We start from the raw sequence: 108234 nt of genomic DNA, 5'->3' as shown, positions 1-108234 counted from the left end.
AAGCACAGCCGCGCCAGGTGCTGCCGCGACTTCTGGCCAAACGCCTGGCGTGACTCGGGCGCGTCGATGGCGGCGATACGCACCTTCACCTGCTGGTAGGCACCGGGCGCGCCGCAGCGCACGGTCAGGGTGTCGCCGTCGCTGATGGCGACGACCAGGCAGAGCAGGGAGGCAAGGGGCACGGCAGCAGAGGGAGAGAGAAATGGTGGAAGGCGAGCAAGAAGGCAGGCGACAGAATGTTGTGCCAAATTGCCACTTTGCGCTTTATGGATAAGCGCTAACAGCTATCAATAGTGTAGCATCTGGCGTGTTGCATCTACGGGCTGCTGCAAATTGATACCTTGACGCGTGCAATGCCCGAAATGGTGCGCAGGGCATGCGTGCAGGGCTTTGGGCTGTGGTTACCACGCTTTCAGCCCCTCCACGGGCAAGGGCGTTGTGCCAGGCTGGGCATAGGGCTTTCTAGAATCGACGGGAACCGGGTGTGGTGCAGACTGTCAGAACGCCATGGCAGCCGTTCTGCGCCGCTATGGCAACCGGAAATGCCCCCCGCAATGACGACTTTCTTGATGATGTTGATGACCCCGAAGGAGTGCCCTCCCTTGCGTTTGTGCCTTTTCCCGACCCTCTTCACTGTTCGTTCTGGTGCCGCTGCAGGTAGCTTGGCTCTGGCCGCATTGCTGGCAGGCTGTGTGGGCACCACGCCCAAGACGTTTGGGGTGCAGGAGAGTTTTGGTTCGGTGGCCACCTACTCGCGCCTGTTTGACGCCACGCCCGCCCAGACCTGCGAGGCATCGCGCCGCGCGCTGCTGAGCCAGGGCTACATCATCTCCACCCACCAGCCGGAGCTGGTGGAGGGCAAAAAGAGCTTCCAGCCCGAAGCCGAGTCGCACCTGCAGATGGTGGTGCGCGTGGTGTGTGTGCCCGAGGCCAATGACGGCAAGGTGAGCCTGGGCTTTGTGACGGCGCTGCAGGACACCTATGCCCTGCGCAAGACCAACAACTCGGCCAGCGTGGGCGTGGGCGCCATCGGGTCCGTGTCGCTGCCGTTTTCTGCCAGCAGCGAATCGCTGGTCAAGGTGGGCAGCGAGACCATTTCCAAGGACGCTTTCTACGAGAGCTTCTTCGATCTGGTCAAGCGCTACCTCGTGATGGACCAGGCGCAAGCCATCGGTGGCTGACGCGGAGGTTTCAGGCACTGTGGCCTGAGCGCTCTGGGCCTGCGCTCTCAGAGGGGCGTGGCAATCCCCGCAGCGGTTCTCACTCTCCGCGCCAGCGCGCGACCAGCTCCCATCCCTGCGGCCAGTCACCCAGGCCACTGTCGGCATTGAGGTGGCCCCGCGCACCCAGCACCACGTGCTCGGCGTTCCAGGCGCTGGCGCACTGCGCCGAAAAGCCGGGGGTGGAATACGGGTCGCTGGTGCTGCTCATCAGCACCCGTCTCGGCAGGTCGCGCTGGGCGGGCAGCACGGCAGGCAGTGGGGCAAAGCCTTTGGCGTCGGCCGGAAAATTCGGCCCCCCGGGGTCTGGCACCGCCACCAGCAGCAGCGCATGCACGGGCCGGTGGTGGCGCGCGGCCCAGTGCACCGCGACCAGGCAGCCCAGGCTGTGTGCCACCAGGATGGGGGGCTGGGGCGATGCAGCAATGGCGTCATCGAGCGTGCGCACCCAGGTGTCGCAATCGGGGTGGTCCCAGTCGGCCTGCTCCACCCGCGCCACGCCCGCGTGCCGGGTTTGCCACAATGACTGCCAATGTGTGGGGCCCGAGTTGTAGATGCCCGGAATCAGCAAAACAGGTCGCGTCGTCATTCAATGTCCTTGTTCTCAAAGCAGATCCATCACTGCCCGCCAACAATAGGAAACCGCCGCTGTTCCGGCCAGGGGGGCTCATCGGAAATCGCCCGCCCAAACCTTGAAGTCATCGTTAAGAGCCTGTTCAAAGAAAGCACCCCGTGGAACTGGACAAAAAAGACCGGCAGATCCTCATGGCCCTGCAGCACGACGCGCGGCAAAGCCTGTCGGCGCTGGGCAAGCAGATCGGCCTGTCGCAGCCTGCGATGAGCGAGCGTGTGAAAAAGCTCGAAGACGCGGGCGTGATTGCAGGCTACGCGGCCCGCATCAACCTGGCCGCCGTGGGCCTGGGCCTGCAGGCGGTGGTGCGGGTGCGCACCACGCATGAGCACATCCAGCGCTATGTGTTGCTGTTCCAGTCCCTGCCCGAAGTGCTGGATGTGGTGCGCGTGACCGGCGAAGACTGCTTCGTGGTGCGCTGCGCCTTCGGCCAGCCCGCCGACCTGGAGCGTGTGGTGGATGCGCTGGCCGCGTTTGGCAGCGTTTCCACATCACTGGTGCTGTCGCACCCGGTGAACAAGGCGGTGCCGCTGGGTTAAGAATTTTTGCGTCCAAAGAGCCGCTGGCGCTTGATGGATAAGCACAAATAGCTATAAAAACAATAGCTTCAAGGGAGTGGCTATGGGTTGCGTTGCGAGGCTGGCGGCACCTTGTACCGCAGCTCTGCAAAGAGGCCGCCCAGCATTGTCACCGACTGCAGGCGCAGCGCCGGTTGTGTGATCCGGCGTGGCAACAGCGGCTTGCCCGCACCCAGTGTGACCGGTGCGATCTGCACGATCAACTCGTCCAGCAGGCCCGCATCATAAAACTGCCCCACCAGCTCGCCCCCGCCCACGATCCACACATTGCGCCCCGCTGCGGCCTGCACCATGGACTGGTGCACGGGCCGCACATCGCCACGCACAAAGCGCACATCGGCGCCCGGGATGGCGCGCAGCGTGCGCGTGCTGAACACCCATGTGGGCTGCGCGTAGGGCCAGGGCAGGCCTGCGTCGATGGCGTGTTTCAGCATCCATTCATAGGTGTGCGACCCCATGGCTAGCACCCCCACGTCGCGGATGAAAGCGGGGTAGCTGGAGCCCTCGATCTCGCCGAACTGCAAGAGCCAGCCAAGGTCATGGTCTGCCGTGGCAATGAAGCCGTCGAGGCTGGATGCGCCGTAGAACTGTGTGAGGGTCATGGCGGCGCACTGTAGAGACCGGCTGCTGACAACGTGCTGGCAGCAAGCTGGGAGGGCGACGGGAAGGCCCGAGTGCGTCAGGGCAACTGCACCGTCTCTGCGAGATGCCCGTACACCGTGGCAATGCGCCGCAGGTGCCGCGACTCGGGGTGCGTCAGCTGCCACAGCTCGGTTTCACAGTCGGCCAGCGACCCGGTGAGGGGGCGCAGGTCGCTGCGGCCCTGAGCCAGAAAGAGGGGCAGCACCCCCACGCCCATGCCCAGGGCCACCAGCTCCATCACGGTGAGCAGGCTGTTGACGCGGTAGGTGGGCTGCGCCTTGGGGTATTGCTTTTTGCGCCAGCGCACCGAGGGGTGGTCGGGCAGCGCGTCGTCGGGCGCAATCCAGGCTGCGCGGCCCGCCTCCACGTCGGACAGGACCAGCGGGCTGGCGGTGCCTGCGTACAGCGCGGATCGGATCATGCCCAGTTGCCGACCCACCAGGTGTTGTGGCGGACGCTTGGTGGCGCGCACGGCGATGTCGGTGTCTCGGCGCGTCAGGCTCACCAGTTCATTGCCCGCATGCAGTTCGTAAACCAAGGCCGGGTGCCGGGGCTGCAGCAGCTGCAGAGCCGGGGCGATGAGGCCGTGCAGGAGGGTGTCGGTGGTGGAGATGCGCACCGTGCCCGACACCTGCTCGGGCTGCGCCTGCGTGGCCGTGCGGGCGGCCTCCAGGGCAGCTTCCACGCGCTCGGCCTGCTCGGCCAGGGCCTGGGCCAGCTCTGAGGCGCGGTAGCCGGCGCGCGAGCGCTCGAACAGCAACTGGCCCAGCCCGCGCTCGATGCGCTGGATGGCACGGAACACCGTGGACGCATCCACGCCAAGCCGTTCACCGGCTGCTGCCAAGGTGCCGGTGCGCACCATGGCCAGCAGCACTTCCAGCTCTGCGGCGCCCAATTGATATTGCGTGGGTGCAATCGATGTTTTCATATTTGCTTATTTCGTTTGCGTCAATGCAATCATAAATTCTGCTGGTCGCCATACGTCGGTAGATACACCGCGGGCGATGTCTACCCCCTTGCCATAGAAAGCCCGCCTATGAAACACACCTGCACCTGCATTGCCTGCCTGTTGAACACCCTCTGTGCCCCACACGCTCAAGGATGGGCCGCATGAGCTCGCCTACAGCCGCACCCGCGCTCACCCTGGTCTCGCACGCGCTGTGCCCCTATGTGCAGCGCGTGGCCATCGTGCTGCACGAAAAGGGCCTGGCGTTTGAGCGCCGCACCATCGACCTGGCCCGCAAGCCCGACTGGTTCCTGGCCCTCTCGCCGCTGGGCAAGACCCCGGTCCTGCAGGTGCAGGGCCAAAGCCTGTTCGAGTCCGCTGTGATCTGCGAATACCTGGACGAAGTGGCCATGCCCGTGTTGCACCCGTCAGATCCGCTGCAACGCGCACGCCACCGGGCATGGATGGAGTTTGGCTCTGCGGTGCTGAACACCATCGGCGGCTTCTACGCCGCGCCGGATGAGGCCACGCTGCAGGCCCGCGCGCAGGACCTGCGCAGCCGTTTTGTGCAGATCGAAGAGGCCCTGGGCCAGCGCAGCGTGCCGGGGCCGTACTTTGCGGGGCCGCACTTTGGCATGGTGGACGCGGTGTTTGGCCCGGTGTTCCGGTACTTCGACGTCATCGACACCTTGCCGGGCATGGATGACCTGGCGCTCTGGCAAGGCTTGCCGCTGGTGCAGCAGTGGCGGGCTGCGCTGGCTGCGCGCCCTTCTGTGCAGCAGGCCGTGGGTGCGGACTATGCCGAGGGCTTGCGGGCCTTTTTGCGCGCGCGTGGGTCCGCGTTGTCGCGGCGCATGCAGGCGGTGGCCGCGTAGGCCCCGCACGCCTACCGGTTCAATCCGCCCAGGTGCCCGGCGCCAGCCCGTCCAGCGTGTACGGCCCGATGGCCGCGCGGATCAGCCGCAGCGTGGGGTGGCCCACGGCGGCCGTCATGCGGCGCACCTGGCGGTTGCGGCCTTCGCGGATGATCAGCTCGATCCAGGCAGTGGGGATGGCTTTGCGCTCGCGGATGGGCGGGGTGCGGTCCCACACCGCAGGCGCGGGCTCCAGCAGCCGTGCGCGGGCGGGCAGGGTGGGGCCGTCGTTCAACACCACGCCGCTGCGCAGCGCGGCCAGCGCGGCCTCATCGGGGATGCCCTCCACCTGCACCCAGTAGGTCTTCTCCATCTTGAAACGTGGGTCGGCAATGCGGGCCTGTTGCTTGCCGTCGTTGGTCAGCAGCAGCAGGCCCTCGCTGTCGGCATCCAGTCGCCCGGCCACGTATACGCCGGGCAGGTCGATGTAATCCTTCAGGCCCTGCCATTTGCCCTCGGCCGTGAACTGGCTGAGCACGCCGTAGGGTTTGTTGAAGCGGATCAGGCGGGCGGTCATCGATGACGGGGTGGGAGCGGTGAGGGTGGATCGGGGGGCGCAGGGCTGCCGAGCATAGCTGCAGCGAGGGAGGAAAGAACCAGTGCGGCGCTGAGTGAACAGGATGGCGTCTGACACCCGCTTCATCCTCCGGTCTGGCCGGGGAGGCGGAGCTTGACAGGTAAAATAGGCTCCAGCGCTACGCTAGCTTGCGCTGGCAGCTATCTAATCCATAGCTGATACATCTGGGCAAGTGTTGCCTGACCCTCTCATCCAGGCCTCAAGGAGACACCGCCATGACCACCATTGAACTCGACATTGCCCAGACCATCGGCATCGCTGCCGTGCTGCTGGTGGTGGGCGATTTCATAAAAAACCGCGTCGGCTTGCTCTCGCGTTACTTCATTCCCGGGCCCATCATCGGCGGACTGGTGTTTTCGCTGATTGCGCTGGTGGGCCACCAGACGGGCCTGTTCACCTTTCAGTTCTACGACAACATGCGCGCCTTTTTGCTGCTGGTGTTTTTCACCACCATCGGCTTTTCGGCCAGCTTCGAGTTGCTCAAGAAAGGCGGTGTCGGCGTAGCGCTGTTTCTGGCCGCCGCCGTGGGCCTGGTGGTGCTGCAGAACCTGCTGGGCGCCGGGCTGGCTGCTGCGCTGGGCGTGCATCCGCTCATCGGCGTGGCGGCGGGGTCCATATCGCTCACGGGTGGGCACGGCACCTCGGCCGCGTTTGGCCCGCTGCTGGAGCAGGCGGGCGCCGCAGGTGCGTTGCCCGCCGCCATTGCAGCGGCCACCTATGGCCTGGTGGCGGGTTGTGTGATTGGCGGCCCGCTGGGCACCCTGCTGATGCGGCGCAATGGCCTGCACACCTCGGGGTTGGCTGCGGGCACGCCAGCCGCTGCCACCGCCACGGCGGCTGGCGCCGTCGACACCGCCAATGCCTCCACCGCCCGCATTGCAGCCCCGGCCCCCACGGGCAACAGCGACACTGTGATGTACGCCAGCATCCTGATTGCCGTGTCCATCGGGGCAGGCACGTTGCTGGTCAACTGGCTCAAGGGCCTGGGCATTACGCTGCCTTCGTACCTGGGCCCGATGCTGGTGGCGGCGGTGGTGCGCAACATCATCGACTGGCGCGACAGTGCGTTGCCCCTGCGCCAGTTCGAGGTGGTGGGCAACGTGTCGCTGGCGTTCTTCCTGGCCATGGCGCTCATGTCCATGAAGCTGTGGGAGCTGGCCGAGGTGGCCGGGCCGCTGCTGGTCATCCTGCTTGCCCAGACCGTGCTGATGTTTGCGTATGGCTACTTTGTCACCTTCCGCGTGATGGGGCGCGACTATGATGCCGCCGTCATCGCCGCCGGCCACTGCGGCTTTGGCATGGGTGCCACGCCCAACGCCATGGCCAACATGCAGGCGTTCACCGCCGTCAATGGGCCATCGGTGAAGGCGTTTTTTGTGATCCCGCTCGTGGGTTCGCTCTTCATCGATTTTTTCAACGCCGTGATCATCACGGGCTTCATGAATTATTTGAAGTGACCCCCTGAGCCGCTTCGCGTCTTCCCCCGTAGGGGGACGCCTCCAGCGGCCCGGCGAAGCCGGTTCCGCGGTGGCGCTGGTAGGGGCGCGCCCCCTTCAAGCGCTGTTGGCCCGCAGCGACGGTGGATGCCGAAACTACACAGCCACAAACAGCGCAGGGTCCACCATGGTTCTGTTCAGCATCACGCCCCAGTGCAGGTGCGGCCCGGTCACGCGGCCGGTGGCGCCCACCTTGCAGAACGCGTCGCCCGCCTGCAGCACATCGCCCACGCGCACATCCTTGCTGCTCAGGTGGCAGTACATCGTCAGTAGGCCCTGGCCGTGGTCCAGCCACACCGTGCCGCCATTGAAGAAGTAGTCGCCCACGTCAATCACCCGGCCTGGCAACGGAGCCACGATGGGTGTGCCCGTGGCGGCGGCAATGTCCATGCCGCTGTGCGGATTGCGCGGCTGGCCGTTGAACACGCGCCGCAGCCCGAACGAGCTGGACCGCCGCCCAGGCACCGGCACCCGCATGCGCAGCGATGGCAGGGCCACACCGGCGGGCTGCTCGGTGAAGGTGGCCATCACCTGGGCCTGGTGGTCGCGCTCGCGCTCGTAGCGGGCCTGGTCCTCAGGCGAGAGATCCACCGTGCGGGGCGACACCTTGAGGTGCTGCTCCTTGTACTGCTTGGGGGCCACGCTGTAGTGCACCAGGCGCGGGCTGCCGCCGCCCTCGGGCAGCACGTTGATGAAGGCATCGCCCGGCGCTGCCGCCAGCGGTATGCCCACGATGGCCGTCCACTCGATGGCATCGCCCACCACCCGCAGCGGCACATCCGCATCGCCCTGGCGCACCTGCGCCACCGGCCGTGTGGCCGCCGGGCCCAGCGACAGCCGCGCCACACCCCCGGGCACCTGCAGCGCCTGGGGCCACACCGTGGGCGCAGGTGGCAAGGGCTTGGCGTGCAGCAGCCCCACCAGGGAGGGCTGGGCGAGAAGGCCCGCCGTGCCGATCAAGGCGCTGCGGCGGTTGATGGGGTTGGCTGGGCGGATGAGGGCAGGGCGGGCAGGTTCAGACACGGCAGGGCAACGGTAAGAAAAAAGCGCAATTGGGGGGATGGCAAGCGTGCTGCAGCCGCGCGTGCACGGCGAGCACCCCGCAATTGTGCCGCCCAGCGTTGGCGGCGTCCGCCTACATCGCCACCCCCAGGCCGCCACCTACCATCGCGCCATGCCACCTGCCGCCCCCCGCCGCTTCACCATGTTCACTGTCTTGCTCACGGCCCTGGCCACGGGGGCCCTTGTCTTGTTGGCGCTCAACTTCACGGCGGGCGAGAAAAAGGTGCAGCAACAGCTGCCGCGCCTGTACAACACCGCCCACCCGCAGTTCGAACGTGCCCTGGGCAGTCTGCTGGGCCCGGGCATTGTGGGCGGCAATGCGGTGACCGAGCTGCTCAACGGCGACCAGATCTTTCCGCCCATGCTGGCCGCGATCAAATCCGCGCAAAAAAGCGTCACCTTCGAAACCTACATCTACTGGTCGGGCGACATCGGTAAACAGTTTGCCGACGCCCTGAGCGAGCGCGCCCGCGCGGGTGTGCCTGTGCATGTGCTGCTCGACTGGGTAGGCAGCGCCAAGATGGAAGAGAGTTATCTGGCCGAGATGAAAGCGGCCGGGGTGCAGATCGAAAAATTCCACAAACCCCACTGGTACAACCTGGCCCGCCTGAACAACCGCACCCACCGCAAGCTGTTGGTGGTGGACGGACAGGTGGGCTTTACCGGTGGCGTGGGCATTGCGCCTGAGTGGACGGGCCACGCGCAAGACCCGGAGCACTGGCGCGACTCGCACTACCTGGTGCGTGGCCCCGTGGTGGCGCAGATGCAGGCCACGTTTTTGGACAACTGGCTCAAGGTCACCGGCAAGGTGCTGCATGGCGAGGCGTACTTTCCGGCCATCGCACAAGACCCTCCCGTGGGCACGCAAAAGGCGCAGATGTTCTCCAGCTCGCCATCGAGTGGCAGCGAGAGCATGCAGCTCATGTACCACCTGGCCATCACCGCCGCCGAGCGCAGCATCGACCTGTCGGTGGCGTACTTCGTGCCCGATGAGCTGACCCACAAATTGCTGATGGACGCCTTGGCGCGCGGCGTGCGCCTGCGCCTGGTGACCCCCGGTGAACACACCGACACCGAAACGGTGAAGGCTGCATCCCGCGCCACCTGGGGCCCGCTGCTGCAGGCCGGTGCCGAGATTTATGAATACACGCCCACCATGTACCACTGCAAGGTCATGATCGTGGACCAGCTGCTGGTGTCGGTGGGCTCCACCAATTTTGACAACCGCTCGTTCCGCCTGAACGATGAGGCCAACCTGAACGTGTACGACGCGGCGTTTGCGCAGCGCCAGACCGAGGTGTTTGAAGACGATATCGAGCGGTCACGCCGCGTGACCTACCAGGCTTGGTTGGACCGGCCGCTGCGCGAGAAGGCTCACGAGAAACTGACGGCCTTGCTGCGGTCGCAGTTGTGATGGGGTTTGAATGAAATCAGGTGCTGGCGCTTGTGGGTAAAGCGCCAGACGCTATCAATAGTGTAGTTTTCTGCGTCTGATGCGGGGGCGAAGACGCCGCCTGGATTTTTCAACCCAAGCAGGCATTTGCCCCTAGTCCACTGAAACCGAGAAATCGGCTGTGCGCCGGGGTGGCAGCGGGTGCAGCGCAAGGCTCGGGCTGCGGCCAAGGCTGGCCGCCTTGGCAAAGCCCGCAACGCAGCGATGCGCCTGCTACCACCCTGGCCCGAAGGGTGAGGGCCTGGCAGGGCCGCCCTCGTCGTTGCTGTGCTCGCCGGGTGTGCGCCCGCCTGCGCCCGCCGCCTAGAGTGCGGCCCTGCCAGACCCTCACGCACAGCCGATTTCTCGGTTTCAGTGGACTAGTGTCCCAAGTTTCTAACTCGGGACATTCGCCCATCAGTGCGTCACAAACTCGTACGTCACCGCCTCGCTGTCCACCATGTCGAGGATGTCGTCCAGCACATCTTCATCTTCGGTGCTGGCCCACAGGTCTTCAGGGTCTGCCGCAAACAGGGGTTCGATGGCAATGTCCATGAACTTGCCGTCGGGCAGCTTGATGACAGGCGTGCCCTCCGAGGTATCGACCAGCTCCCAGTCGTCGGGCACGGTCATTTCGAGTTGGATGGTGACGTTGAGTTTTTTCATGGCGATTCCTTGTTGGTAACCGGGCAGGGTAACCTGATTTGTTCTGCTGTGCGGGCTCCGGCGCCGACCGAGCGCGGATATGTGCCTGCTCATCGTGTGTCTTGGTTCCACCACAGCCGCTCCCTTAGAATTTTTGGCATATCAAGAGGGGAAGTCCGTTGGATCTCGCACAAACAGTCACAGACGCGGCACAGCAGTGCGCGCGCACGGCACAAGCCATCGTTCACAACGTTGAAAAAGTTCTGGAGGGCAAGCATCAGCAGGTCGAATTGGCGCTCGCAGCCGTCGTGGCTGGAGGGCACCTGCTGATTGAGGATGTGCCCGGCCTGGGCAAGACCATGCTTGCGCGCGCGCTGGCGGTGTCGGTGGGGCTGTCGTTCAAGCGCATCCAGTTCACCGCCGACCTGATGCCTTCAGACATCGTGGGCGGGCCGGTCTACAACCCCAAGGACGGCAGCTTCACGCTGCGCCCCGGCCCCGTCTTTGCCAACATCGTGCTGGCTGACGAGATCAATCGTGCCAACCCGCGCGCCCAGTCGGCCCTGCTCGAATGCATGGAGGAGGGGCAGATCACGCTGGACGGGCAAACCCTGCCGCTGCCAGCGCCGTTCGCCGTGCTGGCCACGCAAAACCCCATCGACATGGCGGGCACTTACCCGCTGCCAGAGGCGCAGCTCGACCGTTTCCTCATCCGCCTTTCGCTGGGCTACCCCGACGCGGATACCGAAGCGGGCCTGATCCAGAGCCAGCAGTTCTCGCACCCCATCAGCCGATTGCAGCCGGTGTGCCGGGCCGGCGAGTTCGAGCGGCTGGTGGCAGGGGCGCACGAGGTGTCCATCACCCCTGAGGTGGCGCAGTTCATTGCTGCCATCGTGCGGGCCACGCGCAAGCACCCCGACATCCGCTTCGGCGCTAGCCCGCGCGGCACGCTGGGCCTGGCGCGGATGGCGCGCGCGCTCAGCTGCATCCGCGGGCGCTCTTATGTGGACCCGGCCGTGGTGCGCGAAGTGGCCACGCCGGTGCTGGCACATCGCATCATCGTGCAAGGGCAGGGAGCCCAGGCCAAGGACCCCCACGACATCATCCAGGCCATCCTGATGTCGCAGCGCACGCCCCAGTAGCGCCCATGGAGCGACTGCTGACCCGATCACGCGTACTGCTCGCGTTCTGCTGCACGCTGCTGCTGGCGGCGCTCAACCGCCGAGACCCCATGGTCTACGGCATGTTCCTGTTCCTCGCCACCGTGACCGTGATGGGCTTCGTGCTGCCCTGGCTTTCGCTGCGCGGCATGGCCGTGCGGTTGCGGGCCGATGGTCTGGGTGGGGAAGTGATCGAAGGCGCTGGGTGCGACATTGGCATCGTGGTGGAGCGCAGCGTGCGCTGGCCCGCCTTCATGGTGGACGTGGAGACCGAATGGGAATGGGCCGGGCGTCACCTGACACTGCGCCAGACGATTCCCGTCGTTCGCACAGGCAAGGCCGTTGAACTGGGCCGGCAAGTGCGGTTTGCATGCCGGGGTCACTACCGGCTGGTTGCCGTGCGTCTGGCCAGTGGCTTCCCGCTGGGCCTGGTGCAGGCCCGGCATGCCATGCAGCACACCGGTATCGCAGTGCATGTACTGCCCAAGCCCCAAGCGATGTATTGGCCGCTGCCCTGGAATGTATCGCCCGACCCCTCGGGCACGCTCGCCACCCGCCACACGGGCCAATCGTTCGAGCTGGGCCTGTTGCGCGAGTACCAGCAGGGCGATTCAGTAGGACGGGTGAACTGGCGCGCTTCAGCACGGGTGGGCGAGTTGGTGATCCAGCACTTCCAGCAACTGGGGGCCGTGGTCCTGCGGGTGGCTGTGCATGCGCCTGCGGCGCCAGCCTTGGGCAACCCCGCCAGCGCGGGGGAGCAGGCCATCCGCCTGGCGGCGGGGGTTTTCGATGCAGCCCAAGGACACGGTGCACAGGCATTTCTGTATTTGGCGGGCGATGGCGAGCCTGTGCAGGGCGCTGCCCTGGTGCGCACGGCCCTGGCTGCGGCGCAGCCAGCAAGTCCTGCCCAGTTGTGCGAAGCCTGCATGCGCGTGGCTGCGGTTGCAAGGGTGGGCGATCAGATCGCGCTGGTCGTGCCGGGCGACATGGTGCAGGCCGACCTGGCAGCAGCGCTGGCAGAGTTGAAGGGCGTTGCCTGCGCAGTGGTGGTGTGCATCGCCTTGGGACATGTTGTTGGTCCGGCGCAATTGGTAGCTGCCCAGGGCCTGCAGGCCGTGGCCCAGCGGGCCGGTGCAGTCAGCTGGATGGAGGCACCATGAGGTCTGGCAGCACACCCGGCAATGCGTCCACCCGGGCCTCCGCCAGCGCGCGGCCCGCACCCACCAGGGACCGCACCCGCCGGGCGGACAAAGAACCGTCGGCCCCGCTGCAGAGTCGGGGCGCCATCGTGTTCGCAGGGCTTAGCTATCTGTTCACAGCCTTTGCGTTCTCTTACGTGGAACGGAGCTATCGGGCCTTCGGTTTTGCCTGTCTGCTGTGGCTGGTGTGGGCGGCACTTGGCTTTGGCGCTGGGGTGTTTAACCAGCGCGGCCCCGAGGGTGCAGGCCGCAGGCAATGGCAGGTGCTGGGTCTGTTGGGCTTTGTGCTGGCTGTGTTCCCAGGCATCCTTCTCTTCTCCTTCCCGCGCTGGGTGTGCATGGTGCTGCTGGTCGTGATGGGCGCGCGGGCGGCCCAGCTGCGCACGCGGCGTGACCTGTACCTCACGATGACCGTGATCTTCACGGTATGTTTTCTGACCACCACGCACTACGCTGCTGACTGGAGCCTGTGGTTCTACCTGGGGCCGGCCTGGCTGTGCGGTGCGCTGACGCTTGCTTGGCTTCATGCCGAAGGCGTAGACCTGTCGCGCTGGACCAAGCTGTCGATGACGGCAGGTTTCGTGGCGGTGTCCTTTGCCATTGCTACCACACTGTTCCTGTTTGCACCCCGGCCGCCGGTGCTCGGTTTTGGCTTCTTGCCGGGTGGCGATACGCCGGGTTTGTTCGACCCGCCTTTCGGGAAGCAGAGCGACCCTGTTGCGGACCAACGCGCCCGGGGGCAGGGCGGTCAAGGTGGTGCGGGTGGCAAGGGCTCCGGCTGGGGGGCGCCTCCGCGCCAGGGGCAGTCGCGGCTACAGCCCGGTACGCCCCCATCGCAGTGGGATCGCATGCTGGATTCCATGCGGGACGCTGGCCGCGACCCGTTCGCTCCACAGTGGCAGCGCGGTGCTATCAACGGGGCGCTGGACGCAGCCCAGGCGCTGCGCAACTGGTGGAAAGGCAGCGGCGGGCCAGGTGGCGCGGTGGGGACTGGCGGGCAGGACGACACGTCCATGCAGCCGCCTCCACCGGGCAGCGGCGGGGCAAGCAGTCTGCTCGGTCTATTGCTATGGCTGGTTTTCGTGGTCCTGGCATGGCTGCTGTGGCGTCGGCGCCATCGATGGGGCGTGCGCCTGGCACTGGCTGTGGCGTGGGGCCTGTCGCGGTGGTTTCCTGCACGGTCCATGCAGCTGTCTGCCCGCGCCATGACTTGGTGCTTGCGCGCCTACCGGCACCCGCCGCTGCGCGGGCAGTCCGTGCGCGAGCACTGGTCTTCTGCGAAAGGGCTTGCGCCACTGGCCCACATCTGGCTGAGTCGGGCGCTGGAGAACTACTGCGCGATGCGCTTTGGCGGCCTGCCTGCGACGCAGGAACGGGCCTTGCGCCTGCGCGAGGACGTGCTGGGTGCCACCGAGGTCATGAGCGGCACCGTGCCCGAACTCAGCCGCTGAGGTCAGGCAGCCCTCCGGCGTCGCTGCGCGGCGGGGTTGAGTCCCTGCTGCTTGGCCGTCGTCTTCATTTGCCACGCTGACCGCAGTCGCGCGCGGTTCAATTCAAGGCTGACGGCAGTGTGCAGACTATGGATACGGGTGCGGCGTGCCTTGAACTGGTGGACCTCATCCGGCCGACTCGCTGGGCACGCTGCGTAGCGAGGGGCTGCTGTATCCTTTTGTTGCGCACCGCTCACGCAGATGTTTGCAGTTGCACAGCCTATCCCTCTTCCTTCGGAGTCTCGCCCAATGATCGCCAAAAAAGTATTTGCCCTGGCCGCCGTGGCCGCCACCCTCGCCTTCAGCCAGGCAGCACAAGCCGGCCCCCGGCTCGACAAGATCATGGAGGCCAAGGTCATCCGCGTGGGCACGCCCGGCGACTACCGCCCGTTTGCCATCAAGACCGACGCGGGCTACAGCGGCCACGACATCGATGTGATTGAAACCATGGCCAAGGAGCTGGGCGTGAAGATCGAATACGTGCCCACCACCTGGCCCAACCTGGTGAAGGACCTGCAGGGCGACAAGTTTGACGTGGCCGTGGGCGGCATCACCCGCAACGTCAACCGCATGCGCATTTTTGACATGCTGCCCGGCTACGCTCCCTTTGGCAAAGTGGCCCTGGTGCGCACGGCCGACAAGGCCAGATACACCAGCGTAGATGCCATGAACCAGCCCGCCGTGCGCGTCATCAAGAACCCCGGCGGCACCAACGAAACCTATGTGCTGGCCAACCTCAAGGCCGCTCAGGTCAGCACGCACGACAAGAACGCCGAGATCCCCGCGCTGATCGCCGAAGGCAAGGGCGACGTGATGATCACCGAAACCTACGAAGCCCTGCACTACGCCAAGGCCGACCCCCGCCTGCACGCCGCGTTTGTGGATGCGCCGCTCACGCCCAAGAACTACCTGGGCTTCATGTTGCCCACCGACGACGCCGACTATGTGCGTGTGATGGGCTTTGTGTGGGGCCTGGTGGACAGCCGGGGCACCATCAAGCAGGCGGCAGACAAGTGGTTGAAGTGATCAGGGCCTGAGGCTTTGGGCGTCTGAGTTATTCGCCCGGAATCTCTGGCTCCACCAGCAGCGCCAGCAGCTGCAGCGACTCCTGCCAGCCCACGTAGCACATCTCGGTGGGGATCACCGCCGGGATGCCCGCCTGCACGATGGACACCTCGGTCCCCGCGATCACCTTTGTCAGCTGGATCGTGGTGCGCATCTCGCCCGGCAGGTTGGGGTCGTCAAACCGGTCGGTGTGCACGATGCGCTCGCCCGGCACCAGCTCCACATACTCGCCGCCAAACGCATGCGTCCCGCCACTGCTGAAGTTGGTGAACTGCATGCGGTAACTCCCGCCCACGCGTGCGTCCATGCTCAGCACCCGGCCGGTAAACCCGTGGGGCGGCAGCCATTTGCACATGGCGTCTGGGTCCAGAAAGGCGCGGTAGATGCGCTCTGCCGGGGCGCGCAGCACGCGGTGCAGGGTGACGGTACCGGTGTTGATGTTGGTCGTCATGCTCGGGTCTCCTTGGGGTGTAGATCTGTGGTGGATGAAAGCGTGAACCGCCAAACCATATCGGTTATTCAACGTGTTCACACCCCTACGACGAACGGACCTGCGCGTTTTCGACACGCCGCTGTTGCAACGGCCAACTTTTTGGCAAAGCCTCAGCATTTCAGGCCACAACCGTCCGCACCCCAAAGCTCTCGCTGCCCTGCGCCCAGGCCAGCAGCCGGTCAATGTTGGGGTGCTTGCCGGGGAAGGTGCGCGCATCGGCTACATGCTCGGCATACCACTCCAGCCCCAGGGTGGCGGCCGCAGGCGTGATGCGGCCGCCGTATAAAGCCGCCAACGCGGCATACACCACCAGCGACCCGGTCTGTCCGGGCTTGTTCTCGATGGTGGCCGGCACTTGGTCGTCCGCGCCCAGTAGGTGCAAGGCGGCGAGGTGGCTGGCGGAGGGGAGTTGCTTGAGGCGGTCTGCGAAGTTCATGGGCAAGGACAAAGGGTGGATACCACGGGCGGATTCCCCGGCCCGCAGCGGGTGGATGGGTCGTGTGGGCCTGCATTGTCGTGCCGCCCCGGTGGGCCGCACAAACCATCCCGTGTTCTGCGCAGCGCGCCTGCATTTTTTTGTGGAGGGTTGACCAACTCATAGCCATTTGGTTACTATTTTTCATCCATAACCAATGAGTTATATTTTGTGAAATCCCCTGAAGACCTGACCTTCGCGGCGTTGGCAGACCCCACGCGCCGTTCCATCTTTCAGCAGCTATCCCGGGAAGGGCAGCAGACCGTGAATGTGCTGACGGGGCATTCCCACATTTCCCAACCGGCGGTGTCCAAGCACCTGGCCGTGCTCAAGCGTGCGGGGCTGGTGGAAGACCGCCGTGCCGGGCGCGAAACCTACTACCAGGTGCGGCGCGAAGGATTGGCGCCCCTGGTGGACTGGATGAGCGTCTATGCCGGCTTCTGGAACCAGCGCCTGGATGACCTGGAGAACCTGCTGGGACGCATGGACCAATGACTGCGCAACTCCACACCACCGAAAACACCATGCAGAACCGCCATCACCTTTCCTGCCCTGCACCTGCCGTTGCGTTTACCTTGCAGGCGGTGCGCCATGGCTGATGCAACCCGATCCCACGCCACCGCCCCCACGGCGCCAGGCACGCAGTCCCTGGTGTTCGAGCGGCAGATACCCCACCCGCGCGAGAAGGTCTGGCGGGCGCTCACGCAGTCCTGGCTGATGGAGGAATGGCTCATGGAGAACGACTTCGTGGCCGAAGTGGGGCATCGCTTCACGGTGCGCGCGCAGCCGCTGCCCGGCTGGTCGGGCGTGACGCATTGCGAGGTGACGCTGGTGGAGGCGCCCAGCCAGCTTGCCTACCGCTGGGGCAACGGCACCGAGTCGGCCAACGGGCTCATCACCCACATCACCTGGACCTTGCAGGAGCACGGCGGCGGCACGCTGCTGCGCATGGAGCAGGCGGGCTTCCGGCCCAACGACGGCATCAGCTTCGAGCGCATGGGCGGCCTGTGGCCGCGCATTCTGGAGCGCCTGGAGCAGGTGGTGCACGGCCACTAAAGCCCACCCAACACCCCCATCCCCTCACCCACAGTTCCCTAACCCATGAACTCAAGCATGAACATGACTACGCCCACTCCCCGAACCACCAGCACCCCCGGTGTGCGCATTGCGATCGTCTTTCACAGCGGCTACGGCCACACGGCGCGGCAAGCGCAGGCCGTGAAAGAAGGCGTGGCGCAGGTGGAGGGCACGGAGCCCCTCCTCATGACGGTGGAGGAAGCGCCTTCACGATGGAATGACCTGGCGTCCGCCGACGCCATCATCTTCGGCGCGCCCACCTATGTCGCCAGCGCCTCCGCGCAGTTCAAGGCCTTCCAGGAGGCCACGTCCAACGTGGTGATGGCCAAGGGCCTGGGCTGGAAGGACAAGATCGCCGCAGGCTTCACCAACTCTGGTTCGCGCTCAGGGGACAAGCTTTCCACCCTGATGCAGATGGCCCTGTTTGCCGCGCAGCACGGCATGCACTGGGTGAACCTGGCGTTGCCCCCTGGCAACTGCTCGTCCACCGGGTCGGAAGAAGACCTGAACCGCCTGGGCTTCTGGCTGGGTGCCGCCGCGCAGTCGAACACTGATCAGGGCGCCGACCTGGTGCCGCCGGAGGCAGACCTGGCCACGGCGCGGCACCTGGGGGAACGCGTGGCCCACACCACGCTGCAATTTGTGCGGGGACGTGTGCACTGAAGCTGGCGGTGTGTGGCCTTCTGTGCTGGCCGCGAAAGGGCACTGCCGGACGCCGCCCGCGAAGCCCAGGGCCCATGAATTTGAATGAAATTGGGTGCCAGCGATTGATGGGTGAGCGCTGGCAGCTATCAAAAGTAAAGTGCGCCCGATTCGAAGAAGAAGGAAGTTCGTCCACCGTAGGGAGCGACCATCGGGTTCATGCCTGCCACACCCCAAACCCCGCCGACCGCAGGTCGATGCCAATCTCGATCTCCCGGTCCACTGCATCCTCGTAGCTCATGGGGTTGAAGCCTTCGTACAGATCGGGCAGCAGGCGCAGGCCGTATTGCGTCACAAACCGGTTGGCCTGGATGCCCGCCTTGTGCTTGTCAAAGCGCACATCCGGGTCCAGCCCGGTCATGCCCACATACACGCAGGGCTTGCCCTCGATGTAGCCCGGGTTACACCGGCGAAAGCGCGGCTCCAGCAGAACGTCTTTGGAGAGTTCGACCACGTAGACGTGGTGGTGGAGCTTGCGGCGGCGCATGGGTGGATGGGATAGACGCGGGTAGTAGGGCTGCGGTGAAGCGCTCTGCGCGGTGCTACTTTTTACTCGTCATCGTCCGCCTGGCCGTCATCGCTCAGGCGGCGGTCCAGCTTGCTGCGCAGCGACTCGGTTTCTTGCAGAAACTGCTCTACCGGCACGGCCGGGGCCACGCGCAGGCTGGGCGGAAACAGGCTGCTCATGTAGAGCGTTTGCGACAAGCGCATGTTGTTGAGCCACTGCGCACCCAGCCACGACGGCACGCCCAGGGCCACCACCGCAGCCACCATCCACGCCAGGCCAACGCGGCGGCGCGGCAGCACGGTCGCCAGGTGGGCATACAGCGCACCAGCCAGCACCAGCACGATCAACACACTGGCGAACTGCGAAAAAACCTCCAGCGAGAAAACGAATGCAGTCAGGTGGGCCACCAGATGCACCACATCCACCCCCAGGGCCGCAGCGCAGGCTATGCGCACGTGGCGCCAGAACTGCAGGTGGCCCGCAAACACCTTGTTGGCCGCGGCCCACACGCCCGACCAGGCGCCCAGCACCACCAGCAGCGTGAGCAACACGCCCGGCACGGCCTTCAGGTATTGCGAAGTGTCGCGTGCATCCAGCCACGACTCCCCCAGCCCCGCCAGCAGCACCAGCGCCACCAGCACCGCCGTGGTGCCCACCGTGCGCCACGGAAACTGCGGCAGCGGCTGCTCGTCGGCAATCGGCGCATCTGCCAGGCGCAGCGTGATGTGGGTGTGGCCCAGGTCGATGGGCGTGGCGTCGGGCCACTCAAAGTGCTCGCCCGGGCCGTGCTGCTTGCGCTGCAGGCGTGCGCCATTGCGCGTCTCCAGCACCTCCACCTGCACGGTGCGTGGCTCGTTCACCGCGCGGTCGATGCGCAGGTGCCGGGGCGCCACAAACGGGTCGTCCAGCACCAGGTCGCAGTCCAGCGCGCGGCCTACTGTGACGGGCCAGCGCGTGATGGGTGCGCGCGCCAGCAATGCGCCGTGGCGGTCAAAGGCTTCGATAAGCCCCAGGGTGGTCGGCATCGTGCTCATGGTGCGGCCTCCCAGCGGAAGGCCTTGAGGTAGTGGCTGGCCAGCTTCATGCCGTTGTCAAAAGCGATGCCCTGCACGTCCAGGCGGCCCAGCACGCCTTGCGTAGGCTGGTTGATGGACGCGGCCAGGATAGTCATGTTGTACAGGCCGGGCAGCTTGCGGTAGGCCGACAGGCAGACCACCGCGCGCAGCGGCAGGCTGCCGGGGTCCACAAAGCGCTCGCTGCACTCTGCGGCCGTCTGGTGGCGGTTGCCGCGCCGTTGCAGCTGTTCGTTGGCAAAGCTCTGGGAAAACATCCGGGCGAACCGTGCAGCGCCCAGGGTGGGGGCGTTGTAGGCCTCATAGCTCAGGCGCACTGCGCCGGTGTTGAATTCACCCGCCACCACATCGCTGTCGGCCCGGCATTGCGTGCGCTCCAGGTTCAGGCCCGGAAACGCCGGGTCGCGCCCCGATCCCCAGCACCGCGCCAGCGCATCGTCTGGCACCGGCACGCGGTAGTTGCCGTGGCGCTGCTCGCGAAACGGTGCTTTCAGGAACCGGTCTGTCAGAAGCTGCTGGTGCTCCATCAGTTGCCGCGTCATCTCGGCATGCGCGGCCTGGGTGATGGGCTGGGCGTTGGCCGCACGCTGCACCAGCGCCTGCGCAAACTCGGCCGGGATCAAGAAGCTCACCTGCTCGCCATCCATCCGCTTGGCCACGTTCACGCCCAGCACGCGGCCTGCGTCGTCCACCGCCGGGCCGCCGCTCATGCCGGGGTTGAGCGTGCCGCCAAAAAAGATGCGCGGGTAAAAGCTGCGCTTGACCAGCCCGTTGTAGGTGCCTTCGGTCACGGCAAAGCCGATGTCCAGCGGGTTGCCCAGCGAGTAGATGCGCTCGCCCTGTGCCAGCGCCTCTTCCGCGGGCCGAAAGCCCAGCACCGGCGCAGCGGCCGTGCGGCCCTTGGCGCGCAGCACGGCCAGGTCGCGCTGCACGTCAAACGCCAGCAGCTCCACCTCACCCTCCTGGCCTTCCATCGTCACGTATACACCCCGGTAGCGCTCGGGCTCCAGCGCCAGCTGGCTGGCCACATGGAAGTTGGTGACGATCAGCCCGTCGGCCGACACAAAAAAGCCCGAGCCAATCGACGCCTGCGTGTTGGCATTGCGCAGCAGCGTTCGGATCTGCACCAGCTTGTCGCGCGACAGCTCATAAATGCGCCGGGCATCGCGCGACAGCAGGGCGGCATCCGCCCCGGTGGGTACAGAGGCTGCAGCGGCCCCCGGTGGCGGTGTGGTGCCGTCTGCCGGGTCACTGCCCGCAGGGCGAGTTGCCGGGGGGGCGGTGGGTGGAGGGGCATTCTGTGCGTGGGCGACCAGGGCGCAGAGCAGCAGAACCAAGGACGAGGTAGCCAGCCGCAGGGGCCGGATCAGGGGGAAGGGCATCGCGGTATTCTATGAATGCCCTGCACCTCCCCAGGTTCTGCCTGGGCAACCCATCCAATATCTACGCACCCACGCACCCATGCCAGAAACCCACACCTATCCCATCGGCACGCCCGGCCAGCCCTGGGGCGCCGCAGAGCGCGACCAGTGGCGCGCGCGCCAGGTGCGCCAGCGCAGCTACGCCGACGACGTGCTCACCGCCATCGAGGCACTGCGGGGCCGGTTTGATGTGGAGCTGTATGGCGATGTTGTCTATGCCGATGCTCAGCACCCGGCCGAGCGCTTTCCGCTGCGCGCCATCCGCAGCCGCAACTGGCAACCCGGCCTGCCCAGCGTGCTCGTCACCGGCGGGGTGCACGGCTACGAAACCAGCGGCGTGCACGGCGCGCTGCGTTTTGTAGATACCCAGGCCGAACGCTTTGCGGGCCGCGCCAACCTGCTGGTGGTGCCCTGCGTCAGCCCCTGGGCGTATGAGCGGTTTCAGCGCTGGAACTTTGACGCCATCGACCCCAACCGCTCGTTCAAAGAAGGCTCCTCCGCGCAGGAATCCATCGCCCTCATGCGGCTGGTGGCGCAGCACCAAGGCCAATATGGTCAGTTCACTGCCCACATCGATCTGCACGAAACCACCGACACCGACGAATCCGAATACCGCCCCGCCGTGGCCGCGCGCGACGGCAAGGTGTTCGAGCCCGGCAGCATCCCCGACGGCTTTTACCTGGTGGACGACACCGAGAACCCGCAGCCCGTCTTCCAGCAAGCCATCATCGAGGCCGTGGGCCGCGTCACGCACATCGCGCCGTCCGATGAAAAGAACGAAATCATCGGCTCGCCCGTGACCGAGCCCGGCGTGATCCGCTACGAATTCAAGGCCTGGGGCCTGTGCGCCAGCGTGACCGGGGCGCGCTACACCACGACCACCGAGGTCTACCCCGACAGCCCGCGCGCCACACCCGAGCAGTGCATCGCGGCGCAGGTGGCGGCGGTGTGCGCGGCGGTGGAGTTTGTGTGTGGGGCGCAGTAAACCACCTTTTTTTGAGGGCCAAATTGGCCGCTACCGCCTGATAGATAAGCACTGATAGCTATAAAAATAGAAGCAATAGGGCGCTGAGGCGCTTAAGCACCAAAGCCCAAGCCCACCCACCACCCGCATTGAACAGAGACGCCCATGGACTGGCCCCAGATGCTGGACACCTTCGCCCGCATGCCCGCCGCCGAGCAGCAGGCCTGGTGGCGCATGGCCGCCGGGCTGCTGGCCGTGGTGGTAGCGCTGCTGTGGCTGGAGAGCCGCTACTTCAAGCCCAGCCGCCGCGTGGGCAGTTGGCTGGCGGTGCGCCTGGTGTCGGTGCTGGCCGCGCTGCTGGCAGTGGCGACGGTGCTGCTGCCCGCACGCGCCGTGGGCGGGCCCGCTGCGCTGGGCGTGTTTGTGCTGTCGCTCTACACCCTGGGGCCGGTGGTGTGGTTTGGCGGCCATGTGCTGGCCGGGCGCTGGGTGCGGCCCGCACTCTCGCGCGCTGAAAGCCTGGTGCTGGGCCTTACCGGCCTGGCCATTGCCGCCGTGCCCATCTACGCCAGCCTGCTCGCGCAAAGCGCCCTGCAAACCGCAGCACGCGACGTGGCCCAGCGCCGGGAGCTGCCCGCCAGCAACCCCCCGCTGGCCCACACCGTGCAGCCCGTGCAGCGCTACCACCTGCCCGGCGTGGGGCTCATCTACACCCAGTCACTGCTGGGCACCCCCGACAACCGCCTGCTGCGCGTGGAGCAGCGCCACGGCGGCGGCCAATGGCCCACGCACCCCCACCCCGTGGCCCACCCCAGCTACTGCACCCACGGCAACGACGTGCACCTGATGTGGTCCGCCCAGGAACCCCCACCCTACCTGCGCCTGCACTGGGCCCAAAGCAACGGCGCACCCACCAAGGCCGAATTCACGCCCCAGCTGGTGTTTGACCCCGCCACCCCCGTGCCCGACTTCCCCCTCACCCTGCGCCCCGACGGCGCCGACCCCGCCGCCCCCATCGCGCGCGAAAGGGCATACCTGGTGCTGGTGAAAGAGGGGCAGGCGGCGCAGCCGCAGCAAGCGCCGCAGACCTACACCCAGATGCTGGGCAGCCCGCCCGAAGCAGGCGAGGTGCGCACGACCGATTGCGTGATGGCGGGCTTCCAGCTCAGCCCCACCGTGGCCAAGCAAGGCTGGCAGGTGCAGGCCATGGGGCTGGTGTTTCAGCTGCCCACAGGCGGGCAGCCGTTGCGGGCGGTGGTGGAGCGGAAATAGAGGCGAAATGGGCCGTTTCCGCCTGATGGTATTGCCTTTTCTGCTATCAAATTGAAAGCAAAAAAGGGTTTGATGCATGAGTGCGAGTGCTTCTTACGGATTGCTTCCCAACGCGCCCAGCAACCGCGCACTCACCTCGGCCGCATCCAGCGTGGCGAATGCCATGTTGTGCTGTTCCGTCAGCGGCCCATGGCCCGGCTCCATGCGGCCCGCAGCGTCGTAGCCCATGGCCTTGAACTTCCACACCCCGCCGACCAGCTTGAGCGAGCCCACATGCGCGCCATCGGCGGTGTGGACTGCCACTGCGGCGGCGTTGATGGGCAGCAACTGCAAGGGGCCTGCCAGCGGGCCGGGCGGTATGTGGGCAAAGGTGGGGGTGAATGTGAGCGGCAGGGGTGAGGAAGGGAGCATGGCGGTGTCTCTATCGCAAATGGCGTGGCGCTTGCGGCGCGGTAGCTCGATCTCTGCCCGGTGTGTCGCGTGTTGTGGGTGCTTTGCCGACCGATCGCAGGTTTCGCTCTGCACCCCGTGGGAGACTATGGGCGGTTTGCATGGATCATGCAATTGGTCTCTAGCACTTATCTGTCTCTGGCGGCCAGGTGCAGCCGGTGGCTACTGGCCGGTGCCGGTCCCTAGGCTGGGCCACCATCAATCCTTGAGGCTCACCCCCAGGTTGTCCAGCATTTTTGCATACGAGTCCCTGCGTTTTACGGCCTTTGCAGCCGTTTCCGTGGCGGCTTGGACTGCCTTGGGCCCCTTGTTCGCCGCAGCTTTGATCAATCCGAGCTTGTGAGCGGCATCTGCCTGCGCCCGCTGGAAAGTGGCGATGAGTTCAGCATGGGCAACGGATGAGTTCACAGGGACTTTCCTTTCAATCAGCGTCATCACCCTTGAAGGGTGACGTTGGTGCGAAGTAAGGCGGTTCTCAATTCGCGAGTCGCAGGTTTTGAAATATCCACCTTTTGAACAGCCACGTCGAACGGTGAGCCCGGCCTGATGCTGGTTGGCAGTATCTTTTTTGCTGGATTCTTGGCGGGGTACGTGCCCTGACCCGGACACATGCGAACGGAAAACCCGAATTCTTCGAGTGCACCTTTTGCATACAACTCTGCCAGTTGTTGAAACGTCACGAAGGTTGAACGTTTAACGTCTTTGAATCCTGGCTGGCTGATGTCGCGAACGATCTCAAATTTACCGAGTGAATCTCGCTGTGTATCGGTAAACGGATGCAGTAAGAAGGTCTGACGAACGCCATTCTTTTTGGACACCAGGGTGTGCTCGACGGTGATATCGGTTAGCAGCATGTTGTTTTCCTCGCTTTTCAGGCTGCAGCTTGCACAGCAGCATCATTCGCCATTCCGCCCAAAGTCGCAGACTGTGTTTTCACACCAAGCTACTGGGTAGCTGATGTCCTACCCCTTGAGATGCGAAGTGTTCGACGCAGAAAATTCTCATCTGAAGGCGGGGACTTTGACTAAACGGCAGCAAATGACAGATCTATATTGCACTGTGACAGGCCGTTTCGCATCGAAAGCTGTCATCAGTCCAAAAGAAAACGGCCAGCAAATATGGAAATTTGCTGGCCTTCTTTCCAATCAGGAGGTAATCACTTCCCCCACGAATCCTTCAACCCCACCGCCAAGTTAAACACCGGCTTGCCCGCCGCATGGTCCACCCGATCCGCCACAAAGTACCCATGCCGCTCAAACTGGAACTTGTCGTCCGGCTTGGCATTGGCCAGTGACGGCTCCACGATGGCGGTCACCACCTTCAGGCTGTTCGGGTTCAGGCTTTCAATGAAGTCCTTGCCGCCCGCGTCGGGGTGGGCGTCCAGGAACAGGCGGTCGTACATGCGCACTTCGGCATTCACGCCGTCGGCCACGCCCACCCAGGTGATGGCGGCTTTCACCTTCACGCTGTCGGCGCCGGGGGTGCCGCTCTTGGTGTCGGGCACCACGGTGGCCAGCACTTCGGTAATGACTCCGTTCGCATCCTTGGTGCAGCCGGTGCATTCGATGACGTAGCCGCCCTTCAGGCGCACCTTGTTGCCGGGGAAGAGGCGCTTGTAGCCCTTGGGCGGCACTTCTTCAAAGTCTTCGCGTTCGATCCAGACTTCCTTGCCGATGGTGAAGTGGCGCACGGGGCTTTCCACGCCCTCGGGTGGGTGGGGCAGTGCGGGCAGGCTGCAGGGCTCCAGGTGGCCTGCGCCCATCACGTCGTCCCAGTTGGTTAGCACCAGCTTGACGGGGTTGAGCACGGCCATGCCACGGTGGGCTTTCAGCTCCAGGTCTTCGCGCAGGCAGCCTTCCAGGGTGCTGTAGTCGATCCAGCTGTCGGACTTGGTCACGCCGATGCGTTCGGCAAAAGTCTGGATGGAGGCGGGCGTGTAGCCGCGGCGGCGAAGGCCCACGATGGTGGGCATGCGGGGGTCGTCCCAGCCGCTGACCTTGTGGTCGTACACCAGCTGGGCGAGCTTGCGTTTGCTGGTGATGACGTAGGTGAGGTTCAGGCGCGCAAATTCGTACTGGCGGGGGGGCGGGCTGGCCAGCAGGCCGCCTTCGGTCAGCCGCTCCAGCAGCCAGTCGTAGAAGGGGCGCTGGTCTTCAAACTCCAGCGTGCACAGGCTGTGGGTGATTTGCTCCAGCGCGTCCTCGATGGGGTGCGCGTAGGTGTACATGGGGTAGATGCACCAGGTGTCGCCCGTGTTGTGGTGGGTGGCGCGGCGGATGCGGTAGATGGCCGGGTCGCGCATGTTGATGTTAGGGCTGGCCATGTCGATCTTGGCGCGCAGCACCATGGAGCCATCTTCGTGCTGGCCGTCACGCATTTCGCGGAACTTGGCCAGGTTTTCGGCCGGGGTGCGGCTGCGGAAGGGGCTGTCCACGCCGGGCTTGCTGAAGTCGCCCCGGTTGATGCGGATCTGCTCCACCGTCTGTTCGTCCACGTAGGCGTGGCCGGCTTCGATCAGGTACTCGGCGGCGCGGTACATGAAGTCGAAGTAGTCGCTGGCCTGGTAGGGGGCTGCGTCGGGTGCGCCGTTCCAGTCAAAGCCCAGCCATTTCACCGCGTCGATGATGCTGTTGACGTATTCGGTGTCTTCTTTTTCGGGGTTGGTGTCGTCAAAGCGCAGGTGGCAGATGCCGCCGTAGTCGCGCGCCAGGCCAAAGTTGATGCAGATGCTCTTGGCATGGCCCACGTGCAGGTAGCCGTTGGGCTCGGGCGGGAAGCGGGTGCGGATCTTGGCGGGGTCGGGCTCGCCCTGGGCGTGGTGGGCGGCGTCGCCGGGGGTGCCTGCCCAGCGGCGGGTTGTGTAGGTGCCTTTTTCCAGGTCATGCTCGATGATCTGGCGCAAAAAGTTGCTGGGCTTGACGGTTTCAGGGGCCGCAGAAGTGGCAGTGGCGGCGGTATTGGCGGGGGAGGGGGTGCTCATACAGCCATTTTAGGCGCCGGTTTCGTGATGGTTTACGCATAGAAACAGGCGCGTATACGTCCAGACACAACGTAAAGACGATTTTGTGCCATCCTTTTGCCTACTTGGTGCGTTATGTACCGGTGAGGTGAGTCCATTTGGCTGGCTGCCCTCGCTCAAACAGGAGATTTCCATGACGAAAACCCGTTCTATCTATGCCATGGCCGCTTCGGCTGGCGTGGCGCTGGCATTGCTGGCCGGCACGGGCGCAGCCCAGGCCCGCGACGTAAATTGGTCGGTTGGCATTGGCGTGCCTGGCGTGGTGGTGGGGGCCAGCAATGGCTACTACGCCCCCGCCCCGGTGTATGTGGCGCCGCCCCCGCCCGTTTACTACGCACCCCCTCGGCCCGTGTACTACGCGCCTCCCCCAGCGTATTACGCACCGCCCCCGGTCGTGTACTACGGTGATCGCGGCTACCGCCACCATCGGCACCACCGCCACCACGGATATGGCCATGGGTATGGCCACGGCCGCTGGGATCGTTGATCCTGGTCTGATCCGCTGGCAGCCTGACCGAGTTGCCGCGTTGTGTAACCAACCTCTTGGGCGCCAGTCGCTCACAGGCAGCGTCTTTGCACAGGCTGCCTTTTACAGCGGCCCTTCGGGGCCGCTTTTCTTTTGACGCGGGAATTTTGGCGCGCGCACGGTGCGCGCGGGGCGCCGCATAATCGCGCACTCTGGCCTGCCAGCGTGGCAGGCGCAACGCCCCCGGAGTGCCGCATGTCTGTGAAGAAAAAAACCGTTTTTGTCCTGAATGGCCCCAACCTGAACCTGCTGGGCACGCGCGAGCCCGCTGTGTATGGCGCGGCCACGCTGGCCGATGTCGAAAAGCTGTGCGCCGACGCGTGCGAGCGCCATGGTTTTGCGATGCGCTTTCACCAAAGCAACCACGAAGGCGCACTGGTGGACTGGATTCACGAGGCAGGCCGCCTGCACGCAGCGGGCGAGCTGGCAGGCGTGGTGATCAACGCCGGGGCCTACACCCACACCAGCATCGCGTTGCACGATGCCACCAAGGGTACCGGCATCACGCTGATTGAGCTGCATATCAGCAATGTGCATGCGCGCGAGGCGTTCCGCCACCATTCGTACATGGCGGCAGCCGCCAAGGCTGTGATGTGCGGCTTTGGCGTGCTGGGCTATGGCCTGGCGATTGACGGCCTGGCCCAGTTGCTGGCCCAGCAGCCTGCGGCCTGACGCCAGGCGGTAAGGGGACCCATAGATCCGGAGATATATGGCCCCCCCATTGCCCCTGCAGGTGTCTGAGGACGAGGTGGAGATCACCGCCATGCGCGCCCAGGGCGCGGGTGGGCAGAACGTCAACAAGGTATCAAGCGCCGTCCACCTGCGTTTTGACGTGGCAGCATCGTCGCTGCCCGAGGACGTGAAAGAGCGCCTGCTGGCCCTGCGCGACACGCGCATCACGCAAGAGGGTGTGGTGGTCATCAAGGCCCAGCAGTACCGCAGCCAGGAGCAAAACCGCACCGATGCGCTCGCGCGGCTGAACGCGCTGATCAACACTGTGGCCGTGCCGCCCCGGGTGCGCCGCGCCACCAAACCCACCTTCGGGTCGAAACAGCGGCGGCTGGAGGGCAAGACCCAGCGCAGCGAGACCAAGGCACTGCGGGGCAGGGTGCGAGACGGGTCTTGAACCGGGGCTCCCTGTGTGGTGGGTATCTCCACGGCCACCGTCGATGGCGCATTGGCATCATCTGTAGAACAATCTGTCCGGCCAGCAGGGCTTGGTATCAGGTGCTATCAGTCCTACATTCATTGCATTCACGGATGGAATTGCCATGACTGCCTTTGCCCAAGCCCCCCTCACTGCTCCCGCTGTGGTTCCCGCCTTGTTCGTATCGCACGGCGCGCCGCTGTTTGCGATCGATGCTGGCACCACCGGCCCCGCGCTCACGCAGTGGGGTGAAAACCTCAAGGCGCAGTACCCTGGCCTGCGGGGCGTGGTCATCATGTCGCCGCACTGGATGGCGCGTTCTGCCCAGGTCATGACCGGCCCGCAGCCCGCCACGTGGCACGACTTTGGCGGTTTCCCGCCCGCGCTGTACCAGCTGCAATACCCCGCCTCAGGCTCGCCTGCGCTGGCGCAAGAGGTGCTGGGCCTGCTGCAGGCCGCCGGTGTGGCCGCACAGGGCGATGCCGCGCGCCCCTTTGACCATGGCGCCTGGGTGCCGCTGATGCATTTGTTCCCGCAGGCCGACGTGCCCGTGGTGCAGGTGGCTCTGCCCGTGGGCGCAGGCCCGGCCGATGTGTATGCACTGGGTGCCGCGCTGCGCAGCCTGCGCAGCCAGGGCGTGCTGGTGGTGGGGTCCGGCAGCATGACGCACAACCTGGCCGAATTCTTTGGCGGCGAGCGTGCGCCCGCGCCCTACGTGCTGGAGTTCAGCCGCTGGATCGAGGACGCGCTGGCCCGTGGCGACACGGCCGCGCTGCTCAACTACCGTACCCAGGCCCCCCATGCCAGCCGCGCCCACCCGACCGAAGACCATTTCTTGCCCATCTTCTTCGCGCTGGGCGCGGCGGGCGACGATCTGCACGCAAACTACTTGAGCCGCGAGGTGATGTACAGCATGCTGTCGATGGATGCTTTTGCCCTGGAGCCTGTTGCAGGACGTGAGGGTTAAGTAAGTTTTTTAGCTAAAAATGCCGCTGGCGCTTGTCTATGCTCAATCTACCGCTCACATTTTTGCAGCGCCCCGCTGCTTCCACCACCCCCCGCCCCTGGCTGCTGGTGCTGATGCACGGCGTGGGCAGCAACGAGCAGGACCTGTTCAGCCTGGCGCCGCAGATCCCGGATCGGTTCCACGTGCTCAGCCTGCGCGCACCGTTTCGCATGGGGCCGGGCGCGCACGCGTGGTTTGATTTTTCCATCGAGCCCGGTGGCGAGCGCACCATCAACGAAGAGCAGGAAGCGCAAAGCCGAGCCCTGGTAGCCCAGGCGGTCGAGTCTGCCGCCGAGCAACTGGGCATTCCGCCCGAGCGCGTGGTGGTGGGCGGCTTCAGCCAGGGCGGCATCATGGCGCTGTCGCTGCTGCTGACCCGGCCCGCGCTGATGCAGGCCGCGCTGGTGTGGCACAGCCGGCTGCTGCAGCAGGTGGTGCCTTTGAGTGCGCCCGCCGACGCGCTGCGGGGCAAACGGCTGTGGCTGAGCCACGGCACGCACGACAACGTGATCCCGCTGGCCCACGCGCAGGCCATTGCGCACCACATGGCGCCGCTGCCGGTGACGGTGACGTACCACGAGTTCCCCAGCGCGCACGAGATCCGACCTTCTGAGCTGGCGGCCACGGTGGCGTGGCTGGAGTCATTGTCGACAACGCCAACGGCGTTTTAGTCGCGGGCTTCCGGGGCGCGGTCTACATCGCGTTACCGGCGCCTCTTCCAGCAGGTTTCCAATCCAGCAGATCCCCAGGGGGGATTGATAGGGAACGCCCTGCGCCGCAGCCGCTCGGACAAGGGTTGTTCCCGTCTTGAAGGAGATCCGATGCCTGAAAACGAAACCGCCGAGTTCCGCCCCGCGCCACCGCGCGCATCCTCCACACCGTGGATCATTGCCGCCGTGCTGGCCTGTGCGGTCGGCGCCGGAGCCGCCTGGTGGTTCTGGCTGCGCCCGGTGGAGGCCCCGGTGGCGCCGCCCCCTGTGGCCAGCGCACCCGAAGCGCCCGTGGCCCCACCGCCTATGCCCGAGGCATCGGGTCCCCAGAACCCTGTGGATGCGCTGGCCCCGGCAGACACCGCCTTGCCTGCATTGGCTGAATCCGACAAGCGAGTGGCGGAGTTGCTGGCCGAATTGCTGGGTAGCGACAAGGTCGCGTCGTTCTTGTTGACCGAAGGTTTTGTCCGCCGCGTGGTGGCCACGGTAGACAACCTGGGCCGCGCCCAGGCCCCGTCGCGCATGTGGCCGGTACAGCCCATGCCGCAGCGCTTTACGGTGGACGGCGAGGGCGATGCCCCCACCACGATTGCCGCCACCAATGCCGCCCGCTACAGCGCCTTTTTGACTTTTGCCGAAGCCGTGCCCCTGGAGCCCGCCGTGGCCTTGTATGCGCGGATGTACCCGCTGTTCCAGCAGGCGTATGAAGAGCTGGGCTACCCCAAGCGCTACTTCAACGACCGCCTGGTGGCCGTGCTGGACCACTTGCTGCTGGCCCCCGAACCCAAAAGCCCGCTGCGCGTGAAGCTCACGCCCGTCAACACCGATGTGCCCAACCTGCGCCCGTGGGTGCGCTATGAGTTTGTGGACCCGGCACTCGAATCGCTCACCAGCGGGCAAAAAATTCTGGTGCGGATGGGGCCAGCGAACCAGGCGCGCGCGAAAGCGCTGCTCCGTGATCTGCGCAAGCGCGTGGCAACCAGCGAGTTGCAGCTCCCCCAGCGGTGAAGGATGTGAGGAGCTGCTGCGCGGTGGCTACAGCGGCAGTGCCATGGTGCGCTTGACCTCCTTGAGCGAGAAGCTCGTGGAAATCTCACGCACGCCGGGCAGGCTGCGCACATGGGTGCGCACATAGTCGGCAAACGATGCGAGGTCGGCCGCCACCACCTCCAGCTGGTAGTCGTAGCGGCCCGAAAGGTTGTGGCACGACAACACCTGGGGCATCGCCATGACCTCGCGCTCCAGGGCCGATGTGGTGTCAGCCGTGTGGTCGTGCAGCGCCAGCTGCACAAAGCCCAGTACGCCCCAGCCCACACGCTGGCGGTGCAGATGGGCGTGGTAGCCCGCAATCACGCCCGCATCCTCCAGCGCGCGCACGCGCCTCCAGCACGGGGAGGTGGATAGCGAAACCGCTTCGGCCAGATCGCCCACGGTGGCGCGACCATCGCGTTGCAGGGCGTTGAGGATCGTGCGGTCCACGGGGTCGAGTGGATGAGGGTGCATGGCAGTGTGTCCTGCTAAATGGGTAATTTGAGGCAAATTTTGCCTTCTTTGATCATATGAAGGGCAAATAAGGCGAAAACTTACCCGTTGATGGGTTGAAGAATCTCTCTATTCCAAGGAGACCACCATGACCCGCACATCCGCCACCGGCTTCAGTACCCGCGCCATCCACCACGGCTACAACCCGGCCGACCACCAGGGCGCGCTGGTGCCGCCCATCCACACCTCGGCCACCTATGCCTTCCCCGATGTGGCCTATGGCGCGCGCTGCTTTGCAGGCGAGGAGCCCGGCTACTTCTACACCCGCATCGCCAACCCCACGCTGGCGCTGCTGGAGGGGCGCCTGGCCAGCCTGGAGCAGGGCGCAGGCGCCGTGGTGTTCGGCTCGGGCATGGGGGCCATCACGGCCACGCTGTGGTCCATGCTGGAGCCGGGCGATGAAATCCTGGCCGACCTTACGCTGTATGGCTGCACCTTCTCGTTTTTGCACCACGGGCTGGGCCGCTTTGGCGTGAGCGTGCGCCATGTGGACATGACCGACCCGGCCCACGTGGCCGCCGCGCTGCGCCAGAAGACCCGCGTGGTCTACCTGGAAACCCCGGCCAACCCCAACATGCGGCTGGTGGACATTGCCGCCGTTTCGGCCCTGGCCCACGCCCAGGGCGCCAAGGTGGTGGTGGACAACACCTACTGCACGCCTTACCTGCAGCAGCCCCTGCTGTTGGGTGCCGATGTGAGCGTGCATTCCATGACGAAGTACCTCGGTGGCCATGGTGACCTGACCGCAGGCGCGGCCGTGTTTGCCGATGCAGAACTGGCCCAGCGCGTGCGCCTGTATGGTCTTAAAGACATGACCGGCGCGGTGATGTCGGCGCAGGACGCGCACCTTGTGATGCGTGGCCTCAAGACGCTGGCGCTGCGCATGGACCGCCACTGCCAGAGCGCTCAGAAAGTGGCCGAGTTCATCGCCGCCCACCCGGCTGCGGCGGCCGTGCACTACCCCGGCTTGCCCAGCTTTGCCCAGCACGCGCTGGCAAAGCAGCAGATGCGCCAGATGGGCGGGATGATCGCTTTTGAGCTGCGTGGTGGCCTGCAGGCGGGCGTGCGCTTCATGGACGCGTTGCAGCTCGTCACCCGCGCCGTGAGCCTGGGCGATGCCGAGACGCTGGCCCAGCACCCGGCCAGCATGACGCATTCCACCTACACGGCCGAGCAGCGTGCCGCCCACGGCATTGCCGAAGGGCTGGTGCGCCTGTCGGTCGGCCTGGAGGACCTGGATGACCTGCTGGCCGATATTGGCCAGGCACTGGACCTGGTGCAGGCGCTGGATTTCAAGGCCGAGCCCACTACGGGGAAGACTGCGGCAGCGGCAGCGCCGTCTTGTAACGCACCTGCTTGAGCGCGAAGCTGGAGCGGATCTTCTCCAGCCCTGGAATGGGGGAAAGCTGTTCGACGATGAAGCGCTCCAGCGCCGCAATGTCGGGCAGTGCCACGCGGATGAGGTAGTCCGAGTCGCCGCTCATCAGGTAGCACTCCATCACCTCATCGTGCTCGGCAATGCGCTGTTCAAAGTCGGCCAGCGCTTCCTTGCTCTGGCTTTTCAGGCTGATGCTGATGAACACGTTCAGTCCCAGCCCCAATGCCGCGGCGTTGGCCAGCGCTACATAACGGGCGATGACACCGTCGGTCTCCAGTGCCTTCACGCGTGCCAGGCAGGGAGACGGCGAGAGATGCACGCGCCGGGCCAGCTCCACGTTGGAGAGCGAGCCATCGGCCTGCAGTTCGGCCAGTATGCGCAGATCGGTGGTGTCAAGCTTCATGTGCTGCAATATTGGTTTTTGGTGGAATATTGTGCTGCTATTGATGGCCAATTTTCGCGATTCGGCATCACATTTTTTGCAAATCCTTCTAGAGTGTGCTCCTATGAATGCCCCCTTGCCTTCCCATCTGCTCCATACCCAGGATGCCCTGGCCGACACTGACCCCCAGGAGACCGCCGAATGGCGCGACGCCTTTCTGGCCCTGGTCGCCACCGAAGGCCCCGAGCGGGCGCGGCACATGCTGCAAGAGCTGGTGCGGGTGGCGCGTGCGCAGCGGATTGGCTGGCAGCCCGACCTGAACACGCCGTACGTGAACACCGTGGCGGTACAGGACCAGCCCGTGTTCCCCGGCGACTTGGCCGTCGAAGAGCGCGTGGCTTCCATCGTGCGCTGGAACGCGCTGGCCATGGTGGTGCGCGCGAACCAGGCGTATGGCGAACTGGGTGGCCACATCGCCAGTTATGCGAGCGCGGCCGACTTGTTCGAGAGCGGCTTTAACCATTTCTTCCGTGCACGTGAGGGTGTGGGTGAAGGCCAGCACCGGGGCGACCTGGTGTTCTTCCAGCCCCACAGCGCGCCGGGCGTGTATGCACGCGCATTCCTCGAAGGGCGTTTGTCCGAAAAAGATCTGATGCATTACCGCCAGGAGCTGACCGCTCCTGCAGCGGGCGCACAAGGCCTTTCGAGCTACCCACACCCGTGGCTGATGCCGGACTTCTGGCAGTTCCCCACCGGCTCGATGGGCATCGGCCCCATCAGCAGCATCTACCACGCGCGCTTCATGCGCTACCTCACGCACCGCAATTTGCTCGACTGCAGCCAGCGCAAGGTGTGGGGCGTGTTCGGCGATGGCGAGATGGACGAGCCCGAATCCATGAGTGCCCTGACCCTGGCCGCGCGCGAGGGGCTCGACAACCTAGTCTGGGTAGTCAACTGCAACCTGCAGCGGCTGGATGGCCCGGTGCGCGGCAACGGCCGCATCATCGACGAGCTGGAGCGCCTGTTCGCGGGTGCTGGCTGGAACGTGGTCAAGCTCGTGTGGGGCAGCGACTGGGACGGCCTGTTCGCCCGCGACCTGACCGGCGCCCTGGTGCGAACGCTGGAAGGTACGGTGGACGGCCAGATGCAGACCTTTGCCGCCAAGGACGGACGCTTCAACCGCGACAACTTCTTCGGCCAGAACCCCGAGCTGGCGGCCCTTGCCCAGGGCATGACGGACGAGCAGATTGATCGTTTGAAGCGCGGCGGGCACGACCTGGTAAAGATCCATGCCGCCTACGCTGCGGCCAGCGCCCACAAGGGCCAGCCCACGGTGATCCTGGCCCATACCAAGAAGGGCTACGGCATGGGCACTGCCGGCCAGGGCAAGATGACCACGCACAGCCAGAAGAAGCTGGACGAGACCGACCTCATCGAGTTCCGCAACCGCTTCAACCTGCCGCTGTCCGACGAGCAGGCTACGAGCCTCGCCTTCTTCAAACCTGCCGAAGACAGCCCCGAGATGCGCTACCTGCGCAGCCACCGCGACGCGCTGGGCGGCTACCTGCCGCGCCGAGAGACCACCTGCGCGGCGCTGCCCGTGCCTGCGATCGAAAGCTACGCCCAGTTCGCGCTACAAGCCGATGGCAAGGAGATGAGCACCACCATGGCCTTCGTGCGCATGCTGGGCACCTTGCTCAAGGACGCCACGCTGGGCCCGCGCATCGTACCCATCGTGGCCGACGAGGCGCGCACCTTCGGCATGGCCAATCTGTTCAAGCAGGTCGGCATCTACAGCAGCGTGGGCCAGCGCTACGCGCCCGAGGACATCGGCTCGGTGCTGAGCTACCGCGAGGCGCTGGACGGCCAGATTCTGGAAGAAGGCATCAGCGAAGCCGGCGCCATCGCCAGCTGGACCGCTGCGGCCACCAGCTACAGCGTGCACGGCCTGGCCATGCTGCCGTTTTACATCTACTACTCGATGTTCGGCTTCCAGCGCGTGGGCGACGCCATCTGGGCCGCGGCCGACCAGCGTGCGCGCGGCTTCTTGCTGGGCGCCACGTCGGGCCGCACCACGCTGGGCGGCGAGGGGCTGCAGCACCAGGATGGATCGAGCCACTTGGTGGCGGCCACCATCCCCAACTGCAAGGCCTACGACCCAGCCTACGCAGGCGAGATGGCTGTGATCATCGATGCTGGCATGCGCGAGATGGTGACCGAGCAGCGCGACGTTTTCTACTACGTGACACTGATGAACGAGAACTACGCCCAGCCCGACCTGCCCGCCGGTGCGGTAGAAGGTGTGTTGCGTGGTTGCTATGTTTTTAAGAGCTACTCGCGCTTAATGGATAAGCGCGAGAGCTCGATTTCATCAAAATCCGTCACCCTGATGGGCTCTGGCGCCATCCTGACCGAGGTGGTCAAGGCTGCCGAACTGCTGGCCGCAGAAGGCGTGGATGTGACCGTGCTCAGCGTGACCAGCTGGAGCGAGCTGGCGCGCGATGGTGTGGCGTGCGAGCAGCGTTGGCTGGCGGGCGAATCTGCGCCTGCATCCGCATGGCTGACGCAGCAGCTGGCCCCAACACGCGGGCCCGTGATTGCAGCCACCGACTACGTGCGCGCCGTGCCCGAGACGGTGCGGGCGCTTGTACCCGAGGGCCGCAAGTATGTGACCCTGGGCACGGACGGATTTGGACGCAGCGACACGCGCGCTGCACTGCGCCATTTTTTTGGCGTAGACGCTTCCAGCGTGGCCCAAGCTGCACGACGCGCGATGGCCGCTGGCTGACGAACATGGGCGCCGTGTGGGCGCCTGCTGTCGTTCCGTGATTCCGCAATTCCGCCGCCGAGGAGGGGTGGGTGAATGCCGTTGCCCAATTCGGCGCAGGCTTCCTACAATGGCCCAGCAACCGCGAGAGGGCGCCATGACACACGTCACCTGGGACCACAACCCGCCGACCACCTGGACAGCGATGGCGGACGGGCAAGCACTTTGCTTCATCAAGCGCAAGGACATTGGCGGCTGGACGGCGGTCTGGATGGATGAGCGCCTGTGGCCAGCGCCACCCCATCTGCCCAAGGCCATGCCCCAGCCCACACGGTTTTTCAGCAGTCTGGAAGAAGCCAAACTGGCGGTCGAGCAGGCGCTGTCGGCCTGAAGCGTTGTCGGGCCTGAATCCGTCAGGCATCCAGCAGCTGGCTGGATTCCATCAGGTGTTGGATTGCTTTGTTTTTTATAGCGGCCAATGCAATACCAACGGGCGCCAGGTCCGACACTGATTCATGAAACTGCTTTTTTGCAGCACCCACCCGCCATGCCGGCTGCAAGGCGCCAAAGGGCCTTGCACCTTGGCCCCTTCGGTGCGCCAGGGGCCGCAGCCCCTTGGTCAGGGCAGTTTGACGGCCGCCACGGCGTTGGACGTGGAGATGAAAAGTGTGGTGTCGCGCACGGCAAGGCCCCAGGGCTCGTCGATGAGGCCGGGCAGGTCTCCTGCCGCAAATCCCTGGCCCCAGGGTTTGCCCACCAGCGTGCTGACCTGGCCATCGACGCCAATCTTGCGCACCACATGGTGGCGCGGATCGGTCACATAGACGTTGCCCTTTGCGTCGGCTGCCAGGTGGGCCTGAGAGTCGGAGAGTGCCGCGCCTGTGTCCACGGCCAGTTGCGCCGACGATACGGGGCCATTCACCAGCCCGGGGGGCATGTCCGCGCGGCCTGCAACGGTGCTCACGCTGCCTGCGGGGGTGATCTTGCGGATGGTGGGGCCCACGCCCGTGATGTTGTGGTAGCGCCCATCGACCACATACAGGTTGCCCGCAGGGTCGAGCGCCATATGGCCCAGCGCCGAGAACAGCGCCGAACCGGCAGGGCCGTCTGCATGCCCCAGTGCGTTGGGGTTGCCTGCAAACAGGCTGACGGCACCGGTCGGGTTTATCTTGAAGATCACGCCTTGCAGCGACGATGCGTACAAGGTGCCCGCATCGTCGGCGACCAGGCCCGTGATGCCAAGATCCAGAAATGCTGGGATGGCATTCAACTGGGCGGACAGGTCCGCAAAAACTGCGACGTTGCCTGCGGGCGTGGCCTTCAGGATGCGCTTGAGAGAGTAGGAGTAGATGTTTCCGGCACCATCCACGGTGAGTGCTTCAGGGCCGCAGAAGGCGACTTCGTTGATTGGCCCCGTGATTTGCGAGCACGGGTTTTTAACCCTGCCCAGGGTGCCCACCATGCCATCCGGCTGAATGGTTCGAATGGCTGCATTGTTGCGGTCGCGCACATACAGGGTGCCTGATTTGCCCACGGCCAGCGCCCCCGGGCCGTCAAACCGGGCTGTGCTCCCGCTGCCATCGGCCCAGCCAGGACTGGGTGCCGTTCCCACTTTCAAGTCGGCAGCGCCATCGCGGGGGTAGCGGTGGATCAGTGCGTAGCTTTGGAAGCTGCTGGACGCGCTGTTTTCGGTGACGAGGAAGCGCCCTTGGGCATCCACCGCGAGGCGTTTGGCAGCGCAAAAGGCAGGCGGCAGGCCATCGGCGCCGAAGGCGCAGTCCGCTGCGCGCCGCACGGTGGTGACGGAACCATCGGCAGCGATCTCGCGCAGCGGCGTGCCCAGGTGCCTGTCCAGCACAAATATCCGGTTGGAGCGGTCTATGGCAATGGCTTGCAGTTCGCCAAACTTGGCCGCTGATGTCGAACCGTCCACATGGCCAGCGTTGCCCTGGGCCACGGTGCCTGAGAGCACCGTGGCCTGTCCACCGGGCGCAAATTTGCGCACCACATGGTCGTTGGGATCGGCGGCGTACAAGGCCCCGGCGGAGTCGGTCGCCAATTGCACCGGGTAGAAGCGCGCGGGGTTGTTGCGCCCTTGTCCTGGCGTCGGAATCTGGCTGACCTTGAACACCACGGTGCTGACCACGCCGGCTGGTGTGATTTTGCGGATGGGGTTGCCCGTGGGCTCGGCAGGCAGGGTCTGCGCCAAAGGTGCCCATTCAGAGACATAGACATTGCCATCCTTGTCCACGGCAATGCTGGTGGGGCTACACAGCGTAGCCGCCGTGCCGGTGCCATCGGCATTGCCACACACGCCCACCTGGCCGGCCAGCGTGGTGACGTTGCCGGATGCATCGATCTTGCGCACCAGGTGGTTCCCGGCGTCGGCCACGTAGGCGTTGCCCGCCGCATCCACCGCCACGGCCAGCGGCGCGTTGAAACGGGATGCTGTGCCTGCGGCGTCCAGGTAGCGCGTCTCGGTGCTGCTCGCGCCACTCCGTGTGGGGCCGCCGCCTGCGACTGTGGTGAGCTGCCCGGTGGGGGAGAGTTTGCGAATGGTGTTGTTGCCGGTGTCTGCCATCAGCACATCGCCCGCGGGGGTGAGCGCCATACCGCCCGTTTCGACGCTGATTTTTGCGAAAGCCCCGGTGCCATCCTGGTTGCCCGGGCCGTCGGTGCTACCTGCCAACAAGGACAGGGCTGTGGCGGGCGGCGGTGGCGGGGCTGGTGTATCGCTGGAACCCCCGCCGCAGGATGCAAGCACAGGGATTGCCAGCGAGGCCAGCAGCCTCCAGCGGGCTCGGTGTGGGGTGCGTGGTTTGCTTTGCATAAAAATCCTATGAGAATGTTGGGTCAGAGTCGCAGACCGGCCATCAGCCCGATGAAAACGCATGGGAGGGGAAGTTGGTCACCGCCATCTCATCCAGGCTGACTCCAAAGCGGGCCGTCGCGAGTGCGGCGCTAGCGCTGAGGTAGGGGTGTCAGAAGAGCTGTCCCCAGACGCGGCGACCACGGGGACTCCCAATGCAGCAAGCAGGCCAATGCGTCGCAGTCGATCCTTGGATGCGGTGTTGGGCATGAAGCTCCCTATCGCGAATTTCGGTTTTGACTTTCGCAAAACAGTGCCCAGGCAAACAGCGCGCCTCAAGACAAGGCGGTTGTTGCATCCCTGTTTGCATAAGAGCGGCTAACAAACTCTTCAGGCGTGGTTGCCGCGTCTTGTCGTACTGCTCGTACAGCCTGCGACGCAACGCCTAGCCAGAACCGCTTCGCTGAGTTTGTTAGCCGCTCTAAGTCCTATCGGTGATGTTGGGGCAACGATACATGACGGGAGGAGTTTATGGACTGTGTATGACAGCCGCCAAGTAACTGTCGGTTACGGCAGGCGGGCCTACGTTAAAACACCCGGCCCTCCCCAATTGGTATGAGGATTTTGAGATGGCTGTGGGGTTAGCGCACAGGCGGGCAGAAAAATGCATCCAGCACCGGCATCAGCGCCGGAAACTCCTGCGCAAAACGCTCGCGGTTCACAAAGTACGCCTCGCAGGCCACCGCAAAAAACTCGGACTGTGATGTGGCCCCGTAGGCGTCCAGCCAGGGGCGTTCTGCTCCAAAGCGCTCGGCAAGGATCACACGCTCGCGGAACTGCTCGTACGCTGGCTCCCAGGCGGCCCACCAGGCTTCGTAGGCGGCGCGTCCGGTGCGTGTCCCCATGAAGCCTGCGGGCAAGGGCGGGCAGCCGTTGGGTTCGCCACTCTTCATGTCCAGCTTGTGCACGAACTCGTGCACCACCACGTTGTGGCCGCGCGCCGTGTTCTCGGTGGCATTGGCCACGTGCTCCCAGCTGAGCATGATGGGGCCGCGCTCCATGGCCTCGCCCAGCAGCACCTGGGTGTGTTCATGCACCACGCCGGCCTCGTCCACCGTCTGGCGGCGCGCTACGGCTTCGCCAGGGTGCAGCACGATGCCGACAAAATCGTCGTACCAGTCGAGCGCCTTGGCCGGGTCGCCCCAATGCAGCAGGGGCAGGCAGGCCTGCGCTGCGATGTCGATGGCCATGGTGTCGGTCACCACCAGGCCATGGGCGCCGTGGAACTCCTTGTGGTGCAGGAAGAGGGCGCTCAAGGCGCGCAGCTTGGACTGGTCGTGCAGCGAGAGCGCCGCCAGAAACGGGTAACGCTGCAGGGTCTGCAGCCACAGCGTGGCCGAGATGTCGGGCACGGGGGCCACCGTGGCGCGGACGCGGCTCCAGAGCCGATGGAAAAGAGGGGGCATGGCGATCAGGCAGCGGGTGGTGAAACCCCGCGCAGTTCAGGATCGCGAGTACTTGGGGGCCGGGGACAGCCGTTCCAACCCCGCGCGGGACAAACGCAGTGTTTCCACGCGGGGCGGTAATGCCGCGGCATCCCAGTCGCTGAGCACCACGCGCTGCAAGCCGGGCGCCAGCGCGTGGTTGTTGGGGCGGTGGGTGTGGCCGTGAATGAGCGTATGCGCCTGGGCCGCCTGGAGCCAGGTGATGGCGGCCGGGCCGTCTACATCGGCATAGGTGACGCCCGATTGTTTGCGTGCCTCGCTCTCCTGGCGGATGCCACGGGCCTGCGCGCGACGTGTGGCCAGGGGCTGCGCCAGAAACTGCCGCTGCCACTCGGCGCTGCGCGCCTGCACGCGAAAGCGCTGGTACTCGACATCGTCCAGGCACAGCAGGTCGCCGTGGCTGAGCACGAAGCGCTGGCCGCCAAACACCAGCACCGTGGGGTCTGCCAGGCCAGTGATGCCACACTGCGCCAGGAACCCCGGGCCCGCCAGAAAATCGCGGTTGCCGTGCATGAAGTACACGGGCAGGCGCTGCGCGGCGGCCCGCAGGGCGGCGCAGCCTTCGGCCTCGAAACTACCAGGTTCCCCCATGGCGTCATCGCCCACCCACACCTCGAACAGGTCGCCCAGGATGAAGAGGGCATCGGCCGTGGTGGTGGCCAGGTAGTGCTCGAAAGCGGCCACTGTGGCGGGCTCGCTGGCCTGCAGGTGCAGGTCCGAAATGAAATCGACCGTGCGCCAGTGCGATGGAGCGACAAGCTCCTCGAACCGGGGCACGGTCGTGGTCACGGAGATCGCGATCAGATCAGAGTGCGATCAAAGCGCCACAGCCTTTTCGATCACAACGTCTTCCTTCGGCACGTCGTCATGGAAACCCTTGCGGCCCGTCTTCACGGCCTTGATCTTGTCCACCACGTCGGTGCCCGACACGACCTTGCCGAACACGGCATAGCCCCAGCCCTGGGCCGAAGGAGCGGTGTGGTTCAGGAAGCCGTTGTCGGCCACGTTGATGAAGAACTGGGCGGTGGCCGAGTGCGGGTCGCTGGTGCGGGCCATGGCCACGGTGTAGTTGGCGTTCTTGAGGCCGTTGTTGGCTTCGTTTTCGATGGGCGCGTCAGTGCCCTTCTGGGTCATGCCGGGCTCAAAGCCGCCGCCTTGCACCATGAAGCCAGGGATCACGCGGTGGAAGATGGTGTTGTTGTAATGGCCCTTGTTCACATAGGCCAGAAAGTTCTCGACCGACTTGGGGGCCTTGGCGGCATCGAGTTCGAGGGTGATGACACCGTAGCCGGTGATGTGCAGTTCGACCTGGGGGTTGCTCATGGCAATGCTTCCTTCAAAAAAATGGCGGGTTCACTTCACCAGGGTGGCGGAGTTGATGGTGACGGGAGTGGTGGGCACGTTCTGGTGCGGGCCCTTGTTGCCGGTGGCCACGGCCTTGATCTTGTCCACCACGGCCGTGCCTTCGACCACCTTGCCGAACACGGCATAGCCATGGCCGTCGGGGCTCGGGGCGTTGAGCATGGCGTTGTCCTTCACGTTGATGAAGAACTGCGATGTGGCCGAGTTGGGGTTGCCCGTGCGCGCCATTGCGATGGTGTAGGTGTCGTTCTTGAGGCCGTTGTTGGCTTCAAGGGGAATAGGGGCCTTGGTGGGCTTGGGAATCAGGTCGGCGTTGTAGCCACCGCCCTGGATCATGAAACCATCGATCACGCGGTGGAACACGGTGCCGTCATAGGTCTTGTCCTTGACGTAGCCCAGGAAGTTTTCCACTGTCTTGGGCGCCTTGGCCGGGTCGAGTTGCACCACGATGTCGCCCATCGAGGTGGACAGCTTGACCTTGGGGGCGTCTTGCGCCTGTACGGATGCTACTGAAAGAATAGCTGTAAGCGCAATACCAGCAATCGCCAGGGTCGAATTTCTTCTGGAAATCATCCAATCACTCCTTCGAAAAATATCTGCCATTGTTGGCCCCGCCGCGCCCAGTACTGGCGTTTGACGGGACCCGTGCGGGCGCCTTCGGCGACTTCGCCGAACGTTACCACCATGGTGTCGGCGGAGTCTGTCCAGCGCAGGTAAGACTTGTCCTTGAGGTGGAGTTCCCGGCCTTTCAGGGCGCGGGTCTCCGCCTGGAGCACCTGGGTCCACTCGTTGAGAGGCTTTTTGCGGTAGCTCTGGAAGTCCGGTGCGTAAAAGCCCAGCAACCGATTCATGTCGCCCTGGGTCTTGGCGTTGCGCCAGGCATTGAGCACCGCGTCGAAAGACTTGCGGTCCGCCTGCACGGCGTGGGGCGCTACCCACTGCAGCTGGCGCGCAATGACCACGGGGGTGGAACGGGGCTCCACCGTGCGCAGAATGCGTTCCAGGTCGGGATTGGCCAGCACCAGGCAGCCATCGGTGGCCAGGGGCGCGCGGGCAAACTGGTCGGGTGGCGTGCCATGCAGCCAGATGCCGCTGCCGGTCTTGCCCCGGCTCTGGTCCAGGGGGTTCGGGTAGTTGATGGGCAGCGCGCCTGCGCCGTAGAAGTCCTTGAGCGTGGCGGGGTCCAGGCGGCTGGTGATGAAGTACACACCAAGCGGTGTGCGCTGGTCGCCCTCCAGGCTTTTCTCGATACCCAGCTTGCCGACCGAGGCGTAGTAGTCGGCCACCAACTGCAGGCCCTTGGGCGTGTTCTCGAAAAGGTACAGGCGCGAGCGCGAAGCGTCCACTGCAATGGCATGGCGCGAGCGGGGCGAAAGTTCCAGGAACTGGGCGGGAATGCTGTGCGCGGGTGGGCGGCTGCGCTGGGCGTCCACGCGCTGGCGCGATTCGTTGCGCAGTTCTTCCAGGGTGGTGGCTACCTGCAGGCTGCGTGCTGTGTCGGGCTCTGGCACATCGCCCATGCGGCGGATGGGCCGCGTGCGCGACATCAGCAGGTCGCCCACGGCCAGTTGCGCCAGCTGGAAGTTGGGATAGTCGCGTGCAAGGGTTTCGGCCTGGGCCAGTGCCTCGCGGCTGCGGCCTTCTGCGATGAGCTTGTACACGGCCAGCAGGCGTGTTTCTGCCTGTCCGTCGCGCAGGTTGGGCGTCTTGGTGTCGGCTGGCTCTGTCGAAGGCTGGGTGGCGGCGCGGCGCACTTTTCCGCTCTGGGCGTGCGCCGGTGCTGCCTGCAGCAGTGCGGCGAGGAACAGGGTGCCTGCCGCAGCCCGGCGGCTTGGTGCGGACAACTCCACAAACATGCGCGGTTTCAGGTTCAGGCCTTCAGGGGCTCGGCAGCAGGCACAGCCCGCGCACGCTGCGCAGGCCCAGGGTCGGGGTTCACAGTCAACCGCCTGTGGATTCGCGGACGATGGACCAGCGGCCGTTGTGGTTCACCAAGTCCAGCGTCTTGCGGCTCGTGACGTTGAGCGCATCAGCAGTGTAGGCCTGCCGAAAACGGGCGGTGGCCTTGTCGCCATTGACCGCAACGGTAACGTCGGACAGCTGCACGTTGATCTTGGACTTGCCCACGATGCGCGCCTCGCGCTCCTTTTCCCACGCTGAGCGCGTCTGGCGGCCGGGTGGATCGAACGATTTGTCGTAGGCGCCCAGATAGGCCTGCATGTCTTTGGCCGACCAGGCGGCCGCCCATGCCTGCACGGCCGAGGTCACGGCCTGAACGGCTGCGGCGTCGCTTGCTGCTGCCGGGGTGGCTGCGGGTGCTGGGGTGGGGGCTTGGGCGATAGCAGGCGCAGGAGCAGGAGCTGCAGTGGGCGCAGATGCGGGGATGGGTGTTGGGGTGGTTGCCGGGGTCGGTGCAGGGGCAGGGGCCACTGCTGCGGGTGGCGCTGGCCGCTGCGTGGCCACCACGGCAGGGGCCGTTGCCGGGGCTGCGGCGGCGGGGCGGCCTGGCTTGCCGGCGGCTTCTGGCGCGAACAGCTCGCGGATCAGTGCCAGCTTGGGCTTGACGGAATTGGCGTTGGTGGCGTCCAGCTGCAGCGCCTTGTTGTAGGCCTGGCTGGCCAGCTTGGCGTAGATGTCGCCCAGATTTTCGTGGGCAGTGGCGTAGCTGGGGTTGGTGCGGATTGCCATCTCCAGCGCCGTGCGTGCCTTGTCCAGCTGATTCTGGTTGGCGTAGAGCACCGCCAGATTGTTGTAGGGCTCGGGCAGCTCTGGGTATTCTTCCGTCAGCTTGGTGAAGGTGGTGATGGCATCGGCAGGCTTGCCCGAATCTGCCTGTGCAACGCCACGCAGGAAGCGCAGTTGCGGGTCGCGTGGGTTGGCGGCCAGGCGCTGATCGGCCTTGGCGAGCGCGTCGGCGGGCTTGCCTGCTTTGATCAGCTGGGTGATTTCTGTGTAGTCGTCGGCCTGGGCCGCGCCAGTGCCCAGCAGCGCGGTCAGTGCCAGCAGGCGCAGGAGGCGTGGAAGTGTGCGGCGGACTTGCTTCATGGGGGCTTCAAAGGTGTGGGGCAGCGTCTGTCCCGGGCGGGGGCTTATACTGCGGCGGATTGTAGCTGAGGGGGTTGTCATGACGGAACGTTGTTGCCGCGGGTGATTTCGCTGTAGGCCCCTCGCTGGGCCAACCCTTCGCCAGGGGCCTTTGCCCCCAGCTGCCGGGTGGATTTTCATTCACCCACCACCCCATCCCCCGTTACTGAAATCCCATGAGTTTGCGCATCTACAACACGCTGTCGCGTGCATTGGAAGACTTTTCCCCGCTCGAACCTGGTCATGTGCGCATGTATGTGTGCGGCATGACCATCTATGACCTGTGCCACATCGGCCACGCCCGCATGATGATGGCGTTCGACGTCGTGCAGCGCTGGCTCAAGGCCAGCGGCCTGCGCGTGACCTACGTGCGCAACATCACCGACATCGACGACAAGATCATCAAGCGTGCGCTGGAGCGTGGCATCACAATCCGCCAGCTCACTGACGAGATGATTGCCGCCATGCACCAGGACATCGGCCTGCTGGGCATCGAGCCGCCCTCGGCCGAGCCCCGCGCCACCGAATACGTGCCCCAGATGCTGTCGCTGATCGGCCAGCTTGAGGGCAAAGGCCTGGCCTACCGTGCCAGCAATGGCGATGTGAATTACTCCGTGCGCAAGTTCGACGGCTACGGCAAGCTCTCGGGCAAGTCGCTCGATGAACTGCGTGCGGGTGAACGTGTGGCCGTGCTCGATGGCAAGGAAGACCCGCTCGACTTTGTGCTGTGGAAGTCCGCCAAGGCCGAGGAGCCACCTGAGGCCAAGTGGGAAAGCGCTTTTGGCGCCGGCCGCCCCGGCTGGCACATCGAATGCTCGGCCATGAGCTGCGCCACGCTGGGCGAGACGTTTGACATCCACGGCGGCGGAGCCGATTTGCAGTTCCCCCACCACGAAAACGAAATCGCCCAGAGCGAAGGCGCCACGGGCAAGCCGCTGGCCAAGTTCTGGGTGCACAACGGTTTTGTGCGCGTGGACAACGAGAAGATGTCCAAGAGTCTGGGCAATTTCTTCACCATCCGCGACGTGCTCCAGCAGTACGACGCCGAGACGGTGCGGTTCTTCATCGTGCGTGCCCACTACCGCAGCGCGCTGAACTACAGCGATGCCCATCTGGACGACGCGCGCCAGGCGCTCAAGCGCCTGTACACGGCGCTGAACCTGGTGGCGCCCGCCGATGTGGCGGCCATCAACTGGGCCGACTCCTACGCCGCGCGTTTCAAGGCGGCCATGGACGAGGACTTTGGCACGCCCGAGGCCGTGGCAGTGCTGTTTGATCTGGCCGGTGAAGTCAACAAGACGCGATCAGCCGCGCTGGCGGGGCTGCTCAAGGCTCTGGGGGGATGCCTGGGCATTCTGCAAGGTGACCCCAAAGCCTTTCTGCAAGCGGGTGCCAGTGGCGTGGACGAGGCCGACATCCAGGCGCAGATCGCCGCCCGCACTGCCGCCAAGGCTGCCAAGAACTTCGCCGAAGCCGACCGCATCCGTCAGGCGCTGCTTGCCCAGGGCATCGTGCTCAAGGATTCCGCCGCAGGCACGACCTGGGAAGCTGCGCAGTGAAGCTGGTTTTTATGTCAAAACTGCCTCTGGCGCACGTGGGGTAAGCGGTGGCAGCTCTTAAAAAGATAGCGAGCGATGCCGCAACGCCGCCGCTGGTGCTGGCCACGCCCGACTATTGGGCCGAGGCCTGCAAGCACTTGGTGAAGAAGGACCGGGTGATGAAGCGCCTGATCCCGCAGTTGGGCGATGCCGCGCTGCGTACGCGGGGTGATGCGTTCGTCACGCTGGCGCGCAGCATCGTGGGCCAGCAGGTGTCCGTCACGGCGGCGCAGGCCGTGTGGGAGCGCTTCGTCGCGCTGCTGCCGCGCGGCATGAAGCCCGCCAGCGTGCTCAAGCTCAAGATCGACGACATGCGGGCCGCAGGCCTGTCGGCGCGCAAGGTGGATTACCTGGTGGACCTGGCCATCCACTTTGAGCAAGGCAAGCTGCACGTGAAGGACTGGGCGGCGATGGACGACGAAGCCATCATTGCCGAACTGGTGGCCATCCGGGGCATTGGCCGCTGGACGGCCGAGATGTTCCTGATCTTCTACCTGATGCGTCCCAACGTATTGCCCTTGGATGACCCAGGGTTGATCGCAGGAATCAGTCACAACTATTTCTCGGGCGATCCCGTCAGCCGCAGCGATGCGCGCGAGGTGGCCGAGGCCTGGAAGCCATGGTGCAGCGTGGCAACTTGGTATATTTGGCGATCGCTCGACCCCCTGCCGGTGGCTTACTGAAAACGGCTGACCCAGCCTGACGCGCTTTACAAAACTCGTTAACCGTCGGTTACAGTGCGTGCCATTCGTATTCGTGGCAGCCGCAACCGGCGCGATCCCCTAGGAGAAAAACGTTGGCGAAAAAGACCTTTCTGGATTTCGAGCAGCCCATCGCCGAACTCGAATCCAAAATTGAAGAACTGCGCTACGTGCAGACCGAGAGTGCCGTCGATATCTCGGAAGAAATCGACCAGCTGAGCAAGAAGAGCCAGCAACTCACCAAAGACATCTACAGCGAACTGTCGCCCTGGCAGATCACCAAGATTGCCCGGCATCCCGAGCGCCCCTACACGCTCGACTACGTGCGCGACATCTTCACCGACTTCGTGGAACTGCACGGCGATCGCCATTACGCGGACGACCTGTCCATCGTGGGCGGCCTGGCGCGTTTCAATGGCCACGCCTGCATGGTGCTGGGCCACCAGAAGGGGCGCGACACCAAGGAGCGCGCCATGCGCAACTTCGGCATGAGCAAGCCCGAGGGCTATCGCAAGGCCCTGCGCCTCATGAAAACGGCCGAGAAGTTCAAGCTGCCCGTGTTCACCTTTGTGGACACGCCCGGCGCATACCCCGGCATCGACGCCGAAGAACGCGGCCAGTCTGAAGCCATTGGCCGCAACATCTTCGAGATGGCACAGCTCGAAGTGCCCATCATCACCACCATCATCGGTGAAGGCGGCTCCGGCGGCGCACTGGCCATCAGCGTGGGTGACCAGGTCGTCATGCTGCAATACGCCATCTACTCCGTGATCAGCCCTGAGGGTTGCGCTTCCATCCTCTGGAAGACCAGCGACAAGGCCCAGGAGGCGGCCGATGCCCTGGGCATCACCGCCCACCGCTTGAAGGCCCTGGGCCTGGTGGACAAAATCGTGAGCGAGCCTGTGGGCGGCGCCCACCGCGACCACAAGCAGATGGCGGCCTTCTTGAAGCGTGCCCTGGGCGATGCCTTCCGCCAGGTGGCCGACCTCAAGACCAAAGACCTGCTGGACCGCCGCTACGAACGTCTGCAGAGCTACGGCCGCTTCAGCGACACCAAGGCTGATAGCCGCTGAACGATTGACTGCCCATCGCGCATTGCGCCCACGGCCCTTCGGGGCCGTTGTTGTTTTTGTGGTCAGAATCTAGCGCTCTGCGGGCTAACCACCACTGGCGCACAGGCTGATACCGGATGTAACATGGCTCAATCCGCCCGCACGTGCGGGTGGATCAAGAAGGGGTGCCCCATGTCGCTTCTGAAGACGCTCAAAGGCCAGATTCTGGTGTTGTCCGCCCTGTGTATGGTGGCCGCCCTGCTGGTACTGACCCTGGTCAACTACTTTTCAGCGCGCGGGCAGGCGCAAGTGTCGCTGGCGGAAGAGGGGCTGGCCACGGCCAAAAGCCACGCCGAGACCATAGAGGAATGGGCGCGGGGCAAGTCGGCGATCATTGCTGCGTCCGTCACCGCCTTTGAAGAGCCCGAGCCCGCCAAGCCGCTGGCCATGCTGCGGGACGCTGGCAAGTTCAGTACCGCCTATTTTGGCTATGCCGACAAAAAATACGTGTTCTCTGAAACGCGCAATTTGCCGGCTGATTACGACCCCACCGCGAGGCCCTGGTACAAGCAGGCGGCGCAGGCGGGCATGTCGGTCGTCACGCCGCCCTACATTTCAGCGTCGGATCAGAAGCTCGTGGTGACATTTGCCACCCCGGTGGGTGCGGGCGCCAGCCTCAAAGGCGTGGCGGCAGGCGATGTGTACATGGAGTCGGTGGTGGCCAACGTGGCCTCCATCCAGCCCACGCCCCAGAGCTTTGGTTTCCTGGTGTCAGCCGATGGCAAGATCATTGCCCACCGCGACCAGGCGCTCACCCTCAAGCCCATTGCGGAGCTGTCCAAAGACCTTGCGGTGGACAAATTGGTCGCCGCTGCCAAAGACAGCACCAGTCTGCTGCAAGCCGACATTGAAGGGCGCAACCGCCTGCTGAGCGTGGTTCCCATCGCTGGCACCTCGTGGATGCTGGTGGTGGCCCTGGATGAGAGCGAAGCGATGGCGCCCATCCGCTCCATGCTGGCCACATCCTTGATTTCCAGCGTGTTGGTGTTGCTGGTAGCCGTCGGGTTACTGGGCGTGATCCTGACCCGGCGCCTGCGCCAGTTGACTCTGGTGCGCGACGCCATGCACGAGATCGGCACAGGCGACGGGGATCTATCGCGCCGCATCGACGCGCAGGGCGAGGACGAACTGGCGCAAATTGCCGCCAGCTTCAACAGCTTTGCGGGCAAGCTCTCGGGTGTGCTGGCGCAGATCCGTGATGCCAGCAGCTCGGTGCGTGTGGCGGCCGAAGAGATCGCCACGGGCAACCAGGACCTGAGCGGGCGCACCGAACTCACGGCCTCCAGCCTGGAGGAAACCTCCGCATCCATGCAGCAGCTGACCGAAACCGTGCGCCATAACGCAGACTCTGCCCGGCAGGCCAACCAGCTGGTGGCCCAGGCATCCAGCGTGGCGCAGCACGGTGGCCAGGTGGTGGGCAATGTGGTGACCACCATGGAACAGATCAATGCCGCATCGCGCAAGATCAACGACATCATCGGAGTCATTGACGGCATCGCCTTCCAGACCAACATCCTCGCATTGAATGCGGCAGTGGAGGCAGCGCGCGCTGGCGAGCAGGGCCGGGGCTTTGCGGTGGTGGCCAGCGAAGTGCGCAGCCTGGCTGGGCGCAGTGCGGAGGCTGCCAAGGAAATCAAGCAGCTCATCAGCGCGTCGGTGGAACAGGTGGAAAACGGCTCGCGCCTGGTGCATGACGCGGGCACCACGATGAAAGACATCGTGACCTCGGTGCAGCGCGTCACGGACATCATGGCCGAGATCACGGCCTCGACCAACGAGCAAAGCACCAGCATCAACGAGGTCGGGCAGGCGGTATCGCACCTGGACCAGATGACCCAGCAGAACGCCGCGCTGGTGGAGCAAAGCGCCGCCGCTGCCCAGAGCCTCAAGGACCAGTCAGTGCGGCTGTCGGAGGTGGTGGGCACGTTCCGCCTGTCCGCCGATGCCTCACGCGCCGGGCCGCGTTTGTCCGCGCCAGCCGGTTGATGGGATGAAGGGGGCAGGCGAGGGGAAGGTGCCCGCGATAATCGGCGCCCATGCATTCCCGCTCTGTCCATCGCTTTTGTGTGCTTGATGCGCCACCACCGCTCCGGGGCGCGGGCCGGGTGCCGCAGTGACCCAGTCTTTCGACGCTGCCATGCAGGCCTTTGCCCCCGCACTGCCACTGGCTGTGGGGCTGAGTGGCGGGGCTGACTCCACGGCGCTGCTGCTGGCTTGTGCGCGCCGGTGGCCTGGGCAGGTGCAGGCCATCCATGTGCACCACGGCCTGCAGGCGGCGGCCGATGGGTTTGAACGGCATTGCACTGCCTTGTGCCAAGGCCTTGGCGTGCCGCTGTGGGTGGAACGGTTGGATGCCCGCCATGCACCGGGCCAGAGCCCCGAAGATGCCGCCCGACAGGCAAGATACAAGGCTTTTGAGGCTGTAGCGCTTGCCAGTCAATCGCAAATAGCTATCAAATCAATAGCAATTGCGCAACATGCGGATGACCAGGTTGAGACGCTGCTGCTGGCGTTGTCACGTGGTGCAGGCGTTGCCGGGCTGGCCGCCATGCCTGCCCGCTGGGAACGCGCTGGCGTGGTGTGGCACCGCCCGTTGCTGCCGGTGGCCGCCGGAGACATTCGCAGCTGGCTGCGAGCGCAGGAACAGGGCTGGGTGGAAGACCCCACCAACACCGACGAACGCTACACCCGCAACCGTATCCGCGCGCAGCTACTGCCTGCGCTGGAGGCCGCCTTTCCGGCGTTTCGCGACACGTTCGCCCGCTCGGCCTCCAACGCCGCGCAGGCCGCTGAGCTGCTCGAAGAACTGGCGCAGCAGGACCTGGCGCGCGTCGGTGCACCGCCGCAGATCGCTGCACTGCAGGGCTTGAGCCGCTCGCGCCAGGCCAACGTGCTGCGCCACTGGTTGCGCCAGTTCCACCACACCACACCCGCGGCGGCGCAACTGGGCGAGCTGTTGGACCAGATTGCGGCCTGCACCACGCGCGGCCACCGCATCCACATCAAGGTGGGGCGTGGCTTTGTGGTGCGGACCGGGCCAGCCCTTGACTGGTGCGACCCCCAAGTTGGGGAGCTCTAGTTGCCCGAACATCGCAAGGCACCCTGCGAGGAAGACAAAAAATGGAACAAGCCGTCGTACCAGGCATCGTGGTCAACCGCGACGAGGCCAAGATCTCCGTGCTGGGCGTGCCTGGCAAGCGCGGCCTTGCCCGCGAGATCCTGGGCGCGGTGGCCAACGCCAACGTCGAAGTCGGCGTGATCATCCAGAACGTGAACAAGGACGGAAAAACCGACTTCAGCTTCACCGTGCACTGCAATGACTACGCCCGCACCATGGACCTGCTCCAGGAGAAGGTGGTACCCACACTGGCGGTGCAGGAACTGATGGGGGACACCACCATCTGCGCGGTGAGCATCGCCGGTATTGGCATGCACAGCCCTGTGGGGATGGCCAGCAAGATGTTTAGTGCCCTGAGAGAAAAGGGCATCAACATCCAGATGATCTCCACGTCCGCAATCAAGACCTCGGTGGTGATCGACGAAAAGTACGCCGAGTTGGCCGTGCAAAGCCTGTGCAGAGCATTCGAGTGTGACCAGCAAGCCGTACCAGACTGCCTGAATCGGCTCAGAAATGGGGCATAATAGCGGGATTGGAAACGTGACCGAGTGGCCGAAGGTGCTCCCCTGCTAAGGGAGTATGGGGTGTAGAGCCTCATCGAGGGTTCGAATCCCTCCGTTTCCGCCAGAGCTAAAAAACCCGCCCTAAACCAGCGGGTTTTTTTACGTCCGCGCTTGGCGTTGACCCCATATAAAACAACGTGGTACGCTATGTTTTATGGTGTTTTATACAGTATCTGTGCAAGCGAAGCCCAACGGATTCCCATGCTCAATTCAAATTTTTATGGCCTACACGATGGCCGACAGAAATTGAGCCATGCCGAAGCGAATCCTTGAAATGACGGCGCTGGAGGTTTCCAGGCTGCGCGTGGAAGGCTCGCACGCTGTTGGCGGAGTCAGTGGCTTGTACTTGCGGATTGAAGGCGGGTCGCGCACCTGGGTGCTGCGCTATGTGCACATGCGTCAGCGTCGGCGCATGGGGCTTGGCAGCTATCCAGGCGTGACGCTGGCCGCCGCGCGTGAAGCGGCCCGCGCTGCGTTGGGGCAGCGCGACGCGGGCACCGACCCCATCAAACTGCGCCAAGACGAACGCGAGGCCGCCCGCCAGGCCGCCGCTCAGCGGCTGGAGTTCGATAAAGCCGCCGATGCCTTCATCTCCGAACACGAAAGCACCTGGCGTAACGCCAAGCACGCCCAGCAGTGGCGCAACACGCTCACCACCTATGCGTCGCCGCACTTCGGCCGGTTGTCTGTCTCCGAGATTGAACAGTCCCACGTCCTGCGCGCGCTCGCGCCCATCTGGAAGACCAAGACCGAAACCGCCACCCGTGTGCGCGGGCGCATTGAACAAGTGCTGGATTGGGCCACCGCCCACGGCCACCGCACCGGCCCCAACCCTGCGCGCTGGCGTGGGCAGTTGGAGCACATCCTGGCCAACCCGGAGAAAGTGGCGCCCGTCAAACACCGCGCCGCCGTGCCCGTGGCCGATCTGCCTGTTGCCTATCAACAGATAGCCGCAGTGGATGGTCAGAGCGCGCGCGCGCTGTGCTTCCTGATCTTGACCGCCGTGCGCTCGGGGGAGGTGCGCGGCATGGTGTGGAGCGAGGTCGATCTAGATGCCGCCCTGTGGGTCATTCCCGCTGAACGTATGAAGGCCAATCGGGAACACCGCGTGCCCTTGTCGCGCCAGGCCGTGGCACTGCTGCGCATTCAGGAGTCCGCGCGCGAGGAACTGGTGGAGCACGTTTTTCCCAGCAACCGCAAAGGCGCGCTGTCAGACATGGCATTCACTGCCCTGATGCGTCGTCACAAGCTGAACGCCGTGCCTCATGGGTTTCGTTCTAGCTTTCGGGACTGGGCCGGCGAAGTGACGAACCACCCACGTGATGCTGTGGAGCTGTGCCTGGCTCACACCATCGACACAAAAACCGAGGCGGCCTATCGGAGGGGAGATATGCTGCAAAAACGATTCATCGTCATGCAGGAATGGGCAGACTACGTGGCCCCTTCAGTTTTCGAGCGAAAGTAGCACTTTGCATAGTGTGGCAGCGCAGTATCGGCTGCTCTTTCGAAAGAGCTCCTCATCACTCGACTTACAAAGTTTTCGGTGGAGCCTCGTGTATTGACGGATGCGCAGGATGTTCTTTGATAAATTTTTCTGCCAAAGTGCGTAGCCGCACAGCGCACTGCGTTCTTCCTACGACCTCGCTTGGCGTACCCAAAAAGGGAAGAAGGTAGCTCTTGGTGATGTGGGGGTTGTTTACTGTTGCGCCGCGCTGTGCAATGTAGAGCGCGCGTTCTTTCAGAATCTTCAGCATGCCTGCCTGCGATATGCGAGGCACACGGCCGTCATGTATGTCGGCTGCCGCCGCGTACTGGGCGGCCGTGTACTGCTGCTTATGCAGCCGTTTGGCATCCTCGATTGAATACGAAGGTTGCTCGCCGCACACTTCAAAAAGATCTTCAAGCTGCAAGTTCCGTGACACGCGCCCTGCTAGCCTGAAGTCAATCAGAATCTGCGCCTCTTTCTTTGCGAGCCAAGGCTCCATGTCCAGTGGCGTCAAGCAAAGACTACGCTGTAGCTCTGGTCTTCCACGGTCCTTGGAGTAGAAGCCAAAAACAAAGAGCATCCTCCGCCACCGCTCGATGTGAGCCATGCCGAAATCGCGTGCCGTCCCTATGTCCATTTCAGTCGAGGATTTGACCTCTACCTCGAACTGAAACGCCTTGCCGTCAACGACTACATCGGTCAGCAGTGCATCTACGCCGTGCCTCTCATGCGCGGCATCCCAATCCAGACCAAACAGAGCGGAAAGCTCTCTCTCGCGCTCATCATCCTGAACCGTCATCGGGCAGCCCCAAGTGCGTTCGCAACCTCCCTCGCGACAGCGAAAGCGACGGGCGGGCAAACACTGTTCCCAATCTGGCCTAGGGCTTGATACACCGCACCAGCAAACTTCCAGTCAGCCGGGAAACCTTGCAATAATGCACAGTCTGCAATCGAAAGTCGGAAGTGCCCGTTCTCTGGTGGGTACCCTATCGCTAGCGTGTGTGTCGTTTGAACTCCATTGGGCCAAATTTCAAGATCATTCCAAATTTTCAACGCGGCCTTGCTATTGAGCACGCCGGTAGTGTTCCGCGGCCCAGTGAAGCCTGAACGCAGAGTAGGCGCTACCACGTCAAATCCGATGTCCGAGAGGCCCAGGCTCTTCCTCGCAGTGTTTCGAGGCAACAGCGGCCCGAACATACTGCTCACATCACCGTGTGTTGGTTGCGGCTCAATGAACCTAGCAGCATCACGAGCTGCACGAAAACCGACGAAGAACACACGGCGCCGTGCCTGCGGCACACCAAAATCATGCGCTGCCAACTTGAATTTGAAGATGGTGTAGTTCGAACCTAGGGGGTCCAGAATCGTGTTTTGGACAAAAGATTCGAACTTGCTATCAAGCAGACCCACGACGTTTTCCGCGACGAATGCGCGGGGGCGGACTTGCTGAACACAACGCACGAACTCCCCCCACATGTTTCGAGGATCGTCTGCACCAGCCTGTTTTCCCGCAATCGAGAATGGCTGACACGGGGGACCACCATGAACGATGTCAACACCTCGGAACTGAGAAAATTTCGCATTCCTAACGTCACCCTCGCTCTCGCCGGAATGGATGTCCCACGTTGGCCGATTCAGACGCAGTGTTTCCCCACAGATATCAAGCAGTTCAAAACACGCAGAGTGATCAAATCCAGCACGCTCAAAGCCAACGTCTAGACCGCCCCCACCGGAAAACAACGACAGGCAAGTCAGCCCATTTCGCTCTAGCTGTGGCATCAAATCTGACGGATCAAGGCGCTCCCCCAGTAGTGGGGACTTGATTGCAGTTGGGCGAAGTTCGCGTAAGAAAGCTTGCTTTCGCTGCTGAGAGCGAATCGAGGTCGCTCTATATTTTTCTCGTTGCTCTTGTGTAAGGTCGTATGCCATCAATGTTCCTATCGAGCACTCACGTAAACGCTGTGCATTTATACAGATCTTAGCAATTCATAGCGTACCGCGCTGAATCATTATCAAGCCAGGAAGGCTTCTCGCTGTGCTTCATCTGGAGCTGTGCGTCGTCCAAGCTTCTGGGCACTGTTGCAGCCACTCCACAACGTCAGTGACCAGCCAGAACAGCTTCGCTCCCATCTTGCGAGGTGGCGGAAACCCCTTCGACTCAATCAACGCACGCAGCGTGTTCTCCACAATGCCCAGCTCTTCCAGTAGCTGGGCCTTGTTCATGATGATCTGGCCCACGTGTCAGCCCTCCGCGTGGATGACCTGAAAGCCCAGGCCCACCGCCAGCCCGTGCTCCACCTTCGCCCCGCGCGACTGCTCCCAGCCGGGCAGCAGGTACACCGCATCGCAAGTCACCAGCCGCGCAATGTCCATGCGCATGCAGTCCAGCCACTGAGCCTTGGGATCAGCGTTGATTTCGGCGGGGTTCTCCACATGGTGGCCCTGGGCACGTAGCGCCGCCGCTGCTGCGTTAAAGGCGGGAAAGTTCAGGTCGGGGTAGCCCGTCATCGGGCCTGCAACGTAGATACGCATCGTGCCTCCCTTATCGCCCCACGCGCTGGCCCATCACCAGGCTGGGCGGTTGATTGGCCGCACTGCGGTGCTGCAGCTCGGGGCAGGTGTAGGGCTTGCCCGTCTTCCAGTTCATGCTGATGGGCTGCGCGGTGCTGTAGTCCACGCGCTCTGCCTGCCTGATCTGTGCCCAGCGCGAAGGGGCAACGGGGTGGGCAAGCCCTGCGGCGTTCTTTGGTTTCGCCATGGTTCAAGCCTCCGAGCGTTCTTCGATGCGTTCCACGCGCAGCACGTTCTTGCCGCTGGTGATGTGCGCATTCGCCTCGGCCTGCTCGGCGTTCGCCGCCTTCACGCGGATGGTGGGCAGTAGTTCGGCGTCGGCCAGGTCTTCCACGTCCGACAGCGTGACGCCCTGCGGCACCAGCGTGGCGCGGTAGCTGCGCAAGGGCTGGATGTTGTGAATGGGTTGCATGTCTTCGATTTCCTTTCTGTGGTCTGTCAGGCCACCAGCTGCAGCTGGGCCTGGGCGGGGTTGGTGATGGGCGCGGCCAGCTGACGGCGGCGGCGGCGCGGCCTGGCGGCATCGGCCAGGCGCTGGCGCTCCGCGTCGAACACGGCACGCAGGTGTTCCGGCGTGGTGCCAGCCTCTGGCACGTAGCCGCCGTGCAGCGGGCGCTGGTAGCAATGCACGCGGGGTTCAGTGCGCTTTGCATTCATGGGTTGCACTCCTTTCGGTCGGTGGTGGTGGGTTGGAAAAGGTCGGCGCGCGTGATGCGCACGGTGGAAAGCGCGGTCAACAGGTCGGGCAGCAGCTCGGCCGGTGTCTCCAGCACCTCGCGTTTCATCTGGTCGCGGTCGGCCTGGCCGTCGCCCATGTCGTCGCAGCGGCGGCGCGCGGCCAGCAGCACCTGGGCCTGCAGCGGGGTGGGCTTGCGGCCCGTCTCGGCCATGCCGCTGCGCGCCTCGGTGGCGGTGGTGTGCTGTGGTGCTTGTTTTTTCATCAGTGCCACGCCTCGGTGGACTGCATGGCCCGCAAAGCGCGGAACTGGGCCACCGTTTCGGGCTTGCACCAGTCCTCTTTGAAGTGGCAGCTGGGGGGCACTGCCTCCCGGATCAGCTCGCCCGTGATGCGGGCCGTACAGTTATTGAAACCAGTCCAAGCGCGCGGCAAAGCCGCGCGGGCCGTGGCTGTGCCGTCGCCCTGCGCTTGTCCTGCTGCAGCCTTGGAATCCGCCGCATGCGCGGCAATAGCCACCTCATCCACCACAGGCGCCCAGGCAATGCGGCGGCTCACCAGCCAGCGCCCGCACATGCGCCCGCGCTGCGGCTGCAGGCCCACGATGCGGCCCACCGTCACGGCCTCGCCGTACTTGTTCACCTGGCCGGCCTCGGGCGTGCGGTGCGCGGTGCGCAAGTGCCACTTCTTGCGCGGCAGGGCATGGCCGCCCATTGCCTCCATGAAGTTGCGCCAATCCGCCCGAATCTCGCCATGCCGGTGGCAGGCGTGGAAAGCGCGCACCGTGGCCCGGTCGCCCTCCTGTGCGAACAGCTCCAGCTGGTCGCCCGTCACGCGGCGCAGCTCGCGCCACACCGTTACGCTGGGCATGCCGATGGTTTGAAACTGTCGGATGCCCCAGTGCGCGGCCCAAGCGTCCACACGGCGGTGGCCTGCGCCTGATTCCTTCACGTCGCGGGCGTCAGTGGCGCCGAAGTCCATGGCGATCTGCTGGCCGTCCACCATGTCCTGGTGCTCAGCCAGGGCAAGGTGGCCCACGCTCTTGGCGATGTACTTCGCCACATAGCCAGCGGCGCCGCCTTTCACCATGCGCTTGATGTTTACGCGGTTCTCTGCCGCGCCGCGTTCGTCGCCGTCCACGCTCAGCCAGTAGTGGCGCACCTTGGCTTCAATGGCCTGCGCGCCCGCTTCATCCTCGGCCCAAATCAGCGCATGCCAGTGCGGCGTGGCGTCGTGGTGCGGTTCGGCCACGCGCAGGCCGTACATGCGCACGCCCTTGCGCGCCAGCGCGGCCCGGGTCTTGGCCCACATATCGCGCAGCCATAGCTGGCCGTCGCGCGGCGTGGCGCCGCAATACTTTTTGTTGGGCACTGGGCGGCCACCGCTGCCCAGCTTCACGGGGTGGAACTTGCTGGGTAGCGTCAAGGTGACGAACAGGCCCACATGCGCGCGGGCGTCGGCGTATTCCTCCGCGCCGCGTATGCGCGTCATCAGCTCGCCACCGCGCACGATGGGGTTTGCCGTGCCCAGTTCGGCCAGCTCGCGCAGCGTGTACACCTGGCCCGCCTCATTGCGGAACAGCGTGCGGCCCAGGGCCTCGGCGTTGCGCTTCACCTGCGCCTGGCGGCGCGCCAGCCCGTCATGGCTGACATAGCCGCCTAGGCCCTTGTGCACGCGGCACATGCCAATGTTTCCGCCCTCGACTACGCGCGCGACATGCACGCGCAAACGGCGGCGCCACCATGCGGCATCCTGTGCCCGCTTGATGGCGGGTTCGCCCGCAATGGGCTTGTCTTCCACGATGCCTACACATCGCACCAGCAGCCGGATGCTGTCCACGCGCTCCGCGAGGCTGGCACCCTGGCCAATGGCCAGCGCGTCCAGTTCGTCGGCCTCGCCCGCCAGCTTCTTGGCCATCTCACAGATGGCTAAGTCATCCAGATTCCACAGCGCAGCAGCGCCAAACCGGTCTTCGTAGTCCGCAATGGACTGCAGCATGTCCCACGCCTGCGCCCACTCGGGCGGTTCCTGCAGCCATTCCTGCACGGTCTTTTCTGCTGCTAGCAGTGGGGGCGCTGTGGGCGCCAGGCGCTCGCGCACCGCCGCCTGCCAGCTGGCAGGCGCACACCGAATCACGCGCTCCAAGTGCCCGCGCGCCATGTGCAGGGTGGGCTTGTTCGCGTTCCATTCGGCCAGGCTGCCGTTGGGCAGCTTGCGCGGTATCGTGGGCATGGCTCTACACCCGTGCCGCAAGGGCCGTCAGCTGGCCCAGGTGCCGTTTTGCATCGCGCACCACCATGCGCAGCTCCTCGCGCTCAGGTGGTGGCATTTCCTGCCAGTTGCGGTCGGCCAGCGTGTAGAGGTGTTCCACGTCCGCACCAATGCCCGCAATCATCAGCAGCGCCACGCGCCACATCACTGGCAGCCTGCGCCACTCCCTTGATGCCGCGTCGTAGAAACGCCCGTTGCTCGTGCTGTGCGTCATTTCATCGCGCAGCTTCATCAACTGGGCGAGCACGTCCGCTGGTGGTGGCACGGGCTTGGCCGCTGGTGGCTCTGGCGCCTGCAGCAGGTCCATATCTGGCGCAACCAGTCTCAGATGCATGTGCGCCCCTTCTTCACGGGGGCGATGCCGAAGCCGCAGCGGCCTCCGGTCAAGCGCTCTGCCAGGTCGAACGCCTGGCGCGTGGCGGCCTGTCGATCAACTGCCAGCAGGTGCTGGGTGATGCGCTGGCCGTTTGCCGCGCGGTAGGTCATTGCGTAGAGGCTCATTGCTCGGCCTCCGCTGCCTGCACCTTGGCAGCAGGATGCACCACCGTCAGCGCGACGCGCAGATGGCCCTTTGCCAAGTCAAGCCAGTAGCTGCCATCGCTATAGGTGCTACGGCCCACCTCACGCATTCCTTGCTCGATCAGCGCACGCTCCAGCGTCACATTGCGCGCGTCGTTCAGGATCGCGCCGGCAATGCGCAGGGTCTTCTTTCCGTAGTTCAAAAAGCCAATTTCTTCGGGGTGCACGTCGATGCCTGCGGCACGAACTGCAGGCATCAGGCACTCAAACGCGGCCAGTTGCTTTTGGGCTGCTTTCAGCTCTGTCATGCGTGCCGCGTGCACTTCATTGGCGCGGCGCACAGCCGCTTCCATCAAGGTTTCGGGCTGTGCTGGCTTTCTGCCGTTGCACCGCTTGGTGGCTTTCTGCATGGCTATCTCCGTTTTTTGGGCAAAAGAAATCCCCGCCAGGCGTTTCCGCCTTGCAAAAAATCGGGGGTGGTGTGTGATTGGTGCCGCTGCTTTCCAGCGGCTGGGGGCGCCGGTTATGACGTGTTGGCGTCCCCGGCGAAAAGATCGCCCGTCACGGGCGTGGTGTATCGGGCCTGGTAGGCGGCCTCGCTGGCGTTATCCAGAACCACGCGCACCATGTCGCGGCGCACGTGGGTGGATAGCGGGATGTTCACGGTGGGGTCAGGCGTGGCCGAAGGGCTCAGGGTGCGCGACGCCTCGGCATCCACGATGAACGTGTGGCCGCACTCCACGTTCGTGCACTGGTAAATCGACTCGCGCATGGTCGCGCTCACCATGCGGCTGGTGCGAATTTCTGACGATGCCTTGCAGTGAGGGCAGGGGAAGCGCGTGCCCTCATAGCGCAGCTTTCGCCCCTGGTGGCTGTTGCGCTTGCGCTCAGGCTTCGCCGCCAGCAGCGCTTCGTGCTCTGCGTAGGTGTGCAACATGCGTTCCCCTGTGGTCATCGTGGTGCAGCTATTGAGCGGCTTTTGAGCGGCTATTTGCTGCCCCTCACTGCGCGGCGGCTGTGTTGCCGCCTTGCTCTGCCATGTAGGCTTCCAGGCCGCGCAGGTACATGCGGCGGCAGAACCACGCCAGGCTGCGTTCGTCGGCATCGGCCAGCGCCTTGGCTTGCTCCAGCTCGGCCGGCAGCAGGCGCATGCCCGCCAACTGCATCTTCTTGCTGTTGTCGGGGGCCACGGGCTCAGACAGACGGCCTGCGGCGCGGTTTGCGGCCACCAGCGCCTGAAAGCTGGTGGCGGAGGTCTTTGCGGTTTGCATCATGATCTTCCTTGGGTGTTGTCAACCGCCAGCTTTGGGCCTGGCTTGATGCCCGTCATTTCGTAGACGCTGCGGTCTATTTGGGTGCTGATTAGCAGCTCAAGCACCGCTGTGGTGGTCGGCAGCCTGTACGCCTGCCGCAGCAGTTCCAGGTGGTGCTCCATTTCGGCGGAGACTTCCACCTGGGTTTCTGTGGTCTGCATGAACGGCTTCCATGGCGTCAGCAACGCGCTGCCGCGCCCATGGTGGCCGTCTGCGCCACGGCGCCAAGGCCCAGCTTCTGCAGCTCCTTTTCAGCGGCCAGCAGCGCCATGTTTTGGATCAGCGTGGCTTTCTGTACGCCCAAGCGGTCCGCCAGCACGGCCAGCAGAACATCGTCGGCCTTCTTGAAGCGCACGGTGTGCCGAAAAACGCGGCGCTGTTCCTTGTTGTCGTATGCCATGGCAAAGCTCCTCTCGCCAAATCTGGCGCGGTGTACTATCGTGTTACGCGGTGTTCCCGCTTATTGCTGCGAATGATATTGCTAAATTTAGCGAAACACAACACAGCAAGAGAAAAATATTTCACAGATGACTGATTCAAATGCTTTTCGTGTAGGAATTGGCGAACGCCTGCGCGAAGAACGCGAAAGGTTGCATCTGAGTGTGGCTGATGTTGCCAAATTTGGCGGAATGCCATCCCGCACGATTTACGGGTGGGAGAACGGCGTGACCAGCCCAAAGGCTGAGTTCTTCACGGCCACGCAGGAACTGGGCTTTGATGTCCCGTACATCATTACCGGCCGTCGTGCTGGTGCTCCGCTCAGTGGCCCAGCGCCTGCACCTGCTGGGGACGTAGACACCATCCGCGTCCCGCTGTTCAGCGCCACCGGCAGCATGGGCAAGGGCAATGACCTCATCACCGAAGACGTGCTGATGGGGGATGTACCCATTTCTCGCCACTGGCTGGCGCTCAACGTTCCCCGGTCCCGGCCCGAGGCGCTGCAGCTGGTGCACGCCTACGGCGACAGCATGCTAGGCACCTTGAATTCAGGTGACTTCGCCATCGTAGATACCGACTGCCAGGTGGCAGACATTGACGGCGTATATGTGCTGCAGGCCAATGGCCAGCTGTTCATCAAGCGCGTGACCCGCCGCATGGATGGCGCCCACGTCATCACCAGCGACAACCCCAGCGTGCGCACGGTAGATGTGCTGGATGGCACCCAGCCAGTGCGTATTTGTGGCCGGGTGGTATACGGGTGGAACGGCAGACGGTTCTAGATTTTCCTGGCAGGTTAGTAGCAGGCTTCAAGTAGTCACGATTGCCATGAAGCCGTAATAGGGGACATTCACATTGAAAAAGATAGAAACAGGGGAGCAGTGGCAGCGTCGGGGGCGTGCACGCTATGAGGCGAGGCTAGCGGAAAAGCGCAGAAAAAGAAAGCGCAGAGCAAGTAAGAATTTCCAGCCAAAACACGAGCGAGCACTTCGAAAAAATGACACATCAGAGGTTAAATGGGTAGATTTATATTCGCCCGCTAAGCTTAACTTGGATTCGGATAAAAAATCGACCTGCAGCTTTCTTGAAGAGGCTGAGAATAGAATAAAAAATGGACAGAAGGTAAGGCTCGCCTTTCAAGATACTGAAAGTATTAGTCCTGAGGCGCTTATATATTTGTTGGCAAAAATACAGCGTCTGCGGATTGAGCATGGAATACCATGCGTCACCGGGACCTACCCGCAGCAGCCCAGGATTGAACGTTTGCTTGCCGATAGTGGTTTTTTAAAGCTGCTCGGAGTAAAGACGAGACCAATCAAGGGTAGGACTTCGTCCACGAGATATGTCAAGTGTAAAACTGATATTAAGCTTAATGGGCCATACATTAAGGACCTTCGCGAAGAGTTGCTTGGTGCAAATCTTAGTATGCCCAAGTTGATTGCAAAAAAGGTATTTCGTGCCATAACTGAAGCGATGGCAAACGTCAATCACCATGCATACCAGCGAAAGGATATGCGCTCCACCAAAATGAAAGGACGATGGTGGCTGGCCGGACAATTGAATGCTAGAAAGAATACGCTATGTATTACTTTTTACGATGCTGGCGTGGGTATTCCAAAAACCCTTCCGAGAATTCATGGCCTTGAGCGGATTCGACAAGCTCTTTCCATTATCCCAGGTATGCAAGTCGATGATGGCCAGATGATCCGCGCCGCCGTTGAGCTCGGCCGTAGTGCTACCAGGCAAGGGCATAGAGGCAAAGGACTACAAGACATGCACAAGTTGCTTACACAAGTCGGCGCCGGTTCGTTGACAATCTATAGTAGGCAGGGGATTTACCACTACGAAGATGGTAACGAAAAAATTTCCAATGGAAATGGTTTTGTAGAAGGCACCTTGATAAAGTGGCAACTACCCCTAGATAGATCGGTATCTGGGATTGATTTTGATGAATTGGAACAAGATTATGAAAACGCCTGACAAATTCGATATAAATATCGCTAAGGAGTTCTCTGAATATCCAGCTGGTCGCTTCTATTCTGATGGAGATGCCAGTGGTCAGGAGTTTCGTGAGAAATTTTTGGTGCCTTTGCTAAAGCGGGGCAAAGAAAAAATATCGATAAATTTGGATGGAACCGAGGGTTATGGTTCCTCGTTTTTAGAAGAGGCATTTGGTGGTTTGGTGAGGGAGGGTTTTTCTCCTGAAATGCTTCTTAGAGTATTTATTTTCAAGTCGGATGAGGATCCTACTATTCTCGAAGAAATTCAAGAATATATTCAAAACGGCGGAAATCCAAAAGAATACTAAATCGGAGATGCGCTCATGTGGGAGGAAGTAACAAATCTGGCTGTTTGGGAAGCGGTCGCTCAGTTTTTGCCGAGCGCTAGCGCGGTCAAAGGTTTTTTTGTGGGATCATTTTTTACGGGACTTGTTAGTAAGTTGTTTGAGAGACATTTGAAAAAGAAGGATGAAAAAGCCTCTGGGCAGAGAAAATTGCTCACAAAAGAGTTAGAGAATATAAATGCCCAAATTCTCCCTGTTTGGCGTAGTGCGAGTAATTACTATTCGGCCCCAAGTCAAGATGGTGCCGCTTTGGCGCAAAAGGTAAAAAGTGATTTGAAGCAAATAGCATTGCAATGGACTGCTATTAAGGCATCCATGAAAATATATGCACCAAAAGTCACTTTGGACAATGATCTTTTAAAGAATTTTCGCCAAGCTCTTACCTACGGTCTTGATGTAAAGAGGGATTCACCACTCCCGTTAGACGATCCGCGGCACTCAAATATGGAAGAAAGTGCTCAAGAATTGATTAAAGCGCTGACCCAAGCATGCATAAAGCTCGCATAGATTTGTGTGTTATTTGCTGACCTCGCTTCGCGTTTCCAGCTCCACGCGCGTGCTCAGGCCGCCATCCCCAAGGCTATGTGTCAGCTTCACCACCAGCCAAGGCGTTTCATCGATCACATCCTTGAACCCCCTCAGCACCACCGGGGTTTGCGGCATCAGCTCCGGCCTGCCCAGGGCTAGCGTCAATTCCATCGTGGCTTTGCCGCGCTCGATGCGCCCGCGCTCGGCCCGCGCGGCGGCCATGGCGTCGGCCTCGCTGCCGTACGTGTCTTTCAGGCGCTTTTCGTTTTCCTGCTCGCCCACCAGCACGCTCTTTTTTTCGGCCGCGTTGGGGTCGTGCCAGTACGCCCGCACCCCACTGTAGGCGTTGCGGTCGGCGCTGTGGTAGCGGTGCTGGTCGCCATCGGCGCGGGTGATGGTGATGGTTTCGAGGTCTTCGCCGTTGGCGGCCTTGGTGCTGCCAATGGGCTTGAACACCAGGCGGCCTTTCTTCACCGTGGCCACTGCGTCGTGCTTCTTGGCCAGGCGGGTGAGGAAGTGCAGGTCACTCTCGCGCGTCTGGTCGATGTGTTCCACCGGGGTGTTTGCCAGGCTGTCGTCAATGCGCACCTGCAAGCCGTTGCGCTGCGCAATGTCGCCCACGATCTCGCCCAGCTTCTTGCCGTGGTAGCTGCGCTCCGCGCGGGTGCGCAGCTCGCGCCGCATTTCGGCAGATCGGGCGCGAATGCTGATGGTGTCGGGCGTGCCGCTGTGTTCCACCTCGTCCACGTCGAACGTGCCCTTGTCCTGCATGCCGCTGCCTTCCCATCCCAGGGACAGGGCCAGCTCTGCCCCCTTGGCAGGTATGCCCATGCGGCCGTCGCTGTCGTCAATCACCAGGTCCAGCTGGTCGGCTTCTCCGCCTCGGGCTTCGGTGAGGGTGAGCGACACCAGGCGCGCCTCCACCTTCTTGGAAATGTCCCGCCCGTCCACCACCAGCGAGAACGCGGGGGCGCGGTGTAGCTGGCTGGTCCTGAGGTAGTCGGCCGCCATCATTCCCACCACTCCCACCAGTCATCCACCGGCCACGGGTCCACCCCGCCCGATGGCTCTGCGCGCTGGTCATCAACGGCCGCCAGCTGCAGGTCGAATTCGATGCGCCGTGCTGCGCCGTTGTCGATCAGCACAGAGCGGGTTTCGGTCAGGTTCTCGATGGTCCAGGCGCCGAACACTTCGCCCGCACCCGACACAAGCGCCCAGGCCTTGCCGCTGTCGGCCATCTTGCGCAGCGCTTCCAGCGAACGCATGGAGCCCGCGAACTCAGGCGCAAGCACGCCCGACAGGTTGATGGTGTCCTCGCCCAGCCCCACGAATTGGCGGGCCGGCCTGGCCCCCACGCGCGAGTTGCTGGGGTGGCGCCAGGCCGTTTGCCGGCGCAGCTGGTCGGTGGGCAGTGTCTGCAGCCCGAAGGTGAACTGCCCCAATGAAAACAGCATGTGTGGTGCTCCTACCCGTCAATGTCGCTGTACTGAGAATTCACCCGCGAGCGGTCGGCCTGTTGCAGCCGTCGCACCTCGGCCGCCACCGCACGCGCGAGGGCCTTTTCGTCCATGCCAGGCGCGGCGTTTACGGTAATGCTGATGGTGGTCCCGCCACCCATAGGGGCGCCCATGCCCGCGCCGTGGGCCATCAGCGGTGCGCGGCTGTCGATGCGCAAGGCGGCGGCATCGGCCGCCATCGGCATGGTGGCGGTGGCCGCCGTGGCCATGGCCAGCGCCGCAGTGCGCACGGCACCCTGGCCGCCCGCGATGCCCAGGGCCGCGCCTTCGCTGATCCAGCCGCCGTACTGCATGAACACCTTGGACGGCGATGCAATGCCCAGCTTCTCGCGGAACCAGCCGCCCACGGCATCGGCTACGCCCACTATGGCGTCGCGCACGGCCTGCACGCGGCTGGTGATACCGTTCACCAGGCCTTGCATCAGGTCCGCGCCCGCTGTCATGAACCGGTCTTTCAGGCTCACCAGCGTTTGCCACAGTGCTGCAGCCCCTGCGGTGGCGCTGGCCCAAAGGGCCGAAGCCGCGGCGGCTAGCTGCTGCCAGATGGCCAGCAAGAAGCCCTTCACCGTGTCCCAGTTGCGCCAGATCAGGAAAGCCGCCGCCGCAATGGCCGCGATCACCAGCACGATGGGGTTGGCTAGCAGGAACAAGGCGACGGCGCGCAATGCGCCCAGCAGGAACCCCAGGCCCGACACCAGCAGGCTGGCGGCCTTGCCGACACCAGGCAACAGGAAGGCCAGGCGGGCCAGGCCGAAGCGCACCAGCAGCATGGGCCCCATCACTGATGCGTAAGCCAGGCCGATGGCCCCCAGGGCGGTGGCACCAATGGCCAGCACGGCCACCACGCGCAGCGCCCATTTCACAACCGTTTGGTTCTCGCGGGTCCATGCCCCCACGGCGTTGGCCAGCTCGCCCAGCTTGTCCACGATCACCACCAGGTCGGGCGCGATGGTGGCGCCCATGTCCTTGAGCATGTTGGTGAAGCTGCCCTGGGCGGCCTCTACCGAAGCGCTCAGGGTCTTGAGCTGGGAGTCCACGCGCTTGCGCAGATCGGCCTGGGCTTCCATCTTGGCCACTACCTCGCGGTAGCCGTCCAGGCCCTTTTCCATCAGGGTATTGAGTACCTGATGCGTTTCTGCGTCGTCGCCGTAGAGCTTCTTCAATGCGGCGATGCGCTTCACATCGCTGTCCACGCCCTTGAGCTTGTCCAGCTGCGCGAACAGGTGGTCCAGGCCCGCGAACTTACCGCCCTTGGTGGCGAAGTTCAGCTGGATTCCTTCGCCCGCCAGCATCTTGTTGGTCTTGGCCAGCTTCTCGGCATCCAGCGACAGCTGCACTACCTTGCGGATGGCATTGCCCGCGGACTCACCGGCCATACCGGTCTGGTCCATCATCACCAGCAGCGGCGCCAGCATGTTGCTGGCCTTCAAGCCCTTTTCCCCCAGGAATGGCATTACCGCGCTGATCTTGGTGAAGCCCTGCAGCATGTTGGTCGGGTCCACGCCCAGGTAGAAGGCGCGCTGGATCACGTCCATCAGGCCCATCATGTCGCCCTCGGCGGTCTGGGTGGCATCCTGCATCTTGGCCGCGAACTCGGCCGCAGCCGTCACCGGCATGCGCAGCTGAATGCCCAGGTATGCGGCCGACTCGCCCAGGCCGCCCAGGATGGCCTGCGATGTCATCCCCTGGCGGCGCAGCATGGTCATCATGTCGATGAAGTCGGCCGTGGTGCCTGGCAGCTTGTCACCCAGGCGCGTGGCCAGGGTCAGAATCTGCTGGAACTCCGGCCCCACCTCGCCAGCCTTGCCCATCATGGACGCGCGCAGCTGCGTTTCCGACACCTCGGCCGGCATGAAGGCGCCCACCACAGAGCGCAGCGGCCCCGCCATCTTGTTGCCCCCCGCCATCAGGGCGGCGCTACCGGCGGCAATCATGCCGGTGTGCATCATTTCGTTGCCGTGTCGCTTGCGCAGCTCGGCCAGCTTGCGCTGCTGGTCGCCGTTGGCCTTGAGCTTGGCCGTTTGCTGGTCGATGGTGGAATTGGCCGCTGCAATGTCGGTGCGCAGGCGCTGCGAATGGTTCGCCAGGTCGCGCGTGCTGATGCCTGCGGCGGACAGCTTGGCGCGCAGCTGCTGCAGCTTCATCTGCTGGGTGTCGTGCTGGTTTCCCAGCGCTGCCGCCTCTCGCTTGGCCTTCTCAAGCTCCCGCGTCATGGCCCGTGTGGGCTCGGCCGTCTGGCCGTACATGCGCGCCAGTTCGCCCACCCGGCCCCGCGCCTGGGCGAGCTTGGCGGCCGTGTCGTGCAATTCGCCCTTGAGCGTGCGGAACTCGCCCACCTGGGCTTGCTGGGCGTTCAGTGCCTTGAGGCTGTCTTTGGCGGCCTTGAGCGCGCGGGCCGCGTCGCGGCTCCCTTCACTGACGCGCTTCAATGGCCCCAGGGCGCGGTCCACGAAGTCGAGGACAACGCGCAGGCGCAGGTTGTCAGCCATGGCGGCCCCCACGGCCGCCAGCGCGAAGGATCAGGTGGGGAAGTCTTTGCCCAGGATGCGCCGGGCCTCGGCCATGTCCGCATCGGCCGCGCGGTCGCGCGCAAGTATCCACACGTACACGGGCAGCGTGAACACGGCCAGGGCCGCAATGGCCAGTGCCGCAATCAGCAGGTACGCAAGGGCGGAAAAGATCATGGTTCATTCTTGCACATCCAAAGGCGCAGGGGTGGCGGGGTCATTCCTGGCGCTCGTGACGCTCGCGCGCCCGTTCGCGCCACTCCATCAGGTCGGCCACGCTCATGGGGTCCATGTCGGCGGGCCGCCAATGGAACACCAGGGCCAGGTCGGCCATGGCGTCCTCTACTCGGGCTGGAACGCCTCCCGCTGCGCCTTCGGCACCAAAAAACCCACCACCTCCGTTCCCAGACTCACAAGGTCGGCCGGGTCCATGGCGGCCACTTCCTGTTTCAGCAGGGGTGGCTCGGTCACACGGGGCAGCAGGGTCTGCAGGGCCGTCACGTTCATCTGCAGCACCTCTACCAGCGACAGGCCGCGCAGGGCGCCCGCGTTGGGCTTGCGCACCTGCACATGGGTGATGGTCTGGCCGGTGCGCTGGATTGGCGTGTCCAGCGCGATGCCGACGGGTACGCCAGGGGCGGTGATGGCTACAGCGGGAGCGGCAGTGGGGGTGGTTTGGGTGGGTGTGTTCATGGCAATGGATCAGGAATAGGGGGATGGGGGCGCGGCCCGCTTGGGGCCGCTGCGGTGGTGCTGGTTTTCAAATGCCCAGGGCGGCGCGCACTTCGGCCAAGCGGTCGACACCGTTGACCATTTCGACCATGTTCACGGCGTCAATCTCGATCAGCGTTTCGCCGTTGATGCTCAGCTTGTAGTAGCTCAGTGCGGCCTTGTACTTAATGGCGGTGGCTTCGCCAGCCTTGGCGCTGCCTGGGTCAATTTCCACGAAACGGCCGCGCATGACGATTTCCAGCGAGTCCACGTTCTCGCTGTCGTCACCCTGCAGCGCACCGGCAAAGCGCAGCAGCACGCCGTCATGGCGCAGCGTGCCCCAGCTGGTGAACAGTTCTTTCATGTACCCGGCGGCGGTCAGCTCGGCTTCCAGGCCTTCCATGCCGTGGTCGGTCTTCACGGGGGCGTTCATGCCGCCGCTGCGGTAGTCCTCCGTTTTGCGGGCCAGCTTGGGCAGGGCCACTTCGGGCATTTCGCCCACGAAGTTGGTGCCATCCACAAATGTGGCGAAGTTCTTGATCTTGCGGGGCAGTCCCATAGTGGTGTTCTCCTGTGGTCAATCGGTCGGTGTGGTGGGGCCTTATTCGCCGGTGCCCACGCGCAGGGCGAAGTCGGCGTAGTAGCGGTCCGTGATGCGCTGTTGAAAGGTGAGGTCTTCGAGCGGCGGCACGGGCGTGTAGTCGTAGTCCAGCGTCAATTTGCCGTTCTTGAGCGTGGCCGAAACGTTCACCTCCTCGTCGTACCAGGCCTGCCCGTTCAGGATGTAGCCCAGGTTTTTCAGCTCGCGGAACTTGGCATTGATGCCTTCCAGAATGTCTTTCACCAGGCTGGGGTGCAGCGGCTTGTCCACCGCCCAGAAGTGGCCCTCTGCCATGGTGTCGGCCAGGATTTGCGCTGTGCGGGTGGCGCTCTCGAACGCGAACAGCTCATCGGTGGCGCAGGTGCGCGAACCCCAGAAGCGAAAGCCTTGGTTGCGGATCAGCGTAGTGATGCCCGCGCCGTTGAGCAGGCCCGCATCGGTGTCGGGGTTCTGCAAGTCCCAGAACACATCTTTGCTGATGCCCAGCACGCCATTCATCGGCACGTTGGAAAGCGTCTTGTGCCAGCCCTGCTCGGCGTCGATCTTGGCGCGCAGGCCCATGGCATAGGCCACGGGCGAGGCGTCCACCACAACGCCGGTGCCGGGCGTGGCCACCTTCACGCGGGGCCAGATCAGCATCAGCTCGCGGCCCTCGAAGTTCTGGCGGTAGTCCATCACCTCGGACACGTCTTCACCGTAGCCCTCGGCATAGACGAAGGCGCGCAGTTTCTGCGCCACGGCCACCAGGGCGGTGGTCACCGCCTGGGTGTCGAGGCCAGGCGCCCCAAGGATGCGCGGTTGCACTCCCAGCTTGGCCTTGGCGGCCAACAGGGCCTGCATGCCGGTGTACTGCGAGCCCACGGCCGTGCCGATCACCTTGCCGTTTTGGTCAGTCAGCTTGGCGGCAGCGTCGGCGCCCTCGCCATCGGCCACGCGCACCACCACGACGATGGGGCGGGCTTGGTCGCGGATTGCTGTCAGGGCCCCGCGCAGGGTGCCCAGCTCTCCAGCCTTGGCAATGGCGGCGTCTACCTTGGTGACCAGCACCGGGGTGTTGAGCGGGAACGCGGCCGCGTCGGCGTCGCTGGCCGTGCAGATCAGGCCCAGCACGGCCGTGGAAATGATGCGGATGTTGCGCTGGCCTTCGTTGATTTCGACAACGCGCACGCCGTGGTGGTAGTTTGCTTGTGTAGCCATGGGGTTCTCCTGTGTTTCGTGAAAGATGGGGGTTAGGTGGTCGGCTCGGGTTGGGGGTCTTGCAGAACTTCGGCGGCGCGGCCGTTGGCCAAGATGCCCGCCAGCTCCAGCGCCTGCACACCTGCGGCCGTGGCCGGGTCATCAAGGTTCACGAACGTGGCCAGGGTGAAGCGGCGCATCCAGGCATCCATGGCGGTGCTGGCGCGGGCGGCGGCCGTCATGGCCTCCCACTCGGCCGGGGTGAACCGCTGAATGAACTGTTCGTGCGTGAGCAGGCGCGGCGCAGGCACTTGCACAGCGTCAGGCGCCCAGGTGAAGGCCCGCACAGCCGCCGCATCGGTGAGGGCGAGCACGTCCGCTTCGGCCGCGTCGCTGCTGCGGCGCACGGCCTCGCGCTCGGCCAGCACGGTGGCCACGTCCGCCAGCTGCGCCCAGCCCGCTTTCTCGCGTTCTCTCGCACGCTCCAGCTTCCAGTCGGTGCTGGCCAGGTGCGCTGCGGCCTCGGCCTTGATGGCGGCAATGCGGCGGGCCTGCACACCCGCCAGCACCAGCCGCGCCACGCCTGCCTGGGCGTCGTATTCCACGGCCGCCAGGTCTCCGTCGAAGCCCTCGGGCGCGTCCACCAGGTGGTAGCCGTTGGGATCGTCTAGGGTGGTGGTGCCGATGATGGCGCCGTCAATGATGATGAGTTGGGTTTTCATGGGGTGCGGTCGCTTTGCTAAACGATCAGGTAACGGATTTGCGAGGCGCCTGCAGCTGACGTTGTCCTGTGCCCCACGCCCGCAACTCGCACGTACCTGTCAACGTAGGCTGTGCTCGTGGTGGAGTAGGTATCAGCGCCCGCACCCGCGTGTGATGTCGGGCCAGCAGCGGAAATCTTTTGCTGTACCAACACCACGCGGGTGGCGACTGCTACGCCTGGCGGCATGACCAATGCTGTTGCTCCGTTGGTGTGCTCTACTGCCAGCGCGGAGATAGCGTTGCGCCCGTTTGCAGATGCCACCAGCAGGCCCCAGGCGGTTTCGTGGTCGTAGAGCGCGCCACGCGCGGCGCTGCTGGCTAGCAAGGCACCGGCTGCTGTTGCATTGGCCAGTACCGCAGTCATGGCGGTTTTTGAATTGAGCAGGGCGGCGCGGCCGGTGTCGCTGTCGCGCAGGCAGGCCAGTGCCGTGGCACTGCCCACCACTGCCGCCACAACGGCCGCGCTTGAACACACAGCGCTGGCGCCCACCGCCGTGGAAATCAACCTCTGGTAGGCCGCCAGGTTGGCATCGGTCGCCAGCCAGGCTTCCAGCTGGGCCCCGGTGGGGGCCACGGCCGCAAACAGATAGTCCATCGTCACGCCGCCGCTGTAGAGCTGGCGGAACTGGCGGCGCAGCTCGGAAACTTCCCCATAGGTTGGAGCCATGAGTGCGTCAGACATTGGGCACCTCCACCACCGCATAGCCGCTCACTCGGCCCGCGCCGTCATAGGCGTAGGTGGTGGTGCGGGTCTTACCTTCCAGCGTTTCGGCCACGGTGTTGACCCGTCCGGCTGCGGTGTAGGTCAGCACGGTGGAGCGCACGCCCTGCGGCAATGTCTCTGTGATGCCCGACACCCGGCCGTTCCCGTCATAGGTGACGGTGGACGCGCTGGGCCTGGCGGTGGCCAGCGCGATTGCGGCGGCGCGGGCTGCGGCCTCGGCCGTGACTTCCGCAGCTCGCGCCGTGGCTTCGGCCTGCACGGCCAGGGTGATGGCCTCGTTTCGTGCCTGGGCTTCGGCGTCCATGGCATCGCCAATTGCCGAATCCATTTGCGTTTGCGTGGCCAGGTCGCCCACGTTGCCAATGGCTGCTTCCAGTTCGTCGCGACGCTGGCGCAGCTGCATAAGCATGGCGTTCACTTCGGCCATGGACGGCCCCACCAGCGTGTCGATGCGGGCCAGGCCAAACCGGGTCAGTTCATCGACCACGCCCTGCATGTCGGCCCGGCGTTCTTCCAGATCGGCAATGCGCGTATCGATATCACCAAAGACGCCATTGAAGAAGTCCTCGGACAACGGCGTTTGGCCGTCGCGCATCCGATATGCCTCGAATCGTTTTGGCATGTCGGCCCCGCTTACAGCGCCAGGTCGTAGCGCTCGGCCACGTGCCAGGGGTTTGCGCCCGTCACGCCCGCGCCGTCGATGCGGATGCGGTACGCGCCGGTATTGGCGCCCAGGGCAAACCGGAACTCGCGCCACAGGCTGCGGCCGTCCACAACTTCATCGCGGAACGAGGTGGCGGGCACGGTGGCGGCGCCCACGATCAGGCGGCAGTCCACCGTATGACCAGCGGCGGCGCTGAAGTCTTCGAGCAGCAGCCGCACCCGGATGTTCTGCGATGGGGTGCCCAACAGGCGGTCGGTGCTGACGTGCACAAAGGCCGTGCCACGGCGGCGCACCGTGACCTGGGCATTGCCAGGGCGAACGGCGGGCATCAGGTCCTGGGTGCCGATGAACACCGCGCGCAGCGGCACCAGGGCCGCCCCACCGAAGGCGGGCGGGGTGTCGGGCGTGACGGGGCGCCACAGGCCGCCCGTCTGGTATTCCCACACCAGGCGGCAACCGGCCGGCACGGCGCTGTCATAAAGCAAATCCAGCTCTTGCACACCGCCCGCCAGCTGCAGCGGCTGCATCTGCACCACCGCGCGGGGCGAAACGAACCGGGCGAAGTTCAGGCGCAGCATCAGGTCGCGCTCTGCCGCCTGGGTGAAGTAGGCCCCGTCTTGGGTGTACATCAGAATGCCCTGGGTGTATTCCGTGCCCTCGGTGAAGCCCACGCGGTGGCCCGCGCCGGTCACCAGTGCCACCGCATAGCGCTTGCCCGCTTCCACCAGCAGCGGGTCGGGCAAGGCCACCTTGAGCCAGCCAGCCGTGACGGAACCCGGCGCCAGGGTGGCGCGGGAAAGCACCTTTTCCATATCGGGCTGGCCCAGGGCGGCCTCGGTCACCAGCACGGTGAGGCCCCCGGCCGCGTCGGCGCTGGTCACAAAGATTTCCACGCTGGTGAGCCAGCCCGTTTGCGCCATCAGCACGGTTTGCGCGAGCACGGAGCCCTGCACCACGTAGTTTGTGGTCACCATGTCCCAATAGGGTTCTTCCCAGCGGTCCACCCACATGCGCGTGACGCGCAGGAACTGGTGGTCGATGTTGGCCCGCGCTTGGTCGGCCGGGTCCACCGTCCACACTTCATCCCCCCGGCGCAGGATGCCGGTTACCGGGTCGTAAACACCGGATTTCCAGAATGCGCTGTTGGTGCAGTAGGTGAGCGTTTCACCCGTGCGCACGCGCTCGCGGCTCAGGGTCTTTTGCACCGCGTTGAGGGTCTGGTACTGGTATTGATTGATGGCCAGCTCGCCCGCGCGGGTTTCCATGCGCAGGCGGGTGACTTCATCGAATGCGGGCAGCATCAGCCCCGCCGCGCTGGTGCGGGCCTCGGGGTCCATGGGGTTGAGCAGCGACAGGGTGCCGGTCTGCTGCGCAGCGATGGGCGGCCGGATGCCCTCGAATGCGTCGGCGCTGTATGCCGCGTGGGTGGTTTCGCTCTCGCCCGTGTCGAGGAAGTGGTCCCCGCCGTAGAACTTGTAGTCGTCGGGGATTTCCATCCGCTCCTTTAGCTTGGCCATGTCCACGCCCAGCTGGGCCACGTGTTCAAGGCTGGCGCGGGTGGACAGGTCCGAAGCCAGGCCCGCGATGTCGCTCATGATGTGAGCGATGCGCGGCTCGGCCGCAAGAATCCAGCCCTCTGCCGTGCGCAAGCGGGCATCCACGCGCTGCAGGTTGGGCAGGCGGCGGCCTTCGGCCAGCACCACCTCTTGCACGCCGGTGGGCGACAGGCGAACGTGCGCGATCAGCGTGTACCCGGTGGGCGGCTCGGGGCGCTCAGGTGTGGGGGACTCCAGGCCCTGGGCAATGTGCACGGTGGCAACGCGGCGGCGCTGCATGGCCACGGCCTGGGGTTCCACCTCGCGGGTCTGCAGGTCGATCAGGAAGTCGCGCGGCTCAATGCTGGTGTCTTCTTCCTGGCCAAACACGCTGACGGCCACCCACTTTTGATCCTGCAAAGGGAGCATGGCGAACACGGATTGCACCTGTGCAACGTCCAGCGCGTACACCTTGCCCGTGGGGCCGTCATACAGGCGGCCCACGGCCACTTCCAGCTCGGTGGCACTGCGGCCGGACACGGTCAGGCCCACAAACTGGCGCTCGCTGGTGATGGCGTCGCTGACGATGTGGCGGCGGGCTTCGTCGCCCCAGGCCTGGGTGTTGTTGAGGTCGGCGGCCTGCAGCTCTTGGCGGTCGCGATAGATGACGCTTAGTTCCATGGGGGTTAGCTCCTGTTGATGGTTTGACCGGCCAGCACGGCACCGGCTTTGTAAATACGGCTGGCGCGCGCGGTGGCATGCAGCCGCGTGCGCACCAGCACCTTGTCGTGTGCGGCCCGCGCCCAGTCCATGGCGTCGAGCACCGGGGCCATGCGCTCGCGGGCACCCCCGGCCGACAGCGCGGTATTCATAGCGCTGCCCGCCATGGCGAAGGGCTGGCGCTGCTCTGGCATGCGCACATGGGCCAACGCGATGAATGGCGGGCTGGAAAGGCGGGTGAAGCCCAGGTAGGAGGGGCCGTGCTTGGGCACGTTGGCCACGGCCGGGTCGTGCAGCCGGATGCGGGCATACATGCGCCGGGCGCTGTCGCTGCGTACGGTGAAGCCACCCAGGGGCATACCAGCGCACAGCACATGCGGGCGCGGTGCGCGCTCGGCCACGGGCTCGGCATCGGGCGACAGGGGCGCCATGGACGGCGCCATTTGCTTGAGCGTGAGCAGCTGCAGGCGCTCGCGGTAGTTCACGTTTTGCACGCGCCAGTAGCGGTTGGACGCATCGGCGCGGCTGGCCACGCCCTGCAGCGGCTGGCCCAGGTGCTGGCCGCGGGCCACGGCGCGGCGGGCCAGGTCCACGGTGGCTGTGCGGTCCTGCGCCATGTCGGTCCAGCCGTGCGTGGTGAGTGGCAACACCTGGCCGGTGGGGTAGCGGATTTCTGCGCGCACGGCAGAGCGAGCCATGGCGGTGGTGAGGGTGGGTGGCTCGGCTTGGGCGCCCACAAAGCCGCTGCCCAGCATCAGGCCTTCGCAGGGTGCCCGCTCGCGCTGGCTGTAGATGCGCATCTCGGGATGGGCCGCCAGCCACTTGGCGCGGCTTTCGGCATCCCAAAAGCCCAGGAAGGTTTTGGCGGGCGGCATTTCCAGACGCTCGATGCGGGCACCTGCAAGGCGGGCCAGTTCTCGCAGGCCCTTGGGAGTGCCGATCAGGGCATGGAGGCGTGGGCTGGCCGCGATCACGGCGCGGCGCTCGGCCTCGCCCTGGGGCCACACGGGCACGTCTTCGGCCAGGCCCATGTGCGGCAGCAGGTGGGCGGGGATGCGCGCAGGGTCTTGCAGGGTGGACAGGGCAGAGTCGCCCACGGACCACGGCCCCATGGCAGAGGATGCCGCGCGCTCCAGGGGCGTGGCGTTGGGCGGCAGCAGGTGGTGGCGGTCAGTCATGGCGCGCCTGTGGTGTGACGGTGATGGACGTGATGACCGGCACTTCACCGGCGCCGGCGGCAATGTCGGCGTCGGGCGTGGCCAGCACCACATCGCGGATGCCTTCGCCCATGAGGGCGGCCACCAGGGCGGCGCGCGTCACGTCCACGCGGAACGCTGCGCGCAGTCCCAGCTGGCGCACGCGCTGGGCGGCAGCTGCGGCCAGCACGGCGCCATCGGGGCCAGGCGGGTGCACCAGGGTCGCGGCCACGGCCAGCGGCAGCACGCGGGCGGCTGTCACGTCCACATCCACCGTCAGGGGGCGCACGTCTTCGGCCAGCAGCGCGGCTTCGGTCTGGCCCACGATGGCATCACCTGGCACCGCAACCCGCCAGCACATGGAATTGGCGCCCGCCTCGGGGTGTTCGCCAAACAGTGCGCGGCCGATAGCTTGCTGCTGGGCGTCCACGTCTTCGACCCGTGCGGCCACGCGGGCCAGCAGGGAGACCTTGACGCGGCCGGGGCGGTCGGCCCACACGTCCACCTGGCGCACGTCCACCGACACCGACAGGGCGCGCAGGCGCCAGCTGGTGGCGCTGCCCGCTGCAGACAGGGCGTGATAGCCCATCAGGACGCGCGATTGCAGGCGTTCGTCGTCTTCACCGGGCAAGCGCGCCAGGTCATAGCGCGCGGCCAGGTTGTCCAGATCGGTGCCCACGGCCCAGCCCAGCATCACGGCGCTGGCGGCATCGTTGATACGTGCGCGGATCACCAGCTCGCGGTAGGCGGCCACTTGCAGCAGCTTGATGAGGGGTTCGCTTTCGAGGTCGATCACATCGGCGGCGGCCGGGTACAGGCGCAGCAGGTCGGCGCGCAGGCTGGCCAGCACGGTTTCAAAGTCGAGGGTTTCGACCACGGCAGGGCGTGGCAGTGCGGACAGGTCGAGGTTGTTCATGCGGCGCGCCCCGTTACGGATACGTTCAAGGACAGCGGCCCCACGCGCCCGCGCTGGTCGTAGGTGCCGTGCAGGCGGAACAGCACGGCGCCGGGGCGGTCGGCCTCGCGCAAGGATTCGATGCGCGACAGCCGGAAACGTGGCTCCCAGCGCATCAGGGCGCTGGCCACGGCCGCATAGACGCGCACCTGGGTGGCCAGGTTGTCGGGGTGGTCGATCAGCTCGGGCACCAGCGAGCCGTATTCGCGGCGCATGACGCGCGAGCCAATGGGCGTCGTGAGAATGTCGCCCAGGGACTGGCGCAGGTGGTCCAGGCCGGTGATGGATTGGCCGGTGGTGCGATTCATACGGGCGGGTCCGTTTCTTCGCCGCCGCGCTTCACGCCCGGGTGCAGGTGGTTCACCAGGCTGATGTCTTGCGCCAGCACATCGGGCGTGACCTTGAGGCCTTCGCCGTTGAGCGTTGCAGTCCCGCCCCCGGCTTTCATTACGATGGAATCGGGCGTGATTTGTATGGACGACTCCATCACGCGCAAAAGAATGCTTGTGATCGCTGCCAGCGTGAATTCGCCGGACGTGGCGTCGTGTTCCATGTAGCCCGCGCCGCCGAATTCCTGTCGGAACAGGTCGGGGTTTTCGCTGACCTGGGGGTTTGCGTCGCTGTAGGCGCCGGGCAGCACCACGGCGTTCATGAGGTCGCCGCCCGGCGCGAGCATCAGGCACTGCTCGCCCACCTTGGGCGGCCACCACACGCTACCGGCTTCACCGGCCGCGCGGCCCGTTACCCAGGGAATCCAGTTGGTGGTGATGTTGCCGCAGCGGATGCGGCAGCGCGCGGGCTTGCCGGTGTGCACTTCGGCAATGGTCCCCACCCGCGCGATGTTCTCCAGGCGGCGCAGGATTTCAAACGGGGATTCGGGCTGATCAATGGGGCGATCCATGCATTTGATGGTGCCCGCGCGTGCGCGAGAAAGCACGCACCCCATGCTGTGGGGGCGCTATGCACATTTCAAGAATCAGCCGCCTGCGATGTGAGCGAGCAGGCGGTCCTGCAGCCGCTTGGTGAAGTCGTCGGAAATGCCCAGCAGCGGGCGCGCTGGGTAGTCGTATTGCGGCCCGCCAGGCTTCACGCTGTCGCGCAGGCCGAAGTGGTGCACGCGAGCAATGCGCTCTGTGCGGCCTGCGAATGCCACAACCGCATCGCCGCCCTCCACCTGGGCGCGCAGGTGCTTGGCACCGGCCAGCTTTGCAAACAGGCGTTGGGCGTTGCGTTTGCGCAGCTGCCCGCGTTGGTCGCGCAGCGGGTTCTTACGCGGCGCCCAGGCTTCACCATCGGGGCCGCGCTGGGCGCGGATGGTGGCCACGTTCTCGCGGCGCAGCTCGCGCGCAATGTCAAGCGCCAGCTTTCTGCGCTCGGCATCTGTGAGGCGATCCAGCAGGGGCTGCAGCCAGCCCTCCAACTGGGCGAAGTCGTCGGCCATGGCTCAGTGGTCCCCGCGCTGGCGGGCACGCACCCAGCGGCGCCAGCGCCCACGGATGCGCTGGTATCCCTCCCACAGCAGAAAGCAGACGGTGAACAGGTATTTCATCGCGGGGCGTAGTCCCATTCGGCCAGCTTCTCGTCGCGCAGGAACACTTCCCAATGCTCGGCCTGCAGGATCGCCAGCGGTGGTGGTGGTTCTTTGGGGTGGATCAGGTCCAACGCACCGGCCGGGCCGTTGGCACGCGGGCGGGCGATAACGCGCTCTGTCAGCTCCAGATCGATCTGCAGGTCGATGGCCTTGGCGTTCAGATACTCGGCTTCGAAACGTATGGCGCGGGCGCGGCGCTCGGGGTTGTCGAACACCTCGGGCTGATTGCGCTTCATCCAGCCCACCAACGGGGCCATGACGGCATCGGCGTGGCCCGCATAGTCCAGCAGCAGCGCGCGCAGGGTGTAGGCGTACTCAAACGACAGCGAGTCGGTGCCGGTGTGCATGACCCGGCCGCCCGTGATGAAGATGGCGAGTTTCTGCGGGTCTTTCTTGAGCGCAGGTAGTGCCTTGGTCAGCGTCTCGCGCAGGCTATTCGGTTTTTCCATTCTGGGCGGCCTCCATCATTGCGCGGGCACTGTCGTAGGCGCGTTCGCAGGCAAGGCCACGGGTGCGGGCGGTGTCAGCGACGTGCGCCAGCTCTCCCGCTCTGTCGTCAGCGCGTCGCTGCAGGTCGGCAAGCAGTTCGGCGGGGCCGGTGTCTGGCGCGCACTGTCCGGCAGCGGCGCGAGCCTGGGCGGCGGCACGGTGTTGGGCGAGGTAGTCGGCAAGGTCGCGCTGCATCCGGTTGCGAGCATCCAGGGCGCGAGCGCGGCCATCATCAGCAACAGCCAGCGCGGCCTGCGCTTCGGTGTCGTTTTGGGCAATTTCGTCACGGTGCTTGTCTCCAAGTTTGCGATAGCGCTCTGAGGTTTTGATTGCAGACAGCGCGGCGGCTGTGCGCTCGGTCTGCAGGGTGGTCTGGGTGTGGGCGGTTTCCAGTTGCGCTTCGGCCAGGCGCAGGGTCTGCATCAGCAGGGCGAAGCCCAGGCCCAGCCCCAGGGCGATGGCGGTGTATTTCCAGGCATTGGCGCGAAGGGTGGTCAGCATGTCAGCAGATCCCGTGCGGGTGGCCGCCGCAGAAGGTGAAGTAGAGGGCCGCGAGGCCAGCGACTGCCAGCAGCACCAGCACCACGGCCGTGATGGCCATGACCTTGACGGCTTTTTTCAGAGCATCGCTACACATTTCGCGTGCCTTTCTTGTTGACGGGTCCACACGCCCTTGCAGCCCTTCGGCCCCCAGTTCTGCGACAGGGCGCAGTCCCGCCCGGCTTGAAACCGCCACAGCAGCAAGGCTTCGCAGGCGCCCGCGTAGTCGCCGCGCAGCAGCCATGTGCGGGGCGATTTGGGCTTGCGCCAGTTGCCGCTGCCGAACTGGCCCGTGAAGTCCAGATAGAAGTCGTATTCATCCGGATAGAGCAGCACACCGGGCAGGCTGGCTTTGAAGCGCGCTTCTTCCTCGCTGTGCAGGTTGCGAGCGAGCTGCTGGGCACGCTGGCGGGTGATTGGCGGGTCGGAAAGGCGCACGGGTGTTCCGTCTTCGTAGCGGGTGGAACCGTGGCCGATGGTGGGCACATCGCCTGCTGTCGGCACGTAGGGGTGGTGCACCACTACGCCGTCAGCGCGCGCGCTGGTGGGGCCGTCGCCTTCGCTCGCCTGCCATGCGGCAAAGCCCGCCGCCGACATGGTGAGGCAGGCCACGGCCACTCGGGCCAGGCCCTGGCGCAGGTTGGTGCTCATGGTTCCACCCCGTAGGCGGCGTTCTTGGCGATGCGCTCGGCGCGTTCATTGCGCCACTTCCACAGCAAATAGCCCAGCTGCGCGGCCACATACACGATGGTCAGGGCTGTGAGCGTGTGGCTCATGGTCCAGCCGTTGACGGCCTGATGGGCCACCACGGCAACGGGCGGGGATGCTTTGGCGGTTTCCACGCCAATGGCTTTGATGATGCTTTCTCGGTCCATGGTGAATCAGTCCCACAGGTTGATGGTTTGTTTTTTGGTTCGCTTGGGCGGGACAACGATTTGCACCACCGTTCCAGCGGGCAGGCGCGGCCCCAGCTTGGCCAGGCCGGGGTTTGCGGCCAGCGTGGCCTCCACCACCTCGGCCGTGCTGCCCGTGGTGCGGCGGCACAGTTCGTCCAGCATTTCGTGCTGTTGGGCGATGGCGCGCATCACAGCAACCCCACGATGACGCGCGAAATGCCCTGCATGTCGGCAATGGCCCAGCGCAGCGCCCGCTGGTGTTCAGCCACCTTGGCCTCTATGCGCTCGCGGATGCGTTCGGTTTTGCTGTCGTTATGCGGTGTGGTGTCGATTTCGCGGTACGCCTCGGCCAGGTCGGCCTGCACATGGGCATGGATGGCACGCATGTAGCGGCCTGCCTGTCGGCCGTCGCCAGTTGCGGCGAGCGATGCCACACCGTTGCTAACCTGTTCTGCCTTGTAGGCCCGCAGTTCTGCATTCACGGTATCGAGGGCCGCTTCTATTGCGTTTGCAAGCCGCACAGCGGTCACCGTGCCGTCAAGTAGGCAGGCTTCGCGCACCTTGGCGGCGTCGATGGCCGGGAACCACGGGTCGTTTGTGACCTGTGCTTCATCTTCCGCAATGGGCGGATTAGCGGTGGCGATGAACGACATGTGCTTTCGGGCCTGTGGTGTTAGGTGTGGCGGTGGCCCAGGGCGTCGGACTTACGCAAGTCAATGCAGTCTCTGCCCTGGGGCCGCCACGGGTGCGGGGTACGCTCGGGTTACAGCGGCTGGTGCGCTACTCGGCCTTGGGTTTGGCCAGGCGGCGTTCCAGTCGCTCAATGTCTTTTTTCACACCGGCTCGGGGGTCCAGCTCCATGGCGCGCTGCAGCAGGGGCAGTGCTTCTTTGCATGCCTTGAGGGTGCGGGTCGCCATTTCCACATCGTGGCTGCCGGTCTTGCCCAGCACGGCCCAGCCTGCGGCCTTGTACAGCTTGCTCTTGGCTTGGTCGGGTGTGTCGGCTTGGTCGGTCAGCGCCATGGCCTTGGCTGCCACCTGCAGCGCATCAGCGCCGCTCAGCTTTCCCACCAGGATGGCTTCGGCCACTTCGTCTTGCACGATGGTGGGCAGGTTGCGGTGGTACTGGTCGGGCGGTTTGATGCCGCTGGCCAGTGCGTACTCGGCAATCTCCAACCCGCGGGCATAGTTGCCCGCGTCGATGTGCCACACCATCACGGTGGCGATCACATCATCTTGCGTGCCGGGGCGGGCCTGCAGCACGCCGTCCACATAGGCGTCGTATTCGGGCAGCATCTCACTCTTGACCGCGATCTTCCGTTCCACGCTGTGCATGTCTTTCAGGCGCAGGCGGTGCTGGTGCAGTTGCGCCAGCTGCAGTTCGTAGGCAGTGCCCACGGTCTGGCCGTGCGCGTTGTCGGCTTCGGCCTGCGCGGCTTGCTTCGATGCGAGCACGCGCATGCGGTGCCGCTGGGCTGGTGTTTGTCGCATAGCTGGTATTCCCGGTGTTTCTTGTCGGTGCCGTAGCGGCTGGCTTGCAAATAGCGGCCCCTTTTTTTGGAGCTGCTATTTGCGGCCGTCTGCTGCGCGTCAGTCCTGCAGTTCGATGTTTTCGATCAGGCAGGCTTTGCCCAGGTCTTCCACCACGAACGCATCGTTGCTGCTTTCAAAAGTCTCGATACGGTCGCGCTTAGGGTTGTCGATCACTGCACGGCGGCGGCTGCCCTCTTGGTAGTAGATGGACAGGTTATTGAGGCTGGTAACCAAGATCGCACCGGCCTTCATGTAAGGCACCGACACTGCCGGCAGGCTACCCAGTCGGCGCTGGCTACGCACGATGTCAGCGGCCAGCATTTCGGTGGGGGCGGCTTGGCTGTCCACCAGCGGGAACAGCTTGTCATGCATGAGGCCACGGCCCACGACGGCCACGAGATCCCCGGCTTCGGCGTGCCAGGCGTCCAGCAGTCCGTGGGTTGCGTCGTAAACCAGGCCGTCCAGCGTTGCGAAGTCCGCGCCAGCCGCAGGCTTCAAGGTTCCGTCAGGCAGCTTTTCCGCCTTGACGATCACCTTGCCCGCCGTGGCGCCTTCGTCCATGACGCGCTCTGGTGCGTTCTCGCGCAGGTACTGCAGCCAGCCCTTGTTCACGTCCTGCAGCAGCGGGTTGGCTACGCGGTTGGTGTTGGCCGCCACGCTGGTGCCATTGAAGCCGATCATGATGCGATCCAGTGCGCACTGCTGCTGGATGGCGCGCGACAGGCGCAGCTGGAAGTCTTTGAACTTGGCCCACATGTCCAGCGTGGGATAGCGCACGTGCGTGTCGTAGTTGGTTTGCACGCACTGGTATCCCTGGCCTGCCAGCGATGCAGCATCGCGCGTGGCGCGGTCAGCGCCCGTGGTGTCGGTACGGCTGGCCACTGGGCCATCGGTGCCGATGCCGATTTTTTGGCCCTGCATCTCGTCCACGGGGTAGATGCCGATGGACTGCAGGAAGGCGCTGCTCTCCTGAATGCGGCTCTCCAGCGTCTGCTGCACGCTGGGCGCGACGGTGAACATTTGCGCGGCCGACTCCACGCCGTTGAGCGTGGCGAGCTGGGCGAGGTAGGCGGAAAAGTGCTTGCGGGTGGTGTTCTTCATGATCTGTCCCTTGGGTTCGTTTCTGGTTTGCGGTGTCTTGCGTTGCGCGCGGTGGTGTTGGTCAGCAGTCGGCCAGCACGGTGCCTTCGTTGCCGGTGGCTTCGGGGCGTTCGTTGGGGTTGCCGTCTTGCTTGCTGAGCTTCACGGTTAGTTCGTTGAACTTCTTTTCGAGCGCGGAGAACTCGCCCGCCAGCTTCTCGCGTGCGGCCTTTTCAGCGGCCAGTTCTTTGGACTGGTGTTGAATGGCGGCATCAGCTGCGCCCAGCACTTCCAGCGTTTTGGTAGTGAATACGTCGGTGGTTTCTGGCGTGGGCTTGGGTGCAGTGATGCCGCTCAAGTTTTTCAGCATGTCGCTGAATTTGTTGATGAGCGTGGACGCGATGCTCTCGGCATCGCCTTCCAGGCCCAGCTCAGTTTCGACAGCGGCGGAGAACAGCGCGCCCTCGCTGTGCTTCTTGCCCTTGAATGGGCTGGCGTCGGGGTTGCCCGCTGCGAACTTGAGTACCTCGGTGCCCAGGCTTGCGGGGGAGTCGGTGACAGCAAGGCCGGTCAGATAGGCCTCGCCTGTTTTCGCAAAGTTGGGGTCCACCTCAATGCTGGTGTAAATCTTCTGCTTGGCCTTGTTCATGGCCACCAGCGCAGGCAGTGCTTCGATTTGCGCGAACAGCGCCAGCTTTCCGTCTTCGACCGCGCGCGCCTCCACGGCCAGCACGTCGCCCAGGGCTGCAAATGAGCTTTCGGGCAGCATGCCGCGCATGTGTTCCAGCCACACGCGGGCACCGTACTTTTCACGGTTGAAGTTCTTGGCCATCTGCTCGATCCAGCTGCGCTGAATTTCGCGGCCGTCAGTGGTGGCGCCTTCGGTGGCTACGCGGAAAAACTTGGATGGCATGGTGCGGCTTTCGTGCGGTGAGTTGATCTACCGCCTATGTTCCGCATGCCTTGCACTGGCCGCAATTTGTGCGCGCTGTGGCTGCGCGAATCACATTTTCCCGTTGCTGCTTTCCGCGCGCGCGCGGCAGACACTGGCAGCCCATGACGAGCAGATCCGCCACCAAACCAGCAATCGCAGCGAAGCCAAAGCGCGTTCGGACGATCTACAAGGGCGCACAGCCAGGACTGTCCGCCTTTACTGCAGAGGCCATCAACAAGCCCACTGCTGACACGAAGCCTAAGCGCGTGGTGAGCGCTGTTCGTAACACCGGCAGCGCTGCGCAGAAGGCAATCACTAACGGCGTCAAGGCCATCTTCAAGGATGCACTGCCAGGCGGTGAAACCAGCCCTGTGGATGGCGGTGCTGGTGTTCGCCGCGAGGCGCGCGCGCTGTTCTGGATGGGTTGGAAGCTGTCGCACATCGCGGAACACCTGGGCGTTCCCCGTGGCACTTTGCATGGCTGGTGCAAAGCGGAAAAGTGGCAGGACACGCCAGCCGCCCAGCGGGTGGAATACGCGCTGGAAGCCCGGCTCTCCACGCTGATCGCAAAGGACGTAAAGACGGGCGGCGACTTCAAGGAAATCGACTTGCTGGGCCGTCAGCTTGAGCGCCTGGCCCGCATCGGCAAGTACGAACGCACCGGGCGTGAAGCCGATTTGAACCCTGCGATTGAGGCGCGCAACGCGGGGCCGAAGAAGGCACGCGGCAAAAACTACCTGTCAGAGGAACAGGTGGAACAGCTGAAAAGCGCTTTCCTCGATTCGCTGTTCAAGTACCAGTTGGGCTGGTGGCAGAGCAGCCAGCAGCGCACGCGGGCCATTCTCAAAAGCCGCCAGATCGGCGCCACTTGGTACTTTGCACGTGAAGCGCTGATAGATGCGCTGGAGACTGGGCGAAACCAGATTTTCCTGTCCGCCAGCAAGGCACAGGCGCACATCTTCAAACAGTACATCTGCGCGTTCGTGCACGAAGTGACGGGCGTGGAGTTGAAGGGCGATCCGATCATCCTGGCGAACGGCGCCACGCTCTATTTCCTGGGCAGCAATGCCCGCACGGCGCAGGGCTACCACGGCAATTTCTACTTCGACGAGTTCTTCTGGACGCAGGACTTTGAGCGCCTTAACAAGGTGGCCAGCGGCATGGCCATGCACAAGAAGTGGCGCAAAACCTACTTCAGCACACCCAGCAGCATCCAACACGCGGCCTATGCGTTCTGGTCGGCCCAGCGCCTTAAGAAGAAGTCCAAGATTGACATTGACTTGACTCACGCGCGCCTGGCCGGTGGTTTCACAGGCGAGGATCGCGTGTGGCGCAACATCGTCACGATCATGGACGCCTTGCAAGGCGGCTGCGATCTTTTCGATCTTGACGAGCTGCGGCTGGAGTATTCCGACGCGGAGTTCGCAAACCTGCTGATGTGCGGGTTTGTCGATGATTCGTTCTCGGTGTTCCCACTGTCGATGCTGCAGGGCTGCATGGTCGATAGCTGGGAACTGTGGACGGACTTCAAGCCTTTCAGCCAGCGGCCGTTTGCCGGGCGCCCAGTGTGGGTTGGATACGACCCATCGCACACGGGAGACAGCGCTGGTCTGGTGGTGCTTGCCCCACCAGCCAAGCCTGGCGGCCCGCTGCGCGTGCTGCACACAGAGCAGTTCAAAGGCATGGACTTTGAGGCCCAGGCGAAGGCCATCAAGGAAGTAACCCAGCGCTACAACGTTGTAGCCATGACGGTGGACACCACAGGCATCGGCCAGGGCGTCTATCAGCTGGTGCAAAAGTTCTTCCCCGCCGTGCGAGGCATCAACTACAGCGTGGAAAGCAAAACCATGCTGGTGCTCAAGGCGCTACAGGTCATCAAGGCCGGGCGTCTGGAATTTGACGCAGGCAACAAGGACTTGGCCACCAGCTTCATGGCCATCAAGCGCGAGCTGACAGCCAGCGGCCGAAACGTGACGTATGCGGCGGGCCGCAGCGAAGAAACGGGCCACTCTGATCTGGCCTGGGCGTGCATGAACGCCCTGAGCAATGAGCCGCTGGAAACCGCTACCGGCCTTGCCACCGTGCAAGGCGCTTCTTTCCTCGAAATCTCCGACTGACCATGACGAAACGAACCCGCCGCACAAGCACCCCTTCGAACCATGCAGCCCCTGCGCCTGCAGCCGTGCCCGATGTGCAGCCCCCACCAGCAGCCCAGTCTTTCGCCTTCGACCTGGGCGAGCCAGAGCCCGTTATCGGTGGCCGGTCTGCACTGCTGGAGTATGCGGAGTGCATGCGCACGGGTGATTGGTATGAACCGCCCGTCAGCCTGTCGGCCCTGGCGCGGCTGCTGCGCGTAGGCGCTCACCATGAGTCTGCGCTGCGGTTTAAAGTCAATGTGCTGGCCAGCACCTTTCTCCCTTCGGCGGCGCTCAGTGCCGAAGCATTCCGCGCCTTCGCGCTGGATTTCATGGTGCTTGGCACCTCGTACCTTGAGCGGCGCCGCAACCGGCTGGGCAACCTGCTGGAACTGCGCCACGCCCTGGGCAAGTACACCCGACGCGGTGTGGAAGAAGGCCGCTTTTTCTTCGTGACGGACATGCAGAGCCCCCACGAATTCCCGCGCCACGACGTGTTCTAGCTGCGCGAGCAGGATATTCATCAGGAAATCTATGGCCTGCCACCCTACCTTGGGGCGCTGCAGTCTGCGTTGCTCAATGAGTCGGCCACGCTGTTCCGTCGCCGCTACTACAACAACGGCAGCCACGCGGGTTTCATCTTGTACGTGACGGACCCCGCCCAGAACCAAAGCGATATCGACAAGATGCGCGAGCAGCTGACCAAAACCAAGGGCATGGGCAATTTCCGAAACCTGTTTTACTACGCGCCCAACGGAAAGAAGGAAGGCATCCAGCTGATCCCCATCAGCGAGGTGGCCGCCAAAGATGACTTCTTGAACATCAAGAACGCCAGCCGCGACGACATCCTGGCCGCGCACCGAGTGCCGCCCCAGCTGATGGGCATGCTGCCGAACAACGTTGGCGGCTTTGGCGATGTGGAAAAGGCGGCAAAGGTGTTTGCCCGCAATGAGATCGCCCCTTTGCAGGCCACCATGGCCCACTCCATCAACACCTGGGCGGGCACGACCGTCTGCCGCTTCAAACCCTACGTGCTGGAGGATGCGCCCGCGTAGGGCGCCCCGTCCCATGGCGCATGCCATGCACTACTGAATTGATAGCTGTCTGCGCTTTACTGATAAGCGCCAGAAGAACATTTCAATCACATTAGAGCCCGCCTAGCGCGGGCTTTCTTTCGTCCACCCCGCCCCCTGTCCTGTCCCGTCGTGCGCCTTGTGCAGCCCTCAGCGGCAGCCTGGCATGCACCCCAGCCCCTCCCAGGCCCCGGCCGGTGCCCCCGATACCCCCATTGAACCCTGCGGCGCGCGGTCGAGACCCCGCCGCGCCCGCGCGCTTGATGTATCGATTTTGTCGATAGTGCCGTGTCTGGCGGTTTCTAAGCCTGGCGTGGGCTCGCGCATTGCTGGCCGTCTAAGAGTTGTGTCGAGATTTGTCGGAAAAAGTCGGTACGAACTACCGTCTCCCTCACGCTCTATCCAATTTCAGTTGAGTCTTTATTTCGCTGGGAAGTCCTGACGTTAGCTTGCGCTTGGCGGTTGACGAAAAAATATCCCAGTTTTGCAATCCCACGGTTATCAGAAAGAAGTCATGAAGGATTTTTTCTCCCAAAATAAACTCGGCTATTACGCTATCCATCGTGGAAGAGTTTGGGGTAATTTCTTTTAGTGATTTAAAGCTTACCCATGTGCCTGGTATCTGCCCGTGAACAACTGCCGAAATCCGGCTATACCATTGCTCCAGTCTGCCAATCAGGCCAAAGGAGTTTTGATTGCTTGGAAAATCTTTGGTGTGCAGTTTGTGATACTCAATAATTTGAGATCTACTAAGATAATACGAGTCAACTCGTACCAATGTTTCCAACTCCTTGGGGTGATCGCGAAAATACGAGTAGTACAGCCCACTCTCGATCACGCTCCTAATAGAGGCGGCGGCTGCCCCGTAAAGCCCCAGGCAGACGCATGCTACAACGTGGTGGGCGGATACCTGCATTCCTCTTACGAATGATATTGCCGCATTTGTTCTATCTAGCTCTTCAAATTGCGTCGCCCAGACTGCGATTCGTTCGCAAGCCGCGTGTAGATCAGATATGGCTTTCACATTCGCTATTGAAGTCTGAATATTTGCATTCCAATCCACCGAGCCAACGGCGCTAATTAATTTTGCGCTCATGACATTTTGCCGCTTTTCGTTCGAATTCCCTCAAGATAGGGGTCTGTACTTTCTCTAGACGAAATCGGAAGGCTGCGGACGGTTTCGATTGATGTCTGGCTACCAAAGCGCCGGAGCAGTTCTTTATAACTCATCTTCTCAATATTGGGGGGCGGAGTGAAATTCGGAGCGCGCTTTTTCATAATGCTCATCAGCTCGCTTTTCTTCGAAATACCGGAAGCCCTCAATGCATTCAGGGTCATCGTTATAACGGCATCACCATAGTCGTCATCTGGCTTTTCTAGAGGTTTTGACTCTTTTGCTTCCGTGAGCGGGGTAATGTGCCGAATTATTTCGTCAACTATCCCGTCGCTGCTGCCCAAGCAACGCACGAAATAATCAAGCTCATCCTTGGAACGCGAAGACGCAATGACTGTTCCCGCCAGCAAAAGGATAAGACGCTCACGTGTTTCGTTGACGTTCATTTATTAAAACCTGCTTTCTGCAAGAACTCATCACATACACGGTACAGGTTAACGCTTGCCTCCGTGCTGTAGGGTTTGCCACTCTCCCATGCGAAATTTGCTCCTGATTCAATGTTTGCAAGCGCGGAGTATTTTTTAAGCGTATTTACCAAGCAAATCGGTCCATATGTTGGATCGCTCCGAATATGTTTTTCTTCTTTGCTTAGGCCAACTCTTGGAACGCTATTTAGTAAGATTAGTGGTTTTGGGGAAATTGCTCCTTGTTTTTTTGCTTCTATGAATTTCATCATTAACCCAATTCCACGGAAAGAATATTTCTGAGGCATTACTGGAATCAATACTACGTCAGATTGTCTGAGAGATGTTTTTGTAAATAATGACCCTGCGGGATGGCAGTCAATAAAAATCAAGTCATAAGACTTTTTGCACTCTTCAATAAATTTCTCAAACCGCACCTCTATCGGTTTTGTATTGCCGGTGCCTTGACCCAGTGCAACATACATTAGATCGAGCGTAGACGGAAGCAAGTCTAGGCATCTGCCTTTTGCATAATTTTTCACACGCGTGACTACATCCCCAACTGCTGGTGGTATTTCATTCCCTGGAACCTGTAGGCGATATGGATCAAAATCGTTTTGATTTTCTAGTAATACCGATAGGATCGTTTTTTTTTCACTTTCGAGTTGAAAGTATTTTTTTGAAGGAAGCAAGGATTGTGATAGGTTGAACTGTGGGTCATAGTCGATGGCAAGCACCTTGTTTACTTTTCTTTCGGAAAAATCCCATGCTGCCGAGGCCCCCGCCAAGTTCATAGTGACGGTGGTCTTTCCAACCCCGCCTTTCATATTCATCACAGTTACCACTTTTCCCATGACTTCCCCTGTGTTGTGGAGTTTGCTTACATTTCAATCATGGAACGTAACATGGCGTTACTGATGTGTCCAGGGATGCTACGGCTTGGTGCTCCAACAAGTGTCATGCAGTACGTCCGCCGTTCGCGTTGCTAGTTCGATTTTCGAGCGTCACCCTTGTCGGGATGCAGTACACGATGACAAAAAAATGCTACATTTTTTGGCCTACAGGATGGCCTACAAAGTTTGTGAACTCTTCCAGAGGCATCGGCTGCGCTTGGGTTAGAGCTCCCTCCGTTTCCGCCAAGATAAAGCCCAAGTGATTCATTCACTTGGGCTTTTTTCTTGTGATGCATCCGTCTTGGCGCCTTGTCTGCCGCGCCCGGCGAATCCGCAAGGCCCACGCTGCGCTCATTCGTCGATGGACGCGCTCCAGCGGCTGCCCCAATCACCCCCCTTGTTGCTCACCTTGTCGATCTCGCGCCGATCCCGTTTGGTAGGACGGCCTTCGTGCAGCGTGGCGGCGGGTTCGGGTGCCAAGCGGCGCAACTCCGCAGCCTTTTCGCGGGCGGCGATGCTATCGGGCGTTTCCTGGTACAGCTGTTGGGCGGCAGGTGCTGGGCCGCGCGCTCCGCTCAGGCCCATCACCAGCACCGTACGGGCAACCGGCCCCTGGCGCAGCGCGACGGTATCGCCGCAGCGCAGGTCCCGCGCGGGTTTGGCCAGTTGGCCATTGACGGTGACGCGGCCTTTGCCGATTTCTTCGGTGGCCAGGCTGCGGGTTTTGTAAAAGCGCGCGCACCAGAGCCATTTGTCCAGCCGCATTGTCTCCAGGGTGTTCATGCCGGGGATTGTGCCGCGTGTGCGGGGTTGCCCATGTCAGCCGATGGCGCGGCCAGTGGCAGGCGCACCACGGCGTCCAGCCCTGTCAGTCTGCTGCCCACCATGCGGTTGGTTAAGGCGATGCTGCCACCGAGGGCTTGCACGATCTCATGGCAGATCGCCAGGCCCAGGCCGCTGCCCGCGCGCACGTCGCCGGCCGAAAAGGGCTGAAAGAGGCGTGTCGCCAGTTCGTCGTCGATGCCGGGGCCGTGGTCGCTGATGGTCAGCGCCACATGGTGGCTGTCGGTGCGCAGATCCACCGTGAGTTCACTGCCCTGTGGGGCGTGGCGCACGGCGTTGTGCAACAGGTTGCGGCTCAGCTCGCGCAGCATCCACTCATGAGCCTGCACCCGTGCGGGCTCGGTGTGTATGCCGAAATCCAGGTCGCGCTGGGCGATCAGTGGCGAGATTTCTAGCGCCACGGTACGCAGCATTTCGTCCAGCCGTGTGGTCGGTGGGGTACTTTGCTGGCGCAGTTGCTCTACCTTGGCGAGGGCCAGCATCTGGTTCGCCAGCTGGGTCGCGCGGTCCACGGTGTCGCTGATTTCATGCAGGGCCTGCTGGGGCTCCACGTCGCCGCGCAGGGCGGACTGCACCTGGGTCTTGAGCACCGCCAAGGGCGTGCGCAACTGGTGCGAGGCATCGCGCACAAAGCGCTTCTGGTGTCGCAGCAGGTGGCGCAGGCGCTGCATGACCTCGTTCGTGGCATCGATCAGCGGCTGCAGTTCGCGCGGGGTGGAGGGAGCCGCGATGGGGCTCAGGTCGCCCTCCCTGCGCCCTTGTAGCTGCAGGCTCAGCTGCCGCACAGGGTGGATGGCCCGCTGCACCACCAGCACCACGGTCAACGCGATCACGGCGACGAGCAGGGCCTGGCGCAGCAGGGTGTTGCGCAGAATCTGCAAGGCCAGGGTTTCGCGCACCTCCAGGGTTTCGGCCACCTGGATCACGGCCATGGTGCGGCCTTCCGAGCTGGCCACGGGCTGCAGCAGCACGGCCACGCGCACATCGCGCTCCCGAAAGCGGTCGTCATAGAAATCCACCAATGCCGCATACGGCGGGCGGGCCGGTATCTGGCCGCGCCATACCGGCAGTTCGGCAAATCCAGAAACCAGGTCGCCTTGCAGGGTGGACACGCGGTAGAACATCTGGCTCTGGTTGTCCGCCTCAAAGGCTTCCAGCGCGGAGTAGGGCACCGTGGCGCGCAACTCTGCCGCTTCGTCGTAGCCTCGCACATCGAGTTGCTCGCTGATGCTTTTGGCCGATGCCAGCAGGGTGCGGTCATAGGCCGTATTGAGCGAGGCCAGGGTCTGCTGGTAGAGGCTGTAGGTGTTGAACCCGATGAACAGCACCACGGGCAGCAGAATACCCAGCAGCAGGCGCCTGCGCAACGAAGGGTGGCGGCCCGAGTCCGTTGCAGCGCTCATGTGTCGGCCCGCAGCAGGTAGCCCAGCCCGCGCAGGGTCATCAGCGTGAGGCCTGTGCCTGCCAGCTTCTTGCGCAGGCGGTACACCACGACCTCAATGGCCTCGTACTGCACATCCAGCTGGCCGGGGAACACCAGTTCGTACAGCCGCTCCTTCGTTACAGCATGGCCGGGCTGGGCGAGCAGGGCGTGCATCAGCGCCAGTTCGCGCGGTGTCAGCTCCATCACTTCGCCGTTCAGGTAGAGCGCGCCGCTGTCCTTGTCGTAACGGATGGCGCCGATCTGCACGGTGCTGGGCGCCAGCGGCGCCACGGTGGGATCTGCGCTGCGCCGCACCAGGGCGCGCAGGCGCGCCTCCAGCTCGTCCAGGTCAAAGGGTTTGGGCAGGTAGTCGTCGGCACCCGCGTTCAGGCCCATCACGCGGTCGCCCACAGTGCCGCGTGCAGTGAGGATGAGCACGGGGGTGCGCAGCCCGCGCGAGCGCGCCTGCTGCAGCACCTGCAGGCCGTCGAGCCCGGGCAGGGTCAGGTCCAGGATCACCGCGTCGGGCTGCCGTGCGGCCCACTGGCTGAGCGCCGCGCGGCCGTCGCCCACGGCGGTGACTTCCATGCCACGGCGTGTCAGGGCGCGGTGCAGCGTGGCTTGCATGGTGGGGTCGTCTTCAACAAGAAGCAATTGCATGCGCGGCACCATAGCACCGTCTCATCGGGCCGGTCGCATGAGTGTTTTCCCTGAGTTCATGGACAGCCGTTTGACAGGCAGGGCGCGCATCATCGAGCGGTTCGCAAACCTTACAAGGAGACACCATGCGTCGCGATACCTTCCTCAAATCAATGGCTGCCATGGCCGCCGCAGGCGTGTTGCCTGTGTCGGCCCAGAGCGCTCCGGCCCTCAAGATGATGATTCCCGCCAACCCCGGCGGCGGCTGGGATTCCACCGGCCGTGCCTTGGGCAAGGCCATGCAGGATGCGGGCGCAGCGGCGTCGGTGTCCTATGACAACAAGGGTGGCGCCGCCGGTGCGATCGGTCTGGCCCAGTTCGTCAATGCCAGCAAAGGCGATCCCAACGCGATGATGGTGATGGGCGCCGTGATGCTGGGCGGCATCATCACCGGCAAGCCTCCGGTCGGCCTGGACAAGGTCACGCCCCTGGCGCGCCTGACCAGCGAATACAACGTGTTCGTGCTGCCCGCCAACTCGCCTTTCAAGACCATGAAGGATGTGGTGGACCAACTCAAGAAGGACCCCGGCAGCGTGAAGTGGGGCGGTGGTTCGCGCGGCTCTACCGAGCACATTGCGGCGGCCATGATTGCGCGCGAAGTGGGCGTGGACCCTGCCAAGATCAACTACGTGGCATTCCGTGGGGGTGGTGAAGCCACCGCCGCCATCCTGGGCGGCAACGTCACCGTGGGCGGAAGCGGCTACAGCGAGTTTGCCGAGTACATCTCTGCGGGCAAGATGCGTGCGGTGGGCGTCACCTCGGGCTCGCGCCTGAAGGGTGTGAACGTGGCCACGCTCAAGGAGCAGGGCATCAACGTGGAAATCGGCAACTGGCGCGGCGTGTATGGCGCGCCCGGCATCACGGCCGAGCAGCGCAAGGCACTGATCGACGCCCTGTCCAAGACCTTCAAGCACAAGGCCTGGCAGGATGCGATGGAGAAGAACGGCTGGACCCCTGCATGGATGGCGGGTGACGAGTTTGCCAACTTTGTGGACGCCGAGTTCGCCAGCATGCGCGCCACGATGGCCAAGTCTGGAATGATCTGATCTGAGACAAGCAAGCAGGTCAAGGCGCTGGCTGCGCGCCCCTGACAGGGGGGTGCGGCCATGCCGCCGACCGCTCGGTGCGAAAGAAAAACATGACACAACAACATTCATCGCGCTCCAAGCCTTTGCAGACCTTGATCGGTGCGGGGCTGGTGGTGCTGGCGCTGTGCCTGGCCTGGGGGGCCAGTTCGGTCAGCTCTGAGGCTGGCTATGGAGGTGTAGGCCCCAATTTCTTTCCCTGGGTGGTCAGCATTGCCATCCTGATTTGTGGTGTGCTTTGCGTGGTGCACGCGCTGACGGGCGGGTTTCGCGACCTGGAAGAAGGTTCCGGCGACACGCACGCCCACTGGAAAGGCTTCATCTGGGTGTCGGCCGGGCTGCTGCTCAATGCCTTGCTCATCACCACGCTGGGCTTCATCCTGAGTTGCGCACTGTGCTTTGTGCTGTCGGTGCGGGGCTTCAGGAGTTCGGAAGGCGAGTTGGACCTGCGCCTGCAGGCCTGGATCAAAGACTCCGCCATCGGCGTGGCCGTGTCTGCGCCTGTGTTCTGGATGTTTACGCAATTGCTGGCCATCAACCTGCCCGGCCTGACCAATACGGGGTGGCTGTAAAGCCTGCATGTTATGGATACCTTAAACCTTTTGATGCAGGGTTTTGCGACCGCTGCAACACCCATCAACCTGATGTGGGCCTTTGTGGGCTGCATCATCGGCACCGCCGTGGGCGTGTTGCCAGGCATTGGCCCGGCCGTGGCCGTGGCCATGCTGCTGCCCATCACCGTCAAGGTCGAGGCCACGGCCTCCATGATCTTCTTTGCGGGCATCTACTACGGCGCCATGTACGGCGGCTCCACCACGTCCATTTTGCTCAATACGCCCGGTGAGGCCGGGTCCATGGTCACGGCCATGGAGGGCAACAAGATGGCCAAAAGCGGCCGCGCTGGTGCGGCGCTAGCCACCGCTGCCATTGGCTCGTTTGTGGCGGGCACCATTGCCACCATCCTGGTCACGTTCTTTGCGCCCCTGGTCGCCGAATACGCTGTGCGCCTCGGCCCGCCCGAATACTTCATGCTGATGGTGCTGGCCTTCACCACCGTGAGTGCGGTGCTGGGCAAGAGCACGCTGCGTGGCATGGTCGCGCTGTTCGTTGGCCTGGCCATGGGCCTCATTGGTATCGACCAGCTCACCGGGCAAGCCCGCTACACCGGCGGTGTGCCAGAGTTGATGGACGGCATCGAGGTCGTGCTGATCGCCGTGGGCCTGTTTGCCGTGGGCGAAGCCCTGTACAACGTGATGTACGAAGGCCGCACCGACGAAACGCAGAACCGCCTGACCAGCACGCACATGACCAAGGAAGAGTGGAAGCGCTCCTGGCCCGCGTGGATTCGCGCCACGTTCATCGGTTTTCCGTTTGGCACCGTGCCCGCTGGCGGTAGCGAGATCCCGACCTTCCTGAGCTATGCCGCTGAAAAGAAGCTGAGCAAGAACCCCGAAGAGTTCGGCACCACCGGCGCCATCGAAGGTGTGGCCGGCCCCGAAGCCGCCAACAACGCGGCCATCACGGCCACGCTGATCCCGTTGCTCACGCTGGGCATTCCCACATCGAATACCACGGCCATCCTGCTCGGCGCGTTCCAGAACTACGGCATCCAGCCAGGCCCCCAGCTGTTTGACACCAACGGTGCGCTGGTGTGGGCGCTGATCGCGTCGATGTACATCGGCAACGTAATGTTGCTCATCCTGAACCTGCCTTTGGTGGGCCTGTGGGTCAAGCTGCTGAACATTCCCAAGTCGTACCTGTACGCGGGCATTCTGGTGTTCTCCACGCTCGGTGTGTATGGCATGCGCCAAAGCGCGTTCGACCTGGTGCTGCTGTACGCCATTGGCCTGTTGGGAGTGGTGATGCGCCGCTTTGACTTCCCGGCTGCGCCGGTGGTGGTGGGCATGATCCTGGGCCCCTTGGCGGAAGCCCAGATGCGCAATGCCGTGGCCATTGGCGAAGGCAAGTGGAGCATCTTCGTGGAGCGTCCAGGCTCGCTGACCCTGATCGTCATCGTGCTGGCCGTGCTGATCGTGCCGCGCCTGCTGCGGCGCTGGGCGGCGCGCAAGCTGGCATTGGTGCAGACCTGACCGGCACGCAGCGCGCGCCCTTCACCCAAAAAAACCGCGCTGCAATGGCGCGGTTTTTTTGTTTCTTGGGGCACCCGTTGGCACGAATGTTTTTCAGCATCTGCGCAAGCCAGACACCGGGGGCTGGACGCCCCCGGTGCCCTCCCCACCAAGGTGACTTGCGTGCTCACAAGCCGTGAATCGTACCATAAAATGCGAATAGTTCTTATTTGCAAGGGTGGCGCATGCATTCACTTCCGCAGGAGTTTCTGGCACTTTGCCGCCAATTGGGCGATGTGCAAAAGCGCTGCAGTGCCACGGTGGCAGCCCAGGCGGCACAGATAGATGCCCTCCAGGCCCAGGTGCTGCGGCTGCGTGCCGAGGTGATCGCGCGGGACACGTGCCTGGCCATGGCGCAGGATGCGCTGGTGCAGTGGAAAGCGGCCCACCCCAGCCTGCCGCGCCGCAAGGCGATGGCCCGCCACATCAGCATGCTGGCCGAGCGCATTGCCAGTCTGTCGCGCGAATGCCTGCGCTGGCGGCTGGCGGCCGAGGCGCCCGCCCAGCCCGTGCAGCCCGAAGGTAGTCTGGGCGTGGCAGGCCATCCTTCTGCGGCCAAGGGCAAAGGCTGCGCCGAGCCCGATGCCGCGCCGGACGGCACCCTGGACGCCAATCTGGCCGCTGCCGACCTGGTGATCTGCCAGACGGGCTGCATCAGCCATGACGAGTACTGGCGCGTGCAGGACCACTGCCGCCGCACGGGCAAGCCCTGCATCCTGGTGGACCAACCCCTGGCCGTGCGCGAGGCTGAGGCGCTGGCCGCCGTTCAGCCCATGGTGGTTCTGCGCATGACGCGCGCGCAGCGCCCGGTGGGCAATGCACAGGCGACCGACGGGTATGTGGTTCTGGATAAAAATAGCCTCTAGCGCTTGATGATATTGTGCTCATAGCTATAAAAATAGTAGCATCTGGATTTGCAGGTAAATGCGCGGCAGCTGCGCGGTGACAGCGGCGTGACTGTTCTTCGGCCCACCCCGCCGCGCTACCATCCGCAGATGCCTTTGCTCACCGATGACGCCCCCGCACTGCCGCTGGATGCCCAGGGCATCCTGGAACTGGCGGCACGCTCCATGTTTCAGCTGTTCTCCAGCGTCAGCCAGGGCATGTTCCTGGTGGACCGCAGCGGGCGCATCGTGTGGGTGAACGAGGGCTACCAGCGTTTTCTGCCCGACCTTGGGTTCTCTTCGGTGGACCAGTTTGTCGGCCGCACGGTGGAGGAGGTCATCCCCAACACCCAGATGCGCCGCGTGCTGGAGACCGGCCAGCCCGTGCTGATCGACCTGCTCACCAACAAGGCTGGCACCTTCGTGGTCAGCCGCATCCCGCTGCGCGACGATGCGGACCGCGTGATCGGCGCCATCGGCATCGTGCTGTTCGACCACCCCGAGACCACGCTGCAGCCGCTGATCAGCAAGTTTGCCCTGCTGCAGCGCGACCTGGACGATGCACGGCGCGAGCTGGCCAGCCAGCGGCGGCGCAGCCTGACGGTGGCGGGTGACGGCGAGCGGCGGTCCAAATACACCTTTGCCAGCTTCATCGGGTCGAGTCCCGCAGCGGCTGAGGTCAAGCGCCAGGCACGCCGTGCAGCGCAGTCCACCAGCCCGGTGCTGCTGCTGGGCGAGACAGGCACCGGCAAAGAGCTGCTGGCCCACGCCATCCACGCTGCATCCAGCCGTGCAAGCGGCCCGTTTGTCAGCGTCAACATCGCTGCCGTGCCCGACACGCTGCTGGAGGCCGAGTTCTTTGGCGTGGCGCCCGGCGCCTACACCGGCGCGTCGGCCAAGGGGCGCGATGGCAAGTTCAAGCTGGCCGATGGCGGCACGCTGTTCCTCGACGAAATCGGCGATATGCCCCAAAGCCTGCAGGCCAAGCTGCTGCGCGCGCTGCAGGAAGGGGAGATCGAGCCGCTGGGCAGCAACAAGCTCGTGCCCTTCAACGTACGCATCCTGGCCGCCACCTCGCGCGATCTGGCTGGCCTGGTGCGTGAAGGCAAGTTCCGCGAAGACCTGTTTTACCGCCTGCACGTGCTGCCGGTGCGCGTGCCACCACTGCGTGCGCGGCGCAGTGACATTCCGGCACTGGTCGAGGCTCTGGGCGATGACCTGGCGCTGCGCAACGGCACGCCACCGCCTGAGCTGATGCCCGAGGCCATGGCCTTGCTCGCTGGCCAGCCCTGGCGCGGCAACATCCGCGAGCTGCGCAACGTGCTGGAGCAGGCCGTGATGCGCAGCGAGGGCCAGTCCATCGACGCGGCGCAGCTCGAACGCATCCTGCGCGAAGCGGGCGTGGAGCCCGCCGCGCCGGTGCAGGACACCACCGCCGTGGTGGTCGAGGCCGAGGACGAGTCGCGCTACCTGCGGCCCCTGGCCGAACAGGTGGCCGAACTGGAGCAGCGGGCCATCCATGCCGCCATGAAGGCCCATGGCGGCAACAAGCTGGCCACGGCGCGGCAGCTCGGTATCTCACGCGCCACGCTCTATGGACGTCTGGAAAACCCTGAATAAATTTCAGGCAATTGTCTGAAATTTAGACATTTATTGTGTATTGAATTCAGGCATCGCCTCCAGTGTGTGAGGAAAAGTTTCTTTGAAATCAAGCACTTGGCTGCTGGCACAGACTGTGCAATAAAGAAGCATCACAACAGGAGACATCGCCATGCACCGTCGCACTCTGGTCGCCCTCGCTTCCGCAGCCGTTACCGCCGCCACACTTTCCGCCCCCGCATTCGCACAGACCGGCGAAATCCGCATTGCCCACGTGTACAGCAAGACCGGCCCTCTGGAGGCCTATGGCAAGCAGACCCAGACTGGCCTGATGATGGGGCTGAACTACGCCACCGGCGGCAGCATGACGGTCAATGGCAAGAAGCTGGTGGTGATCGAGAAAGACGACCAGGGCAAGCCCGACCTGGGCAAGAGCCTGCTGGCCACCGCGTACTCTGACGACAAGGCTGACATCGCCGTCGGCCCCACCGCATCGGGCGTGGCCCTGGCCATGCTGCCGGTGGCCGAGGAATACAAAAAGATCCTGCTGGTCGAGCCCGCCGTGGCCGACTCGATCACCGGCGACAAGTGGAACAAGTACATCTTCCGCACGGGCCGCAACAGCAGCCAGGATGCCATCTCCAACGCCGTGGCGGTGGACAAGGAAGGCGTGACCATTGCCACCCTCGCGCAAGACAACGCGTTTGGCCGCGATGGCGTGAAAGCCTTCAAGGACTCGGTCAAGAAGGCCAAGCTTGCCCACGAGGAATACCTGCCCGCTGCCACCACCGACTTCACCGCCGGTGCCCAGCGCCTGATCGACAAGCTCAAGGACCAGCCCGGCCGCAAGATCATCTGGGTGGTCTGGGCCGGTGCAGGCAACCCCTTCAAGATCGCCGACATGGACTTGAAGCGCTATGGCATCGAGATCTCCACGGGCGGCAACATCCTGCCCGCCATGGCCGCGTACAAGAACTTCCCCGGCATGGAAGGCGCCACGTACTACTACTTCGGCATCCCCAAGAACCCCGTGAACGAAGCCCTGGTGGCTGCGCATTACAAGGAGTTCAAGACTCCGCCAGACTTCTTCACCGCCGGTGGTTTCAGCTCGGCCATGGCGCTGGTCACGGCGCTCAAGGCCACGGGTGGCGACACCAACACCAACAAGCTCATCAAGACCATGGAGGGCATGAGCTTTGACACCCCCAAGGGCAAGATGACTTTCCGCAAGGAAGACCACCAGGCCATGCAGAGCATGTACCACTTCAAGATCAAGGTGGACCCGGCCTTTGCCTGGGGCGTGCCCGAACTGGTGCGCGAGATCAAGCCTGAAGAAATGAACGTGCCGATTCGCAACAAGCGATAAGCCGGTCTTTTCGATGCGTTAGCGAGGCCCGTCGGACAGGATCACCGTCCTGCTCCTTCGGGGTTCATCCCGCAGGGGCGGCCGCCCCTCTTTTTCCAGTGAATTGATGCATGAACCCCCGGATTACACGGGGGCTGGGTCAGACTTTCTCAAAATTATTTGGAGACAAGACAACATGGCTTTCAATTTCATCCGGGCGGCAGCAGCAGGGGCTGCGATTGCACTCTGTGGCGTGGCCAGTGTTCACGCTGCCGTCAACCTCCCCGCCCTCAAGATCGACAAGACGCAGACCACCGTTTCCGGTCTGTCCTCGGGCGGCTTCATGGCCGTGCAGCTGCATGTGGCGTACTCGGCCACGTTTGCCAAGGGCGTTGGGGTGGTGGCGGGCGGGCCGTTCTATTGCGCCGAGGGCTCAGTCGTCAATGCCACGGGGCGCTGCATGGCCAGCCCCACGGGTATTCCCACCAGCACGCTGGTGAACACCACCAACACCTGGGCCGGCCAGGGCGTGATCGACCCCGTGGCCAACCTGCAGAACTCCAAGGTCTACCTGTTCTCGGGCACGCTCGACAGCGTGGTCAAGACGGGGGTGATGGATGCACTGCGCACCTACTACAACAGCTTCGTGCCAGCGGCCAACGTGGTCTACAAGAAGGACATCGCATCCGAGCACGCGATGGTGACGGACGACTACGGCAACGGTTGTTCCACCAAGGGTGCCCCCTACATCAGCGACTGCAACTTCGACCTGGCAGGCGCCATGCTGCAGCACCTGTACGGCACGCTGAACGCACGCAACAACGCCACGCTGCCCACCGGCAATTTCATCGAGTTCAACCAGAGCGAATTCATCACCAACCACGGCATGGCCACCACGGGCTGGGCCTATGTGCCCCAGGCCTGCCAGGCGGGTGGCACGGCCACCTGCAAGCTGCATGTGGTGCTGCATGGCTGCAAGCAGAACGTGAACGACGTGCAGCAGCAGTACGTGCGCAACACGGGCTACAACCGCTGGGCCGACAGTAACAACATCGTGATGCTGTACCCGCAGACCAGCCTGGCCGCCACCAACAGCTGCTGGGACTGGTGGGGCTATGACAGCGCCAACTATTCCAAGAAGTCCGGCCCGCAGATGGCTGCCATCAAGGCCATGGTGGACCGCGTGGGAAGCGGTGGAACCACCAACCCACCGGTGGACCTGCCAGCCCCCACGGGCGTGAGCACCTCGGGCGCCACGGCCAGCAGCATGGCGATTGGCTGGAACGCCGTGAGCGGAGCGGCCAGCTACAACGTGTACCGCAATGGCAACAAGACCAATGCGCTGCCCGTGACTGCCACGAATTTCACCGACACCGGCCTGGCCGCATCCACCACCTACAGCTGGACGGTGCGTGCCGCTGATGGCAACGGCGCCGAGGGCGCCTTGTCCGCCGCTGCATCCGGCACCACGCTGGCCGCATCGGGCGGCGGCACGGGCACCTGCACCACGGCCAGCAACTACGCCCACACCATGGCGGGCCGTGCCTACGTGTATGGCGGCTACACCTTCGCGCTGGGTTCCAACCAGAGCATGGGGCTGTGGAACATCTTTGTGAACAACACGCTGAAACAAACCAGCCCCAACTACTACGTCATCGGAACTTGCCCTTGACGTGAAAAAGGGGGCGGCCGCCCTCTCGACCAACGATGACTACCGTGAAAGTGAACCACCACCCATGAGCACCTTGGCCACCAAGGACTTGACCATCCGCTTTGGCGGCCACGTGGCGGTCAATGCCGTGACCTGCTCTTTCGAGCCCGGCACGCTGACCGCCATCGTGGGCCCCAATGGCGCGGGCAAGACCACGTACTTCAACCTCATCTCGGGGCAACTCAAGGCCACCAGCGGCAGCGTCACGCTGGGTGGGCAGGACCTGACCGGGCAGTCCGTCTCGGCACGCACGCATGCGGGCCTGGGCCGGGCGTTCCAGCTCACCAACCTGTTCCCCAACCTCAGCGTGCTGGAGAACGTGCGCCTGGCCGTGCAGGCCACGCAAGAGGGCAAGCACCGCCGGGGCCTGAACCTGTGGAGCATCTGGAGCGACCACCGTGCGCTGACCGAGCGTGCTGAATCCATCCTGCAGACGGTGGCCATGTACGAGCGTCGCGACACGCCCGTGGCCAGCCTGCCGCATGGCGACCAGCGCAAGCTCGAAGTGGCGCTGCTCATGGCGCTGGAGCCGCAGGTCTACATGTTCGACGAGCCCACGGCCGGCATGAGCCACGACGAGGCGCCCGTGATCCTGAACCTGATCCGCGCGCTGAAGAAGGACAAGACCAAGATCATCCTGCTGGTGGAGCACAAGATGGACGTGGTGCGCGAGCTGGCCGACCGCATCATCGTGCTGACCAACGGCACGCTGGTGGCCGACGGCCCACCGGCCGAGGTGATCGCATCGCCCGTGGTGCAGGAAGCCTACCTGGGCGTGACGAAGGAGGCCGCCGTATGACCACCACCAGCAACAACACGGGCAACCTGCTCGAACTCCAGGGCGTGCACACGCACATCGGCGCGTACCACATCCTGCACGGCGTGGATCTGGCCGTGCCCAAGGGCCAGCTCACCATGCTGCTGGGCCGCAACGGCGCGGGCAAGACGACCACGCTGCGCACCATCATGGGCCTGTGGCATGCGTCCAAAGGCTCGGTCCACTTTGCAGGCAAAGACATCACGGCGCTGAACACCCCGCAGATCGCGGGCATGAACATCGCCTACGTGCCCGAGAACATGGGCATCTTTGCCGACCTCACGGTGAAGGAAAACATGCTGCTGGCCGCCCGCAGCGCGCGCAATGCCGCGCAGATGGACGAGGCGCGGCTGCAGTGGATCTTCAAGCTCTTCCCCGCCGTGGAGAAGTTCTGGAACCACCCGGCCGGCAAGCTCAGCGGCGGGCAAAAGCAGATGGTGGCCGTGAGCCGCGCCATCGTCGAGCCGCGCGACCTGCTCATCGTGGACGAGCCCAGCAAGGGCCTGGCGCCCGCCATCATCAACAACATGATCGAGGCGTTCGACCAGCTCAAAAAGAGCGGCGTGACCATCCTGCTGGTCGAGCAGAACATCAACTTTGCCAAGCGGCTCGGCGACACCGTGGCCGTGATGGACAACGGCCAGGTGGTGCATGCAGGCAGCATGGCTGCGCTGGCCGAAGACGAAGCACTGCAGCGCTCGCTGCTGGGGTTGGCACTATGAGTTTTGCACCAGATTTCAAGCCTTTTGGGCTGCTAGCGATTGATGGTAAAGCGCTGGCAGCTATTAAAAATGTAGCAAATGCGCAGATGTCGCCTGCCATGCAAGGAGGCCGCGTATGAGCGCCATCACCCGTGACTTCGACTGGAAGCCCCTGGCCCTGGTGCCCGCGCTCGCGCTGCTGGTGCTGCCCTTCATCGGCTCACCCAGCACCTGGCTCACGCTCACCGTGGCGGGCCTGGCGATGGGCATGATCATCTTCATCATCGCCTCGGGCCTCACGCTGGTGTTCGGCCTGATGGACGTGCTCAACTTCGGCCACGGCGTGTTCATCGCCTTGGGCGCCTTCGTGGCCACCAGCGTGCTGGGCGCCATGGGCGACTACACCCAAAGCGCTGACCTGTGGCGCAACCTGATGGCCGTGCTGCCCGCCATGCTCGTGGCCATGGCCATCGCCGGGGCGGTGGGCCTGGCGTTCGAGCGCTTCATCGTGCGGCCCGTGTACGGCCAGCACCTGAAGCAGATCCTCATCACCATGGGCGGCATGATCATCGGCGAAGAGCTGATCAAGGTCATCTGGGGCCCCGCGCAGATCCCGCTGCCGCTGCCCGAAGCCATGCGCGGTTCGCTGCTGGTGGGCGACGCCGCCATCGAAAAATACCGCCTGATCGCCGTGGCGGTGGGCCTGGTGGTCTTCGGCGTACTGGCCTGGACGCTGTCGCGCACCAAGGTCGGCCTGCTCATCCGCGCTGGCGTGCAAGACCGCGAGATGGTGGAGAGCCTGGGCTACCGCATCCGCCGCCTGTTCGTGGGCGTGTTCGTGGTGGGCTCGGCCCTGGCGGGCCTGGGCGGCGTGATGTGGGGGCTTTACCAGCAGAACGTGATCCCGCAGATGGGCGCCCAGGTCAATGTGCTGATCTTCATCGTCATCATCATCGGAGGCCTCGGCAGCACGGGTGGCGCGCTCATTGGCGCGCTGCTGGTGGGGCTGATGGCGAACTACACCGGCTTTCTGGTGCCCAAGGTGGCGCTGTTCTCCAACATCGCGTTGATGGTGGCCATCTTGCTGTGGCGACCCCAGGGCGTCTATCCGGTCGCTAACCGCTGAGGAAACAAGACCATGTTGAACCGTCTTCTTTCCAACGACTACCCGCGCAGCAAGGTGCTGGCGGTGATCCTGGTGGCTATCCTCATCGGGCTGGCGTTTGCCCCGTTCCTGTTCCCGGGCGTCAAGGCGCTGTCGGTGGCGGCCAAGGTGCTGATCTTTGTGGTGCTGGTCGCCAGTTTTGACCTGCTGCTGGGCTACACCGGCATCGTGAGCTTTGCGCACACCATGTTCTTTGGCATCGGGGCCTATGGCATCGCAGTGGCCACCACGCGCCTGGGCCCCACCTGGACGGCGCTGGGCGTGGGCATTGGTGGCGCGCTGCTGCTGTCCCTGCTGCTGTCGCTGGCGGTGGGGCTGTTCTCGCTGCGCGTGCGCGCCATCTTCTTTGCCATGATCACGCTGGCGGTGGCCGCTGCGTTCCAGACGCTGGCCTCGCAGCTGTCCGACATCACCGGCGGTGAAGACGGTCTGACCTTCAAGGTGCCCGAATTCCTGTCGCCCAGTTTCGAGCCCTTCGAAGAGCCCTTTCTGGGCGTGACCATCGACGGGCGCCTGATCTGCTACTACCTTCTGTTCGTCACCGCGGTGGCGCTGGTGCTGGCCCTGCTGCGCATCGTCAACTCGCCGTTTGGCCGCGTGCTGCAGGCCATCCGCGAGAACGAATTCCGTGCAGAGGCTATTGGCTACCGCGTGGTGGTGTACCGCACCACATCGAGCGTGCTGTCTGCCCTGTTCGCCACGCTGGCGGGTTGCATGCTGGCGCTCTGGCTGCGCTACAACGGGCCGGACACTTCGCTGAGCTTCGAAATCATGATGGACTGCCTGCTCATCGTGGTGATCGGTGGCATGGGCACCATCTATGGCTCTGCCATCGGGGCGGTGCTTTTCCTGGTGGCGCAAAGCTACCTGCAAGACTTGCTGCGGCTAGGCAGCGAGGCTGCCACGGGTCTGCCCTGGCTGTCGGCATTGCTCTCGCCTGACCGCTGGCTGCTGTGGCTGGGAGTGCTCTTTGTTCTTTCGGTCTATTACTTCCCTACCGGTGTGGTGGGGCGTCTGCGCGCGGCAGCTGCGCGCAAGGCGGGGTGAGTGGCCCCGGCCGCGCCGGGTGACCGGCGTGGCCTGGGTGTGTGGATGAGCTGTGCAACAAGAAGCAAAGAAAAACTCCAGGAGACAAGCACATGAAGATGAACATCAAGACCCCCCGTTTTCGTCCCCTTTCTCGTCCGTTCCTGGCCGCAGCGCTGGCCGCTGCGGTGCTGGCGGCCTGCGGTGGCAGCAGTGGCGACAGTGCCGCCCCCAACACCAAGCCCGGCTACCTCGGCACCATCAGCGAGACCACGTACGACGGCGCCAGCAATGACCTGCTCACGGCGGGCCTGGGAGCCACGGGCCTGGCCGCTGCCGCGCCCCCTGCGTTCGCTGATCCCCTCAAGCCCACGGCGGCCGAGCTGCGCCGCACGGCCATCCACACCAACTACCGCGCCATGCTCGACATGACGGCAGCCGGTGGTTACGGCACGCTCTACGGCCCCAATGTGGATGCGCAGGGCAAGGTCACCACGGGCGAAGGCAAGGTGGCGGGCACCGAATACATCGCGTTTGCCGACGACGGCACAGGCCGCAAGAACGTCACCCTCATGGTGCAGGTGCCCGCCAGCTTCGACCCCAAGAAGCCCTGCATGATCACCGCCACCACCTCGGGCTCGCGCGGCGTGTATGGCGGCATCTCCACGGGCGAGTGGGGCCTCAAGAAGGGCTGCGCCGTGGCCTACTCGGACAAGGGCACGGGCGGCGCGCCGCACGACCTCATGAACGACACCGTGCCGCTGATCGACGGCACACGCACCACGGCCGCCGCAGCGGGCAAGGCCGCAGCCTTCAACGCAGGTCTCACGGCCACCGAGCTGGCCGCCTTCAACACCGCCACCCCCAACCGCTTTGCCTTCAAGCACGCCCACTCGGGCCAGAACTCTGAGAAGGACTGGGGCACGAGCACGCTGCAGGCCGTGGAGTTTGGCTATTACGTGCTCAACCAGCGCTACGGCGCCACCGACGCAGCGGGCCAGCGCCTCAAGACGCTGACCCCGGCCAACACCATCGTCATCGCATCGAGCATCTCCAACGGCGGTGGCGCGGCCATTGCGGCGGCCGAGTTGGACACGCAGGGCCTGATCAGCGGCGTGGCCGTGTCCGAGCCTGCCATCGAGATGCCGGCCAATCCCGGCGTCACGGTGCGCCGTGGCAGCGCCGATGTGGCTGTCACCGGCAAGACGCTGGTGGACTTCACCACCTACGCCAACCTCTACCAGGCCTGCGCGTCGCTCGCGCCCTCGGTCAGCACCAGCCCTTTTGCGGCGGCGTTTGCGGCCGGGTTTGCCAGCGCTGCGTTGCCCATCGCGCCCAACCGTTGCGCGTCGCTCAAGGCGGCAGGGTTGCTCACAGCCAGCACCACGGCCGCGCAGGCCGAAGAGGCATTGCAAAAGCTGCGCGCCTACGGTTGGGAGCCCGAGTCCAACGACCTGCATGCCTCCATGGCGGCGTTTGAAGTGTCCCCCGCCGTGGCCGTGACCTTTGCCAACGGTCTCTCGCGCGCCAGTGTGCAGGACAACCTCTGCGGCTTCAGCTACGCCGCCACGGCGGCCACCGGCGGGGTTATGCCGCTGGCCGCCGCTGCATTGCCAGGCATGTTTGCCACCGGCAACGGCGTGCCTCCCTCGGGCGGCATCAACCTGGTCAACAACCTTGGCAAGTTCGGGCCCGCGCGAGACTTCCTGTCGGTGTCGGATGCCGGTGTAGCCGACTGGAACCTGAGCGGCGCGCTGTGCCTGCGCAACCTCGTCACCGGCAATGACGCCGCCGCCAAGAAGCTGCAGGCCGGTGTGGACGAAACCCGCCGCAACGGCAACCTGCGTGGCAAGCCCACCGTCATCGTGCACGGCCGCGCCGATGCGCTGCTGCCGGTGAGCCACACCTCGCGCCCATACGCCGCGCTGAACAAGAAGGTCGAAGGCGCCGCCAGCAAGCTCAGCTATGTGGAAGTGGCCAACGCCCAGCACTTCGACAGCTTTATAGGCCTGCCCACGGTGCTGCCGGGCTATGACAGCCGCTACGTGCCGCTGCATGTGTACCTGAACCACGCGCTCGACGCCGTGTACGACCACCTCGCCAGCGGCAAGGCGCTGCCCGCCAGCCAGGTGGTGCGCACCGTGCCGCGCGGCGGCACACCGGGCAGCGCCCCGGCCATCACCGCCGCCAACGTGCCGCCGCTGGCTACCACGCCTGCTGCCGCCAACGCCATCGCCATCACGGCGGGCGCCATTGCCATCCCCGACTGACCCAAGGAGCTTTGCCAGACGACACACCGTCACCGCCGCCCACCGGGCACGCGTGGGGGCCATCGGCCCTTGCGCCGCCCGTGGGCGCGGCTGCAAGCAACACAAACAGGGGATGAACCGAATGGACAAGGTCAAGACATGGAGCCGCCGTGCGGCGGCAGCACTGGCGGTGCTGTGGGGCGGGGCCACGGCGCCCTTGCTGCACGCCGCCGAGATTGTGGTGGGGCAGGTGGCACCGCTCACCGGCGTGCTGGCCAGCACTGGCGCTCAGATGGTGCTGGGCGGCAAGATCTACTTTGACTGGGTGAACGCCCAGGGCGGCGTGCACGGCGCGACCATCCGCCAGGAGGTGGCCGACGACGCTTACAAGGTGGCCGACACCGTGAAGCTCACCCGCGAGATGCTGGCCAAGCCCGAGGTGGTGGCGCTGTATGGCTTTGCGGGCACGGCCAACATCACCCAACTGCTGGCAGACGGCGTGTTGCAAGAGGGCGGTGCGGCGCTGGTGGCGCCTTACACGGGGGGCGAATCGCTGCGCAACCCGTTCAACCCCTGGATCTTTCATGTGCGCGCAGGCTATGTCGATGAGACCGAGCACATGGTGCAGCAGCTCACCACCCTGGGCATGAACCGTGTGGCCGTGATGTACCAGGACGACGGTTTTGGCAAGGCGGGCCTGGCGGGGGTCGAGGCGGCCCTCGCTAAGCGCAACCTCAAGCTCGTGGTAGCAGCAGGCTACGAACGCAATACCGACAAGGTC

123 protein-coding genes, 1 tRNA gene and 2 pseudogenes (2 of these 126 running past the window's edge) are annotated in these 108234 nt (G+C 64.1%); 51 read left to right on the top strand and 75 right to left on the bottom strand.

What is annotated here, in order from left to right; all coding sequences use genetic code 11:
* Window positions 1–182: the 5' end (the start) of a thermonuclease family protein gene (locus AC2YJX_RS16080; protein WP_487256624.1), read on the bottom strand. It extends 256 nt beyond the left edge of the window; 182 of the gene's 438 nt are visible here — the first part of the coding sequence; the start codon lies at window positions 180–182; its stop codon lies beyond the left edge, outside the window.
* Window positions 183–578: 396 nt separating this feature from the next.
* Between AC2YJX_RS16080 and AC2YJX_RS16075 the strand changes: the two genes are divergently transcribed.
* Entirely contained in the window at window positions 579–1181 is a 603-nt protein-coding gene (locus AC2YJX_RS16075) for a DUF2242 domain-containing protein (RefSeq protein ID WP_487256727.1), read from the top strand.
* A gap of 79 nt (window positions 1182–1260) precedes the next feature.
* On the opposite strand, the gene AC2YJX_RS16070 is transcribed toward AC2YJX_RS16075, so the two are convergent.
* Window positions 1261–1809: an RBBP9/YdeN family alpha/beta hydrolase gene (locus AC2YJX_RS16070; RefSeq protein WP_487256623.1), complete on the bottom strand. Its 549-nt coding sequence runs from the start codon at window positions 1807–1809 to the stop codon at window positions 1261–1263.
* Window positions 1810–1952: 143 nt separating this feature from the next.
* On the opposite strand from AC2YJX_RS16070, the gene AC2YJX_RS16065 reads away from it, so the two are divergent.
* On the top strand, window positions 1953–2390 hold the full coding sequence (locus tag AC2YJX_RS16065; RefSeq protein WP_306553184.1) for an Lrp/AsnC family transcriptional regulator: 438 nt from the start codon (window positions 1953–1955) through the stop codon (window positions 2388–2390).
* An 80-nt stretch (window positions 2391–2470) separates the two neighbouring features.
* Here the strand turns inward: AC2YJX_RS16065 and AC2YJX_RS16060 are convergent, their stop codons facing one another.
* Both AC2YJX_RS16060 and AC2YJX_RS16055 read right to left on the bottom strand, forming a co-directional pair.
* Window positions 2471–3031, bottom strand: coding sequence for a dihydrofolate reductase family protein (locus AC2YJX_RS16060; RefSeq protein WP_487256622.1), 561 nt, complete (start codon window positions 3029–3031; stop codon window positions 2471–2473).
* A gap of 77 nt (window positions 3032–3108) precedes the next feature.
* A complete protein-coding gene (locus AC2YJX_RS16055) occupies window positions 3109–3999 on the bottom strand; it encodes a LysR family transcriptional regulator (RefSeq protein ID WP_487256621.1) in 891 nt (296 codons plus the stop codon).
* Window positions 4000–4181: 182 nt separating this feature from the next.
* On the opposite strand from AC2YJX_RS16055, the gene AC2YJX_RS16050 reads away from it, so the two are divergent.
* On the top strand, window positions 4182–4892 hold the full coding sequence (locus AC2YJX_RS16050) for a glutathione S-transferase family protein (protein WP_487256620.1): 711 nt from the start codon (window positions 4182–4184) through the stop codon (window positions 4890–4892).
* Window positions 4893–4911: 19 nt separating this feature from the next.
* On the opposite strand, the gene AC2YJX_RS16045 is transcribed toward AC2YJX_RS16050, so the two are convergent.
* Window positions 4912–5448: a pseudouridine synthase gene (locus AC2YJX_RS16045; RefSeq protein ID WP_487256619.1), complete on the bottom strand. Its 537-nt coding sequence runs from the start codon at window positions 5446–5448 to the stop codon at window positions 4912–4914.
* 275 nt (window positions 5449–5723) lie between these two features.
* Here AC2YJX_RS16045 and gltS point away from each other — a divergent pair, with 275 nt between their 5' ends.
* Window positions 5724–6965 (top strand): sodium/glutamate symporter, encoded by a 1242-nt coding sequence (gltS, locus tag AC2YJX_RS16040; RefSeq protein ID WP_487256618.1) that lies wholly within the window; start codon window positions 5724–5726, stop codon window positions 6963–6965.
* A 135-nt stretch (window positions 6966–7100) separates the two neighbouring features.
* Here gltS and AC2YJX_RS16035 read toward each other — a convergent pair whose 3' ends face one another.
* A complete protein-coding gene (locus tag AC2YJX_RS16035) occupies window positions 7101–8027 on the bottom strand; it encodes a peptidoglycan DD-metalloendopeptidase family protein (protein WP_487256617.1) in 927 nt (308 codons plus the stop codon).
* A gap of 181 nt (window positions 8028–8208) precedes the next feature.
* On the opposite strand from AC2YJX_RS16035, the gene AC2YJX_RS16030 reads away from it, so the two are divergent.
* Window positions 8209–9480, top strand: a complete 1272-nt coding sequence (locus AC2YJX_RS16030) for a phospholipase D-like domain-containing protein (protein ID WP_487256726.1) — start codon at window positions 8209–8211, stop codon at window positions 9478–9480.
* A gap of 435 nt (window positions 9481–9915) precedes the next feature.
* On the opposite strand, the gene AC2YJX_RS16025 is transcribed toward AC2YJX_RS16030, so the two are convergent.
* A complete protein-coding gene (locus tag AC2YJX_RS16025) occupies window positions 9916–10164 on the bottom strand; it encodes a hypothetical protein (protein ID WP_121419513.1) in 249 nt (82 codons plus the stop codon).
* 158 nt (window positions 10165–10322) lie between these two features.
* Between AC2YJX_RS16025 and AC2YJX_RS16020 the strand changes: the two genes are divergently transcribed.
* The 4 genes from AC2YJX_RS16020 to AC2YJX_RS16005 all read left to right on the top strand — a co-directional run bounded on the left by AC2YJX_RS16020 (window position 10323) and on the right by AC2YJX_RS16005 (window position 15018).
* Window positions 10323–11285, top strand: coding sequence for an AAA family ATPase (locus AC2YJX_RS16020; RefSeq protein WP_487256616.1), 963 nt, complete (start codon window positions 10323–10325; stop codon window positions 11283–11285).
* Window positions 11286–11290: 5 nt separating this feature from the next.
* Window positions 11291–12463: a DUF58 domain-containing protein gene (locus AC2YJX_RS16015; protein WP_487256615.1), complete on the top strand. Its 1173-nt coding sequence runs from the start codon at window positions 11291–11293 to the stop codon at window positions 12461–12463.
* On the top strand, window positions 12460–13953 hold the full coding sequence (locus AC2YJX_RS16010; RefSeq protein ID WP_431152425.1) for a TgpA N-terminal domain-containing protein: 1494 nt from the start codon (window positions 12460–12462) through the stop codon (window positions 13951–13953). Before AC2YJX_RS16015 ends, AC2YJX_RS16010 begins: the two co-directional genes overlap by 4 nt.
* 288 nt (window positions 13954–14241) lie before the next feature.
* Window positions 14242–15018, top strand: a complete 777-nt coding sequence (locus AC2YJX_RS16005) for a transporter substrate-binding domain-containing protein (RefSeq protein WP_487256614.1) — start codon at window positions 14242–14244, stop codon at window positions 15016–15018.
* 28 nt (window positions 15019–15046) lie between these two features.
* On the opposite strand, the gene AC2YJX_RS16000 is transcribed toward AC2YJX_RS16005, so the two are convergent.
* Together AC2YJX_RS16000 and AC2YJX_RS15995 are read right to left on the bottom strand one after the other, a co-directional pair.
* A complete protein-coding gene (locus AC2YJX_RS16000) occupies window positions 15047–15508 on the bottom strand; it encodes an SRPBCC family protein (protein ID WP_487256613.1) in 462 nt (153 codons plus the stop codon).
* Window positions 15509–15668: 160 nt separating this feature from the next.
* Window positions 15669–15986 (bottom strand): DUF2322 family protein, encoded by a 318-nt coding sequence (locus AC2YJX_RS15995; RefSeq protein ID WP_487256612.1) that lies wholly within the window; start codon window positions 15984–15986, stop codon window positions 15669–15671.
* 210 nt (window positions 15987–16196) lie between these two features.
* Here AC2YJX_RS15995 and AC2YJX_RS15990 point away from each other — a divergent pair, with 210 nt between their 5' ends.
* The 3 genes from AC2YJX_RS15990 (at window position 16197) to AC2YJX_RS15980 (ending at window position 17765) form a co-directional block, all read left to right on the top strand.
* Window positions 16197–16520: an ArsR/SmtB family transcription factor gene (locus AC2YJX_RS15990; RefSeq protein WP_431152429.1), complete on the top strand. Its 324-nt coding sequence runs from the start codon at window positions 16197–16199 to the stop codon at window positions 16518–16520.
* 96 nt (window positions 16521–16616) lie between these two features.
* Entirely contained in the window at window positions 16617–17081 is a 465-nt protein-coding gene (locus AC2YJX_RS15985; RefSeq protein WP_228894403.1) for an SRPBCC family protein, read from the top strand.
* 57 nt (window positions 17082–17138) lie between these two features.
* The gene (locus AC2YJX_RS15980; RefSeq protein ID WP_487256611.1) at window positions 17139–17765 is read left to right on the top strand and encodes a flavodoxin family protein; all 627 of its coding nucleotides are present in this window, start codon (window positions 17139–17141) and stop codon (window positions 17763–17765) included.
* A gap of 196 nt (window positions 17766–17961) precedes the next feature.
* Here the strand turns inward: AC2YJX_RS15980 and AC2YJX_RS15975 are convergent, their stop codons facing one another.
* The 3 genes from AC2YJX_RS15975 to AC2YJX_RS15965 form a co-directional block, all read right to left on the bottom strand.
* Window positions 17962–18291 carry a hypothetical protein gene (locus AC2YJX_RS15975; RefSeq protein ID WP_010460358.1) on the bottom strand — a complete coding sequence of 110 codons (330 nt, stop codon included), beginning with the start codon at window positions 18289–18291 and terminating at the stop codon, window positions 17962–17964.
* Between the two features lie 62 nt (window positions 18292–18353).
* Window positions 18354–19346: an FHA domain-containing protein gene (locus AC2YJX_RS15970; protein ID WP_487256610.1), complete on the bottom strand. Its 993-nt coding sequence runs from the start codon at window positions 19344–19346 to the stop codon at window positions 18354–18356.
* Entirely contained in the window at window positions 19343–20767 is a 1425-nt protein-coding gene (locus tag AC2YJX_RS15965; protein WP_487256609.1) for a S1 family peptidase, read from the bottom strand. The genes AC2YJX_RS15970 and AC2YJX_RS15965 overlap by 4 nt, the downstream gene beginning before the upstream one ends.
* A gap of 79 nt (window positions 20768–20846) precedes the next feature.
* Here AC2YJX_RS15965 and AC2YJX_RS15960 point away from each other — a divergent pair, with 79 nt between their 5' ends.
* Together AC2YJX_RS15960 and AC2YJX_RS15955 are read left to right on the top strand one after the other, a co-directional pair.
* Window positions 20847–21791 carry a M14 family metallopeptidase gene (locus AC2YJX_RS15960; RefSeq protein ID WP_487256608.1) on the top strand — a complete coding sequence of 315 codons (945 nt, stop codon included), beginning with the start codon at window positions 20847–20849 and terminating at the stop codon, window positions 21789–21791.
* Window positions 21792–21935: 144 nt separating this feature from the next.
* Window positions 21936–23042, top strand: coding sequence for a hypothetical protein (locus AC2YJX_RS15955; RefSeq protein WP_487256607.1), 1107 nt, complete (start codon window positions 21936–21938; stop codon window positions 23040–23042).
* Between the two features lie 93 nt (window positions 23043–23135).
* On the opposite strand, the gene AC2YJX_RS15950 is transcribed toward AC2YJX_RS15955, so the two are convergent.
* The 4 genes from AC2YJX_RS15950 to AC2YJX_RS15935 all read right to left on the bottom strand — a co-directional run bounded on the left by AC2YJX_RS15950 (window position 23136) and on the right by AC2YJX_RS15935 (window position 26472).
* Complete coding sequence (locus tag AC2YJX_RS15950; RefSeq protein ID WP_228894418.1) at window positions 23136–23453, bottom strand: hypothetical protein; 318 nt, start codon at window positions 23451–23453, stop codon at window positions 23136–23138.
* 237 nt (window positions 23454–23690) lie between these two features.
* On the bottom strand, window positions 23691–23927 hold the full coding sequence (locus AC2YJX_RS15945) for a hypothetical protein (RefSeq protein ID WP_487256606.1): 237 nt from the start codon (window positions 23925–23927) through the stop codon (window positions 23691–23693).
* On the bottom strand, window positions 23927–24346 hold the full coding sequence (locus tag AC2YJX_RS15940) for a hypothetical protein (protein ID WP_055393579.1): 420 nt from the start codon (window positions 24344–24346) through the stop codon (window positions 23927–23929). Before AC2YJX_RS15940 ends, AC2YJX_RS15945 begins: the two co-directional genes overlap by 1 nt.
* Window positions 24347–24648: 302 nt before the next feature.
* Window positions 24649–26472 carry a glutamine--tRNA ligase/YqeY domain fusion protein gene (locus AC2YJX_RS15935; protein WP_207402244.1) on the bottom strand — a complete coding sequence of 608 codons (1824 nt, stop codon included), beginning with the start codon at window positions 26470–26472 and terminating at the stop codon, window positions 24649–24651.
* A 172-nt stretch (window positions 26473–26644) separates the two neighbouring features.
* Here AC2YJX_RS15935 and AC2YJX_RS15930 point away from each other — a divergent pair, with 172 nt between their 5' ends.
* The 6 genes from AC2YJX_RS15930 (at window position 26645) to AC2YJX_RS15905 (ending at window position 30908) form a co-directional block, all read left to right on the top strand.
* Window positions 26645–26998, top strand: a complete 354-nt coding sequence (locus AC2YJX_RS15930) for a hypothetical protein (protein WP_055393575.1) — start codon at window positions 26645–26647, stop codon at window positions 26996–26998.
* A 234-nt stretch (window positions 26999–27232) separates the two neighbouring features.
* On the top strand, window positions 27233–27709 hold the full coding sequence (gene aroQ / locus AC2YJX_RS15925; protein WP_487256605.1) for a type II 3-dehydroquinate dehydratase: 477 nt from the start codon (window positions 27233–27235) through the stop codon (window positions 27707–27709).
* 37 nt (window positions 27710–27746) lie between these two features.
* The gene (gene arfB, locus AC2YJX_RS15920; protein ID WP_487256604.1) at window positions 27747–28163 is read left to right on the top strand and encodes an alternative ribosome rescue aminoacyl-tRNA hydrolase ArfB; all 417 of its coding nucleotides are present in this window, start codon (window positions 27747–27749) and stop codon (window positions 28161–28163) included.
* A gap of 145 nt (window positions 28164–28308) precedes the next feature.
* Window positions 28309–29151, top strand: coding sequence for a DODA-type extradiol aromatic ring-opening family dioxygenase (locus AC2YJX_RS15915; RefSeq protein ID WP_487256603.1), 843 nt, complete (start codon window positions 28309–28311; stop codon window positions 29149–29151).
* A 38-nt stretch (window positions 29152–29189) separates the two neighbouring features.
* Window positions 29190–29861: an alpha/beta hydrolase gene (locus AC2YJX_RS15910; RefSeq protein ID WP_055393569.1), complete on the top strand. Its 672-nt coding sequence runs from the start codon at window positions 29190–29192 to the stop codon at window positions 29859–29861.
* Window positions 29862–30011: 150 nt separating this feature from the next.
* Entirely contained in the window at window positions 30012–30908 is an 897-nt protein-coding gene (locus tag AC2YJX_RS15905; RefSeq protein ID WP_487256602.1) for a DUF3014 domain-containing protein, read from the top strand.
* Between the two features lie 27 nt (window positions 30909–30935).
* Here the strand turns inward: AC2YJX_RS15905 and AC2YJX_RS15900 are convergent, their stop codons facing one another.
* Complete coding sequence (locus tag AC2YJX_RS15900; RefSeq protein ID WP_008903283.1) at window positions 30936–31403, bottom strand: Lrp/AsnC family transcriptional regulator; 468 nt, start codon at window positions 31401–31403, stop codon at window positions 30936–30938.
* 127 nt (window positions 31404–31530) lie between these two features.
* On the opposite strand from AC2YJX_RS15900, the gene AC2YJX_RS15895 reads away from it, so the two are divergent.
* On the top strand, window positions 31531–32802 hold the full coding sequence (locus tag AC2YJX_RS15895) for a methionine gamma-lyase (RefSeq protein WP_487256601.1): 1272 nt from the start codon (window positions 31531–31533) through the stop codon (window positions 32800–32802).
* Here AC2YJX_RS15895 and AC2YJX_RS15890 read toward each other — a convergent pair.
* The gene (locus AC2YJX_RS15890; RefSeq protein ID WP_487256600.1) at window positions 32750–33223 is read right to left on the bottom strand and encodes an Lrp/AsnC family transcriptional regulator; all 474 of its coding nucleotides are present in this window, start codon (window positions 33221–33223) and stop codon (window positions 32750–32752) included. The genes AC2YJX_RS15895 and AC2YJX_RS15890 overlap by 53 nt on opposite strands.
* Window positions 33224–33326: 103 nt before the next feature.
* On the opposite strand from AC2YJX_RS15890, the gene mdeB reads away from it, so the two are divergent.
* Window positions 33327–35990, top strand: a complete 2664-nt coding sequence (mdeB, locus tag AC2YJX_RS15885; protein WP_487256599.1) for an alpha-ketoglutarate dehydrogenase — start codon at window positions 33327–33329, stop codon at window positions 35988–35990.
* A 136-nt stretch (window positions 35991–36126) separates the two neighbouring features.
* Window positions 36127–36360, top strand: a complete 234-nt coding sequence (locus AC2YJX_RS15880; protein WP_487256598.1) for a hypothetical protein — start codon at window positions 36127–36129, stop codon at window positions 36358–36360.
* A 228-nt stretch (window positions 36361–36588) separates the two neighbouring features.
* On the opposite strand, the gene AC2YJX_RS15875 is transcribed toward AC2YJX_RS15880, so the two are convergent.
* The 7 genes from AC2YJX_RS15875 to AC2YJX_RS15845 form a co-directional block, all read right to left on the bottom strand.
* On the bottom strand, window positions 36589–38580 hold the full coding sequence (locus tag AC2YJX_RS15875) for an NHL repeat-containing protein (protein WP_487256597.1): 1992 nt from the start codon (window positions 38578–38580) through the stop codon (window positions 36589–36591).
* Window positions 38581–39419: 839 nt separating this feature from the next.
* The gene (locus AC2YJX_RS15870) at window positions 39420–40244 is read right to left on the bottom strand and encodes a M90 family metallopeptidase (RefSeq protein WP_487256596.1); all 825 of its coding nucleotides are present in this window, start codon (window positions 40242–40244) and stop codon (window positions 39420–39422) included.
* Window positions 40245–40280: 36 nt separating this feature from the next.
* Window positions 40281–41072: a UDP-2,3-diacylglucosamine diphosphatase gene (locus AC2YJX_RS15865; RefSeq protein ID WP_487256595.1), complete on the bottom strand. Its 792-nt coding sequence runs from the start codon at window positions 41070–41072 to the stop codon at window positions 40281–40283.
* A gap of 27 nt (window positions 41073–41099) precedes the next feature.
* On the bottom strand, window positions 41100–41606 hold the full coding sequence (locus AC2YJX_RS15860) for a peptidylprolyl isomerase (protein WP_121507002.1): 507 nt from the start codon (window positions 41604–41606) through the stop codon (window positions 41100–41102).
* A gap of 30 nt (window positions 41607–41636) precedes the next feature.
* The gene (locus tag AC2YJX_RS15855; protein WP_487256594.1) at window positions 41637–42218 is read right to left on the bottom strand and encodes a peptidylprolyl isomerase; all 582 of its coding nucleotides are present in this window, start codon (window positions 42216–42218) and stop codon (window positions 41637–41639) included.
* Window positions 42215–43501, bottom strand: coding sequence for a L,D-transpeptidase family protein (locus tag AC2YJX_RS15850; protein ID WP_487256593.1), 1287 nt, complete (start codon window positions 43499–43501; stop codon window positions 42215–42217). The genes AC2YJX_RS15855 and AC2YJX_RS15850 overlap by 4 nt, the downstream gene beginning before the upstream one ends.
* A gap of 85 nt (window positions 43502–43586) precedes the next feature.
* On the bottom strand, window positions 43587–44690 hold the full coding sequence (locus AC2YJX_RS15845) for a nuclear transport factor 2 family protein (RefSeq protein WP_377808798.1): 1104 nt from the start codon (window positions 44688–44690) through the stop codon (window positions 43587–43589).
* Between the two features lie 215 nt (window positions 44691–44905).
* On the opposite strand from AC2YJX_RS15845, the gene cysS reads away from it, so the two are divergent.
* From cysS to AC2YJX_RS15805, 8 genes and pseudogenes are all read left to right on the top strand, one after another.
* On the top strand, window positions 44906–46288 hold the full coding sequence (gene cysS / locus AC2YJX_RS15840) for a cysteine--tRNA ligase (RefSeq protein ID WP_487256592.1): 1383 nt from the start codon (window positions 44906–44908) through the stop codon (window positions 46286–46288).
* 47 nt (window positions 46289–46335) lie between these two features.
* A complete protein-coding gene (locus tag AC2YJX_RS15835; protein WP_176885413.1) occupies window positions 46336–47010 on the top strand; it encodes a DNA-3-methyladenine glycosylase family protein in 675 nt (224 codons plus the stop codon).
* Window positions 47011–47123: 113 nt separating this feature from the next.
* Window positions 47124–48101, top strand: coding sequence for an acetyl-CoA carboxylase carboxyltransferase subunit alpha (locus tag AC2YJX_RS15830; RefSeq protein WP_055400675.1), 978 nt, complete (start codon window positions 47124–47126; stop codon window positions 48099–48101).
* 171 nt (window positions 48102–48272) lie between these two features.
* The gene (locus AC2YJX_RS15825; protein WP_487256591.1) at window positions 48273–50126 is read left to right on the top strand and encodes a methyl-accepting chemotaxis protein; all 1854 of its coding nucleotides are present in this window, start codon (window positions 48273–48275) and stop codon (window positions 50124–50126) included.
* A 127-nt stretch (window positions 50127–50253) separates the two neighbouring features.
* Window positions 50254–51219, top strand: a complete 966-nt coding sequence (tilS, locus tag AC2YJX_RS15820; protein ID WP_218299289.1) for a tRNA lysidine(34) synthetase TilS — start codon at window positions 50254–50256, stop codon at window positions 51217–51219.
* Window positions 51220–51257: 38 nt separating this feature from the next.
* Window positions 51258–51782: pseudogene (locus AC2YJX_RS15815) on the top strand (ACT domain-containing protein); the annotation flags it as partial.
* Window positions 51783–51792: 10 nt separating this feature from the next.
* Window positions 51793–51885, top strand: a tRNA-Ser gene (locus AC2YJX_RS15810).
* Window positions 51886–52074: 189 nt separating this feature from the next.
* Window positions 52075–53286 (top strand): tyrosine-type recombinase/integrase, encoded by a 1212-nt coding sequence (locus AC2YJX_RS15805; protein WP_487256590.1) that lies wholly within the window; start codon window positions 52075–52077, stop codon window positions 53284–53286.
* Between the two features lie 64 nt (window positions 53287–53350).
* On the opposite strand, the gene AC2YJX_RS15800 is transcribed toward AC2YJX_RS15805, so the two are convergent.
* The 16 genes from AC2YJX_RS15800 to AC2YJX_RS15725 all read right to left on the bottom strand — a co-directional run bounded on the left by AC2YJX_RS15800 (window position 53351) and on the right by AC2YJX_RS15725 (window position 61057).
* The gene (locus tag AC2YJX_RS15800; protein WP_487256589.1) at window positions 53351–54106 is read right to left on the bottom strand and encodes a hypothetical protein; all 756 of its coding nucleotides are present in this window, start codon (window positions 54104–54106) and stop codon (window positions 53351–53353) included.
* Entirely contained in the window at window positions 54103–55236 is a 1134-nt protein-coding gene (locus AC2YJX_RS15795) for a DNA cytosine methyltransferase (RefSeq protein WP_487256588.1), read from the bottom strand. Before AC2YJX_RS15795 ends, AC2YJX_RS15800 begins: the two co-directional genes overlap by 4 nt.
* Window positions 55237–55347: 111 nt before the next feature.
* Window positions 55348–55545, bottom strand: a complete 198-nt coding sequence (locus tag AC2YJX_RS15790) for a helix-turn-helix transcriptional regulator (protein ID WP_487256587.1) — start codon at window positions 55543–55545, stop codon at window positions 55348–55350.
* Between the two features lie 3 nt (window positions 55546–55548).
* A complete protein-coding gene (locus AC2YJX_RS15785; protein WP_487256586.1) occupies window positions 55549–55839 on the bottom strand; it encodes a DUF4406 domain-containing protein in 291 nt (96 codons plus the stop codon).
* Between the two features lie 10 nt (window positions 55840–55849).
* Window positions 55850–56065 (bottom strand): hypothetical protein, encoded by a 216-nt coding sequence (locus AC2YJX_RS15780; RefSeq protein WP_487256585.1) that lies wholly within the window; start codon window positions 56063–56065, stop codon window positions 55850–55852.
* 3 nt (window positions 56066–56068) lie between these two features.
* Window positions 56069–56290 carry a hypothetical protein gene (locus AC2YJX_RS15775; RefSeq protein WP_487256584.1) on the bottom strand — a complete coding sequence of 74 codons (222 nt, stop codon included), beginning with the start codon at window positions 56288–56290 and terminating at the stop codon, window positions 56069–56071.
* Between the two features lie 26 nt (window positions 56291–56316).
* Window positions 56317–56535, bottom strand: coding sequence for a hypothetical protein (locus AC2YJX_RS15770; RefSeq protein WP_487256583.1), 219 nt, complete (start codon window positions 56533–56535; stop codon window positions 56317–56319).
* On the bottom strand, window positions 56532–56819 hold the full coding sequence (locus AC2YJX_RS15765; protein ID WP_487256582.1) for a hypothetical protein: 288 nt from the start codon (window positions 56817–56819) through the stop codon (window positions 56532–56534). Before AC2YJX_RS15765 ends, AC2YJX_RS15770 begins: the two co-directional genes overlap by 4 nt.
* Window positions 56819–58786 carry a replication endonuclease gene (locus tag AC2YJX_RS15760; RefSeq protein WP_487256581.1) on the bottom strand — a complete coding sequence of 656 codons (1968 nt, stop codon included), beginning with the start codon at window positions 58784–58786 and terminating at the stop codon, window positions 56819–56821. The genes AC2YJX_RS15765 and AC2YJX_RS15760 overlap by 1 nt, the downstream gene beginning before the upstream one ends.
* Window positions 58787–58790: 4 nt before the next feature.
* A complete protein-coding gene (locus tag AC2YJX_RS15755; RefSeq protein ID WP_487256580.1) occupies window positions 58791–59159 on the bottom strand; it encodes a hypothetical protein in 369 nt (122 codons plus the stop codon).
* A complete protein-coding gene (locus tag AC2YJX_RS15750) occupies window positions 59150–59326 on the bottom strand; it encodes a hypothetical protein (RefSeq protein ID WP_487256579.1) in 177 nt (58 codons plus the stop codon). The genes AC2YJX_RS15755 and AC2YJX_RS15750 overlap by 10 nt, the downstream gene beginning before the upstream one ends.
* Window positions 59323–59754 carry a hypothetical protein gene (locus tag AC2YJX_RS15745; RefSeq protein ID WP_487256578.1) on the bottom strand — a complete coding sequence of 144 codons (432 nt, stop codon included), beginning with the start codon at window positions 59752–59754 and terminating at the stop codon, window positions 59323–59325. The genes AC2YJX_RS15750 and AC2YJX_RS15745 overlap by 4 nt, the downstream gene beginning before the upstream one ends.
* Window positions 59755–59867: 113 nt before the next feature.
* Window positions 59868–60281, bottom strand: a complete 414-nt coding sequence (locus AC2YJX_RS15740; protein ID WP_487256577.1) for an Ogr/Delta-like zinc finger protein — start codon at window positions 60279–60281, stop codon at window positions 59868–59870.
* A 64-nt stretch (window positions 60282–60345) separates the two neighbouring features.
* Complete coding sequence (locus AC2YJX_RS15735) at window positions 60346–60615, bottom strand: hypothetical protein (RefSeq protein WP_487256576.1); 270 nt, start codon at window positions 60613–60615, stop codon at window positions 60346–60348.
* Window positions 60615–60818, bottom strand: a complete 204-nt coding sequence (locus tag AC2YJX_RS15730; protein ID WP_395453699.1) for a hypothetical protein — start codon at window positions 60816–60818, stop codon at window positions 60615–60617. Before AC2YJX_RS15730 ends, AC2YJX_RS15735 begins: the two co-directional genes overlap by 1 nt.
* Window positions 60819–60835: 17 nt before the next feature.
* Window positions 60836–61057, bottom strand: coding sequence for a hypothetical protein (locus tag AC2YJX_RS15725; RefSeq protein WP_487256575.1), 222 nt, complete (start codon window positions 61055–61057; stop codon window positions 60836–60838).
* A 127-nt stretch (window positions 61058–61184) separates the two neighbouring features.
* Here AC2YJX_RS15725 and AC2YJX_RS15720 point away from each other — a divergent pair, with 127 nt between their 5' ends.
* From AC2YJX_RS15720 to AC2YJX_RS15705, 4 genes are all read left to right on the top strand, one after another.
* Entirely contained in the window at window positions 61185–61877 is a 693-nt protein-coding gene (locus tag AC2YJX_RS15720; protein ID WP_487256574.1) for a S24 family peptidase, read from the top strand.
* Window positions 61878–61950: 73 nt separating this feature from the next.
* Complete coding sequence (locus tag AC2YJX_RS15715) at window positions 61951–63075, top strand: hypothetical protein (RefSeq protein ID WP_487256573.1); 1125 nt, start codon at window positions 61951–61953, stop codon at window positions 63073–63075.
* A complete protein-coding gene (locus AC2YJX_RS15710; protein WP_487256572.1) occupies window positions 63062–63403 on the top strand; it encodes an STAS-like domain-containing protein in 342 nt (113 codons plus the stop codon). Before AC2YJX_RS15715 ends, AC2YJX_RS15710 begins: the two co-directional genes overlap by 14 nt.
* Before the next feature lie 15 nt (window positions 63404–63418).
* Entirely contained in the window at window positions 63419–63946 is a 528-nt protein-coding gene (locus AC2YJX_RS15705) for a hypothetical protein (RefSeq protein ID WP_487256571.1), read from the top strand.
* A 9-nt stretch (window positions 63947–63955) separates the two neighbouring features.
* On the opposite strand, the gene AC2YJX_RS15700 is transcribed toward AC2YJX_RS15705, so the two are convergent.
* The 28 genes from AC2YJX_RS15700 to AC2YJX_RS15565 form a co-directional block, all read right to left on the bottom strand.
* Window positions 63956–64981, bottom strand: coding sequence for a phage late control D family protein (locus AC2YJX_RS15700; protein WP_487256570.1), 1026 nt, complete (start codon window positions 64979–64981; stop codon window positions 63956–63958).
* On the bottom strand, window positions 64978–65421 hold the full coding sequence (locus tag AC2YJX_RS15695) for a phage tail protein (RefSeq protein ID WP_487256569.1): 444 nt from the start codon (window positions 65419–65421) through the stop codon (window positions 64978–64980). The genes AC2YJX_RS15700 and AC2YJX_RS15695 overlap by 4 nt, the downstream gene beginning before the upstream one ends.
* 11 nt (window positions 65422–65432) lie before the next feature.
* Window positions 65433–67973 carry a phage tail tape measure protein gene (locus tag AC2YJX_RS15690; RefSeq protein ID WP_487256568.1) on the bottom strand — a complete coding sequence of 847 codons (2541 nt, stop codon included), beginning with the start codon at window positions 67971–67973 and terminating at the stop codon, window positions 65433–65435.
* A 30-nt stretch (window positions 67974–68003) separates the two neighbouring features.
* Complete coding sequence (locus AC2YJX_RS15685) at window positions 68004–68168, bottom strand: hypothetical protein (protein ID WP_487256567.1); 165 nt, start codon at window positions 68166–68168, stop codon at window positions 68004–68006.
* A gap of 40 nt (window positions 68169–68208) precedes the next feature.
* Window positions 68209–68325: a GpE family phage tail protein gene (locus tag AC2YJX_RS15680; protein WP_187736458.1), complete on the bottom strand. Its 117-nt coding sequence runs from the start codon at window positions 68323–68325 to the stop codon at window positions 68209–68211.
* Between the two features lie 8 nt (window positions 68326–68333).
* Window positions 68334–68684 carry a phage tail assembly protein gene (locus AC2YJX_RS15675; protein WP_487256566.1) on the bottom strand — a complete coding sequence of 117 codons (351 nt, stop codon included), beginning with the start codon at window positions 68682–68684 and terminating at the stop codon, window positions 68334–68336.
* 67 nt (window positions 68685–68751) lie between these two features.
* Entirely contained in the window at window positions 68752–69261 is a 510-nt protein-coding gene (locus AC2YJX_RS15670; RefSeq protein ID WP_487256565.1) for a phage major tail tube protein, read from the bottom strand.
* Window positions 69262–69303: 42 nt separating this feature from the next.
* Window positions 69304–70500 carry a phage tail sheath protein gene (locus tag AC2YJX_RS15665; RefSeq protein ID WP_487256564.1) on the bottom strand — a complete coding sequence of 399 codons (1197 nt, stop codon included), beginning with the start codon at window positions 70498–70500 and terminating at the stop codon, window positions 69304–69306.
* A 32-nt stretch (window positions 70501–70532) separates the two neighbouring features.
* Window positions 70533–71201, bottom strand: a complete 669-nt coding sequence (locus AC2YJX_RS15660) for a hypothetical protein (RefSeq protein ID WP_487256563.1) — start codon at window positions 71199–71201, stop codon at window positions 70533–70535.
* A gap of 17 nt (window positions 71202–71218) precedes the next feature.
* Window positions 71219–71923, bottom strand: a complete 705-nt coding sequence (locus AC2YJX_RS15655) for a hypothetical protein (RefSeq protein WP_082615347.1) — start codon at window positions 71921–71923, stop codon at window positions 71219–71221.
* Entirely contained in the window at window positions 71916–72560 is a 645-nt protein-coding gene (locus AC2YJX_RS15650) for a hypothetical protein (protein ID WP_057270588.1), read from the bottom strand. Before AC2YJX_RS15650 ends, AC2YJX_RS15655 begins: the two co-directional genes overlap by 8 nt.
* 38 nt (window positions 72561–72598) lie before the next feature.
* On the bottom strand, window positions 72599–74845 hold the full coding sequence (locus AC2YJX_RS15645; RefSeq protein WP_057270589.1) for a hypothetical protein: 2247 nt from the start codon (window positions 74843–74845) through the stop codon (window positions 72599–72601).
* 5 nt (window positions 74846–74850) lie between these two features.
* Window positions 74851–76062 carry a phage tail protein gene (locus tag AC2YJX_RS15640; RefSeq protein WP_487256562.1) on the bottom strand — a complete coding sequence of 404 codons (1212 nt, stop codon included), beginning with the start codon at window positions 76060–76062 and terminating at the stop codon, window positions 74851–74853.
* Window positions 76055–76996, bottom strand: a complete 942-nt coding sequence (locus tag AC2YJX_RS15635; RefSeq protein WP_487256561.1) for a baseplate assembly protein — start codon at window positions 76994–76996, stop codon at window positions 76055–76057. The genes AC2YJX_RS15640 and AC2YJX_RS15635 overlap by 8 nt, the downstream gene beginning before the upstream one ends.
* Window positions 76993–77343, bottom strand: coding sequence for a GPW/gp25 family protein (locus AC2YJX_RS15630; protein WP_192421678.1), 351 nt, complete (start codon window positions 77341–77343; stop codon window positions 76993–76995). Before AC2YJX_RS15630 ends, AC2YJX_RS15635 begins: the two co-directional genes overlap by 4 nt.
* Complete coding sequence (locus AC2YJX_RS15625) at window positions 77340–77936, bottom strand: phage baseplate assembly protein V (RefSeq protein ID WP_487256560.1); 597 nt, start codon at window positions 77934–77936, stop codon at window positions 77340–77342. The genes AC2YJX_RS15630 and AC2YJX_RS15625 overlap by 4 nt, the downstream gene beginning before the upstream one ends.
* 75 nt (window positions 77937–78011) lie before the next feature.
* Window positions 78012–78476 (bottom strand): phage virion morphogenesis protein, encoded by a 465-nt coding sequence (locus AC2YJX_RS15620; RefSeq protein ID WP_487256559.1) that lies wholly within the window; start codon window positions 78474–78476, stop codon window positions 78012–78014.
* 3 nt (window positions 78477–78479) lie between these two features.
* The gene (locus AC2YJX_RS15615) at window positions 78480–78602 is read right to left on the bottom strand and encodes a hypothetical protein (protein ID WP_487256558.1); all 123 of its coding nucleotides are present in this window, start codon (window positions 78600–78602) and stop codon (window positions 78480–78482) included.
* Window positions 78581–79075: a phage tail protein gene (locus tag AC2YJX_RS15610; RefSeq protein ID WP_487256557.1), complete on the bottom strand. Its 495-nt coding sequence runs from the start codon at window positions 79073–79075 to the stop codon at window positions 78581–78583. The genes AC2YJX_RS15615 and AC2YJX_RS15610 overlap by 22 nt, the downstream gene beginning before the upstream one ends.
* Window positions 79059–79616 carry a DUF2514 family protein gene (locus AC2YJX_RS15605; protein ID WP_487256556.1) on the bottom strand — a complete coding sequence of 186 codons (558 nt, stop codon included), beginning with the start codon at window positions 79614–79616 and terminating at the stop codon, window positions 79059–79061. The genes AC2YJX_RS15610 and AC2YJX_RS15605 overlap by 17 nt, the downstream gene beginning before the upstream one ends.
* A gap of 1 nt (window position 79617) precedes the next feature.
* On the bottom strand, window positions 79618–79752 hold the full coding sequence (locus AC2YJX_RS15600; protein ID WP_487256555.1) for a hypothetical protein: 135 nt from the start codon (window positions 79750–79752) through the stop codon (window positions 79618–79620).
* A complete protein-coding gene (locus tag AC2YJX_RS15595; protein WP_487256554.1) occupies window positions 79734–80306 on the bottom strand; it encodes a glycoside hydrolase family protein in 573 nt (190 codons plus the stop codon). The genes AC2YJX_RS15600 and AC2YJX_RS15595 overlap by 19 nt, the downstream gene beginning before the upstream one ends.
* Window positions 80303–80530 (bottom strand): hypothetical protein, encoded by a 228-nt coding sequence (locus AC2YJX_RS15590; protein ID WP_010465856.1) that lies wholly within the window; start codon window positions 80528–80530, stop codon window positions 80303–80305. Before AC2YJX_RS15590 ends, AC2YJX_RS15595 begins: the two co-directional genes overlap by 4 nt.
* Window positions 80531–80536: 6 nt before the next feature.
* Window positions 80537–80740, bottom strand: coding sequence for a tail protein X (locus AC2YJX_RS15585; RefSeq protein WP_487256553.1), 204 nt, complete (start codon window positions 80738–80740; stop codon window positions 80537–80539).
* The gene (locus AC2YJX_RS15580) at window positions 80740–81204 is read right to left on the bottom strand and encodes a head completion/stabilization protein (RefSeq protein ID WP_487256552.1); all 465 of its coding nucleotides are present in this window, start codon (window positions 81202–81204) and stop codon (window positions 80740–80742) included. Before AC2YJX_RS15580 ends, AC2YJX_RS15585 begins: the two co-directional genes overlap by 1 nt.
* A gap of 127 nt (window positions 81205–81331) precedes the next feature.
* Window positions 81332–82042, bottom strand: a complete 711-nt coding sequence (gene gpM, locus AC2YJX_RS15575) for a phage terminase small subunit (RefSeq protein WP_487256551.1) — start codon at window positions 82040–82042, stop codon at window positions 81332–81334.
* Window positions 82043–82141: 99 nt separating this feature from the next.
* Entirely contained in the window at window positions 82142–83185 is a 1044-nt protein-coding gene (locus AC2YJX_RS15570) for a phage major capsid protein, P2 family (RefSeq protein WP_487256550.1), read from the bottom strand.
* Between the two features lie 61 nt (window positions 83186–83246).
* Window positions 83247–84077 (bottom strand): GPO family capsid scaffolding protein, encoded by an 831-nt coding sequence (locus AC2YJX_RS15565; protein WP_487256549.1) that lies wholly within the window; start codon window positions 84075–84077, stop codon window positions 83247–83249.
* Window positions 84078–84469: 392 nt separating this feature from the next.
* Here AC2YJX_RS15565 and AC2YJX_RS15560 point away from each other — a divergent pair, with 392 nt between their 5' ends.
* Both AC2YJX_RS15560 and AC2YJX_RS15555 read left to right on the top strand, forming a co-directional pair.
* Window positions 84470–86215, top strand: coding sequence for a terminase large subunit domain-containing protein (locus tag AC2YJX_RS15560; protein ID WP_487256725.1), 1746 nt, complete (start codon window positions 84470–84472; stop codon window positions 86213–86215).
* Window positions 86216–86217: 2 nt separating this feature from the next.
* Window positions 86218–87288: pseudogene (locus tag AC2YJX_RS15555) on the top strand (phage portal protein).
* A 409-nt stretch (window positions 87289–87697) separates the two neighbouring features.
* Here the strand turns inward: AC2YJX_RS15555 and AC2YJX_RS15550 are convergent.
* From AC2YJX_RS15550 to AC2YJX_RS15525, 6 genes are all read right to left on the bottom strand, one after another.
* Window positions 87698–88402 carry a hypothetical protein gene (locus AC2YJX_RS15550; RefSeq protein WP_487256548.1) on the bottom strand — a complete coding sequence of 235 codons (705 nt, stop codon included), beginning with the start codon at window positions 88400–88402 and terminating at the stop codon, window positions 87698–87700.
* Window positions 88399–88866 carry a hypothetical protein gene (locus tag AC2YJX_RS15545; RefSeq protein ID WP_487256547.1) on the bottom strand — a complete coding sequence of 156 codons (468 nt, stop codon included), beginning with the start codon at window positions 88864–88866 and terminating at the stop codon, window positions 88399–88401. Before AC2YJX_RS15545 ends, AC2YJX_RS15550 begins: the two co-directional genes overlap by 4 nt.
* Complete coding sequence (locus tag AC2YJX_RS15540) at window positions 88863–89738, bottom strand: ParA family protein (RefSeq protein ID WP_487256546.1); 876 nt, start codon at window positions 89736–89738, stop codon at window positions 88863–88865. Before AC2YJX_RS15540 ends, AC2YJX_RS15545 begins: the two co-directional genes overlap by 4 nt.
* Window positions 89739–90128: 390 nt before the next feature.
* Window positions 90129–90560: an RNA-binding S4 domain-containing protein gene (locus AC2YJX_RS15535; RefSeq protein ID WP_487256545.1), complete on the bottom strand. Its 432-nt coding sequence runs from the start codon at window positions 90558–90560 to the stop codon at window positions 90129–90131.
* Window positions 90557–92023 (bottom strand): sensor histidine kinase, encoded by a 1467-nt coding sequence (locus tag AC2YJX_RS15530; protein ID WP_055400421.1) that lies wholly within the window; start codon window positions 92021–92023, stop codon window positions 90557–90559. The genes AC2YJX_RS15535 and AC2YJX_RS15530 overlap by 4 nt, the downstream gene beginning before the upstream one ends.
* Window positions 92020–92703: a response regulator transcription factor gene (locus AC2YJX_RS15525; RefSeq protein ID WP_055400466.1), complete on the bottom strand. Its 684-nt coding sequence runs from the start codon at window positions 92701–92703 to the stop codon at window positions 92020–92022. The genes AC2YJX_RS15530 and AC2YJX_RS15525 overlap by 4 nt, the downstream gene beginning before the upstream one ends.
* A 125-nt stretch (window positions 92704–92828) precedes the next feature.
* Here AC2YJX_RS15525 and AC2YJX_RS15520 point away from each other — a divergent pair, with 125 nt between their 5' ends.
* From AC2YJX_RS15520 to AC2YJX_RS15455, 14 genes are all read left to right on the top strand, one after another.
* A complete protein-coding gene (locus tag AC2YJX_RS15520) occupies window positions 92829–93788 on the top strand; it encodes a Bug family tripartite tricarboxylate transporter substrate binding protein (RefSeq protein WP_121419547.1) in 960 nt (319 codons plus the stop codon).
* A 92-nt stretch (window positions 93789–93880) separates the two neighbouring features.
* Window positions 93881–94399 (top strand): tripartite tricarboxylate transporter TctB family protein, encoded by a 519-nt coding sequence (locus tag AC2YJX_RS15515; protein WP_055400468.1) that lies wholly within the window; start codon window positions 93881–93883, stop codon window positions 94397–94399.
* A gap of 12 nt (window positions 94400–94411) precedes the next feature.
* Window positions 94412–95917, top strand: coding sequence for a tripartite tricarboxylate transporter permease (locus tag AC2YJX_RS15510; protein WP_055400425.1), 1506 nt, complete (start codon window positions 94412–94414; stop codon window positions 95915–95917).
* A gap of 224 nt (window positions 95918–96141) precedes the next feature.
* Window positions 96142–96822, top strand: coding sequence for a DUF2325 domain-containing protein (locus AC2YJX_RS15505; RefSeq protein WP_487256544.1), 681 nt, complete (start codon window positions 96142–96144; stop codon window positions 96820–96822).
* Window positions 96823–96951: 129 nt separating this feature from the next.
* Window positions 96952–98460, top strand: coding sequence for a sigma-54 interaction domain-containing protein (locus AC2YJX_RS15500; protein WP_055400429.1), 1509 nt, complete (start codon window positions 96952–96954; stop codon window positions 98458–98460).
* Window positions 98461–98611: 151 nt separating this feature from the next.
* Window positions 98612–99805, top strand: coding sequence for a substrate-binding domain-containing protein (locus AC2YJX_RS15495; protein WP_121419552.1), 1194 nt, complete (start codon window positions 98612–98614; stop codon window positions 99803–99805).
* Window positions 99806–99980: 175 nt separating this feature from the next.
* Window positions 99981–101456, top strand: coding sequence for an extracellular catalytic domain type 2 short-chain-length polyhydroxyalkanoate depolymerase (locus tag AC2YJX_RS15490; protein WP_487256543.1), 1476 nt, complete (start codon window positions 99981–99983; stop codon window positions 101454–101456).
* Between the two features lie 64 nt (window positions 101457–101520).
* Window positions 101521–102294 (top strand): ABC transporter ATP-binding protein, encoded by a 774-nt coding sequence (locus tag AC2YJX_RS15485; RefSeq protein WP_487256542.1) that lies wholly within the window; start codon window positions 101521–101523, stop codon window positions 102292–102294.
* On the top strand, window positions 102291–103034 hold the full coding sequence (locus tag AC2YJX_RS15480; protein ID WP_121506991.1) for an ABC transporter ATP-binding protein: 744 nt from the start codon (window positions 102291–102293) through the stop codon (window positions 103032–103034). Before AC2YJX_RS15485 ends, AC2YJX_RS15480 begins: the two co-directional genes overlap by 4 nt.
* Entirely contained in the window at window positions 103031–103153 is a 123-nt protein-coding gene (locus AC2YJX_RS15475) for a hypothetical protein (RefSeq protein ID WP_487256541.1), read from the top strand. Before AC2YJX_RS15480 ends, AC2YJX_RS15475 begins: the two co-directional genes overlap by 4 nt.
* Complete coding sequence (locus AC2YJX_RS15470) at window positions 103150–104139, top strand: branched-chain amino acid ABC transporter permease (protein WP_487256540.1); 990 nt, start codon at window positions 103150–103152, stop codon at window positions 104137–104139. Before AC2YJX_RS15475 ends, AC2YJX_RS15470 begins: the two co-directional genes overlap by 4 nt.
* A gap of 12 nt (window positions 104140–104151) precedes the next feature.
* A complete protein-coding gene (locus tag AC2YJX_RS15465; RefSeq protein ID WP_121419556.1) occupies window positions 104152–105225 on the top strand; it encodes a branched-chain amino acid ABC transporter permease in 1074 nt (357 codons plus the stop codon).
* A gap of 92 nt (window positions 105226–105317) precedes the next feature.
* Window positions 105318–107474, top strand: coding sequence for a D-(-)-3-hydroxybutyrate oligomer hydrolase (locus AC2YJX_RS15460; protein ID WP_487256539.1), 2157 nt, complete (start codon window positions 105318–105320; stop codon window positions 107472–107474).
* A gap of 121 nt (window positions 107475–107595) precedes the next feature.
* Window positions 107596–108234, top strand: the 5' portion of a protein-coding gene (locus tag AC2YJX_RS15455; protein WP_255582552.1) for an ABC transporter substrate-binding protein. It continues 510 nt past the right edge of the window; 639 of the gene's 1149 nt are visible here — the first part of the coding sequence; its start codon is at window positions 107596–107598; its stop codon lies off the right edge, out of view.

It is taken from the genome of Acidovorax sp. SRI_002 (assembly GCF_057586455.1).
The sequence above is the reverse complement of the archived record's forward strand: the minus strand, read 5'-3'. Positions and strand labels throughout refer to the sequence as shown.

Bases quoted from the DNA above. Each gene is read 5' to 3' on its own strand.
- AC2YJX_RS16075 (WP_487256727.1), top strand. From the start codon at position 579: ATGACCCCGAAGGAGTGCCCTCCCTTGCGTTTGTGCCTTTTCCCGACC.
- AC2YJX_RS16070 (WP_487256623.1), bottom strand. From the start codon at position 1,809: ATGACGACGCGACCTGTTTTGCTGATTCCGGGCATCTACAACTCGGGC.
- AC2YJX_RS16060 (WP_487256622.1), bottom strand. From the start codon at position 3,031: ATGACCCTCACACAGTTCTACGGCGCATCCAGCCTCGACGGCTTCATT.
- AC2YJX_RS16055 (WP_487256621.1), bottom strand. From the start codon at position 3,999: ATGAAAACATCGATTGCACCCACGCAATATCAATTGGGCGCCGCAGAG.
- AC2YJX_RS16050 (WP_487256620.1), top strand. From the start codon at position 4,182: ATGAGCTCGCCTACAGCCGCACCCGCGCTCACCCTGGTCTCGCACGCG.
- AC2YJX_RS16045 (WP_487256619.1), bottom strand. From the start codon at position 5,448: ATGACCGCCCGCCTGATCCGCTTCAACAAACCCTACGGCGTGCTCAGC.
- gltS (WP_487256618.1), top strand. From the start codon at position 5,724: ATGACCACCATTGAACTCGACATTGCCCAGACCATCGGCATCGCTGCC.
- AC2YJX_RS16030 (WP_487256726.1), top strand. From the start codon at position 8,209: ATGTTCACTGTCTTGCTCACGGCCCTGGCCACGGGGGCCCTTGTCTTG.
- AC2YJX_RS16025 (WP_121419513.1), bottom strand. From the start codon at position 10,164: ATGAAAAAACTCAACGTCACCATCCAACTCGAAATGACCGTGCCCGAC.
- AC2YJX_RS16015 (WP_487256615.1), top strand. From the start codon at position 11,291: ATGGAGCGACTGCTGACCCGATCACGCGTACTGCTCGCGTTCTGCTGC.
- AC2YJX_RS16010 (WP_431152425.1), top strand. From the start codon at position 12,460: ATGAGGTCTGGCAGCACACCCGGCAATGCGTCCACCCGGGCCTCCGCC.
- AC2YJX_RS16005 (WP_487256614.1), top strand. From the start codon at position 14,242: ATGATCGCCAAAAAAGTATTTGCCCTGGCCGCCGTGGCCGCCACCCTC.
- AC2YJX_RS16000 (WP_487256613.1), bottom strand. From the start codon at position 15,508: ATGACGACCAACATCAACACCGGTACCGTCACCCTGCACCGCGTGCTG.
- AC2YJX_RS15995 (WP_487256612.1), bottom strand. From the start codon at position 15,986: ATGAACTTCGCAGACCGCCTCAAGCAACTCCCCTCCGCCAGCCACCTC.
- AC2YJX_RS15985 (WP_228894403.1), top strand. From the start codon at position 16,617: ATGGCTGATGCAACCCGATCCCACGCCACCGCCCCCACGGCGCCAGGC.
- AC2YJX_RS15980 (WP_487256611.1), top strand. From the start codon at position 17,139: ATGAACATGACTACGCCCACTCCCCGAACCACCAGCACCCCCGGTGTG.
- AC2YJX_RS15975 (WP_010460358.1), bottom strand. From the start codon at position 18,291: ATGCGCCGCCGCAAGCTCCACCACCACGTCTACGTGGTCGAACTCTCC.
- AC2YJX_RS15970 (WP_487256610.1), bottom strand. From the start codon at position 19,346: ATGAGCACGATGCCGACCACCCTGGGGCTTATCGAAGCCTTTGACCGC.
- AC2YJX_RS15965 (WP_487256609.1), bottom strand. From the start codon at position 20,767: ATGCCCTTCCCCCTGATCCGGCCCCTGCGGCTGGCTACCTCGTCCTTG.
- AC2YJX_RS15960 (WP_487256608.1), top strand. From the start codon at position 20,847: ATGCCAGAAACCCACACCTATCCCATCGGCACGCCCGGCCAGCCCTGG.
- AC2YJX_RS15955 (WP_487256607.1), top strand. From the start codon at position 21,936: ATGGACTGGCCCCAGATGCTGGACACCTTCGCCCGCATGCCCGCCGCC.
- AC2YJX_RS15950 (WP_228894418.1), bottom strand. From the start codon at position 23,453: ATGCTCCCTTCCTCACCCCTGCCGCTCACATTCACCCCCACCTTTGCC.
- AC2YJX_RS15945 (WP_487256606.1), bottom strand. From the start codon at position 23,927: ATGACGCTGATTGAAAGGAAAGTCCCTGTGAACTCATCCGTTGCCCAT.
- AC2YJX_RS15940 (WP_055393579.1), bottom strand. From the start codon at position 24,346: ATGCTGCTAACCGATATCACCGTCGAGCACACCCTGGTGTCCAAAAAG.
- AC2YJX_RS15935 (WP_207402244.1), bottom strand. From the start codon at position 26,472: ATGAGCACCCCCTCCCCCGCCAATACCGCCGCCACTGCCACTTCTGCG.
- AC2YJX_RS15930 (WP_055393575.1), top strand. From the start codon at position 26,645: ATGACGAAAACCCGTTCTATCTATGCCATGGCCGCTTCGGCTGGCGTG.
- aroQ (WP_487256605.1), top strand. From the start codon at position 27,233: ATGTCTGTGAAGAAAAAAACCGTTTTTGTCCTGAATGGCCCCAACCTG.
- arfB (WP_487256604.1), top strand. From the start codon at position 27,747: ATGGCCCCCCCATTGCCCCTGCAGGTGTCTGAGGACGAGGTGGAGATC.
- AC2YJX_RS15915 (WP_487256603.1), top strand. From the start codon at position 28,309: ATGACTGCCTTTGCCCAAGCCCCCCTCACTGCTCCCGCTGTGGTTCCC.
- AC2YJX_RS15910 (WP_055393569.1), top strand. From the start codon at position 29,190: ATGCTCAATCTACCGCTCACATTTTTGCAGCGCCCCGCTGCTTCCACC.
- AC2YJX_RS15905 (WP_487256602.1), top strand. From the start codon at position 30,012: ATGCCTGAAAACGAAACCGCCGAGTTCCGCCCCGCGCCACCGCGCGCA.
- AC2YJX_RS15900 (WP_008903283.1), bottom strand. From the start codon at position 31,403: ATGCACCCTCATCCACTCGACCCCGTGGACCGCACGATCCTCAACGCC.
- AC2YJX_RS15895 (WP_487256601.1), top strand. From the start codon at position 31,531: ATGACCCGCACATCCGCCACCGGCTTCAGTACCCGCGCCATCCACCAC.
- AC2YJX_RS15890 (WP_487256600.1), bottom strand. From the start codon at position 33,223: ATGAAGCTTGACACCACCGATCTGCGCATACTGGCCGAACTGCAGGCC.
- mdeB (WP_487256599.1), top strand. From the start codon at position 33,327: ATGAATGCCCCCTTGCCTTCCCATCTGCTCCATACCCAGGATGCCCTG.
- AC2YJX_RS15880 (WP_487256598.1), top strand. From the start codon at position 36,127: ATGACACACGTCACCTGGGACCACAACCCGCCGACCACCTGGACAGCG.
- AC2YJX_RS15875 (WP_487256597.1), bottom strand. From the start codon at position 38,580: ATGGCGCTCACCCCCGCGGGCGATGTGCTGATGGCAGACACCGGCAAC.
- AC2YJX_RS15870 (WP_487256596.1), bottom strand. From the start codon at position 40,244: ATGCCCCCTCTTTTCCATCGGCTCTGGAGCCGCGTCCGCGCCACGGTG.
- AC2YJX_RS15860 (WP_121507002.1), bottom strand. From the start codon at position 41,606: ATGAGCAACCCCCAGGTCGAACTGCACATCACCGGCTACGGTGTCATC.
- AC2YJX_RS15855 (WP_487256594.1), bottom strand. From the start codon at position 42,218: ATGATTTCCAGAAGAAATTCGACCCTGGCGATTGCTGGTATTGCGCTT.
- AC2YJX_RS15850 (WP_487256593.1), bottom strand. From the start codon at position 43,501: ATGTTTGTGGAGTTGTCCGCACCAAGCCGCCGGGCTGCGGCAGGCACC.
- AC2YJX_RS15845 (WP_377808798.1), bottom strand. From the start codon at position 44,690: ATGAAGCAAGTCCGCCGCACACTTCCACGCCTCCTGCGCCTGCTGGCA.
- cysS (WP_487256592.1), top strand. From the start codon at position 44,906: ATGAGTTTGCGCATCTACAACACGCTGTCGCGTGCATTGGAAGACTTT.
- AC2YJX_RS15825 (WP_487256591.1), top strand. From the start codon at position 48,273: ATGTCGCTTCTGAAGACGCTCAAAGGCCAGATTCTGGTGTTGTCCGCC.
- AC2YJX_RS15805 (WP_487256590.1), top strand. From the start codon at position 52,075: ATGCCGAAGCGAATCCTTGAAATGACGGCGCTGGAGGTTTCCAGGCTG.
- AC2YJX_RS15800 (WP_487256589.1), bottom strand. From the start codon at position 54,106: ATGACGGTTCAGGATGATGAGCGCGAGAGAGAGCTTTCCGCTCTGTTT.
- AC2YJX_RS15795 (WP_487256588.1), bottom strand. From the start codon at position 55,236: ATGGCATACGACCTTACACAAGAGCAACGAGAAAAATATAGAGCGACC.
- AC2YJX_RS15785 (WP_487256586.1), bottom strand. From the start codon at position 55,839: ATGCGTATCTACGTTGCAGGCCCGATGACGGGCTACCCCGACCTGAAC.
- AC2YJX_RS15780 (WP_487256585.1), bottom strand. From the start codon at position 56,065: ATGGCGAAACCAAAGAACGCCGCAGGGCTTGCCCACCCCGTTGCCCCT.
- AC2YJX_RS15775 (WP_487256584.1), bottom strand. From the start codon at position 56,290: ATGCAACCCATTCACAACATCCAGCCCTTGCGCAGCTACCGCGCCACG.
- AC2YJX_RS15770 (WP_487256583.1), bottom strand. From the start codon at position 56,535: ATGAATGCAAAGCGCACTGAACCCCGCGTGCATTGCTACCAGCGCCCG.
- AC2YJX_RS15765 (WP_487256582.1), bottom strand. From the start codon at position 56,819: ATGAAAAAACAAGCACCACAGCACACCACCGCCACCGAGGCGCGCAGC.
- AC2YJX_RS15760 (WP_487256581.1), bottom strand. From the start codon at position 58,786: ATGCCCACGATACCGCGCAAGCTGCCCAACGGCAGCCTGGCCGAATGG.
- AC2YJX_RS15755 (WP_487256580.1), bottom strand. From the start codon at position 59,159: ATGCATCTGAGACTGGTTGCGCCAGATATGGACCTGCTGCAGGCGCCA.
- AC2YJX_RS15750 (WP_487256579.1), bottom strand. From the start codon at position 59,326: ATGAGCCTCTACGCAATGACCTACCGCGCGGCAAACGGCCAGCGCATC.
- AC2YJX_RS15745 (WP_487256578.1), bottom strand. From the start codon at position 59,754: ATGCAGAAAGCCACCAAGCGGTGCAACGGCAGAAAGCCAGCACAGCCC.
- AC2YJX_RS15740 (WP_487256577.1), bottom strand. From the start codon at position 60,281: ATGTTGCACACCTACGCAGAGCACGAAGCGCTGCTGGCGGCGAAGCCT.
- AC2YJX_RS15735 (WP_487256576.1), bottom strand. From the start codon at position 60,615: ATGCAAACCGCAAAGACCTCCGCCACCAGCTTTCAGGCGCTGGTGGCC.
- AC2YJX_RS15730 (WP_395453699.1), bottom strand. From the start codon at position 60,818: ATGCAGACCACAGAAACCCAGGTGGAAGTCTCCGCCGAAATGGAGCAC.
- AC2YJX_RS15725 (WP_487256575.1), bottom strand. From the start codon at position 61,057: ATGGCATACGACAACAAGGAACAGCGCCGCGTTTTTCGGCACACCGTG.
- AC2YJX_RS15720 (WP_487256574.1), top strand. From the start codon at position 61,185: ATGACTGATTCAAATGCTTTTCGTGTAGGAATTGGCGAACGCCTGCGC.
- AC2YJX_RS15710 (WP_487256572.1), top strand. From the start codon at position 63,062: ATGAAAACGCCTGACAAATTCGATATAAATATCGCTAAGGAGTTCTCT.
- AC2YJX_RS15705 (WP_487256571.1), top strand. From the start codon at position 63,419: ATGTGGGAGGAAGTAACAAATCTGGCTGTTTGGGAAGCGGTCGCTCAG.
- AC2YJX_RS15700 (WP_487256570.1), bottom strand. From the start codon at position 64,981: ATGATGGCGGCCGACTACCTCAGGACCAGCCAGCTACACCGCGCCCCC.
- AC2YJX_RS15695 (WP_487256569.1), bottom strand. From the start codon at position 65,421: ATGCTGTTTTCATTGGGGCAGTTCACCTTCGGGCTGCAGACACTGCCC.
- AC2YJX_RS15690 (WP_487256568.1), bottom strand. From the start codon at position 67,973: ATGGCTGACAACCTGCGCCTGCGCGTTGTCCTCGACTTCGTGGACCGC.
- AC2YJX_RS15685 (WP_487256567.1), bottom strand. From the start codon at position 68,168: ATGATCTTTTCCGCCCTTGCGTACCTGCTGATTGCGGCACTGGCCATT.
- AC2YJX_RS15680 (WP_187736458.1), bottom strand. From the start codon at position 68,325: ATGGCCGACCTGGCCCTGGTGTTCCATTGGCGGCCCGCCGACATGGAC.
- AC2YJX_RS15675 (WP_487256566.1), bottom strand. From the start codon at position 68,684: ATGAACACACCCACCCAAACCACCCCCACTGCCGCTCCCGCTGTAGCC.
- AC2YJX_RS15670 (WP_487256565.1), bottom strand. From the start codon at position 69,261: ATGGGACTGCCCCGCAAGATCAAGAACTTCGCCACATTTGTGGATGGC.
- AC2YJX_RS15665 (WP_487256564.1), bottom strand. From the start codon at position 70,500: ATGGCTACACAAGCAAACTACCACCACGGCGTGCGCGTTGTCGAAATC.
- AC2YJX_RS15660 (WP_487256563.1), bottom strand. From the start codon at position 71,201: ATGAAAACCCAACTCATCATCATTGACGGCGCCATCATCGGCACCACC.
- AC2YJX_RS15655 (WP_082615347.1), bottom strand. From the start codon at position 71,923: ATGTCTGACGCACTCATGGCTCCAACCTATGGGGAAGTTTCCGAGCTG.
- AC2YJX_RS15650 (WP_057270588.1), bottom strand. From the start codon at position 72,560: ATGCGCGACGGCCAAACGCCGTTGTCCGAGGACTTCTTCAATGGCGTC.
- AC2YJX_RS15645 (WP_057270589.1), bottom strand. From the start codon at position 74,845: ATGGAACTAAGCGTCATCTATCGCGACCGCCAAGAGCTGCAGGCCGCC.
- AC2YJX_RS15640 (WP_487256562.1), bottom strand. From the start codon at position 76,062: ATGACTGACCGCCACCACCTGCTGCCGCCCAACGCCACGCCCCTGGAG.
- AC2YJX_RS15635 (WP_487256561.1), bottom strand. From the start codon at position 76,996: ATGAACAACCTCGACCTGTCCGCACTGCCACGCCCTGCCGTGGTCGAA.
- AC2YJX_RS15630 (WP_192421678.1), bottom strand. From the start codon at position 77,343: ATGAATCGCACCACCGGCCAATCCATCACCGGCCTGGACCACCTGCGC.
- AC2YJX_RS15625 (WP_487256560.1), bottom strand. From the start codon at position 77,936: ATGGATCGCCCCATTGATCAGCCCGAATCCCCGTTTGAAATCCTGCGC.
- AC2YJX_RS15620 (WP_487256559.1), bottom strand. From the start codon at position 78,476: ATGGCCGACGACTTCGCCCAGTTGGAGGGCTGGCTGCAGCCCCTGCTG.
- AC2YJX_RS15615 (WP_487256558.1), bottom strand. From the start codon at position 78,602: ATGGGACTACGCCCCGCGATGAAATACCTGTTCACCGTCTGCTTTCTG.
- AC2YJX_RS15610 (WP_487256557.1), bottom strand. From the start codon at position 79,075: ATGGAAAAACCGAATAGCCTGCGCGAGACGCTGACCAAGGCACTACCT.
- AC2YJX_RS15605 (WP_487256556.1), bottom strand. From the start codon at position 79,616: ATGCTGACCACCCTTCGCGCCAATGCCTGGAAATACACCGCCATCGCC.
- AC2YJX_RS15600 (WP_487256555.1), bottom strand. From the start codon at position 79,752: ATGTGTAGCGATGCTCTGAAAAAAGCCGTCAAGGTCATGGCCATCACG.
- AC2YJX_RS15595 (WP_487256554.1), bottom strand. From the start codon at position 80,306: ATGAGCACCAACCTGCGCCAGGGCCTGGCCCGAGTGGCCGTGGCCTGC.
- AC2YJX_RS15590 (WP_010465856.1), bottom strand. From the start codon at position 80,530: ATGGACCGAGAAAGCATCATCAAAGCCATTGGCGTGGAAACCGCCAAA.
- AC2YJX_RS15585 (WP_487256553.1), bottom strand. From the start codon at position 80,740: ATGCGCGCCATCGCCCAACAGCACGAAATGCTGGACGAACTGTGCCGC.
- AC2YJX_RS15580 (WP_487256552.1), bottom strand. From the start codon at position 81,204: ATGTCGTTCATCGCCACCGCTAATCCGCCCATTGCGGAAGATGAAGCA.
- gpM (WP_487256551.1), bottom strand. From the start codon at position 82,042: ATGCGACAAACACCAGCCCAGCGGCACCGCATGCGCGTGCTCGCATCG.
- AC2YJX_RS15570 (WP_487256550.1), bottom strand. From the start codon at position 83,185: ATGAAGAACACCACCCGCAAGCACTTTTCCGCCTACCTCGCCCAGCTC.
- AC2YJX_RS15565 (WP_487256549.1), bottom strand. From the start codon at position 84,077: ATGCCATCCAAGTTTTTCCGCGTAGCCACCGAAGGCGCCACCACTGAC.
- AC2YJX_RS15550 (WP_487256548.1), bottom strand. From the start codon at position 88,402: ATGAGCGCAAAATTAATTAGCGCCGTTGGCTCGGTGGATTGGAATGCA.
- AC2YJX_RS15545 (WP_487256547.1), bottom strand. From the start codon at position 88,866: ATGAACGTCAACGAAACACGTGAGCGTCTTATCCTTTTGCTGGCGGGA.
- AC2YJX_RS15540 (WP_487256546.1), bottom strand. From the start codon at position 89,738: ATGGGAAAAGTGGTAACTGTGATGAATATGAAAGGCGGGGTTGGAAAG.
- AC2YJX_RS15535 (WP_487256545.1), bottom strand. From the start codon at position 90,560: ATGAACACCCTGGAGACAATGCGGCTGGACAAATGGCTCTGGTGCGCG.
- AC2YJX_RS15530 (WP_055400421.1), bottom strand. From the start codon at position 92,023: ATGAGCGCTGCAACGGACTCGGGCCGCCACCCTTCGTTGCGCAGGCGC.
- AC2YJX_RS15525 (WP_055400466.1), bottom strand. From the start codon at position 92,703: ATGCAATTGCTTCTTGTTGAAGACGACCCCACCATGCAAGCCACGCTG.
- AC2YJX_RS15520 (WP_121419547.1), top strand. From the start codon at position 92,829: ATGCGTCGCGATACCTTCCTCAAATCAATGGCTGCCATGGCCGCCGCA.
- AC2YJX_RS15515 (WP_055400468.1), top strand. From the start codon at position 93,881: ATGACACAACAACATTCATCGCGCTCCAAGCCTTTGCAGACCTTGATC.
- AC2YJX_RS15510 (WP_055400425.1), top strand. From the start codon at position 94,412: ATGGATACCTTAAACCTTTTGATGCAGGGTTTTGCGACCGCTGCAACA.
- AC2YJX_RS15505 (WP_487256544.1), top strand. From the start codon at position 96,142: ATGCATTCACTTCCGCAGGAGTTTCTGGCACTTTGCCGCCAATTGGGC.
- AC2YJX_RS15500 (WP_055400429.1), top strand. From the start codon at position 96,952: ATGCCTTTGCTCACCGATGACGCCCCCGCACTGCCGCTGGATGCCCAG.
- AC2YJX_RS15495 (WP_121419552.1), top strand. From the start codon at position 98,612: ATGCACCGTCGCACTCTGGTCGCCCTCGCTTCCGCAGCCGTTACCGCC.
- AC2YJX_RS15490 (WP_487256543.1), top strand. From the start codon at position 99,981: ATGGCTTTCAATTTCATCCGGGCGGCAGCAGCAGGGGCTGCGATTGCA.
- AC2YJX_RS15485 (WP_487256542.1), top strand. From the start codon at position 101,521: ATGAGCACCTTGGCCACCAAGGACTTGACCATCCGCTTTGGCGGCCAC.
- AC2YJX_RS15480 (WP_121506991.1), top strand. From the start codon at position 102,291: ATGACCACCACCAGCAACAACACGGGCAACCTGCTCGAACTCCAGGGC.
- AC2YJX_RS15475 (WP_487256541.1), top strand. From the start codon at position 103,031: ATGAGTTTTGCACCAGATTTCAAGCCTTTTGGGCTGCTAGCGATTGAT.
- AC2YJX_RS15470 (WP_487256540.1), top strand. From the start codon at position 103,150: ATGAGCGCCATCACCCGTGACTTCGACTGGAAGCCCCTGGCCCTGGTG.
- AC2YJX_RS15465 (WP_121419556.1), top strand. From the start codon at position 104,152: ATGTTGAACCGTCTTCTTTCCAACGACTACCCGCGCAGCAAGGTGCTG.
- AC2YJX_RS15460 (WP_487256539.1), top strand. From the start codon at position 105,318: ATGAAGATGAACATCAAGACCCCCCGTTTTCGTCCCCTTTCTCGTCCG.